General features: G+C 72.2%; 94 protein-coding genes and 1 riboswitch (1 of these 95 running past the window's edge). Of the genes, 62 read left to right on the top strand and 32 right to left on the bottom strand.

Features of this window, described 5'->3' with window-relative positions; genetic code table 11:
- Positions 1–1489 carry the 5' portion of a phosphate acetyltransferase gene (gene pta / locus AB0O53_RS19515; protein WP_365196988.1) on the bottom strand. The gene continues 602 nt to the left of window position 1, outside the view, so 1489 of the gene's 2091 nt are visible here — the first part of the coding sequence; it begins with the start codon at positions 1487–1489; the stop codon falls past the left edge of the window.
- 233 nt (positions 1490–1722) lie between these two features.
- On the opposite strand from pta, the gene AB0O53_RS19510 reads away from it, so the two are divergent.
- The gene (locus AB0O53_RS19510) at positions 1723–2748 is read left to right on the top strand and encodes an ATP-dependent 6-phosphofructokinase (RefSeq protein ID WP_350987856.1); all 1026 of its coding nucleotides are present in this window, start codon (positions 1723–1725) and stop codon (positions 2746–2748) included.
- Between the two features lie 263 nt (positions 2749–3011).
- Positions 3012–5030: a hypothetical protein gene (locus AB0O53_RS19505; protein WP_350987855.1), complete on the top strand. Its 2019-nt coding sequence runs from the start codon at positions 3012–3014 to the stop codon at positions 5028–5030.
- A gap of 50 nt (positions 5031–5080) precedes the next feature.
- Here AB0O53_RS19505 and AB0O53_RS19500 read toward each other — a convergent pair whose 3' ends face one another.
- The gene (locus tag AB0O53_RS19500; protein ID WP_434094305.1) at positions 5081–5704 is read right to left on the bottom strand and encodes a helix-turn-helix domain-containing protein; all 624 of its coding nucleotides are present in this window, start codon (positions 5702–5704) and stop codon (positions 5081–5083) included.
- Positions 5705–6100: 396 nt separating this feature from the next.
- Between AB0O53_RS19500 and AB0O53_RS19495 the strand changes: the two genes are divergently transcribed.
- Both AB0O53_RS19495 and AB0O53_RS19490 read left to right on the top strand, forming a co-directional pair.
- Positions 6101–6493 (top strand): MerR family transcriptional regulator, encoded by a 393-nt coding sequence (locus AB0O53_RS19495; RefSeq protein WP_350987853.1) that lies wholly within the window; start codon positions 6101–6103, stop codon positions 6491–6493.
- A gap of 30 nt (positions 6494–6523) precedes the next feature.
- The gene (locus AB0O53_RS19490) at positions 6524–6868 is read left to right on the top strand and encodes a thioredoxin family protein (RefSeq protein ID WP_350987852.1); all 345 of its coding nucleotides are present in this window, start codon (positions 6524–6526) and stop codon (positions 6866–6868) included.
- Here AB0O53_RS19490 and glgB read toward each other — a convergent pair.
- From glgB to AB0O53_RS19470, 4 genes are all read right to left on the bottom strand, one after another.
- A complete protein-coding gene (gene glgB / locus AB0O53_RS19485) occupies positions 6858–9146 on the bottom strand; it encodes a 1,4-alpha-glucan branching enzyme (RefSeq protein ID WP_365196982.1) in 2289 nt (762 codons plus the stop codon). The two genes, AB0O53_RS19490 and glgB, sit on opposite strands and share 11 nt — an antisense overlap.
- Positions 9143–10594, bottom strand: coding sequence for a maltokinase N-terminal cap-like domain-containing protein (locus AB0O53_RS19480; protein WP_365196979.1), 1452 nt, complete (start codon positions 10592–10594; stop codon positions 9143–9145). The genes glgB and AB0O53_RS19480 overlap by 4 nt, the downstream gene beginning before the upstream one ends.
- Positions 10595–10772: 178 nt before the next feature.
- Positions 10773–12491: a maltose alpha-D-glucosyltransferase gene (gene treS, locus AB0O53_RS19475; protein ID WP_031148380.1), complete on the bottom strand. Its 1719-nt coding sequence runs from the start codon at positions 12489–12491 to the stop codon at positions 10773–10775.
- Positions 12488–14482 (bottom strand): alpha-1,4-glucan--maltose-1-phosphate maltosyltransferase, encoded by a 1995-nt coding sequence (locus AB0O53_RS19470; RefSeq protein ID WP_350987849.1) that lies wholly within the window; start codon positions 14480–14482, stop codon positions 12488–12490. The genes treS and AB0O53_RS19470 overlap by 4 nt, the downstream gene beginning before the upstream one ends.
- Before the next feature lie 652 nt (positions 14483–15134).
- On the opposite strand from AB0O53_RS19470, the gene glgP reads away from it, so the two are divergent.
- Positions 15135–17771: an alpha-glucan family phosphorylase gene (gene glgP / locus AB0O53_RS19465; protein ID WP_350987848.1), complete on the top strand. Its 2637-nt coding sequence runs from the start codon at positions 15135–15137 to the stop codon at positions 17769–17771.
- Between the two features lie 229 nt (positions 17772–18000).
- Positions 18001–18693: a hypothetical protein gene (locus AB0O53_RS19460; protein ID WP_365196974.1), complete on the top strand. Its 693-nt coding sequence runs from the start codon at positions 18001–18003 to the stop codon at positions 18691–18693.
- 135 nt (positions 18694–18828) lie between these two features.
- Here the strand turns inward: AB0O53_RS19460 and AB0O53_RS19455 are convergent, their stop codons facing one another.
- Entirely contained in the window at positions 18829–21099 is a 2271-nt protein-coding gene (locus AB0O53_RS19455) for a M4 family metallopeptidase (RefSeq protein ID WP_350987846.1), read from the bottom strand.
- A gap of 381 nt (positions 21100–21480) precedes the next feature.
- Between AB0O53_RS19455 and AB0O53_RS19450 the strand changes: the two genes are divergently transcribed.
- On the top strand, positions 21481–22956 hold the full coding sequence (locus AB0O53_RS19450; protein ID WP_350987845.1) for a sugar transferase: 1476 nt from the start codon (positions 21481–21483) through the stop codon (positions 22954–22956).
- 22 nt (positions 22957–22978) lie between these two features.
- Here AB0O53_RS19450 and AB0O53_RS19445 read toward each other — a convergent pair whose 3' ends face one another.
- Positions 22979–23923 carry a GDP-L-fucose synthase family protein gene (locus tag AB0O53_RS19445; protein WP_350987844.1) on the bottom strand — a complete coding sequence of 315 codons (945 nt, stop codon included), beginning with the start codon at positions 23921–23923 and terminating at the stop codon, positions 22979–22981.
- A 299-nt stretch (positions 23924–24222) separates the two neighbouring features.
- Here AB0O53_RS19445 and gmd point away from each other — a divergent pair, with 299 nt between their 5' ends.
- From gmd to AB0O53_RS19425, 4 genes are all read left to right on the top strand, one after another.
- Positions 24223–25236, top strand: coding sequence for a GDP-mannose 4,6-dehydratase (gene gmd, locus AB0O53_RS19440; RefSeq protein WP_030846680.1), 1014 nt, complete (start codon positions 24223–24225; stop codon positions 25234–25236).
- Positions 25237–25481: 245 nt separating this feature from the next.
- Entirely contained in the window at positions 25482–28259 is a 2778-nt protein-coding gene (locus tag AB0O53_RS19435; protein WP_350987843.1) for a CBM96 family carbohydrate-binding protein, read from the top strand.
- A 143-nt stretch (positions 28260–28402) separates the two neighbouring features.
- Positions 28403–29080 carry a hypothetical protein gene (locus AB0O53_RS19430; RefSeq protein ID WP_350987842.1) on the top strand — a complete coding sequence of 226 codons (678 nt, stop codon included), beginning with the start codon at positions 28403–28405 and terminating at the stop codon, positions 29078–29080.
- A gap of 118 nt (positions 29081–29198) precedes the next feature.
- Complete coding sequence (locus AB0O53_RS19425; protein WP_031148400.1) at positions 29199–29414, top strand: DUF6458 family protein; 216 nt, start codon at positions 29199–29201, stop codon at positions 29412–29414.
- Positions 29415–29429: 15 nt separating this feature from the next.
- On the opposite strand, the gene AB0O53_RS19420 is transcribed toward AB0O53_RS19425, so the two are convergent.
- Positions 29430–30545 carry a glycosyltransferase gene (locus AB0O53_RS19420; protein WP_350988396.1) on the bottom strand — a complete coding sequence of 372 codons (1116 nt, stop codon included), beginning with the start codon at positions 30543–30545 and terminating at the stop codon, positions 29430–29432.
- Between the two features lie 8 nt (positions 30546–30553).
- Positions 30554–31093: a WcaF family extracellular polysaccharide biosynthesis acetyltransferase gene (locus tag AB0O53_RS19415; protein ID WP_136232656.1), complete on the bottom strand. Its 540-nt coding sequence runs from the start codon at positions 31091–31093 to the stop codon at positions 30554–30556.
- Positions 31094–31264: 171 nt separating this feature from the next.
- Here AB0O53_RS19415 and AB0O53_RS19410 point away from each other — a divergent pair, with 171 nt between their 5' ends.
- Positions 31265–32713, top strand: coding sequence for a hypothetical protein (locus AB0O53_RS19410; protein WP_365197114.1), 1449 nt, complete (start codon positions 31265–31267; stop codon positions 32711–32713).
- Positions 32714–32921: 208 nt separating this feature from the next.
- On the opposite strand, the gene AB0O53_RS19405 is transcribed toward AB0O53_RS19410, so the two are convergent.
- The 3 genes from AB0O53_RS19405 to AB0O53_RS19395 are packed head-to-tail and all read right to left on the bottom strand — an operon-like array spanning position 32922 to position 37116.
- Complete coding sequence (locus AB0O53_RS19405) at positions 32922–34157, bottom strand: MATE family efflux transporter (protein ID WP_350987840.1); 1236 nt, start codon at positions 34155–34157, stop codon at positions 32922–32924.
- Positions 34154–35908 carry a lipopolysaccharide biosynthesis protein gene (locus AB0O53_RS19400; protein ID WP_365196969.1) on the bottom strand — a complete coding sequence of 585 codons (1755 nt, stop codon included), beginning with the start codon at positions 35906–35908 and terminating at the stop codon, positions 34154–34156. The genes AB0O53_RS19405 and AB0O53_RS19400 overlap by 4 nt, the downstream gene beginning before the upstream one ends.
- Positions 35905–37116, bottom strand: a complete 1212-nt coding sequence (locus AB0O53_RS19395; RefSeq protein WP_136232685.1) for a glycosyltransferase family 4 protein — start codon at positions 37114–37116, stop codon at positions 35905–35907. Before AB0O53_RS19395 ends, AB0O53_RS19400 begins: the two co-directional genes overlap by 4 nt.
- 166 nt (positions 37117–37282) lie before the next feature.
- On the opposite strand from AB0O53_RS19395, the gene AB0O53_RS19390 reads away from it, so the two are divergent.
- On the top strand, positions 37283–37771 hold the full coding sequence (locus AB0O53_RS19390; protein ID WP_350987838.1) for an FAD synthase family protein: 489 nt from the start codon (positions 37283–37285) through the stop codon (positions 37769–37771).
- Here the strand turns inward: AB0O53_RS19390 and AB0O53_RS19385 are convergent.
- Both AB0O53_RS19385 and AB0O53_RS19380 read right to left on the bottom strand, forming a co-directional pair.
- Complete coding sequence (locus tag AB0O53_RS19385) at positions 37752–38474, bottom strand: CDP-alcohol phosphatidyltransferase family protein (RefSeq protein ID WP_365196966.1); 723 nt, start codon at positions 38472–38474, stop codon at positions 37752–37754. The genes AB0O53_RS19390 and AB0O53_RS19385 overlap by 20 nt on opposite strands.
- A gap of 34 nt (positions 38475–38508) precedes the next feature.
- Positions 38509–39711 (bottom strand): MFS transporter, encoded by a 1203-nt coding sequence (locus AB0O53_RS19380; protein ID WP_365196964.1) that lies wholly within the window; start codon positions 39709–39711, stop codon positions 38509–38511.
- Between the two features lie 83 nt (positions 39712–39794).
- Here AB0O53_RS19380 and AB0O53_RS19375 point away from each other — a divergent pair, with 83 nt between their 5' ends.
- Positions 39795–40421: a MarR family transcriptional regulator gene (locus AB0O53_RS19375; protein ID WP_365196961.1), complete on the top strand. Its 627-nt coding sequence runs from the start codon at positions 39795–39797 to the stop codon at positions 40419–40421.
- Here the strand turns inward: AB0O53_RS19375 and glgX are convergent.
- Entirely contained in the window at positions 40387–42756 is a 2370-nt protein-coding gene (gene glgX, locus AB0O53_RS19370) for a glycogen debranching protein GlgX (RefSeq protein ID WP_435886661.1), read from the bottom strand. The two genes, AB0O53_RS19375 and glgX, sit on opposite strands and share 35 nt — an antisense overlap.
- Before the next feature lie 183 nt (positions 42757–42939).
- On the opposite strand from glgX, the gene AB0O53_RS19365 reads away from it, so the two are divergent.
- The 10 genes from AB0O53_RS19365 (at position 42940) to AB0O53_RS19320 (ending at position 53843) form a co-directional block, all read left to right on the top strand.
- The gene (locus AB0O53_RS19365; protein WP_403140070.1) at positions 42940–44160 is read left to right on the top strand and encodes a L,D-transpeptidase; all 1221 of its coding nucleotides are present in this window, start codon (positions 42940–42942) and stop codon (positions 44158–44160) included.
- A gap of 146 nt (positions 44161–44306) precedes the next feature.
- Positions 44307–46511 carry a choice-of-anchor A family protein gene (locus tag AB0O53_RS19360; protein WP_365196958.1) on the top strand — a complete coding sequence of 735 codons (2205 nt, stop codon included), beginning with the start codon at positions 44307–44309 and terminating at the stop codon, positions 46509–46511.
- Between the two features lie 30 nt (positions 46512–46541).
- The gene (locus AB0O53_RS19355; RefSeq protein WP_365196955.1) at positions 46542–47387 is read left to right on the top strand and encodes an MSCRAMM family protein; all 846 of its coding nucleotides are present in this window, start codon (positions 46542–46544) and stop codon (positions 47385–47387) included.
- Between the two features lie 97 nt (positions 47388–47484).
- The gene (locus tag AB0O53_RS19350; RefSeq protein ID WP_350987831.1) at positions 47485–48189 is read left to right on the top strand and encodes a L,D-transpeptidase family protein; all 705 of its coding nucleotides are present in this window, start codon (positions 47485–47487) and stop codon (positions 48187–48189) included.
- Between the two features lie 138 nt (positions 48190–48327).
- Positions 48328–49554: a L,D-transpeptidase gene (locus AB0O53_RS19345; RefSeq protein ID WP_403140033.1), complete on the top strand. Its 1227-nt coding sequence runs from the start codon at positions 48328–48330 to the stop codon at positions 49552–49554.
- Positions 49555–49650: 96 nt separating this feature from the next.
- Positions 49651–50418, top strand: a complete 768-nt coding sequence (locus tag AB0O53_RS19340; RefSeq protein WP_365196952.1) for an enoyl-CoA hydratase/isomerase family protein — start codon at positions 49651–49653, stop codon at positions 50416–50418.
- A gap of 243 nt (positions 50419–50661) precedes the next feature.
- On the top strand, positions 50662–51174 hold the full coding sequence (locus AB0O53_RS19335) for an ATP-binding protein (protein ID WP_350987829.1): 513 nt from the start codon (positions 50662–50664) through the stop codon (positions 51172–51174).
- 363 nt (positions 51175–51537) lie between these two features.
- Positions 51538–52350, top strand: a complete 813-nt coding sequence (locus tag AB0O53_RS19330; protein ID WP_350987828.1) for a polysaccharide deacetylase family protein — start codon at positions 51538–51540, stop codon at positions 52348–52350.
- A complete protein-coding gene (locus AB0O53_RS19325; protein ID WP_350987827.1) occupies positions 52347–53534 on the top strand; it encodes a YncE family protein in 1188 nt (395 codons plus the stop codon). The genes AB0O53_RS19330 and AB0O53_RS19325 overlap by 4 nt, the downstream gene beginning before the upstream one ends.
- Positions 53535–53630: 96 nt before the next feature.
- Positions 53631–53843, top strand: coding sequence for an EF-hand domain-containing protein (locus tag AB0O53_RS19320; RefSeq protein WP_030846752.1), 213 nt, complete (start codon positions 53631–53633; stop codon positions 53841–53843).
- Positions 53844–53928: 85 nt separating this feature from the next.
- Here AB0O53_RS19320 and AB0O53_RS19315 read toward each other — a convergent pair whose 3' ends face one another.
- Positions 53929–54477 (bottom strand): PadR family transcriptional regulator, encoded by a 549-nt coding sequence (locus AB0O53_RS19315; protein ID WP_350987826.1) that lies wholly within the window; start codon positions 54475–54477, stop codon positions 53929–53931.
- 140 nt (positions 54478–54617) lie between these two features.
- On the opposite strand from AB0O53_RS19315, the gene AB0O53_RS19310 reads away from it, so the two are divergent.
- Together AB0O53_RS19310 and AB0O53_RS19305 are read left to right on the top strand one after the other, a co-directional pair.
- On the top strand, positions 54618–55349 hold the full coding sequence (locus tag AB0O53_RS19310; RefSeq protein ID WP_350987825.1) for a flavodoxin family protein: 732 nt from the start codon (positions 54618–54620) through the stop codon (positions 55347–55349).
- A gap of 16 nt (positions 55350–55365) precedes the next feature.
- A complete protein-coding gene (locus AB0O53_RS19305; RefSeq protein ID WP_365196947.1) occupies positions 55366–56013 on the top strand; it encodes a dihydrofolate reductase family protein in 648 nt (215 codons plus the stop codon).
- Positions 56014–56073: 60 nt separating this feature from the next.
- On the opposite strand, the gene AB0O53_RS19300 is transcribed toward AB0O53_RS19305, so the two are convergent.
- From AB0O53_RS19300 to gcvT, 5 genes are all read right to left on the bottom strand, one after another.
- Positions 56074–56586: an AMIN-like domain-containing (lipo)protein gene (locus AB0O53_RS19300; protein WP_365196945.1), complete on the bottom strand. Its 513-nt coding sequence runs from the start codon at positions 56584–56586 to the stop codon at positions 56074–56076.
- 170 nt (positions 56587–56756) lie between these two features.
- On the bottom strand, positions 56757–58139 hold the full coding sequence (locus AB0O53_RS19295; RefSeq protein ID WP_030826603.1) for an L-serine ammonia-lyase: 1383 nt from the start codon (positions 58137–58139) through the stop codon (positions 56757–56759).
- A 262-nt stretch (positions 58140–58401) separates the two neighbouring features.
- Positions 58402–59658 (bottom strand): serine hydroxymethyltransferase, encoded by a 1257-nt coding sequence (gene glyA, locus AB0O53_RS19290; protein ID WP_030655704.1) that lies wholly within the window; start codon positions 59656–59658, stop codon positions 58402–58404.
- A gap of 15 nt (positions 59659–59673) precedes the next feature.
- Positions 59674–60054 carry a glycine cleavage system protein GcvH gene (gene gcvH, locus AB0O53_RS19285; protein WP_350987821.1) on the bottom strand — a complete coding sequence of 127 codons (381 nt, stop codon included), beginning with the start codon at positions 60052–60054 and terminating at the stop codon, positions 59674–59676.
- A gap of 103 nt (positions 60055–60157) precedes the next feature.
- Positions 60158–61273: a glycine cleavage system aminomethyltransferase GcvT gene (gene gcvT, locus AB0O53_RS19280; RefSeq protein ID WP_350987820.1), complete on the bottom strand. Its 1116-nt coding sequence runs from the start codon at positions 61271–61273 to the stop codon at positions 60158–60160.
- 171 nt (positions 61274–61444) lie between these two features.
- A riboswitch (glycine riboswitch) is annotated at positions 61445–61548 on the bottom strand.
- Between the two features lie 205 nt (positions 61549–61753).
- Here gcvT and AB0O53_RS19275 point away from each other — a divergent pair.
- From AB0O53_RS19275 to AB0O53_RS19225, 11 genes are all read left to right on the top strand, one after another.
- Positions 61754–62413, top strand: coding sequence for an AAA family ATPase (locus AB0O53_RS19275; RefSeq protein ID WP_403140037.1), 660 nt, complete (start codon positions 61754–61756; stop codon positions 62411–62413).
- A gap of 113 nt (positions 62414–62526) precedes the next feature.
- Entirely contained in the window at positions 62527–63261 is a 735-nt protein-coding gene (locus AB0O53_RS19270; RefSeq protein WP_350987819.1) for an enhanced serine sensitivity protein SseB, read from the top strand.
- 96 nt (positions 63262–63357) lie between these two features.
- A complete protein-coding gene (locus tag AB0O53_RS19265) occupies positions 63358–64098 on the top strand; it encodes an enhanced serine sensitivity protein SseB C-terminal domain-containing protein (protein ID WP_350987818.1) in 741 nt (246 codons plus the stop codon).
- A 445-nt stretch (positions 64099–64543) separates the two neighbouring features.
- Entirely contained in the window at positions 64544–65539 is a 996-nt protein-coding gene (locus AB0O53_RS19260) for an ABC transporter permease (protein ID WP_350987817.1), read from the top strand.
- A 74-nt stretch (positions 65540–65613) separates the two neighbouring features.
- Positions 65614–67395 (top strand): ABC transporter substrate-binding protein, encoded by a 1782-nt coding sequence (locus AB0O53_RS19255; protein ID WP_365196940.1) that lies wholly within the window; start codon positions 65614–65616, stop codon positions 67393–67395.
- A 132-nt stretch (positions 67396–67527) separates the two neighbouring features.
- Entirely contained in the window at positions 67528–68526 is a 999-nt protein-coding gene (locus tag AB0O53_RS19250; protein WP_350987815.1) for an ABC transporter permease, read from the top strand.
- Positions 68523–69656: an ABC transporter ATP-binding protein gene (locus AB0O53_RS19245; protein ID WP_350987814.1), complete on the top strand. Its 1134-nt coding sequence runs from the start codon at positions 68523–68525 to the stop codon at positions 69654–69656. Before AB0O53_RS19250 ends, AB0O53_RS19245 begins: the two co-directional genes overlap by 4 nt.
- The gene (locus tag AB0O53_RS19240) at positions 69653–70759 is read left to right on the top strand and encodes an ABC transporter ATP-binding protein (protein ID WP_350987813.1); all 1107 of its coding nucleotides are present in this window, start codon (positions 69653–69655) and stop codon (positions 70757–70759) included. The genes AB0O53_RS19245 and AB0O53_RS19240 overlap by 4 nt, the downstream gene beginning before the upstream one ends.
- Before the next feature lie 182 nt (positions 70760–70941).
- On the top strand, positions 70942–71598 hold the full coding sequence (locus tag AB0O53_RS19235; protein ID WP_350987812.1) for a trimeric intracellular cation channel family protein: 657 nt from the start codon (positions 70942–70944) through the stop codon (positions 71596–71598).
- Positions 71599–71644: 46 nt separating this feature from the next.
- Positions 71645–72499 (top strand): thioesterase family protein, encoded by an 855-nt coding sequence (locus AB0O53_RS19230; RefSeq protein WP_350987811.1) that lies wholly within the window; start codon positions 71645–71647, stop codon positions 72497–72499.
- Positions 72500–72608: 109 nt separating this feature from the next.
- The gene (locus AB0O53_RS19225) at positions 72609–73772 is read left to right on the top strand and encodes a cysteine desulfurase family protein (RefSeq protein WP_365196934.1); all 1164 of its coding nucleotides are present in this window, start codon (positions 72609–72611) and stop codon (positions 73770–73772) included.
- A 13-nt stretch (positions 73773–73785) separates the two neighbouring features.
- On the opposite strand, the gene AB0O53_RS19220 is transcribed toward AB0O53_RS19225, so the two are convergent.
- On the bottom strand, positions 73786–74448 hold the full coding sequence (locus tag AB0O53_RS19220) for an N-acetylmuramoyl-L-alanine amidase (protein WP_350987809.1): 663 nt from the start codon (positions 74446–74448) through the stop codon (positions 73786–73788).
- A 69-nt stretch (positions 74449–74517) separates the two neighbouring features.
- On the opposite strand from AB0O53_RS19220, the gene mnmA reads away from it, so the two are divergent.
- Positions 74518–75651, top strand: a complete 1134-nt coding sequence (mnmA, locus tag AB0O53_RS19215) for a tRNA 2-thiouridine(34) synthase MnmA (protein ID WP_350987808.1) — start codon at positions 74518–74520, stop codon at positions 75649–75651.
- Positions 75652–75661: 10 nt separating this feature from the next.
- On the opposite strand, the gene AB0O53_RS19210 is transcribed toward mnmA, so the two are convergent.
- The gene (locus AB0O53_RS19210) at positions 75662–76585 is read right to left on the bottom strand and encodes an NADP-dependent oxidoreductase (protein WP_365196931.1); all 924 of its coding nucleotides are present in this window, start codon (positions 76583–76585) and stop codon (positions 75662–75664) included.
- A gap of 127 nt (positions 76586–76712) precedes the next feature.
- Between AB0O53_RS19210 and AB0O53_RS19205 the strand changes: the two genes are divergently transcribed.
- From AB0O53_RS19205 to AB0O53_RS19150, 12 genes are all read left to right on the top strand, one after another.
- Complete coding sequence (locus AB0O53_RS19205; RefSeq protein WP_350987806.1) at positions 76713–77741, top strand: GlxA family transcriptional regulator; 1029 nt, start codon at positions 76713–76715, stop codon at positions 77739–77741.
- A gap of 89 nt (positions 77742–77830) precedes the next feature.
- Positions 77831–78175, top strand: coding sequence for a DUF1330 domain-containing protein (locus AB0O53_RS19200; protein WP_350987805.1), 345 nt, complete (start codon positions 77831–77833; stop codon positions 78173–78175).
- The gene (locus tag AB0O53_RS19195) at positions 78175–79125 is read left to right on the top strand and encodes a hypothetical protein (RefSeq protein ID WP_365196927.1); all 951 of its coding nucleotides are present in this window, start codon (positions 78175–78177) and stop codon (positions 79123–79125) included. The genes AB0O53_RS19200 and AB0O53_RS19195 overlap by 1 nt, the downstream gene beginning before the upstream one ends.
- Before the next feature lie 111 nt (positions 79126–79236).
- A complete protein-coding gene (locus tag AB0O53_RS19190) occupies positions 79237–79926 on the top strand; it encodes an SDR family oxidoreductase (RefSeq protein WP_350987803.1) in 690 nt (229 codons plus the stop codon).
- Complete coding sequence (locus AB0O53_RS19185; protein WP_350987802.1) at positions 79923–80906, top strand: methionine synthase; 984 nt, start codon at positions 79923–79925, stop codon at positions 80904–80906. The genes AB0O53_RS19190 and AB0O53_RS19185 overlap by 4 nt, the downstream gene beginning before the upstream one ends.
- 30 nt (positions 80907–80936) lie before the next feature.
- Positions 80937–83138: an NAD-dependent DNA ligase LigA gene (gene ligA / locus AB0O53_RS19180; protein ID WP_365196924.1), complete on the top strand. Its 2202-nt coding sequence runs from the start codon at positions 80937–80939 to the stop codon at positions 83136–83138.
- Positions 83139–83524: 386 nt separating this feature from the next.
- Complete coding sequence (locus tag AB0O53_RS19175; RefSeq protein ID WP_403140047.1) at positions 83525–85705, top strand: putative bifunctional diguanylate cyclase/phosphodiesterase; 2181 nt, start codon at positions 83525–83527, stop codon at positions 85703–85705.
- A gap of 243 nt (positions 85706–85948) precedes the next feature.
- On the top strand, positions 85949–86245 hold the full coding sequence (gatC, locus tag AB0O53_RS19170; RefSeq protein ID WP_030030671.1) for an Asp-tRNA(Asn)/Glu-tRNA(Gln) amidotransferase subunit GatC: 297 nt from the start codon (positions 85949–85951) through the stop codon (positions 86243–86245).
- 5 nt (positions 86246–86250) lie between these two features.
- Complete coding sequence (gatA, locus tag AB0O53_RS19165) at positions 86251–87744, top strand: Asp-tRNA(Asn)/Glu-tRNA(Gln) amidotransferase subunit GatA (protein ID WP_359124462.1); 1494 nt, start codon at positions 86251–86253, stop codon at positions 87742–87744.
- The gene (locus tag AB0O53_RS19160) at positions 87741–87986 is read left to right on the top strand and encodes a hypothetical protein (RefSeq protein ID WP_350987799.1); all 246 of its coding nucleotides are present in this window, start codon (positions 87741–87743) and stop codon (positions 87984–87986) included. Before gatA ends, AB0O53_RS19160 begins: the two co-directional genes overlap by 4 nt.
- 16 nt (positions 87987–88002) lie before the next feature.
- Complete coding sequence (gene gatB, locus AB0O53_RS19155; protein WP_365196921.1) at positions 88003–89517, top strand: Asp-tRNA(Asn)/Glu-tRNA(Gln) amidotransferase subunit GatB; 1515 nt, start codon at positions 88003–88005, stop codon at positions 89515–89517.
- Positions 89518–89633: 116 nt separating this feature from the next.
- Positions 89634–90173, top strand: a complete 540-nt coding sequence (locus AB0O53_RS19150) for a hypothetical protein (RefSeq protein WP_350987797.1) — start codon at positions 89634–89636, stop codon at positions 90171–90173.
- Here the strand turns inward: AB0O53_RS19150 and AB0O53_RS19145 are convergent.
- Positions 90163–92079, bottom strand: a complete 1917-nt coding sequence (locus tag AB0O53_RS19145; protein WP_365196918.1) for a protein kinase domain-containing protein — start codon at positions 92077–92079, stop codon at positions 90163–90165. The genes AB0O53_RS19150 and AB0O53_RS19145 overlap by 11 nt on opposite strands.
- 168 nt (positions 92080–92247) lie before the next feature.
- On the opposite strand from AB0O53_RS19145, the gene AB0O53_RS19140 reads away from it, so the two are divergent.
- Positions 92248–93081: an alpha/beta fold hydrolase gene (locus AB0O53_RS19140; RefSeq protein WP_365196915.1), complete on the top strand. Its 834-nt coding sequence runs from the start codon at positions 92248–92250 to the stop codon at positions 93079–93081.
- On the opposite strand, the gene AB0O53_RS19135 is transcribed toward AB0O53_RS19140, so the two are convergent.
- The gene (locus tag AB0O53_RS19135; protein WP_350987794.1) at positions 93059–93658 is read right to left on the bottom strand and encodes a GNAT family N-acetyltransferase; all 600 of its coding nucleotides are present in this window, start codon (positions 93656–93658) and stop codon (positions 93059–93061) included. The two genes, AB0O53_RS19140 and AB0O53_RS19135, sit on opposite strands and share 23 nt — an antisense overlap.
- A complete protein-coding gene (locus tag AB0O53_RS19130; protein WP_350988388.1) occupies positions 93655–95772 on the bottom strand; it encodes a penicillin acylase family protein in 2118 nt (705 codons plus the stop codon). Before AB0O53_RS19130 ends, AB0O53_RS19135 begins: the two co-directional genes overlap by 4 nt.
- Positions 95773–95959: 187 nt before the next feature.
- Between AB0O53_RS19130 and AB0O53_RS19125 the strand changes: the two genes are divergently transcribed.
- Complete coding sequence (locus AB0O53_RS19125) at positions 95960–96691, top strand: siderophore-interacting protein (RefSeq protein ID WP_350987793.1); 732 nt, start codon at positions 95960–95962, stop codon at positions 96689–96691.
- 23 nt (positions 96692–96714) lie between these two features.
- Here AB0O53_RS19125 and AB0O53_RS19120 read toward each other — a convergent pair whose 3' ends face one another.
- A complete protein-coding gene (locus AB0O53_RS19120; protein ID WP_365196911.1) occupies positions 96715–97221 on the bottom strand; it encodes a DinB family protein in 507 nt (168 codons plus the stop codon).
- A gap of 78 nt (positions 97222–97299) precedes the next feature.
- Positions 97300–98109 (bottom strand): GNAT family N-acetyltransferase, encoded by an 810-nt coding sequence (locus tag AB0O53_RS19115; protein WP_350987791.1) that lies wholly within the window; start codon positions 98107–98109, stop codon positions 97300–97302.
- 61 nt (positions 98110–98170) lie between these two features.
- Between AB0O53_RS19115 and AB0O53_RS19110 the strand changes: the two genes are divergently transcribed.
- The 6 genes from AB0O53_RS19110 (at position 98171) to AB0O53_RS19085 (ending at position 105879) form a co-directional block, all read left to right on the top strand.
- Positions 98171–98608, top strand: a complete 438-nt coding sequence (locus AB0O53_RS19110; protein WP_350987790.1) for a cupin domain-containing protein — start codon at positions 98171–98173, stop codon at positions 98606–98608.
- A gap of 207 nt (positions 98609–98815) precedes the next feature.
- Positions 98816–101065, top strand: coding sequence for an MMPL family transporter (locus tag AB0O53_RS19105; protein ID WP_365196908.1), 2250 nt, complete (start codon positions 98816–98818; stop codon positions 101063–101065).
- Between the two features lie 39 nt (positions 101066–101104).
- Positions 101105–101659, top strand: a complete 555-nt coding sequence (locus tag AB0O53_RS19100; protein WP_365196905.1) for a GNAT family N-acetyltransferase — start codon at positions 101105–101107, stop codon at positions 101657–101659.
- Positions 101660–101756: 97 nt separating this feature from the next.
- Positions 101757–102368 carry a hypothetical protein gene (locus AB0O53_RS19095; protein WP_365196903.1) on the top strand — a complete coding sequence of 204 codons (612 nt, stop codon included), beginning with the start codon at positions 101757–101759 and terminating at the stop codon, positions 102366–102368.
- 134 nt (positions 102369–102502) lie between these two features.
- Entirely contained in the window at positions 102503–102715 is a 213-nt protein-coding gene (locus tag AB0O53_RS19090) for a hypothetical protein (RefSeq protein ID WP_350987786.1), read from the top strand.
- A 59-nt stretch (positions 102716–102774) separates the two neighbouring features.
- The gene (locus tag AB0O53_RS19085) at positions 102775–105879 is read left to right on the top strand and encodes a helix-turn-helix transcriptional regulator (protein ID WP_435886660.1); all 3105 of its coding nucleotides are present in this window, start codon (positions 102775–102777) and stop codon (positions 105877–105879) included.
- Here AB0O53_RS19085 and AB0O53_RS19080 read toward each other — a convergent pair.
- The 3 genes from AB0O53_RS19080 to AB0O53_RS19070 all read right to left on the bottom strand — a co-directional run bounded on the left by AB0O53_RS19080 (position 105782) and on the right by AB0O53_RS19070 (position 108413).
- Positions 105782–106012, bottom strand: a complete 231-nt coding sequence (locus AB0O53_RS19080) for a DUF6191 domain-containing protein (protein WP_403140075.1) — start codon at positions 106010–106012, stop codon at positions 105782–105784. The genes AB0O53_RS19085 and AB0O53_RS19080 overlap by 98 nt on opposite strands.
- Positions 106013–106061: 49 nt before the next feature.
- Positions 106062–107297, bottom strand: a complete 1236-nt coding sequence (locus tag AB0O53_RS19075) for a PQQ-dependent sugar dehydrogenase (protein WP_350987784.1) — start codon at positions 107295–107297, stop codon at positions 106062–106064.
- Positions 107298–107405: 108 nt separating this feature from the next.
- Positions 107406–108413: an aldo/keto reductase gene (locus AB0O53_RS19070; protein ID WP_365197105.1), complete on the bottom strand. Its 1008-nt coding sequence runs from the start codon at positions 108411–108413 to the stop codon at positions 107406–107408.
- A 72-nt stretch (positions 108414–108485) separates the two neighbouring features.
- On the opposite strand from AB0O53_RS19070, the gene AB0O53_RS19065 reads away from it, so the two are divergent.
- The 4 genes from AB0O53_RS19065 to ilvN all read left to right on the top strand — a co-directional run bounded on the left by AB0O53_RS19065 (position 108486) and on the right by ilvN (position 115257).
- Positions 108486–109433 carry a 2-hydroxyacid dehydrogenase gene (locus AB0O53_RS19065; RefSeq protein ID WP_350987783.1) on the top strand — a complete coding sequence of 316 codons (948 nt, stop codon included), beginning with the start codon at positions 108486–108488 and terminating at the stop codon, positions 109431–109433.
- A gap of 284 nt (positions 109434–109717) precedes the next feature.
- Positions 109718–112609: a putative bifunctional diguanylate cyclase/phosphodiesterase gene (locus AB0O53_RS19060; RefSeq protein ID WP_435886659.1), complete on the top strand. Its 2892-nt coding sequence runs from the start codon at positions 109718–109720 to the stop codon at positions 112607–112609.
- Between the two features lie 204 nt (positions 112610–112813).
- Complete coding sequence (locus tag AB0O53_RS19055) at positions 112814–114700, top strand: acetolactate synthase large subunit (RefSeq protein WP_350987782.1); 1887 nt, start codon at positions 112814–112816, stop codon at positions 114698–114700.
- A 32-nt stretch (positions 114701–114732) separates the two neighbouring features.
- Entirely contained in the window at positions 114733–115257 is a 525-nt protein-coding gene (gene ilvN, locus AB0O53_RS19050; RefSeq protein WP_030027475.1) for an acetolactate synthase small subunit, read from the top strand.
- Positions 115258–115343: the final 86 nt, after the last annotated feature.

The following is a 115343-nucleotide window of genomic DNA, read 5'->3' as shown; positions in this document are numbered from 1 at the left end:
TGGTCGCCGCGGTGGAGTGCACCGAGCCGGAGACCATGCCGTCGGCCAGGCCCCGCTGGACCATCAGGGTGCCGAAGTAGTTGACGTCGGTGACGACGTCATGGGCCAGCTCGACGGTCATGCCCTTGTGCGCCCGGACCTCGGCGTAGTACTCGGCGAACCCCTCCCGCAGCGGGGAGGTCGCCGGGTCGATGAGCTGCGCGCGCGAGATGTCGACGCCGAGGTCGCCGGCCTTCTTCAGGATCGCCTGCTCGTCGCCCAGCAGGGTCAGGTCGCAGACCCCCCGGCGCAGCACCACGTCCGCGGCGCGCAGCACGCGCTCCTCGGCGCCCTCGGGCAGCACGACGCGGCGCCGGTCGGAGCGGGCCCGCTCCAGCAGCTCGTGCTCGAACATCATCGGCGTGACGCGCTCGGAACGGGCCACCGAGAGCAGGCCGCGCAGCTCGCCGGTGTCCACGTGGCGTTCGAAGAGGCCGAGCGCGGTCTCCAGCTTGCGCGGGGTCGCGGAGTTCAACCGGCTCTGCAGCGAGAAGAGTTCGGCGGCGGTCGGGAAGCTGTTGCCGGCCACCGACACCACGGGCGTGCCCGGCGCCAGCTTCGAGGCCAGCGTCAGGACCTCCTTGCTCGGCCGCTCGTTCAGGGTGAGCAGTACGCCGGCGATCGGCGGGGTGCCGGAGGTGTGCGCGGCGAGCGCGCCGACCACGAGGTCGGAGCGGTCGCCGGGGGTCACGACCAGGCAGCCGGGCGTCAGGGCGTTCAGGAAGTTCGGCAGCATCGCGCCGCCGAAGACGAAGTCCAGGGCGTCGCGCGCCAGCCCCGCCTCGTCGCCGAGGAGCACCTCGCCGCCGAGCGCCCGGGTGATCTGGGCGACGGTCGGGGCGGACAGCGACTTGTCGTCCGGCAGGACGTAGCAGGGCACGGGGAGGCGGGCCGCGAGCCGCTCGGCTATGAGGTCGCGGTCCTCCGCGGCCACCCGGTTGACGACCATCGCGACGACGTGGCAGCCCAGGCTCTCGTACGCGCGGTAGGCGTTGCGGGCCTCGGCGCGCACGGCCTCGGCGGGGTGCTTGGTGCCGCCCACGACGGGGACGACGACCGCGCCCAGCTCGTTGGCGAGGCGGGCGTTGAGCGCCAGCTCGTCGGGGAGGTTGGTCTCGGCGTAGTCGGTGCCGAGGACGAGCACGACCTCGTAGTCGCGCGCCAGCCGGTGGAAGCGGTCGACGAGCTGCGAGACCAGCTCGTCGGTGCCCTTCTCGGCCAGGATCGCCGAGGCCTCGCGGTACTCCATCCCGTAGGCCGTCGAGGCGTCCTGGTCGATCCGGTAGCGGGCCTTGAGGAGCTCGAAGAGCCGGTCGGGCGCGTCGTGGAGCAACGGCCGGTAGACGCCGACCCGGCCGGTCTGCCGGGTCAGGAGTTCCATGATCCCGAGTTCGACGACCTGCCGGCCGTCCCCCCGCTCGATGCCGGTCACGTACACGCTGCGCGTCACGCGTGCTCTCCGTCTCTTCGTGTGGTCGATCGACCCGGTTGGGATGGGTTGCCCTCTTGACAATACCTCCGCCAATGGATAGGGCGCCCCCGGGAACTCTGGCCCGGTCCGGGGGGTCCAAAGGCCCTCCGGGGCGCATGGCGCGGAGCGCGTCCCACCCCGCGAGCATGGAACAATCGGACAGGCGGCATCAATACGCCCTTCATATGTACGGAAGCAGGAGACACAGCACGATGCGTATCGGAGTTCTCACCGCAGGCGGAGACTGCCCGGGCCTCAACGCTGTCATCCGGTCGGTCGTACACCGCGCCGTGGTCGGGCACGGGGACGAGGTCATCGGTTTTGAGGACGGCTTCAAGGGTCTCCTCGACGGTCACTTCCGCCCCCTCGACATCAACGCCGTCAGCGGCATCCTCGCCCGCGGTGGCACGATCCTCGGCTCGGCGCGCATGGAGCGGGCCCGCCTCCACGAGGCCGCCGAGAACGCGCATGAGCTGGCCACCCGCTACGGCATCGACGCCCTGATCCCGATCGGCGGCGAGGGCACCCTGACCGCGGCCCGGATGCTGTCCGACGCCGGGATGCCCGTCGTCGGCGTGCCGAAGACCATCGACAACGACATCTCCTCCACCGACCGCACCTTCGGCTTCGACACCGCCGTCATGGTCGCGACCGAGGCCATCGACCGCCTCAAGACCACCGCCGAGTCGCACCAGCGCGTGATGGTCGTCGAGGTCATGGGCCGTCACGCGGGCTGGATCGCTCTGGAGTCCGGCATGGCCGGCGGCGCCCACGGGATCTGCCTGCCGGAGCGCCCCTTCGAGGTGGACGCCCTGGTCAAGATGGTCGAGGAACGCTTCGCCCGCGGGAAGAAGTTCGCCGTCGTCTGCGTCGCCGAGGGAGCACACCCCGCCGAGGGCTCCATGCCGTACGAGAAGGGCGCGATCGACGCCTACGGCCACGAACGCTTCGCCGGCATCGGCAACCGCCTCGCCATCGAGCTGGAGCACCGCCTGGGCAAGGAGGCCCGCCCGGTCATCCTCGGCCACGTCCAGCGCGGCGGCACCCCCACCGCCTACGACCGCGTCCTCGCGACCCGCTTCGGCTGGCACGCCGTGGAGGCGGTCCACCGCGGCGAGTACGGCAACATGACCGCCCTGCGCGGCACCGACATCGTGATGGCCCCGCTCGCCCACGCGGTCACCGAGCTGAAGACCGTGCCCGAGGACCGCATGTACGAGGCCGAGTCGGTCTTCTGACCCTCCCGGCCGGGACCTCTTACCCGGCCGGCCCGGTCCCTTCGGCCCCTCTGCCGCGCCGAAAGGACCGGAAGGCGGCGCTCCGGCGCCGCGCCGCTCCGCGGCCGTCCGGATCGCCCCCACCGCCCCTCCCGTACGGGGCGCGCTGGTTATCATTCCCGTGGGGGGATTGGGTCGGCCGAGTCGTATGCGGGCGGATCGCGGCAGCATGTCCGCGTCTCCTCGTCCGCATGCCCACACTCGTCGGAAGGTTCCCCACTCCCGTGGCGACCAGCTCTGCCGTCCTGACACGCGAACCGGCCGCCCGCCCACCGGTACCCGGGACCACCGGCCCCGCCGCACGGCGTAGCCCGTCCGTCCTCGCCGCGGCCCTCGCCGCGTCCTGGGCGGTGCCGCTGCTGCTCCACGCGGCCGCCCTCGACGTGCTCCTCCTCCCCGTCCTGGTCCTGACGATCGCGGCCCTGATCCGGGTGGGCGGCGGACTGCTCGACCGCCTCGTGGTCGCGGCCTTCCTGCTCTGCGGCGCCGTGATGGGCCTCGGCCTGCTGTTCTCCGTCTGGCCGTGGGGCCTGGCCCCCGTGCCCGGGGCCGGCCTGCTGCTGACGATCGCCTCCGTCTCCGGCTGGCTGGCCCGCCGCCGACCGCGCATCCCGCTGCGGCTGCGCGGCTCGGACGCGCTGATCGCCGCAACGGTGGCCGTGGTCTGGCACTACGTCCACCACCCGGTGGCCGGCAGGTCGGCGGCCGACCGGCTGGCCTACTTCGTCACGTCCGAGGACCGGATGGGCCACTTCTCGTACTTCACCGGGATCCGGCAGGTCGGCGGCTACGCCTTCCTGCACCAGGACGCCGCCCGGACGTACATGATGACGCCGTCCGAGGCGGTCTACCCGCAGGGCTCCCACTTCCTGCTGGCCTGGATCGACGCCCTGGTGACGTCCTCGGCGCAGGCGGGCTCCGCCCTCGCCATGACGAATCGTTACTTCATCTACGTCCTGGCCGCCTACGCACTCTTCTGCGGGGCACTGGTCTGGGCCGCCCGCTGGATCGGCGGCCCCCGCCTGCGCGGCTGGCGCGCCGCCGCGGTCTGCGCCACCGTCGCCGCGGTGATGGTGTCCGGGTCGATGGCGCAGCTGATCGAGCGGGGCTTCGACTCCGAGACCATCGGCCTGCTGTTCCTGGCCGTCGCCCTGGCCCTGCTGGTGCGGCCCGCGGCGGGCCGGACCGAGTTCGCCCTCGTCGCGGCGGCCGGGCTGATCGCCGTCACCTTCGTCTACAACCTCTACGGCGCTCTCGTCGGCATCGCCCTGGCCGCGGTGCTGGTCGTCCACCGGCGCCGGTTCGCCGGCCACCGGGTCCCGGTCCTCGCGGCGCTGGCCGGCGCCACCCTCGTGGCGGGACTGCCCAGCGTCTTCTCCGTCCTCACGAAGCTGGACGTCGCCAAGACCTCGAACCTGGCCGGCCCGATGGTCATCCCCGACCGCCCGGTGTTCATCGGGCTCGGCCTGCTGGCCCTGGTCGCGGCCACCCTCCCGGTCAACCGCCGCACGGGCACCGGGCAGATGGTGCTCGCCCTCGTCCTCGGCGCGACCGCGATGATCGGCGCCTTCGGCGCCTGGCAGAAGTACACCATCGGCTACTACTCGTACTACTTCGAGAAGCTGACCGCCGCCGGGCTGGTGATCGCCCTGCTCTCGCTCGGCCTGATCGGGCTGATGCTGCCGCCCGCCGGCGCGACGACCGGGACCGCGCTGCGCCGCCGTGCGGACCTCCTGCTGCGTTCCGCTCTGGCGACCGCGGCGGCGCTGGCGCTCTTCGGCGGCGTCCAGTGGGGCGTGCCCTCCGGCTGGGGCCATCCCTCGGCCTGGTACGACAGCCCCATGCTCAAGTGGACCCGGGGCGAGGCCAGGAGCAGCGACATCGGCAAGCCCGCCGCCGCCCTCACCGGGCGCGACCTGCGGGGGGCCACCTCGCCTGTGATCGCCCTCTACAGCAACGACTCCTACCTCAACCTGAGGTCGACCTTCCTCGCCCAGATCCTCACCAAGCAGGGCGGCAGCATGGTCGGGCTGTACGAGGTGTTCTACGTCAAGGTCGGCGGAGCGGCCGCGGTCGAGGAGAAGGAGTACCAGGCCTCGCTGGGCCACCTGAAGACCGCGATCGCCTCGTGCCCCGCCCCGCCGACCGTCCTGGTGGGCGACCGGAAGACGGCCGACCGGATCCGGCAGGACCTGGCCGCCGCCGGCACCGCGGCCTCCGTGGTCCACGCGCCGCTGCCCTAGCCGCTCCAGCCGCACCGGTCGACCCGGGGGGCCCGCCGACCGGCGGGCCCCTACGCCGTACCGCCCGCGATCTGCCAGAAGCGGTCCACGATCCCGGTGAGGAACTCCCGGCCCGCGTCCCCGCTGGCGGCCTCGCCCTGGCCGCCGCCCCAGCTGAGCGTCGCCACCATCCGCGACTGGTACTCCGCGTGCAGCTGCTCCAGCACCCGCTCCAGGTGCTGCTTGGGGATCGGCAGCAGCTTGCCCAGCGGCTTCACGTACGCCTGCCAGCGCGTGGTGACCGCGCTGCGCAGCAGCTCCGCCAGCTCCTCGTGCTTGCCCGTCGCCGTCACGAACTGGGCCAGGGTGAGGCCGAGCACGGTGGCGAGGGCGGCGGACTGCCGCTCGTTGCCCTTCCAGCGCCCGGTGTCCTCCATCTTCTGGTAGGCGCTCGTCTCCAGACCGATCCGCCGTGCCAGTTCGTCCGCGGCCAGCCCCCGGGCCATCCGGTGCTCCCGCAGGGTGACCGGCTCCGCGAGCAGTTCACCCGGCGAACACCACAGGACGCCCGCGAGCGCCGTGAGCTCGGCGGATGACGGTGATATCTCGCCACGCTCCCAGGCCATCACCGTCTCGGGCGCGACGACGAGTCCGTACTGGGCACGCAGGCCGTAGGCGACATGTCCGGGAGCCATGCCCAGGGCCGCGCGCAGGCGCCGCGCGGCGGGGGCATTGAAGGGTGGGCTGGAGTGCACACCGCACACCGTAGAAGTGGCCGGGCTGCGCCGCCTACAGACCAAACAAACAAGCCCATACCTCGTAGGAACGTCCTATGAAAGAGAGGGCTTTTGGCGAGTTTTCCGGCGACTGTCCGGTAATCGGTGCGCTCGGGAATTCCGAAGATCCAGTGCTACGTACGGTTCCAGCCAACTCGTCGTGACGCAATAGCCCTCACACGGCCTCCACGGAATGTGAACCGGAACCCCTTTCCCCGCGTGGTTCCTATGGGGCCCTCGCCCACGGGGGTGGCGAGGGCCCCACCCCCTCGGACCCCTTGCCTTGACGTCGGCGTCAACGCATACGGTCGGCCCATGCGCATCGGCGAACTGGCGAAACGGGCCGGGACCAGCACCCGGACGCTCCGGTACTACGAGGCGCGCGGGCTGCTGCCCGCGCGGCGTGCCGCCAACGGCCACCGGACCTACGACGAGGACGACCTGCGGCTGCTGCGGGAGATCCGCACCCTGCGGGACTTCGGCTTCGAACTGGAAGAGACCCGGCCCTTCGTGGAGTGCCTGCGGGCCGGCCACCCGGCCGGGGACTCCTGCCCCGCCTCGCTCGCCGTCTACCGGCGCAAGCTCGCCGAGCTGGACGACCTGATCGGCCGACTCGCAGACGTACGGGACCAGGTCGCGCGGCAGCTCGCCGGCGCCGAGGAGGCGGCCGGCGAGGCCGCCGCCCCGCGCTGCGCGATGACGCCCTGACCCCCACGGGAGAGGAAGAGAGGAACCGACATGGTGCACGCACACGGTGTGGCCGAGGTGACCGACGCCGACTTCGACGCGGAGGTGCTCGGCGAACGCGGCAGGGCCGTCCTCGTCCAGTTCACGGCGGACTGGTGCGGCCCCTGCCGCCAGCTCGCCCCGGTGCTGTCCGCGATCGCCGCCGAGGAGGCGGCACGCCTGAAGGTGGTGCAGATCGACGCGGACCGCAACCCCGGGACCCTGACCCGGTACGGGGTGCTGTCCACGCCGACCCTGCTCGTCTTCCGCGACGGCGAACCCGTCCGCCAGATGGTCGGCGCCCGGCCCAAGCGCCGCCTCCTCCAGGAACTGCAGGACGAGCTGGCTACGGCCTGAGCCAGATCGTCGCCAGCGGCGGCAGCGTCATCCGCAGGCTCGCCGGGCGGCCCTGCGCCGGCACCGGTTCGGGCCGCAGCGGCTGCCCGTGGTGCACCCCGCTGCCGCCGTACGCCTCCAGGTCGGTGTTGAGGACCTCGTGCCACAGCGGCACCTCCTCCGGCACCCCGATCCGGTAGCCGTGCCGGACCACCGGGGAGAAGTTGGACACCGCCAGCAGCTGCGAGCCGTCCTGGGCGTAGCGCAGGAAGGCGAAGACGTTGTCCTCCGCCGCGTCCGCCTCCACCCAGGCGAAGCCCTCCGGAACGGTGTCGCGCTCCCACAGCGCCGGCGCCGCCGTGTACGTCCGGTTCAGGTCCCGCACGAGATCGCGCACGCCCCGGTGGTCGCCGGCCGCCGCGTAGGAGGAGTCCAGCAGCCACCAGTCCGGCCCGTAGCTCTCCGACCACTCCGACCCCTGGGCGAACTCCTGCCCCATGAAGAGCAGTTGCTTGCCCGGATGGGCCCACATGAAGCCCAGGTACGCCCGGTGCGCGGCCCGCTGCTGCCACCAGTCGCCCCCGGGCATCTTCGACACCAGCGAGCGCTTGCCGTGCACCACCTCGTCGTGCGAGATCGGCAGCACGTAGTTCTCGCTGAAGGCGTAGATCATCCCGAAGGTCATGTCGTGGTGGTGGTACTTGCGGTGCACCGACTCCTTCGACATGTAGCGCAGGGTGTCGTGCATCCAGCCCATGTTCCACTTCAGGCCGAAGCCCAGCCCGCCGCCGTCCGTCGGCCGCGTCACCCCGTTCCAGGCCGTGGACTCCTCCGCGATGGTCACCACCCCCGGGCAGCGCCGGTACACCGTGGCGTTCATCTCCTGGAGGAAGGCCACCGCGTCCAGGTTCTCCCGCCCGCCGTGCTCGTTGGGCGTCCACTCGCCCTCGCTCCGCGAGTAGTCCAGGTAGAGCATCGAGGCCACCGCGTCCACGCGCAGGCCGTCCACGTGGAACTCCTCGCACCAGTAGACGGCGTTGGCGACGAGGAAGTTGCGGACCTCCTTGCGCCCGTAGTCGAACTCCAGCGTCCCCCAGTCCGGGTGCGCGGCCCGCCGCGGGTCCTGGTGCTCGTACAGCGGCCGTCCGTCGAACTCCGCGAGTGCCCAGTCGTCCCGCGGGAAGTGCGCCGGAACCCAGTCGACGATCACACCGATCCCGGCCCGGTGCAGCGAGTCCACGAGGAAGCGGAAGTCGTCCGGGGTGCCCATCCGCGAGGTCGGCGCGTAGAAGCCGGTGACCTGGTACCCCCACGAGCCGCCGAAGGGGTGCTCGGCGACCGGCATCAGCTCGACGTGCGTGAAGCCCAGCTCCTTGACGTACGAGGGGAGCTGTTCGGCGAGCTGCCGGTAGGAGAGCCCCGGCCGCCAGGACGCCAGGTGCAGCTCGTACACGGAGAAGGGGGCCTGGTGCGGGGCGCGGGCGCCGCGCCCCGCCATCCACTCCGTGTCCTGCCACTCGTACTGCGAGGCCGTGACCACCGAGGCGTTCGCAGGGGGGACCTCCGCGGACCGGGCCATCGGGTCGGCGCGCAGGGTGTGGCTGCCGTCCGGGCGCGTGATGTCGTACTTGTAGAGCGTCCCGGCACCCACACCGGGCAGGAAGAGCTCCCAGACGCCGCTCGACCCGAGCGAGCGCATCGGATACGCGACGGAGTCCCAGTAGGAGAAGTCCCCGGTGACCCGGACGCCCTGCGCGTTCGGCGCCCACACCGTGAACCGGGTCCCGGCCACGCCCTGGTGCTCCATCGGCTCGGCGCCCAGCGCCGTCCACAGCCGCTCGTGGCGGCCCTCGCCGATCAGGTGCAGGTCCAGCTCGCCGAGGGAGGGCAGGAACCGGTAGGGGTCGTGGACCTCGATCTCGTCGCTGTCGTACGCCACCAGCAGCCGGTAGTCCGGCACCGCGGTCAGCGGCAGCAGCCCGGAGAACAGCCCGTCGCCGTCGTCGTGGAGCTCGGCCCGCAGCCCCTTGGCGATGACGGTGACCGCCTTGGCGTGCGGGCGCAGCACCCGGAAGGCCACCCCGCCGCGCTGGGTGCGCGCACCCAGCACCGCGTGCGGGTCGTGGTGGCGGCCCTCCAGCAGCCTGGCCCGTTCCCCCGCGGCGAGTGCCGGCGCCGGCCGGACCCCGTGCGGAGGGGCGGCGCGGCGGGCCCGTGGCGTGCGCGGCTTCTTGGGCGCCGCCGGGGCGGCTGCTGCTTCGTCGCGGACGGTCGGTGACGGCTGTCGTGCGGCGCTCACGCGAGCGGCCTCCTCGGGGGCTTCGGGTGGGGGTGCGGATGGGGGGAGAGGGCGCCCGGGGCGGGCGGGGTCGGCGGCACGCGGTGGGCGGGCCGCGCGGGTTCCGAGAGCCGCCGGATCGCGGCCATCGGGACGTGCAGCCAGTCGGGGCGGTGCCGGGACTCGTAACGGGCCTCGTACACCGCCTTGTCGGTCTCGTACGCCCGCAGCAGGACGGGATCCTCGCGCGGGTCCCGGCCGGTGGTGCGGGCGTAGCCCTCGCAGAACGCGGCCCGGCAGTCGTCCGCCCAGGCGGGGGCGAACGGCCGGTGGGAGCGGGCGGCGTAGTCGAAGGAACGCAGTATCCCGGCGATGTCGCGCACCGCCGGTTCGGGACGGCGCCGGTCGGCCAGGGGCCGGGCCGGCTCGCCCTCGAAGTCGATCAACGACCAGCCGCCGTCGAGGGTGCGCAGGGTCTGACCCAGATGGAGGTCCCCGTGGATCCGCTGGGCGGCCACCCCCGTCCCGCGGGACGCGGCCAGCGCGTCGAAGGCGCCCCGCAGCCCGGCCTCGTAGGGCCGCAGCGCCGGCACCTCACGGGCGGTGGCGGCCAGCCGGGCCGTCATCCCGGCGGCCAGCCGGGCGGTCTGCTCCGGGCCGAGCGCGACCGTGGGCAGGGCGGCGGCGAGCGCGCTGTGCACCTCGGCGGTGGCCCGGCCGAGCGCGTGCGCCTCGGCGGTGAAGTCCTCCCCGGCGCCGAGCCGGCGCAGCGCGAGCTGCCAGCCGTCGTCGGAGCCGCGCAGGTACGGCTGGAGCACGCCCAGGGTCAGCGGCTCGCCGCCGGGCGGCTCGGCCTCGTACCAGGCGACGGGCGCCGGCACCCGCGTGCAGCCGGCGGCGGCCAGCGCCCGGGGCAGCTCCAGGTCCGGATTGACCCCGGGCCCGACCCGGCGGAAGACCTTCAGGATGAACGAATCTCCGTAGATGAGCGAGGAGTTCGTCTGCTCCCCGGACAGCGGCCGGGGGGTGAGCCCGGCCGGGATCGCAGCGGCGGGATCCCGGTCGAAGCGCAGCGGTCCGAGCACGCCCGGCGAGCGCAGCCGCTCCAGCAGCATCGCGGCGAGGCGGGGGTCGCCCAGGGCCTCGTAGACCGCCCGGCCCGCGTACGGGCCGTCCTCGGCGTGGCCGATCAGGGTGGGCGCGAGGGCGGGCGGCAGGGACGGGCGGATGCCCAGCAGCAGCTGGTAGCAGTCCCCGTCCACGTCGAGCAGCACGTGCAGCAGTCCGGGGGTGGAGCCGGGGGGCAGCAGGTCGGCCGCCGAGACGGTCGTGAGTCTGCTGATGGCCCGCCCCTTGCCGGCGAACCAGCGCTGCGCGGGCAGCCAGGCCCGCAGCATCGGTTCCAGCGGGGCGATCCCGGCGGCCCGGTCGGCCGTCAGCCGGCTCCGGGCGGATGCAGCCTCCGACATGGCGTCGCGTCCTTTCCCCGGGGCGTCACAGAATGCGCAGAGTGTCCCGGATGCGCGGCAGTTGCTTCTCCGGCATGTGCGAGTGTCGGGTCAGGATGATCCGTACAGGGGCGGGCGATTGACCCATTCGAGCCGCCCGCCCCCTGGCCCGGGCGTGGTCCGCCCGTGGCCGTGCCGGCTATTCGGCGCGGCGGTCACCGCGCTGTTCGGCACGCAGCCGGAACCAGTAGAAGCCGTGTCCCGCCAGGGTCAGCAGGTAGGGCCACTCGCCGATCGGCGGGAAGCGCACGTCGCCCGTGAGCTCCACCGGTACCCGCCCGTTGAAGGACTGCAGGTCCAGCTCGGTGGGCTGCGCGAAGCGCGAGAAGTTGTGCACGCACAGCACCAGGTCGTCCCCGTACTCGCGCAGGAACGCGAGCACCGCCGGGTTGGACGACTGCAGTTCGGTGTACGAGCCGAGGCCGAAGGCCGGGTTCGCCTTGCGGATCTCGATCAGCCGGCGGGTCCAGTGCAGCAGCGAGGAGGGCGACGCCATGGCCGCCTCGACGTTGGTGACCTGGTACCCGTGGACCGGGTCCATGATGACCGGCAGGTTCAGCCTGCCCGGATCGCACGAGGAGAAACCGGCGTTGCGGTCCGGGGTCCACTGCATGGGGGTGCGGACGCCGTCGCGGTCGCCCAGCCAGATGTTGTCGCCCATGCCGATCTCGTCGCCGTAGTAGAGCACCGGCGAGCCGGGCAGCGACAGCAGCAGGGCGGTGAACAGCTCCATCTGGTTGCGGTCGTTGTCCAGCAGCGGGGCGAGCCGGCGCCGGATGCCGATGTTGGCCCGCATCCGCGGGTCCTTGGCGTACTCGGCGTACATGTAGTCGCGCTCTTCGTCCGTGACCATTTCGAGCGTGAGCTCGTCGTGGTTGCGCAGGAAGATGCCCCACTGGCAGTTCTTCGGGATGGCCGGGGTCTTGGCCAGGATCTCGGAGACCGGGTAGCGGGACTCTCTTCGCACCGCCATGAAGATGCGCGGCATCACGGGGAAGTGGAACGCCATGTGGCACTCGTCCCCGCCCTTGGCGAAGTCCCCGAAGTAGTCGACGACGTCCTCGGGCCACTGGTTGGCCTCGGCGAGCAGCACCGTGTCCGGGTAGTGGGCGTCGATCTCCGCCCGGACTCTCTTGAGGAGCTGGTGGGTGCGCGGGAGGTTCTCGCAGTTGGTGCCCTCCTCGGCGTACAGGTAGGGCACGGCGTCGAGGCGGAAGCCGTCGATGCCGAGGTCCAGCCAGAAGCGGAGGGCGGAGATGATCTCCTCCTGGACGGCCGGGTTCTCGAAGTTGAGGTCCGGCTGGTGGGAGAAGAAGCGGTGCCAGTAGTACTGCTTGCGGACCGGGTCGTACGTCCAGTTCGAGGTCTCGGTGTCGACGAAGATGATCCGGGCGTCCTGGTACTGCTTGTCGTTGTCGGCCCACATGTAGTAGTCGCCGTAGGGGCCGTCGGGGTCCTTGCGCGACTGCTGGAACCACTCGTGCTGGTCGCTGGTGTGGTTCATGACGAAGTCGATGATCACCCGCATGCCGCGGGTGTGCGCGGCGTCGACGAACTCCACGAAATCGGCGAGATCGCCGAACTCGGGCAGCACCGAGGTGTAGTCGGAGACGTCGTAGCCCCCGTCGCGCAGGGGTGAGGCGAAGAACGGCGGCAGCCAGAGGCAGTCGACGCCGAGCCACTGGAGGTAGTCCAGCTTGGCGGTGAGGCCCTTGAGGTCCCCCACGCCGTCGCCGTTGCTGTCGTGGAAGGAGCGGACGAGGACCTCGTAGAAGACGGCCCGCTTGAACCAGTCGGGATCGCGGTCCTTGGCGGGGGTGTCCTCGAAGGTGTCGTGGACGGGATCGTTGATCATCATGTGGTGGGTGACCCTCCGGTGGGCGGGGACGGTCGCAGAGCGGCCAGTACGTGCGCGGGCGTGCGGCCCGGCTCTAGGCGCACGTAGTTCGCCCTGCCCCAGTGATAGGTCTCGCCGGTGAGCTCGTCGCGCACCGCGAGGGACCCGTGCCAGTCGAGGCCGAGTACCGGCATGTCCAACGAGACCGTCGCCTCCTGGGTGTGGTGCGGATCGAGGTTGACGACCACCAGTACGGAATTGGCGCCCGCGTGCTTCGAATAGGCGATCACCTGTTCGTTGTCGGTCGAGTGGAAGTGGATGTCGCGCAGCTGCTGGAGGGCGGGGTTGCGCCGGCGCAGCCGGTTCAGGGCGGTGATCAGCGGGGCGATGGTGCGGCCCTCGCGGTCGGCGGCGGCCCAGTCGCGTGGCCGGAACTCGTACTTCTCGGAGTTCAGGTACTCCTCGCTGCCCTCGCGCACCGGGGTGTTCTCGCAGAGCTCGTAGCCGGAGTAGATCCCCCAGGCGGGGGACAGGGTGGCGGCGAGGACCGCGCGCACCTCGAAGGCGGGACGGCCGCCCTTCTGGAGGTACTCGTGCAGGATGTCGGGCGTATTGACGAAGAAGTTCGGCCGCATCACCGAGGCGGACGGGGTGGCGGCGAGCTCGGTCAGGTACTCGGTCAGCTCGGCCTTGGTGTTGCGCCAGGTGAAGTAGGTGTACGACTGCTGGAAGCCGACGGCGGCCAGCGCGCGCATCATCGCGGGCCGGGTGAACGCCTCCGCCAGGAAGATCACGTCCGGGTCGGACTTGTTGATGTCCGCGATCACCTTCTGCCAGAAGACGACAGGCTTGGTGTGCGGGTTGTCGACCCGGAAGATGCGGACCCCGTGGTCCATCCAGTGCCGCAGGATCCGGCAGGTCTCCTCGACGATGCCGGCCATGTCGGTGTCGAAGTGGACCGGGTAGATGTCCTGGTACTTCTTCGGCGGGTTCTCGGCGTACGCGATCGTCCCGTCGGCGCGGTGGCGGAACCACTCGGGGTGCTTCTCCACCCACGGGTGGTCGGGGGAGCACTGCAGGGCGAAGTCCAGCGCGATCTCCATGCCCAGCTCGCGGGCGCGCGCGACGAAGGCGTCGAAGTCCTCGATGGTGCCGAGCTCCGGGTGGACCGCCTCGTGCCCGCCCTCGGTGGAACCGATGGCCCACGGCACACCCGGATCCCAACTCCCCGCGGAGAGAGTGTTGTTGGGACCCTTGCGGTAGGTGCTGCCGATCGGGTGGACGGGCGGCAGGTAGACCACGTCGAAGCCCATCGCGGCGATCGCGGGCAGCCGCTCCGCGGCGGTCCGGAAGGTGCCGCTCACCGGGGCCTCGCCGGGCTCCAGCACCGCGCCCTCCGAGCGCGGGAACATCTCGTACCAGGAGCCGAAGAGGGCCCGCTTGCGCTCGACGAGGACCGGCAGCGGCTTGGAGGCGGTGACCAGCTCCCGGTAGGGGCGCCGGGCCAGCGCGGCGCCCACGGCGGGGGCGAGCGCGGCCTCGTACCGCTCGGCGGCCGGGAGGTCCTCGTCCCGCATGATCGCGGCGGCGGCCAGGACGGCGTCGCGGCCGTCGCGCTTGGGGATCCGGGCCGCGGCCCGCTCGTAGAGCTCCGCGCCCTCCAGCAGCACGAGCCCGGTGTCGATTCCGGCGGGGATCTTGATCGCGGCATGGGCCCGCCAGGTGGCCAGCGGGTCGCTCCATGCCTCGACGGTGTACGTCCACCTCCCCTCGACCTCGGCGGAGACCCGGGCCCCCCACCGGTCGGTGCCGGGGGCGAGCTCGCTCAGCGGCACGGGGGGCCGCAGCCGCCCCTTCGGGTCACGCAGGACGATGTGGGCGGCTACGGCGTCGTGTCCCTCGCGGAACACGGTGGCCGAGATCTCGAAGACCTCGTCCACGACCGCCTTGGCGGGTCTGGCGCCGCAGTCGACGGCGGGGCGGACGTCCAGCACGGGAATGCGACCGATCATGATGGGATCACCTGGGGGCAGTTCGCAGGGCTCGGTGACAACAGTCCAGCCGGTGTCACGGCTGGTAGTGCACGCTCTGTTCGCTCTGTTTCTAGCCGCTCAAGAGACGGCTGGGCTGCGGGCATGGCCGCTCCTGTCCGCGTTCACTCGGGTGGCGGGGAGAGGGTTTGTGGGCGGGTGCGCCGTGCGTGTACCACGTGTACCCGGGGAGCCCTTCCCACTCTCACCCCGCCCAATCCGCGCACTTGGTTAACTACTCGTACGTACTGGAACGGGCAATACCAAGGCCCGGCTCGACATCCGGCGGGGCTCCGTCAAGTCGGCCGGGACTAGGTGACGTAGGGGGCCGCCACACCGGTCACACCGGCCTCCGGAGCCTCGCGGGAACCACCCGCGCGGGGGTACGGGAGTCGGCGGGTCGGCGTCGTCGTGGGGCGGGAGTGACCCCTGGTGCACAGGATTTGAGGGATATGGCCGAAAAGCGCCCGCAGGGGCCCCCGGCCGCGCGGCACCGCCATCCCCCCGGTCACGGCACCCGTCGTAGGCGGCATGGCCGGAATGCGGGGGCGTCGCTAGCCTTCCCGGGGTGATGCGCGGGTGCACAGCGTGGTGCGGCCGCTCCGATCCGCAATCCCCTGCGAAGGTGGAACGTGTGAAGGCTATCCGTCGATTCACCGTGCGCCCCGTCCTCCCGGAGTCCCTGCTGCCGCTCACCGATCTCGCGCGCAATCTGCGCTGGTCGTGGCATACGGAGACCCGCGAACTCTTCCAATCCGTCGACCCCGAGGGCTGGCAGGCCGCGGGCGGAGACCCCGTCCGGCTGCTCGGCACCGTCTCCGCCGCAAGGCTCGAGGAACTGGCCGCAGACCGCCGGTTCCTGCGGCGTCTGGCCGTCGCCGCCGCCGACCTCGATGACTACGTGAACGGCGGGAGGTGGTACCAGAGCCGCGAGAACGGCACGGAACTGCCCGCCGCCATCGCCTACTTCTCTCCCGAGTTCGGGATCACCGCCGCCCTGCCCCAGTACTCCGGCGGCCTCGGCATCCTCGCCGGGGACCATCTGAAGGCCGCCAGCGACCTCGGAGTCCCGCTCATCGGCGTGGGACTCCTCTACCGGCACGGCTACTTCCGCCAGTCGCTCTCCCGCGACGGCTGGCAGCAGGAGCACTATCCGGTCCTCGACCCCAACGAACTCCCGCTCGGCCTGCTCCGCCAGGACGACGGCACACCCGCCCGCGTCTCGCTGACCCTGCCCGGCGGCCGCGCCCTGCACGCCCACATCTGGCAGGCCCGCGTCGGACGCGTCCCCCTGCTGCTCCTGGACTCCGACGTCGAGGACAACGACGCCGCGGCCCGCGAGGTGACCGACCGCCTCTACGGCGGCGGCAGCGACCACCGGCTGCTCCAGGAGATGCTGCTGGGCATCGGCGGGGTGCGCGCGGTCCGCGCGTACTGCGGGATCAGCGGCCACCCCGCGCCCGAGGTCTTCCACACCAACGAGGGCCACGCCGGCTTCCTGGGCCTCGAACGCATAAGGGAACTGGAGCGGGAGCAGGGCCTCGGCTTCGACGCCGCCGTCGAGGCGGTGCGCGCCGGGACCGTGTTCACCACGCACACCCCCGTCCCGGCCGGGATCGACCGCTTCGAGCGGAGCCTGGTCGCCCGGCACTTCGGCGAGGGCGGCGAGCTGGCCGGCGTACCGGTCGACCGGATCCTGGAGCTGGGCGCCGAGTCCTTCCCCGGGGGCGACCCCGGCGTCTTCAACATGGCGGTGATGGGGCTGCGGCTGGCCCAGCGGGCCAACGGGGTGTCCACCCTGCACGGCGCGGTCAGCCGGGAGATGTTCGCCGGCCTGTGGCCCGGCTTCGACCCGGCGGACGTGCCCATCACCTCCGTGACCAACGGGGTCCACGCCCCGACCTGGGTGGCCCCCGAGGTGGTCCGGCTCGGCGCCCGCCAGATCGGCGCGGGCCGCACCGAGGACGCCCTCTCGGTCGGCGGCTCCCGGCGCTGGGACGCGGTCGCCGAGATCCCCGACCAGGACGTGTGGGACCTGCGCCGGGTGCTGCGCGAGCAGCTGGTGCAGGAGGTACGGGACCGGCTGCGGGCCTCGTGGCTCCAGCGCGGGGCCGCCGCGGCCGAACTGGGCTGGGTGGACTCCGTCCTCGACCCCGACGTGCTCACCATCGGCTTCGCCCGGCGCGTGCCCTCGTACAAGCGGCTGACGCTGATGCTGCGCGACCCGGACCGGCTGCGCAGGCTGCTGCTGGACCCCGAGCGGCCGGTGCAGATCGTCGTCGCGGGCAAGGCGCACCCGGCCGACGACGGCGGGAAGCGGCTCGTGCAGGAGCTGGTGCGGTTCGCCGACGACCCGCGGGTGCGCCACCGGATCGTCTTCCTGCCCGACTACGGCATGGCCATGGCACAGAAGCTCTACCCGGGCTGCGACGTCTGGCTGAACAACCCGCTGCGCCCGCTGGAGGCCTGCGGCACGAGCGGCATGAAGGCCGCGCTGAACGGCTGTCTCAACCTGTCCGTGCTGGACGGGTGGTGGGACGAGTGGTTCGAGCCGGACTTCGGCTGGGCCATCCCGACCGCCGACGGACTCGGCGCGGACGAGGACCGCCGGGACCACCTGGAGGCGAGCGCCCTCTACGAGCTGATCGAGGGCAGGGTCGCGCCCCGGTTCTACGACCGGGCCGGGCGCACCGGGCTCCCGGTGCGCTGGATCGAGATGGTCCGGCGCACGCTCGTGTCGCTCGGACCGAAGGTCCTCGCCGGCCGGATGGTGCGCGAGTACGTGGAGCGGCTGTACGCGCCGGCCGCGCTCGCCCACCGCTCCCTGACCGCGGACACGGCGCGGGACCTCGCCTGGTGGAAGGGCCGGGTCCGGGCCGCCTGGCCGCGGGTCGGCGTCGAGCACGTGGAGGCGCTGGCCGCGGCTCCGGTGAACGGCACCGCCGAACTGGGGGCCACCCTCACGCTGCGGGTGCAGGTGTCGCTGGACACGCTCGCGCCCGAGGACGTGGAGGTGCAGGCGGTCGCGGGCCGGGTGGACCCGCAGGACGTGATCCGGGACGGGCGGACCTTCCCGCTCAAGCCGGCCGCCGGTCCCGACCTGGAGGGCCGCTGGGTGTACGAGGGCCCGCTCGCCCTCGACCGCACCGGGCCCTTCGGCTACACGGTGCGCATCCTGCCGACGCACCCGCTGCTGGCGACCCCGGCCGAACTGGGCCTGGTCGCCGCGCCGGCGGACACGGACACCGGCGGCGGGGTACTGCTGCGCTAGGAACGGGCGGGGGGTGTCCGCGAGGGGGCGGGCGGCGGGTCCATCCGCCGCCCGCCGCCCAGGGCCGAGTCCCAGGGAGCCGAGTCGGTGTACGGCGGGGGACCTCCCGGGTGAACCTGCGTACCCGCCCGGTATGCCGCATCGTTTCGCGGCCCTCGTCCGCTCCTACGCTGCCCGCGGATGCCACCGGACCCGGCATCCGCGGAACCCGAGGAACGGACTCTCCCCCATGCGTCTTGGCACCACCGCCGCCGTGTTCGTCGGCGCTCTCGCCCTCGTCCTGCCCGCCGCCGGCCCCTCGGCGGCCGACGACCAGGGCGACCGCTCCCTCGGCACGCTGCACTACAGGTACCTCGACGACGCGGGCCGCGAGCGGCAGGGGCAGATCCGGCCGGCGGACGTCGGCACCTGCTACCTGCTCACGGGGACGTCCCGCAACGAGCCCGCCCTCGACGTCCGCAACCGGACGCGGTCGCAGGCCCTGCTCTTCGACAACCCCGGATGCGGCGGCAGAGCGGTCGCGACCCTGAGGCCGAACGGGTCCGTGTCCGACGTGGAGGTGGTGGCGGCCTTCTTCAAGCCGGTGGACGAAGCCGGTGGGGAGCCGGGCCGCGGTGACTGGGGCAACGGCGGCGACCAGCAGCAGGGCCGCGGCGACCAGAAGGAAGAGGACGCGACCGACGGGTCGGACGCGTCGGACGGGGCCGACCAGGGCCAGGGCCAGGGCCAGGGCCAGGGCCGGGGCGACTGGGGCAACGGCGGCGACCAGCAGCAGGGCCGCGGCGACCAGGCGGACGCGGAAGAGGAAGACACAGAGGAAGCGGCGGACGCAGAAGAAGAAGGAGAAGAAGGAGAGGAGGCAGAAGAGGAGACGGACGCGGAGGAGGACTTCCTCTCCATGGTCCTGCGCGCCATCGGCTGACGCTGCCGGCCCCCGCAGGCGCAGGCGCCGTGCGGCGGGGCCGCCCATGGGACAGGGCCGCCCGGGGAGGTTTCCTCCCGGGCGGCCCCGTGTCTATCTACCGGTCCAGCCGTGGCTCACGCTGCCCCGAAGGGGTCAGAAGGTGAGCTTCCAGCTGTTGATGTAACCGGTGTCCAGGCTGGCAGCGTCGCGGACGCGGAGCTTCCAGGTGCCGTTGGCGACCTCCGAGGAGGCGTTCACGGTGAAGGTCTGGACGATGTTGTCCGCGCTGCCGCCGGTGCGGTTGCGCAGGTTGTAGACGCTGCCGTCGGGGGCGACCAGGTCGACCACCAGGTCACCGACGTAGGTGTGGACGATGTTCACGTCCACCTTCAGCGTGCTCGGGGCGTTGCCCGTGCGGGTCACCGCGATCGGGGACTCGACCGTGGCGTTGTCCGCGATCTGGTAGTCGTTCGTGTTCTCGAAGACGTTCTGCTGGCCGGTGCCGACGGTCCAGGTGAAGGACGCCGTGCCGGTCTTGGCCTGCGAGTCGGTCACGGTGACGGTCACGTTGGACGTGCCCGCGGTGGTGGCCGTACCGGAGATCAGACCGGTCGAGGAGTTGATCGACAGGCCGGCCGGCAGGCCGGTCGCCGCGTAGCTCAGCGCACCCGGGTTGGTGCTGGTCGCCTGGACCTGCAGGCTCACAGCGGTGTTGATCTGGGTGTTCTGGTTGGCGATCGGGGTGACCGAGACGCCGCTGACGATGCGCGGGCCGACGTTGATGGCCGCCCAGGCGTTCGCCGCGTTGTTGTAGGTCGTCGAGCCGGCGCCGTACAGGTCGGCCGCCGCCTGCAGGGTCGCCGTACGGGCGGCCGCGTAGTTGGTGTTCGACTTGAACAGACCGGTGGTCAGCGCGCGGAACCAGATCTTCGAGGCGGCGTCGCGGCCGATGGCGGTGACGGGCAGACCGTCGGAGGTCGGCGAGTCGTAGCTCACGCCGTTGACGACCTTGGCGCCGGAGCCCTCGGAGGCCAGGTAGTACCAGTGGTTGGCCGGGCCCGAGGAGTAGTGGACGTCGATCGAGCCGATGCCCGAGTACCAGGCGTCCTTGGACGAGCCGTCCTTGCTCGGCTTGTCCATGTAGCGCAGCGGGGTGCCGTCGCCGTTGATGTCGATCTTCTCGCCGACCAGGTAGTCGCCGACGTCCTGCGGGTTGTTGGCGTAGAACTCGACCGCCGCCGCCATGATGTCGGAGGTGGCCTCGTTCAGGCCGCCGGGCTCACCGCTGTAGGTCATGTTGCCGGTGACCGAGGTCAGGCCGTGGGTCATCTCGTGCGCCGCCACGTCCGTGGAGGTGAGGGGCTTGTTGTTGCCCTCGCCGTCGCCGTACGTCATGCAGAAGCAGGAGTCGCTCCAGAAGGCGTTCACGTAGGCGTTGCCGTAGTGGACCCGGCTGTACGGGGCCACGCCGTCGTTGCGCAGGCCGTTGCGGCCGTGCACGTTCTTGTAGTAGTCCCACGTGACCGCGGCGCCGTAGTGCGCGTCCGCGCCGGCCGTCTCCAGGTTGGACGCCTGGTTGTTGCCCCAGATGTCGTCCGGGCCGGAGAAGAGCGTGCCGGTGCCGGAGCCGGTGCCGCGGTTGAGGTTGTAGGTCTTGTGGCTGCCGCGCGCGGCGTCGGTCAGGTTCCAGGTGCTGCCCGACTGCGTGGTGCCGAGGGTGACCTGGCCGCTGTACATCGTGTTGCCGGTGCCGGTCTCGATGGCCTGCCACTCGGTGATCTTGGCGCCGGTCCTGGCGTCGGTCACCACGTGCAGCTCGTTCGGCGTGCCGTCGTGCTGCAGGCCGCCGACGACCGTCTCGAACGCGAGCCGCGGAGCGCCCTCGGCCGCCCAGATCACCTTGCGGGCGTTCTTGGCGGGCTTGGCCTCCTTCGAGCCCTCGGCGCCGGCGGCGGAGACCGCCTGGCTCTCGGCGGCCGCCGGGGTGACCGAGGCCTCGGTGGTCGCCACCTTGATCTCGTGGTGGGTGGCCTTCGTCACGCTCTTGGTGACGCCGTTCTTGGCGTGGACGGTCAGGTCGCCGCCGAGCACGGGCAGACCGTCGTAGGTCCGCTCGTACGTGGTGTGCGTGGTGCCGTCCGCATCCTGGACGACATCGCGGACGACGAGCTTCTCGCCACTGCCGAGGCCGAGCGCCTTGGCCGCCTGCGCGGTGGTCGAGTTGGCTTCGGCGAGGAGCGTCGCACGCTCCGATGCGCTGAGTACGCGGTTGGCCGCGCCCGCATTGGACTGGGCGGCCTTGGGTGCCTGTGACGCGGTGGCGTCGGCGGTGGCGGTACCGGTCTGTATACCTACGGCGAGCAGGGCTGCCGCGGCAACGAGCGCGCCCGCCGCGGTGGCACGCCTCTGGGGGGTGGACCTCAACGCAGACTCCTTCTGCAAGGGGGGTTCCGGATGGCTGGGTGGGCCTCCGGGCAGAGCAGGTGCGGTGCGATGAACGGTCGAAGATTGCCACTTGGCGCGTCGGATGTCAGGGCCGCGTCAAAAGGTTGGCCGGAAACGGTTCGTTGTTCGAAGATACGTATCCGGTATCCGGAGCATTCACCTTCGCGTGCGCGCAGGGCGTCCGGGATGTGGAACGCCAGCTACCGGTTGCTAACACTTGCGCAACAAGAGGCTGGGTTGACCGAAACGGCATTTACCGTACGGGTGTTTGTCGTACTGTTTGCCGGTGCGGCAGATGTTCATCGCCAGGGGAAGCCATGGACACTTGCCACTGTCATAGACCACGTGCCAGGGGGGCCCATGAGGCATGTTCATTTTCCTGCGCAAAGAGTGGCCAGGGCGGCCCATGAGTCCCTGGCGCCCGTACGGCGCCTCGGGGACAAGGCCCGCTGGTACCGTCCGGCCGCGATAGTCGCCGACTTCTTCGGCGCCGCCGTTCCCGTGGGGCTCGTCTTCGACGCCGCCCAGCAGGTCCGGCCCGTCTACTGCGCCCTGGCGGCCGCCGCGGCGTGGACCGGCATACAGGCGCTGCGCCGCCGGTACGCCACGCGGGCGCTCGGCGAGTCCCGCGGTGTGCTCCCGGTTCTCCACGACTGGCTGATTCTGATCGGCGTACTGGCCGTGGCACGTGTGGTGACCGAGGAGGACACGCCCCGGCTGTCCGCCCTCGGCGCTCTCCTGCCCGCCCTGCTGATCACCGTCGCCTGCCACAAGCTGACCTACCGCCACCTCTCGGCCGCCCGCCGCGAGGCCCAGGCCGTGAGCCGCGTGCTGGTGATAGGGGAGCCCGACGCGGCCGAGGACGTCATCGCGCACCTCGCCGCCCGCACCGACCACCCGTACGTCGTCGTCGGCGTCGTCCCGGTCGGCACCGGCCGGCTCGCCAGCGGCGTCCCCGTCGCGGCACGGCTCGACGCCGACGCTCCCGAGGCCCCCGGAGTCGACTCCGCCGCCGTGCTCGGCGCGGTCCTCAGCCACCACGCCGACCTGGTGCTGGTCGCCCCCGGCGTGCGGATCACGGGGGAGCGGCTGCGCCGCGTCGCCTGGGCCCTGCACGACGCGGGCCTCGAGCTCGCCGTCTTCCCCGGGCTGGTGGAGGTCTCCGTCAAGCGGCTGGAGACCCTCTCCGCGGGCGGACTCGCCGTGCTGCGCGTCGCACCGCCGGTCAGCCGGGGCGTGCAGACCCTGCTCAAGTCGGTCCTCGACCGGGTGGGCGCCGCTGCCGGCCTGCTGCTGCTCTCCCCGTTCCTCCTCGGGATCGTCCTCGCGATCCGCTTCGGCTCGCGCGGTCCGGCCTTCTACCGCCAGCGGCGCATCGGCCGCGACGGGGTCCCCTTCGTCATGTGGAAGTTCCGCACGATGGTGGTGGACGCCGACGCGCGCAAGGCCGAGCTGGCCGGGGCCAACGAGAACGACGGCCTGATGTTCAAGATGCGCCGCGACCCCCGGGTCACCCGGGTGGGCCGGCTCCTGCGCCGCACGTCCCTGGACGAGCTGCCGCAGCTCGTCAACGTACTCATCGGCAACATGTCGCTGGTCGGCCCGCGCCCGCCGCTGCCGGAGGAGGTGGCCCAGTACGACGAGGTCGAGCTGCGCCGGCTGACCGTGCGGCCCGGGATGACCGGGCTGTGGCAGATCAGCGGCAGGTCGGACCTGTCGTGGGACGAGACGATCCAGCTGGACCTTCAGTACGTCGACAACTGGTCCTTCACCAGTGACGTCGACGTGATGGGCCGTACGCTCCGCGCCGTCGTCGACGGTCGCGGAGCCTACTGAGGGGCCGAGGCCGCCTGTGCGATCAGCTCTGCTCGCGCCACCACTTGTACGTGGAGGCGATGCCGTCCCGCAGCGGGATGCCGGGCTTCCAGCCGAGCGAGGTCAGGCGGCCGACGTCCAGCAGCTTGCGCGGCGTCCCGTCCGGCTTGGAGGTGTCCCAGGCGAGCCGGCCCCGGAAGCCGGTCACGTCGGCGACCGTCTCGGCCAGCTCGCGGATCGTCAGGTCCTCACCGCAGCCGATGTTGACGGGCTCGTCGCCGTCGTAGCTCTCCAGCAGGACGGCGCAGGCCGCGGCCAGGTCGTCCACGTGCAGGAACTCCCGCCGCGGGGTGCCGGAGCCCCACAGGGTGACCTCCTCGCGGCCCTCGGCAGCGGCCTCGTGGAAGCGCCGGATGAGGGCCGGCAGGACGTGCGAGGACTCCAGGTCGAAGTTGTCGCCGGGCCCGTAGAGGTTCGTCGGCATGGCCGAGATGTACGAGGCCCCGTACTGCTTGCGGTAGGACTGGACCTGGACGATGCCGGCGATCTTCGCGAGGGCGTAGGCCTCGTTGGTCGGCTCCAGCGGGCCGGTCAGCAGCGCGTCCTCGTGGATCGGCTGCGGCGCCAGCTTCGGGTAGATGCAGGAGGATCCGAGGAACAGCAGCCGGCCCACGCCGGCGGCGTGGGCGCCGCCGATCACGCTGAGCTGGATCTGCAGGTTCTCCTCCAGGAACTGCACCGGGTACGTGCTGTTGGCCATGATCCCGCCGACCTTGGCGGCGGCCAGCACGACGGCGTCCGGGCGGACGTCCTTCAGGTACGCACCGGTGGCGGCGGCGTCGCGCAGGTCGAGGTCGGCACGGCCCCGGGTGAGCACCTCGTGGCCGTCGGCGGTGAGCCGGCGGGCGACCGCGGACCCCACGAGGCCGCGGTGGCCCGCGACGAAGACGCGGGCGTTCGGGGGCAGGAGCGGCAGCGAACTTGTCATACCGCCGATGATGCCAGTCCGCTCCCGCGGGGGTCGCAGTGGTCCACGGCCCGGGCCCCGGCCCCGGCCGGCTCCCGGGGCGGCGACCGGCTCCGGAACCGGGGGCGCAGTGGACGGCGTCCGCAGCACAGAGCGGCGGACGCCCCGCAGAGGGCGCCCACGGGCGGCCGTGTACGGTACGCATCCAGCCGCCCGCAGCGGCCCGACCGCCCGGCGCGCCGCCCCGCAGGGCCCGCTCCACACCCGCACCGAGGCACCGCCTCACCACGACACACAGCAACCACCAGCAAGGGGACCCCATGGGCAAGACCGCACTGATCACCGGAGTCACCGGACAGGACGGCTCGTACCTCGCCGAGCTCCTGCTCTCCAAGGGCTACACGGTGCACGGTCTCGTGCGGCGGTCCTCCAGCTTCAACACGGAGCGGGTCGACCACATCTACCAGGACCCGCAGACGGCCAACCGGTCCTTCGTCCTGCACCACGCCGACCTCTCCGACGGCGTCGCCCTGGTGAACCTGCTCCGTGACATACGCCCCGACGAGGTCTACAACCTCGGTGCGCAGTCCCACGTCCGCGTCTCCTTCGACGCCCCGCTCTACACGGGCGACGTGACCGGCCTCGGCGCGCTGCGCCTGCTGGAGGCCATCCGGGCCAGCGGAGTCGACACCCGCATCTACCAGGCCTCGTCCTCCGAGATGTTCGGGTCCACCCCGCCGCCGCAGAACGAGCAGACCCCGTTCCACCCGCGCAGCCCGTACGGCGCCGCGAAGGTCTTCGCGTACTGGACCACGGTGAACTACCGCGAGGCGTACGACATGTTCGCCGTCAACGGGATCCTCTTCAACCACGAGTCCCCGCGCCGCGGCGAGACCTTCGTGACCCGCAAGATCACCCGCGCGGTCGCCCGCATCAAGGCCGGCCTGCAGGACCACCTCTACCTCGGCAACCTCGACGCGGTGCGCGACTGGGGCTACGCCCCCGAGTACGTGGACGCGATGTGGCGGATGCTCCAGCAGGACGAGCCCACCGACTACGTCGTCGCCACCGGCGTGGCCGCGACCGTCCGCGAGTTCGTCGAGTCGTCCTTCTCGCACGCCGGTCTCGACTGGACCGAGCACGTGCGCTACGACGCCAAGTACGAGCGCCCCAGCGAGGTCGACGCCCTCATCGGCGACGCCTCCAAGGCCCATGACCTGCTCGGCTGGAAGCCGTCGGTCCTGGTGGCCGAATTGGCACAGATCATGGTCGACGCCGACATCCGCCAGGTCGAGGACCAACTGGCGGGCGTGACGGTCCGTATCGATCGCTGAGGGCTTATATTTCCCCTACGATTTGCCGTGTTCCGGTCATGCAGGCGGTTCTGCGCCAGCATGACCGGGGCAAACGTGCCGTATGTCCCTAGTGCACCCTCCATGCTGAACCTTTGATTCCAAGTTGGTATGCAATGGGTCAAGGGAGGTGACCAGGCCCTCGCGTGAGCCCTAGTCTGCGCCAGATACATATGGCTGTTCGGATAGTTCCAGCCATCAAACCGGGCGATTGCCCTGGGGGGCTCATGCGTAGATCCAGAGGGCTGACTGCCGCCCTCGTACTGTCACTGGCCGGTGCGGGCACCGGGATAGGCCTGGTGCTGATGCCCCAGGCGTCCGCCATCACGGCGCCGGTGGCATTCACCGCCGACGAGCTGCCGACCTGGCAGCCGGACGGCATCGTCTGGGCGATGGCCCAGGCCAACGGCACCGTCTTCGCCGGCGGTACCTTCTCCGCCGTCCGTCCGCCCGAGGGCGTGGCGGGTGCCGAGCGGGAGGCCGTGAACTTCGTCGCGCTCGACGCCGCGACGGGCAACCCCACCTCCTGCAAGCTGGCCTTCACCATCGGCGACGGCACCGCGACGGTGCGCACGCTGGTCGTCTCGAAGGACAAGAAGACCCTCTACGCGGGCGGCTACTTCGGCGCCGTCAACGGCACGCCGGTCTCCAGCCTCGCGGCCATCGACATCGCGAGCTGCACCCCCAAGGCAGCGTTCCACCCGGGCTTCCCCGCCACCGTGCGCGGACTCGCGGTCACGGACGACACCCTCTACGCGGCGGGCGACTTCACCACCGTCGAGGGCCAGACCCGCGAGCGGTTCGCCGCCGTGGACGCGTCCACCGGTGCGCTCAAGCCCTTCGTCGCCAACGTCGACGAGCCGGGCCGGGCGGTCGAGGTCACCCCCGACGGCAAGAACGTGCTGCTCGGCGGCGACTTCTTCACGGTCAACAACTCCAACAGCCACGCGCTGGCCGTTGTGGACGCCACCTCCGGCGCCGTGAAGAAGACCTACACCAACATCCCGTCGAACTCGGTCGTCAAGGACATCTCCACCGACGACACCGGCTTCTACACGGGCAACGAGGGCTCCGGCGGCGGTGTCTTCGACGGCCGCATCGGCCTGCGCCTGAGCGACTTCACCGAGAAGTGGCGTGACCGCTGCCTCGGCGCCACGCAGTTCGTCCTGCCGTACGAGGGCGTCCTGTACAGCTCCTCGCACGCGCACGACTGCTCCACGGAGCTGGAGTTCCCCGACGGCAAGCGGAACTTCCTGCTGGCCCAGCCGACCAACCACGAAGGCGCCGCCCCCGCGCCCGTGGACGGCTTCGTGCGCGGCCCGGCCAAGCTCGGCTGGCACCCCACGGCCAACGACGGTCTCGGCGAGGGCATCGGCCCGCGCGTGATGGCCGTGGCCGAGAAGAACGACGTGAAGTACATGTGGGTCGGCGGTGAGTTCACCCTCATCAACGGCAAGGCCCAGCAGGGTCTGACCCGCTTCGCCTCCACCGGCGACGTCGGCGCCCCGACCACCCCGGTGGTCAGCGCCTCCAGCGTCAAGCCCGGCGAGGCCCAGGTCCGCTGGCGGACCAGCTACGACGCGGACGACAGCAAGCTGACGTACCGCATCTACCGCAACGGCTCGGCCACCCCGGCCGCCACCGTCACCGCCAGCTCGCTGGAGTGGGAGCGCCCGCAGGCCTCCTGGAACGACACCACGGTCAAGGCCGGCCAGTCGTACACCTACCGGGTGACCGCGACCGACGCCGCGGGCAACACCAGTGCCCTGTCGGCCACCACCTCGGTGACCATTCCGACCTCGGTCCAGTCGTACCCGAACCAGGTCCGCACCGACGGCGCGGAGCTGTACTGGCGCTACGACGACTCGGTCAGCCCGTACGTCGCCGACACCTCGGTGTCCGGCAACCGCAGCGGCGTGCAGTTCAACGCCCCCGCCCTGAAGCAGACCCCCGGCGCCGTCCCCGGCAGCACGGCGATGGGCTTCAACGGCACGAGCCAGCTGGTGCACAGCGACCGCCGCCAGTCGGTCGGCAACACCTTCACCATCGAGACCTGGTTCAAGACCAACACCACGCGCGGCGGCAAGCTGATCGGCTTCGGCAACAACACCACGCGCAGCAGCGGCTCGAACGACCGCCACATCTACATGACGAACACCGGTCGCCTGGTGTTCGGCGTCTACAACGGCTCGACCCGGACGGTCTCCACCGGCCTGTTCGAGACGTACAACGACAACAAGTGGCACCACGTGGTCGGCACCCAGGGCCCCGGCGGCATCACGCTGTACGTCGACGGCCAGAACAAGGGCTCGCTGAACGCCACCAGCAACAGCACCTACGCGGGCTACTGGCACGCCGGCGGTGACAACCTCTCCGGTTGGCCGACCCGCCCGACGAGCAACTTCTTCGCCGGCCAGCTCGACGAGACCGCCGTGTACCCGACGACGCTCACCCAGGCCCAGGTCAAGAACCACTTCGACCTGGCCAAGGCTCCCACCGACACGGTCTCCACGGTCAAGACGACCGAGGACACCTACATCAACCAGGGCGCCCCGAGCACCGCCTACGGCACCGCCACCTCGCTCGCCGTGCGCGGCAGCGGCTCGCTGTACCAGGCGTACATGCGCTTCGACGTCCCGGCCGCCCCGGCGGGCCAGGTCCTGAAGTCCGCCGCGCTGCAGTTCAAGACCAGCACCCAGGCGAGCGCCGGCACCGCCGACACCGTCTCCGTGGTCCCGGTCACCGGCACCTGGAGCGGCGCGAGCACCTCGTTCAACACCAAGCCGGCCCTCGGCGCCACCCCGCTCGGCAGCATCGCGGGCGTGCCGGACGGCTCGGCCGTGCACAACGTCGAGCTCGACACCGCCGCGGTCACCGCGGTACTGGGCAGCAGCTACAGCCTGGGCCTGACGAGCAACGGGACCGACCCGCTGTGGCTCTGGGCCTCGGAGTCCACGGCCGCGGAGGGTACTCCGCAGCTCGTTCTCACCTTCGGTGCGAAGTAACACCGAAGCGACCGCCTGACGGAATGCGGGGCCCGGCTGCGTGGCCGGGCCCCGCATTCCTGCGTACACCCCCTCGGGGGTGCACGCAGGATCACGGCCGGCCCTGATCCACCGCACACCCCCTTGAGTACGGGAGCCACCCGATGTACCGACGCTCCGCAGCGGCCGCTGTCCTGCTCGCCGCCGCACTGACGCTGACCGCCTGCAGTTCGGGCGGGGACGACTCCGACGCCCAGGCGAAGGCGAAGCCCCCGGCCTCGTCGGCGGCCCCCGACCCGGCGGACACCCCGGACCCGGCGGCCTCGCCCGCCGCCGACGCGAAGCCGACCGGCCCGGTCCTCCCCGACGCCAAGCTCACCCCGAAGACGGGCAGCTTCACGGCGGAGGAGAAGAAGTACCTGAGCGGGCGCGTCCCGGAGAAGATGGACCCGGCGGCCGTCCTGCAGACCGGCCAGGAGGCCTGTCAGCGGGTGGCGCGCACGGCCAAGCGCGACAAGGACGCCGCGACCGGCGCCGTCATCACCGGGGAGATCCCGGGCGCCAAGGACGCGATCACGCACCTGTGCCCGGACCAGAAGCCGATCCTCGCCGCGGCGGAGAAGGGCTTCCCCGAGGGTTCGCGCAAGTCGCCCGCCGCGGGCAGCTACCGGGCGCTGACCCAGGCCACCAACTGCACCTGGGAGGCCAAGGGCAAGGACGGTGCCGTCCTCGCCTCGGGCCCCGAGACCCCGCCCAAGGCCGGTGACAAGATCACGGCCACGATCCCGTCGGGCACCGCGGAGTTCAACTCCTCCGGCTGCTACGCCTGGATCCCGGCGTAACACCACCGCAGTCGCCAAGACGCCCTCGGGGGCCGGTACTTCCGGCCCCCGAGGGCGTTTTCGTTCCCGATACCCGGGTAGCCGCGCGGTCACAGTCACCAGACCGGAAGGCGGACCCATGGGCATCGGCGGATGCATAGGCCTGATCGTGGTGGGCGCCATCCTCACCTTCGCCAGCGACTGGGAGATGGAGAGCGTCAACCTCGACCTGGTCGGACTGATCATGATGGCGGTGGGCGGGATCGGCCTCGCCGTCTACACCAGCATCTACAAGCGGCGCCGGACCGCGGGCGCGATCCCGGTGGTGGAGGAACACCGCCGGGACGTCATCTGACCGCCCGGCCCCGCCTCACCGGCGCAGCGCGGCCCCGTACACCGGCAGCAGCGTGTCGATGACGGCGTCCATCGAGAAGGAGCCGTCGGCCAGCTTGCGGGCGGCGAGGGAGGCCTCGTGGCCCGCTCGCGGGTCCAGCAGTTCCAGGACCGCGGCGGCCACGCCCTCGGGACCGGGGTCGACCGCGCGGCCCGCGCCCGCCGCCGCGATGTCCCGCGCCAGGCCGTTGGAGTGCGTCACCACCGGGGGGACGCCCACCGCGAGGGCCTCCAGGACCGACATCGGGAACGGCTCGTCCACCGAGGGCAGCACGTAGACGTGGGCCCGGTGCAGCTCCGCCAGCACCTGCTCGCTGGAGAGCGCCCCGGGGACCGTGAACCGGTCGGTCAGGCCCAGCGCCCCGATCCGGGCGCGTACGGCCGCCAGCTCGCCCTCGTCCGGGCCCGCGACCACGAAGTGCGCGTCGGGATGCCGGGCGAGGACCGCCGGGGCCGCGTCCACGAAGTCCACCGGCCGCTTGCGGGCCTGCAGGCGCGCGGAGTACAGGATGCGCGGCGCCCCCTCGGGCGCGGGCCGCTCCTCCTGCGCCGGGGTCCCGTTGATCAGCCGGACCGCGTTCGCCAGCGGCGCGCCGACCACCGCGTCCAGGCCCTCCCGCTCGTGCGGGGTCAGGTACAGCACGGCGTCCGCGCCGCGCAGCAGCCGGCGTACGGCCACCGCGTCCAGCACCTTCGCCAGGAGCTTGTCGCTCGGGTCCACCATCCCGTGGGTCTGGAGCACCAGGGGCTTGCCCGCGCGCAGCGCCGCCAGCGCCACCGGCAGGGTCACCAGGTCGCGCGCCAGGTGCACGTGCACGACGTCGGCGTCCCGGACCAGGCGGCCGGCCGAGGCCAGCAGCGCCGGCGAGGTCATCCCGCTGAAGCCGAGGGGGAGCAGCCGGCGGGCCGGGAACAGCTTGGCCGGCACCCCCTCCACGGAGGTGGGCCACGTCTCGAAGCCCTCGCCCAGCGCGAGCAGCCGCGCCTCGTGGCCACGGGCCCGCAGCCCCTTCGCCAGGTTCAGCGCGACCCGCACCGGCCCGCCGAAGGCGTGCGAGGGGGAGTGCAGGGTGACGGCGTGCAGGACTTTCATCGCGGCACTCACTTGGGCTCCTCCACCGGGCGGCGCCGCCCGTCCTGGGTCTGCAGGGTCAGTTCCGGCAGGTCCTTGTGCACGACTGCCCCGGCGCCCGCGACGGCGCACCGGCCGACGGTCACCCCGGCCAGCACGGTCGCCCGTACCGCCACCCAGGCGCCGTCCTCGACGGTGATCGGCGCGTTGCGGTAGCGGAAGTCGGCGGCCCGGTGGTCGTGCGAGCCGGTGCACAGCATCGCCTCCTGCGAGAGGCACACGTGCGAACCGATGGTCACCGGCTCCAGGTTCAGCACCCAGACGCCCTCGCCGATCCAGGCGTGGTCGCCGACGGTGAGCTTCCACGGCCACAGCACGCGGACCTTGTGCCGGATCAGCACCCCCTCGCCGATCTTCGCCCCGAAGGCCCGCAGCAGGGCGACCCGCAGCCGGGCCGGACAGAACCAGGCCATGAAGACCGTGTTCATCACGGCGAACCAGAGCGCCTGCGTCAGCAGTCCGCGCCCCTTGTCGTACCCGGCCAGCGTGAAGGAAGGAAGATCACGCAACAGAAGCCCCCATCGTGCTCTCGGCCACGGCCTCCCCGGGCGCGGCCCGCTCAGACTAGACTGCGCGCGGACCAGGCACATCGGGTGGGGGCGGCAGTGACGACGGACATACGCAAGCCCTCCGCAGCGCCCGCCAAGCCGGTCGTGCCGTCCCCGTTCGAGGACGAGAGCATGTGGGGCCGCGAGACCCTCCCGCGCACCCTGCTCTCCCGGGCGCTGTCCGTACCGCTCGCCCTCGGATTCACCGTCTTCCTGCCGCTGTTCGTCGCCGTCCAGACGGGCGCCGGCACCCGCGACGCGGCCTTCTGGCTCCAGCTGCTCCTCACCATGTACGCGGGCGCCCGGCTCTCCGCGATGGTGCTCACCAGCCGCCGCAAGCTGCTCCAGGGCTCCTTCTGGCTCTTCGTCTACATGGCCATGGGCGTGGCACCGCTCGCCCAGGCCGTCCTCGGCCAGGTCCCGACACCGGTCGTCGGCCCCCGCTCGGACCTGACCGTCGCCATCGGGCTGGTGCTGCTGGGCTGCACGGCCTTCGACGTCGGCGTGCTGCTGGCCCGCCACCGGCCGGCCGGGCGCGCGGGCGGCTCCCAGAAGGAGTCGAGGCCCGTCATGGCGCACCGGCGCCGGCTCCAGCTCCTGACCGTCCTGTCGTTCCTGTGCAGCGCCGTCTTCATCATGAAGCTGGGCGGCCCGGCGGTCTTCTTCTCCAGCCGCCAGGAGATCATCGCCGGCATCGAGGAGGCGGGCGTCTCCAACGGCGACGGCCAGGCCGGCCAGGCCCTGCTGCGCGGTTTCGGCACCGTGCCGGCCCTGCTCGCCCTGCTCCTGTACACGCGCTGGCTGATCACCTCGAAGTTCGCCCGCCGCAAGGTGTCGATCATCGTCACGTGGGCGGCGCTCGCCGGCCTCAACCTGATCGTCAACAATCCGATCTCGAACCCGCGGTACTGGTTCCTGACGGTCATGTTCGCGCTGCTGTTCACCGTCTTCCCGGTGAGCGCGGCGATGTACCGGGTCGCGCTGTCGATGGCGGTGGTCGTCGCCCTCCTGATCTTCCCGTTCGCGGACCGCTTCCGGTACGACGAGAAGAACTACCGGCCGGTGGAGACCACGTCCTTCCTGGAGCCGATGGCGCTCAAGGACTACGACCAGATCGGCATGTTCGCGAACACCATCACCTTCTCGGAGTCGGGTCCCGGGCACTTCTACGGCCGCCAGCTCGCCGGGTCGATCTTCTTCGCGGTGCCCCGCTCGATCTGGGAGGGCAAGCCGCGGGACACGGGCGTGATGGTCGGCCAGTGGATGGGCACGGTCAACACCAACCTCTCCTCCCCGATCTGGGCGGAGCTGTGGCTGGACTTCGGGCCGCTGGGCATGGGCGCGGGGCTGCTGGGCATGGGCTACGCCGCCGCCCGCGTCGACCGGCGCTATGCGAAGCGGGCCACGCGGAGGGCGCCGCCGGGCAGCCTGATCTCGGTGGTCGTCCCGCTGGTCGCGGGCTACTCCTTCATCCTGCTGCGCGGACCGCTGCTGCAGGCGTCGGGGCGCGTGGCGATCGCGGCGATGTGCCTGGCGCTGGTCGCGACCTACCGTACGGACAAGTCCACCACCCTGCGCTGACGCGGCACCGCTGCGGCGGGGCCGAAAGAACGGGGCTCCGCCCCGGACCCCGCGCCTCGAACGCCGGCGGGGCCGGACTTGCTCGCGCCGGCTTCCCCGTACAGGTCGCCAGGGCCGGCATTTTCAGCCCGTCCGGCGATTGAGGACCGGGTCCGGGCGGAGCCCGGGGAACGGGGAAGGGCGGGGCGGGGAGAAGTCCGCGCAGCGGTCAGGCTGCGGAGGCGGCCGCCGGCCGGGGTTCGTCGGGCTGCGGAGCAACCGGATCCAGGCGGGCGACCCGAAGCCAGGCGGCCACGGCCTTCAGGGCGGAGCCGGCCGCCAAGGCCCAGGCGGCACCCGCCACGCCCCACACCGCGTAGCCGCCCAGCAGGAGTCCCACGGACAGCAGCGAGAAGACCACCTGCAACGACAGCGTGGCCTTCGGGGCGAGGACCCGCAGGGTCAGCAGCGCGCAGGTGCCGAGGCCCATGACGGCGTACTGCGCACCCGTGGCCGGCAGCAGCGCGGACGCCGCCGCCCAGGTGTCGCCGAGCAGTTCGCGGCCCAGCCGGTCCGGCAGCAGGTACAGGGCGGTCGCCCAGCCCGCGCCGACCGCGGCCAGCACCAGCCCCAGCGCGGCCGTGGCCCGTACGGTGGCGCGCTTGCCGCCGAGGCGGCCGAGCACCGGCGGCCCGAAGGCGTTCGCCGAGTTGAACAGCACGTTCAGCGGCCCGAAGAGGGTGGTCGCACCCCGCAGCGCACCGACGGCGAGCGGCGTGGCGAAGACGCCGAGGCCCAGGACGGCGAGCTGGCTGGAGCCGTTGCCCACCGCGAACTCGACCACGAACCGCTGCCCCAGGTGACCCCGCCGCAGGTACGGCCGCAGGTCCGCGCGCGAGCCGCGTACGTACGGCCGCAGCAGCCACAGGCCCACCGCCAGCGCGGGCAGCGCGGACAGGCCCCACACCAGCACCAGCCGCCCCGCCGAGGCCCCTTCGGGCTGCACGGCCAGCGCGGCGACCACGCACACCAGCCGCAGCGCGTCCGCGGCCAGGGCCCGCTCGGGGGCGCGCAGCGCGGAGAAGCAGTAGCGCAGCCCGTCCTGGAGGAGTACCAGCGGCAGGACCAGGCCCAGCGCGAGGAAGGCCCGCCCGGTGGCCCCGGGCAGGGCCAGGCCCACCACCGCGAGCAGGACGCCCACGGCGGCCGACGCGGCCCCGGTGAAGCCGGCGGCCGACCGGCAGGCCGCGCCGAGCCCTTCGCCCTTGTGCAGGACGAGGCTCTGCCCGACGTAGGCCATGTTCAGCCCGAGGAGCACGCTGAAGGCCACGTAGACCATCGAGAAGTCGGCGAAGCCGGAGGCCGACGACAGCCGGGCGGCCAGCACCAGCACCAGGATGTTCGTGGCGCTGGAGGCGGCCTGGTCCAGGACCGAGGCGACGGCGGCGAGGCCGCGTCGGCTCACCTGCGGCCCATGCGCACGGTGCGCAGCGCGACGGTGTCGGTGCCGTCACCGGGGATGTGCTGCTCGGGCTCCGCCACCTCGTAGGGGATCGGCTGGGGCTGCGGCGCGCTGGTGCCCGGCTTGGCGGGCGCCGCCGGGGCGGCGGGGGCCGCGCCCTTGCCGCCCTTGCCCTTGCCGCGCTTCTCGCCGGGCAGCGGTGCGTGCAGCACCGCGCCGAGCACCGTGCCGCCGGCGCCGCTGATGAGCTCGCGGATCCGGATGAGGTCGGTGCGGTGGATGGCGCGCGGGTCGGTGACGACCAGGACGCCGTCGACGCGGTCGACGAGGGCGAGGGCGTCGGCGTAGGAGAGCACGGGCGGTGCGAGCACGACGACGGTGGAGTTGGGGGCGTCGGCCTCGGAGATCAGCCGGGTGGCGCGGGCGGAGGTCAGTGCGCGCGGGACGTTGCGCGCCCGGTCGCCGGGGATCAGGTCGAAGGAGCCGGACTCCCCGGCGTCCACGACGAGCTGGCGTCCGTCGGGCCACTCGGAGTCGGCGTGGCGCCCGGGCGCGGGCGCGCCGCCCTGGCCCTGGCTCCAGCGCGGCCGGCCGCCGGCGTCCGTCGGCAGCTGGCTGGCCAGCACCGGAGTGCGCAGGTCGGCCTCGATGAGCAGCACGTCCTTGCCGGTCTCCGCGAAGGAGGCGGCGAGGTTCACGGCCACCGCGGCCGCGGTCTCGCTGCTGCCGCGGGGCGCGACCACGAGGAGCCGGCGCCGGTCGGCGAAGCGGGAGTCGTAGGCGAGGCGGAAGGCCACAGAGCGGTACTCCTCGGCGAGCCGTGGGTCGGCCTCGCCGGCGGCGAGCAGCGGTCCGCCGCCCGTCCGGTCCCGCGGCAGGTAGCCCAGCACGGGGGCGCGCAGCGCCCGGGCCACGTCGCCCTCGGAGCGCGGCGCCGGGTCGAAGACCAGCCGGACCCAGGCGGCCAGCAGGCCGAGCGCGAGGCCGACGGCCGCGCCGAGCGCGAGGGACATGAGGATGCCGGGGCCGTCGGTCGCGGTGGGTGCGGTCGCGGCGCTGGTGACCCGGCCGGGGGTCATGTCCAGGGCCTCAAGCTTGGTGATCTTGGTGTTGTAGCCGCCGACCTCGCTCTGCAGGTCGGTCTTGGCGGAGCTGGCCGCGTCGCGCCCGGCGCCGGCGGGCATCCGGGCGATCTCCTTGGACGTCTCGTCGAGCTGCTTGGCGATCGGGTCGCGCTGCTCCTTGTAGCCCTTGACCATCTTGTCGCGGGTGGCGTCGAGGGACTCCTGCCGCTTGAGCAGGTAGGCCTCGGTCATCGCGTTGGCGCGCTTGGCGGCCTCCTTGGGGGAGTCCGCGGTGTAGGTGAAGCGCAGCACCATGGTCTGCGGCGGGTTGGTCACCTGGAGGCCGGCGCGCAGGGCGGCGAAGTCCTTGGCGGACACCCCGAGCTTCTTCGCCGCCTCGTTGGCGATGGAGGAGCTGAGCGCGACCTGGCGCTCGGAGCCGATGTTGATCGCCTTGTCGGGGGCGAGGCTCGGGTTGAACGGGTCGTCGGTGGGCGCGCGCAGCACCACGTCGGCGGTGGCGACGTAGGTGTCGGCGGTGGATATGCCGAGGTAGACGCCGCCCAGCAGGCCGACGGCGATGCCCGCGCCGATCAGCCTGCGGTAGCGCAGGAGCTGCCGGAACTGGTCCCTGAGGAGGTCGGGTTCGTCGTCGGCCGGTGCCGCTGCCGGGCGGTTCGTCTCGATCACGGCCGGGTTCCCCCAAGTGCTTCGTCTATCAGTGCGTCGATGCGGGCCAGGCCCGCTTCACGGCTCAGGTGGGCCGCCACGTGGCGGGGCCCGGCCGCTCCCAGTGCGTCCGCGCCCTCGGGGTCCTCCGCCAGGGCCCGTACGGCCTTCAGCAGGGCCTCGGGGTCCTCCGGCGGTACGAGCACCCCTGCGCCCGAGCGTTCCACCTCCTGGGCGGTCCCGCCCTCCGCCGCCACGGAGGCGACGACGGGCCGGCCGGTCTGGAAGTAGGAGGTGAGCTTCGACGGGACGCTCATGTCCAGCACGGCGGCGTGCTGTGTGACCGCGAGAACGTCCGCCGCCGCGAGGATATCCGGGAACTCGCCGTCAGCGGCAGGGGGGATGATGTCCAGATTCGGTACGTCCGCGGAGAGGTCCGCGAGGGCGGAGCGCTGGCTTCCGTCTCCCATCAGGACGAAACGGACCTTCGGGTCCAGGCGGGCGGCGCCCACGAGGACTTCGAGCCCCTGCTTGAGGCCCATGTTCCCGGAGTGCAGGACGACGGTCTCGCCGGGGCTCCAGCCCAGGTGGCGGCGGGTCTCGCCGCGCGGCTTGGTGGGCTTAGGCACGTGGGACCAGTTGGGGACGAGGCGGATCCGCCCGGGGTCCACGCCCATGCCGACGACCCGCTCCACGAAGGTCTCGTGGATGACGCCGACGAGGGTGGCCCGCTTGAGGGCGTACGCCTCGGCGCGGCCGGCGATCGCGGCCGCCTTGTCGCCGCCGCTGATCCCGCTCTGCGCCGCGGCGGCGCCCATGAGGTCCTGGACGACCGGGACGTAGGGGACCTTCCAGCGCGCCGCGAGCCGGGCGGCGAGCACTCCGCCGGCCAGGCTGGGCATCTGGGCGAGGACCGCGTCGGGCCGGGGCATCCGCGGCGGGGCCACGGCCCCGTGCAGCAGAATCGATCCTTCGAAAAGGGCCCGCTTCACGGCGGTCTGGCGGGGCGGCACGGTGTGCGCGCGCCGGTGCACGGTGACTCCCGCGCGCTGTTCCGTGCGCTGGAGCGCCCCCTTGTACTCCGGCTCGAGCGACCACGCGGGGTAGTGCGGCATGCCGGCGAGGACGTGCGTCTCGTGGCCGAGATCCGCCCAGTGCTCCGCGATCTGCGTCGCATACGGGCCGATCCCCGCGTGCTCCGGAGCGTAATTGGTGGAAACCAGCAGCATGCGCCGCTGACCGGATCTGGACACCGTGCGTCCCCTCTTCCCCTGGATGATGCGCACGTCACCCTATTCGTTCACCCGCGTGCTGCGGAACGTGCACGCTATTGTCTGCTAATCCGCTGCACCGGGGGGTGTGGCCGCTGGGGATGAAGAGATGACGGAGCGGTACATGTCCGACATTGGAGCGCCTGCGCGCCGACCGTATCGAGTCGGCTACGCGCCGGGTGCCTACGATCTATTCCATATCGGACATCTGAACATCCTTCGGCATGCCCGGAGTCAGTGCGACTACCTGGTCGCCGGGGTGGTCTCCGACGAGATGGCCGAATTCGCCAAGGGCCGCCGCCCGATGATCCCGCTCGTCGAGCGCCTGGAGATCGTGCGCAGCGTCAAGTACGTCGACGCCGCCTTCGTCGAAACGGTCCCGGACAAGGTGGAGACCTGGAAGCAGGTCCGCTTCGACGTGATCTTCAAGGGCGACGACTGGCGGGGCACTCCCAAGGGCGACAAGCTGGAGAAGGACTTCGCCGCCCACGGCGTCGACGTCGTCTACTTCCCGTACACCGTCCACACCTCCAGCACCCAGCTGCGCCGGGCACTGGACGCGCTCGCGGAGCCGGCCTCCCCGCCGGGGCAGGTCACCGGCGAACGGCGCTGAGCTCCCGGAACCACTTGGCGAGGAACGCCAGCAGGAACAGCGCGGCGACCACGCCCAGTCCGGCGTACGCCCAGGCGAACAGCTCTCCGCCGCCGAGCAGCAGGAACACCAGGCAGAACACCCCGTAGTCCACGGGCAGCAGCGCCACCGCGCGCAGGGTCGACGGCGCGGCGGCGGGGCTTCCCGGCGCCGGCCGGGGCTTCAGCTTCTCGGTCAGCAGTCCGCCGAAGAAGGTGACGACGGCGGCGAACTGGAAGCCGAGCGGCACCAGCAGCCAGCCGTCGGCCGTCGTCCCGTACTGCTCGGGGAACCGGTAGAAGGCGATCAGTACGCAGGAGTGCAGCGCCGTGAGCTTCGCGGCGTCCACGACGTGGTCCAGCCACTCGCCGGCCGCGCTGCCGCCGCCGCGCAGTCGCGCCAGCTGCCCGTCGGCCGAGTCGAAGGCGAAGCCGACCGCGAGCGCGGCCCACACGGCGACCCCCAGCGTCCAGGAGGGCCCGGCCAGCGCGACCGCGGCCACCGCGGCGAAGCTGAAGGCGGCGCTGATCAGCGTCACCTGGTTCGGGGTGAGCCCGAGCGCGTACGAACCGGCGGCCAGGTAGCGCCCGGTGGGCCGGTTGACGAACCGCGAGTAGAGCGACACCCCCTTCGCGGACTTCTGCGCCCCGCGCAGTTCCTCCAGCGCGGTACCGACTCTGCCCATGCAGGGGCTCCCCTCAGCGACGATGTCGAACACATCATCGCAGCACAGATGAGCGAGTCGGTTCCGGATGTCTGCGGACGTCCGGAAGAAGCAGTACGGACAGGTTCGCGGCGGCGCTGAGGACGGCCGCGACCAGCAGCGGAGCCGTGGCCCCGACGGCTGCGGCCAGGGGGGCGGCCACCGCCAGCCCCAGCGGGCGCGCGGCGAACGAGATGAGCGTGTCGAAGGATCCGACCCGGCCCAGGGTCTCCAGGGGGATGCGGCGCTGCATCTCGGTCTCCCACAGCGGGCTCAGCACCCCCAGGCCGAACATGGCGCAGCAGAACGCGGCCGCGGTCACCGGGAGCGGCAGGCGCAGCGCGAAGGCGGTGAGCGGCAGCGCCTGGGCGGCGGCCCCGACGGCCACGCCGAACAGCGGCCGGCGCAGTGGCAGCCGCCCGGCCGTCCACACGCCCGCGAGCATGCCGACCGTGCCGGCCTGGGCGATCACCACCCACGAGCCCTCGCCGCCCAGGCTCTCCATGGCGATCACCGGACCCAGGGTCAGCAGCAGTCCGGCCGCCAGGTGCCAGACCCCGTGGGCCAGGACGTTGGCGAGGAACCACGGGTGGCGCCGGGTCTCCGCCCAGCCGGCGCGCAGCTCGGTCCCGAAGGAGGCGCGCGGCGCGGTCCGCGGGGCTCCGGTGGTGCGCAGGCCGCCGAGGGTGAGCGCGGAGAGGGCGAAGAGGGCCGCGGTGAGCAGCGAGGCCCAGCCGCCGCCGACGGTCAGCGCCAGCGAGCCGGCCGCCGCCGGGGCCGCGACGTTCGCGAGCCCGGTCGCCACCCCGAGCCGGGCGTTGGCGCGAAGCCGCCCGTCCTCGGGGACGGCGGCCGCGACGAGCGTGCGGACGGCGGGCGTACCGAAGGCCACCGCGGCTCCCGTCACGGCGGCGAGCACGGCCAGCTCCGGGATCCGGCCGTCGAGCCCGGTCAGCAGCAGGGCGCCGGTCCCCAGTTGGGCGCCCGCCCGGACGAGGTCGGCGACGAGCACCACCCGCCGGGCCGGGAACCGGTCGGCCGCCACTCCGGCCACGGGCAGCAGGAGCAGCATGGGCAGCAGCTCGCTGGAGAGTACGAGGCCCAGGTCGCCGGAGGAGCCGCCCTGCAGGAGGGCCAGTGTGAGGGTGGTGGGGACGAGCGCGGAGGCGAAGGCGGCGCAGGTGCGGCCGACGAGCAGCCGCCGTATCGGCGTGATCATGCGCGGAGATTATTTCGCCAGCGAATCATTCGTCAACGAAATATCGGCCCGGGGCGCGGCGGTGGACGGGACATAATGCGGACATGGGCAGAGAGGCGGCCGAGGGCCGGGCGCGGAAGGCGGAAACGCGGGCCACCGGGGCACAGGCGGGGCCGGAACGGGCCGGGAACCGTGCCGCGGACGGCGCCGACAGCACGGCCGCGGGCACCACAGGGACCTCCGTCGAGGACTCCGTCGACCGGCACATCGCCCGGTGGACCGGCAAGGTGCCCTTCGACGTGCCCACCGAAGCCGTCATCACCCGCATCCAGCTCCTCGCCAAACACGTCTCGCACGGCAAGGAACGGGCGCTCGCCGAGACCGGGCTGCAGGCCTTCGAGTTCGAGACGATGCACCGGCTCGCCTCCCGCGGCGCCCCCTGGCGGGCCCCCTCCGCCGAACTCGCCGCCGAACTCCTCCTCTCCCCGGCCGGGATGACCGGCCGCCTCGACACCCTGGAGAAGTCCGGCCTGGTCCGGCGGCTGCGCGCCGCCGCCGACCGCCGCCGCGTCGACGTCGAACTCACCCCGGAGGGGCACCGCCGGTGGACGGAGGCCATGCGCTGGCGCGGCATCGCCGAGGCCGAGATGATCGAGCCCCTCGACGACGCCGAACGCGCCGCGCTCGCCGCCCTCCTCAAGCGGATGCTCCTGTCGGTCGAGACCCGCTGACCCTCAGCAGGAGCACCGAGCGGGCCGGCACGGTCAGGCTCTCCCCGGCACGGTGCACGGTGCCCGGGACGGCCGCCTGCTCCTCCAGGGAGGTGTCCAGGACCAGTTCGTACTCCCCGGCCCACGGCGCGCCCGGCAGCACCCACGCCACCGGCCGGTCGCCGGTGTGGAGCAGGACGAGGAAGCTGTCGTCCGTCACCTGCCGGCCCCGCTCGTCACGGCCCGGGATGTCCCGCCCCGACAGGTACATCCCCAGCGCGGCCGACGGCGCGTACCAGTCCCGCTCCGTCATCTCCGCGCCCGCCGGAGTGAACCAGGCCAGGTCCCGCAGCCCGTCCGCCCCCTGCGGCCGGCCCGAGAAGAACGCCCGCCGCCGCAGCACCGGATGGGCGTGGCGCAGCGAGATCAGCCGGGCGGCCAGGGCGAACAGCGACTGCCACGCCGGATCCTCCAGCAGCGACCAGTCCACCCACCCCGTCTCGTTGTCCTGGCAGTACGCGTTGTTGTTGCCGCCCTGGGTGCGCCCGAACTCGTCGCCCGCCACCAGCATCGGCACCCCGGTCGACAGCAGCAGGGTGGTCAGCAGGTTGCGCAGCTGACGGCGCCGGAGCACGTTGATGCGGGCGTCGTCCGTCTCGCCCTCGGCCCCGCAGTTCCACGACCGGTTGTCGTGCGTCCCGTCCCGCCCCGCCTCCCCGTTCGCGTCGTTGTGCTTGCGCTCGTAGGACACCAGGTCCCGCAGGGTGAAACCGTCGTGAGCGGTCACGAAGTTCACCGAGGCGTACGGGCGCCGCCCGCCCCACGCGTACAGGTCGCTCGACCCCGACAGGCGGTAGCCGAGGTCCCGTACGTCGGGCAGCGCGCCCCGCCAGAAGTCCCGCACGGCATCGCGGTAGCGGTCGTTCCACTCCGTCCACAGCGGCGGGAACGCCCCCACCTGATAGCCGCCCGAACCCACGTCCCACGGCTCCGCGATCAGCTTCACCCGCCGCAGCACCGGATCCTGGGCGATCACCGCCAGGAACGGGGACAGCATGTCCACGTCGTGCATCGAACGGGCCAGCGCCGCCGCCAGGTCGAAGCGGAAGCCGTCCACCCCCATCTCCGTGACCCAGTAGCGCAGCGAGTCAGTGATGAGCCGCAGCACGTGCGGCCGCCCGGCGTGCAGGGTGTTCCCGCAGCCCGTGTAGTCGGCGTACCGGCGCTGGTCGGACTGGAGCCGGTAGTAGCCCCGGTTGTCGAACCCGCGCAGCGACAGCGTGGGACCCAGCTCGCCGGCCTCCGCCGTGTGGTTGTAGACCACGTCGAGGATGACCTCGATCCCGGCCGCGTGCAGCGCCCGGACCATCCGCTTGAACTCCCCGACCTGCTGCCCGGCCGTACCGCTCGAGGAGTACCCCGCGTGCGGGGCGAAGTAGCCGACCGAGTTGTAGCCCCAGTAGTTGCGCAGGCCCCTGCGCAGCAGGTGGTCCTCGTGCGCGAACTGGTGCACCGGCAGCAGCTCGACCGCCGTCACGCCCAGCTTCACCAGGTGCTCGACCGCCGCCGGATGGGCGAGACCCGCGTACGTGCCGCGCAGCTCCTCGGGAACACCCGGATGGCGCATCGTGAAGCCGCGCACGTGGAGCTCGTAGATCACCGAATCGGCCCAGGGCGTCTTCGGCCGGACGTCGTCCGCCCAGTCGTCGTCATCGTGCACGACCACGCCCTTGGGAACGAACGGCGCGGAGTCCCGGTCGTCGCGCACCGTGTCCGCGATGTACTGCTGCGGCCAGTCCCGGACGTGCCCGTAGACCTCCGGCGGCAGGGTGAAGTCCCCGTCGACGGCCCGCGCGTAGGGGTCCAGGAGCAGCTTCGCCGGATTGTGCCGCACCCCCGTCCAGGGATCCCAGCGGCCGTGCACCCGGAATCCGTACCGCTGCCCCGGGCGCACGCCCGGCACGAATCCGTGCCAGATCTCGTGCGTGAGCTCCGTCAGGAGGCAGCGGGTCTCGGCCCCGCCCCCGTCGAAGAGGCACACCTCCACCGCCTCCGCGCCCTGCGCCCACACGGCGAAGTTGGTGCCCGCGGTCCCGTCCGGACCGTGGTGGAAGCGGGCCCCCAGGGGATGCGAGGACCCCGGCCACACCGCCGGGCCCGGGCGCGCCTGCACCCGTGGAACCTGCCCCCTGACCTGGCCGTTGGTCCGGCCGTCCGGCCGGCCGTTCGACTGCTGGCCCAGTGGGCCGCCCGGTCCGCCGTCGATGTGCGGTACGGGCGCGGCCTGCCCGCCCCGTACCGCTCCGACGGCGTTGCTGACGGCTTCCACCGCCTCCTGCTCGGCTGCGCTCGACACTGCCCGCCTCCACGGCTCTTCGGTACCTGCGGGGGGAGGGGGAGTGTGTGGCCCCGGCGTCCCGGCCCGGGCCCGCCCCCGTCTGGTCCTTCCCACTGTTCTGCCCGGACTGTTCTGCCCGGAACGTGGCCCGCGCTCACGTTTCCCCCGGAGGGCCCGGTCGTTGGAGGTGACGTGACACTTCTGACGAGGCGGGCAGGGGCGGGCTTGGCCGCCGTGGCGGTGTGGGCGGGCCTGCTGGGCGGGTTGGCCGGCTGCACCCAGGACGGCAAGTCGCCCGTCGAGATCCAGCTGCCCGGCAGAGTCCGCTCGCCGGCCGAGGCCATCCGCATCACCCCCGACGACAACGCCAAGGACGTGCCGGCCGACGGTCGGCTGACGGTCACCGTGCCCGAGGGGCGGCTGGAGCGCGTCAAGGTGACCAAGGTGGAGGACGCCCAGCAGGAGGAGGTACCCGGCGCCATCGCGGCCGACGGGCTCAGCTGGAGCCCCACCCCGCAGGCCGGCCGGCTCGCCCTCGCCGCCAAGTACACGGTGGACGCCGTCGCCCTCGACGGGCACAACCGCCGCCAGGCCCGGCACACCACCTTCACCACCTACGTCCCCGAGGAGCGGTTCATCGGCTACTTCAAGCCCGAGAACCGCTCCACCGTCGGCACCGGCATGATCGTCTCCTTCAAGTTCAGCCGCGCCATCGAACAGCGCGCCGAGGTGGAGCGCGCCATCAAGGTCACCTCCGACCCGGCCGTGGAGGTCGCCGGCCACTGGTTCGGCAAGGAGCGCCTGGACTTCCGGCCCAAGCAGTACTGGAAGCCCGGGACCAAGGTCACCGTGCAGATGGCCCTGCGCGACGTCGAGGGCGCCCCCGGCTCGTACGGGATCCAGTCCAAGACCGTCACCTTCACCGTCGGGCGGTCCCAGATCTCCACCGTGGACGCGGCCGCCCACACCATGGAGGTCCGCCGGGACGGTGAGCTGCTGTCGACGGTGCCGATCAGCGCGGGAGCACCCAAGACCACCACCTACAACGGCAAGATGGTGGTGATGGAGCTCTTCGACGTCACCCGGATGAACGGCCAGACCGTCGGGTTCGGCGGCGAGTACGACATCCCCGACGTCCCGCACGCGATGCGGCTGACCAACTCCGGGACCTTCCTGCACGGGAACTACTGGTCCAGCCCCGACACCTTCGGCACCACCAACGTCAGCCACGGCTGCGTGGGCCTGCGCGACGACAAGGGCGGCGGCTCCGACACCCCGGCCGGCTGGTTCTTCGACCGGACCCTGATCGGGGACGTGGTGGAGGTCGTCAACTCGCAGGACAAGACCGTCGCCGCCGACAACGGGCTGGGCGGCTGGAACATGTCCTGGGCGGACTGGGTGGCCGGATCGGCCATCGCCTGATCGGCGCACGTACCCCCGCAGGAGTGACTCGTGTGATCGGAATGCCGTAGCGGAGAGTGTCCGCGCCCCGCACCGCCGACCCCTGCCCCCAGCCTGTCAGGGCACCTCAGGGCACCTCTGGGCAGCAGGGAAACGGACGGAGCGCCATGTCAGCAAGGAAGTGGACCCTCGGGCTCGCGATCGGCGCCGTGCTGGCCGCCGCGGCCCCCACGGCGGCCGCCGCCGGACCCGGTGCGGACCGGCCGGTGGCGGCGGCCCGGGCGCCGTTGCCCGACGGGCTGGGTCCGTGCGTCCCGGGCCGCTGCCCGGACCCGTACCCGCCGATCAACAGCGACGGCATGCTGCGCGGCCGGGACAACGGCATCAACATCTTCGCCGGCGGCGACTTCCGGGTCCGGGGACGGGCCTCCGAGGCCGAGGGCCGCCTCGTCGTCCTCGGCGACTTCGACCAGGACAAGCTGGCGGGCGGCGACAGCCGCTACAACGTCGGGATCGTCGGCGCCGGATCCCTCGTCCCGCCGCCCGACGGGGCCGACTTCCTCACCACCGGAGGAGACGTCACCGTCGCCCAGGACGAACGCCTCCTCGCCGACGGCGGTGCGGTCCGCCACGCGGGCACCGTCACCGGAGTCGTCACCGGCCGCCTGGTCCCGGACCCCGCCGCCGTCACCCCGTACGCCGGACTGCGCGACCGGCTCAGCGCCGCCAGCCAGTGCTACGCCCGGGTGGACGGGCAGCCGCGCCCGGCCACCGGCACCGTCGTCAACAGCGGCTTCGAGACCGTGTTCACCGGCGACGGCACCTCCGCCCTCCAGGTCTTCAACGTCGACGCGGACCTCGTCGGCAACGGGGGCGGCCAGCAGGGCGTCCGGTTCGCCCGCATCCCGGCCACGGCCACCGTGCTGGTGAACGTGCTGGGTGCCACCCGCACGATCAACACCTACAGCGGCGGCCTCGCCGACACCGACCCGCTGAACGCCTACCGCGACCGCCTGCTGTGGAACTTCCCGGACGCGACCACCGTGCGGCTGACCGGAGGAGGCCAGTTCCAGGGCAGCTTCCTGATGGGGCAGCAGAGCTCCGAGACCACCATCACCCTCCCGGGCATCAACGGCCGCTTCTTCACCACCGGCTCCGTCACCCACGGCAGCGACACCGCCGGGGGCGGCGGCCAGGAGTTCCACGCCTACCCCTTCAACGGGGACCTGCCCGACTGCGGCGGCCCGGCCCCGGTGACCGGCTCTGTCTCCGTCCTCAAGCGGGACGCGGAGACGGGCGCGGCACTGGCGGGAGCGCGGTTCGAGCTGTGGCGGGAGACCAACGGCACGGCGGGCCTCCAGCCCACCGGTCCGGGCGCCGACACCCTCGTCGCCGAGTGCACCACGCCGGCGAGCGGCCTGTGCGAGCAGACCACGACACCCGGCACCTACTACTGGCGCGAGACCCAGGCGCCCCCCGGGTACGACCTGCCGGCCCAGCCGGTCCGCGAACTGACCCTGACGGCCGAGAACGCGCAGGCCGGCGTCCGCTACGAGGCGGACAACCGGCGCAGCCCCCAGCCGCCGGACGGCGCCCGGGTGGTGCTGCGCAAGACGGACCGGGCGACGGGCCTGCCGCTGCCCGGCGCGCGCTTCGAACTGTGGCGGGAGACCAACGGCACCACCGGGCTCCAGCCCGTCACCCCCGGCGGTGACACCCGCCTGGACGGTGCCTGCGTGACCGACGCCCAGGGCACCTGCACGGTGGAGCTGCCGGTCGGACAGACGTACTACTGGCGGGAGACCGCGGTCCCGGACGGGTACGAACCGCCGGCGGACCCGGTCACGCGCTTCGACCTGACCGAGGGGGACGTGACGGACGGCATCGTCGTCGCCGTCCCCAACAACAGGAGCGAGCGCCACGAGGGCACCATCCGGGTCCTGAAGCAGGACGCCAAGACCGGACGGCCGCTGCGCGGCGCCGTGTTCGAGGTGTGGCAGGAGACCAACGGCACGGCCGGCCTGCAGACCCGCGGCATCAACGCCGACCGCCGGGCCGCGGAGGGCTGCGCCACGGACAGCCGCGGGGCATGCGACTTCGGCCCGCTCCCCGAGGGCCGGTACTACCTCGTCGAGACGGCCGTGCCCGAGGGCTACGCGCTGCCCGCGGACCGGGTGACCGGGCCGCTGAGTCTGGACGGCACCACCCCGGACCGGCGGCTCGTGGTCACGCTCCAGAACGAGCGCGACGGCCACGGCAAGGGCAAGGGCGACCACGGCAAGGGCAAGGGAGAACACGGCAAGGGCGGCCACGGCAAGGGCGAGGGCGGGCACCACGGGCACCCGAAGGACGCCAAGGGCCCCCGGGCCTGATCCGCGGCCCCGTACGACGGACGGAGCGACATGACAGCCAGGAGGACGGGGGCCTGGCCCCTCGGTCTGGCCGCCGCGGTGGTGCTGACCGCGGCCGCCCCGGCCCAGGGCGATGACGCTCCGCCCGGAACCGCCCGGGTGGTGCTGCGCAGCACCGACGCGGACACCGGAGCGCCCCTGCCCGGGGCCCGGTTCGAGCTGTGGCGCGAGACCAACGACCGGGCGGGGCTCCAGCACACCGGCGCCGGGGCGGACGAGCGGCACGGCGCCGGCTGCGTCACCGACGCGAAGGGCATCTGCTCGGTGGAGCTGCCGACCGGCGAGACGTACTACGCGCTGCAGATCGCAGTCCCCGTCGGCCACGAGCGCCCCGACGAGCCGTTCACCGGCTTCGACCTGGGCGCCGCCGCCCCGGAGGGGGTCGTCGTCAACGTTCCCCACCACAGCCGGGACGCGGCATACCGCGGCGAGATCCGGATCCGCAAGAAGGACGGGAAGACCGGCGGACCCCTGCACGGGGCGGTGTTCGAGATCTGGAAGGAGACCAACGGCACCACCGGCCTGCAGACCGCCGGCGTCGACGCCGACCTGCGCCCGAGGTCCGGCTGCGCCACCGACGCCGACGGCGCGTGCGACTTCGGGAGGCTGGCCGACGGGGCGTACTACCTGGTCGAGAAGGACGTCCCCGAGGGCTACGTGAAGCCGCCGGACCCGGTGGCCGGCCCCTGGCGGCTGGACGGCGCATCCGGCCGCAGGATGGTCCTCACCGTCTACAACAAGCGAGCCGACCGGATCCCCTCCGTGGACGGGGCAGGGCAGGAGGAGCGCCGAGGCCGCCGGACCGGGGCCGCGCGCCGCGGTGCGCCGGTGGGGTGACCTCCTCACCCCGGCGGCGCAGCAGCGCGAGCCGTACCCCGGCGCCGCGGGTTGGCTGGGCTGCGACCGTCGTGCTCGCAGACCCGAGGAGGCCCCGATGGCCGTACGTCAGGGGACAGGCCCGTCGGCAGCGGCGGCCGCACTCGGCGCCCTGCTCGCACTGGCGGGCCCGCTCCCGGCCGCGGCCGCTGCCGCCGCGGAACCGGAGAGCGCGTGCACGGCGGGCACCGGCCCCTACCAGCGGGAGCTGGAGGACCACGTGGGCCGGCCGGTCGACGGGGTGCAGTCCGCGGCGGACTGCCTCGCGGTCCGCGCCTTCCAGCGCGCGAACGGCGTGAGTCCCGCCGACGGTTACGCGGGACTCGCCACCTACCGCACGATGCTCGTCGTGGTCGCGGGCTCCGACCCCAACGCCGCCGGTGACTGCCCCGAGCGCGAACACCGCGTCACCTGCGTGGACCTGGACCGCCAGTTGCTGTGGGTGCAGCAGGGCGGCCGCGTCGTCTTCCGGCCCGTGCCCATCCGCACCGGCCGCGACTTCCAGGAGACCCGGCCGGGCTGGCACGAGGTGTACTGGCGCAGCAAGGACCACGTCTCCACGCTGTACGACTCGCCCATGCCGTACGCCCAGTTCTTCGACGGCGGCCAGGCCCTGCACGGCTCGCCCGGCTCCCTCTACGAGGGCGGCGGTTCCGCCGGCTGCGTCAACCTCACCGAACCGGACGCGGAGCGCCTCTGGGACCTGCTCGGCGAGGGCGACGACGTCTACGTCTGGGGCACCAAGCCGGGCACCGAGGACTGACCCGCAAGCCGTTCCCGCCGTTTCGCGGCACTTGGGACGGAACGGTGACAAGACCGTGGCTCATCGTGATCCTGCCGTGTGATTTCCTGTCGACATGCGCGCGACAGTCCGCGCGCGGGGGACATGGGGAGAACACGAGTGAACCTGCAGCCGATACGCGGCCGCGCCCGGACGGGCCTGCCGGCCCTGCTGCTGGGAGCGGCCCTGCTGTTCACCACCGCCTGCGGCGGCGGTGGCGGAGGCAACAGCAACGGCAGCGGCAGCGACAACGCCGGGGGTGGCGGCAAGACCGGTACCGAGGCTTCGAAGGCTGTCGTGAGCGTCAAGCCCGACGACGGGGCCAAGGAGGTCGCCACCAGCGGCGTCCTGAAGATCACGAGCACCGGCGGCAAGCTCAGCACGGTGACCGTCGCCGACACCAAGGGCAACGCGGTCGAGGGCAAGCTCTCCGACGACGGCGCGAGCTGGGAGCCGGCCCGCCACCTGGCCTCGGCCACCGAGTACAAGGTGCACGCGGTCGCCAAGGACGAGGCCGGCCGGGAGTCCGCCAAGGACACCACCTTCACGACCCTGACCCCGACCAACACCTTCGTGGGCCACTACACGCCCGAGGACGGCTCGACCGTCGGCGTGGGCATGCCGGTCTCGATCAACTTCAGCCGCGGCATCACCAACCCCGAGGCCGTCGAGAAGGCCATCACCGTGACGGCCGAGCCGGCCGTGCAGGTCGAGGGCCACTGGTTCGGCAACGACCGCCTCGACTTCCGCCCCGAGAACTACTGGGCCGCGGGCACCAAGGTCACCGTCAAGCTCGCCCTCGACGGCGTCGAGGGCCGCCCGGGGGTCTACGGCAAGCAGACCCGCACGGTCACCTTCACCATCGGCCGTTCCCAGGTCTCCACGGTCGACGCGGCCGCGCACACGATGCAGGTCGTGCGGGACGGCCAGGTCCTCAAGGACGTCCCGATCACCGCGGGCGCCCCGTCGACCACGACCTACAACGGCCAGATGGTCATCAGCGAGAAGTACAAGGTCACGCGGATGAACGGCGCGACGGTCGGCTTCGGCGGCGAGTACGACATCTCCGACGTCCCGCACGCCATGCGCCTGTCGCAGTCGGGCACCTTCGTGCACGGCAACTACTGGGCCCCGGCCAGCACCTTCGGCTCGTCGAACGTCAGCCACGGCTGCGTCGGCCTCAAGGACGTCCGCGGCGCGGGCGACTCCAAGCAGCCCGCGGCCTGGTTCTTCGACGAGTCGCTGATCGGCGACGTGGTCGTCGTGAAGAACTCCAAGGACAAGCAGATCGCCCCGGACAACGGCCTCAACGGCTGGAACATGCCGTGGGCGGAGTGGATCAAGTAGCCGTTCCGCGCACGCCGCGCACGTGATCCGGGTGGCCCGGTGCTGTGACCCACAGCACCGGGCCACTTCACGTTAACCGACGCTAACCTGGCCCGTATGACCCTCTCTCTCGAAGTCTCCGAAGGCGTCGGCACCATCTGCCTGGACCGGCCGCCCATGAACGCCCTGGACATCGCCACCCAGGACCGGCTGCGCGAGCTCGCGGTGGAGGCGACCGACCGGGCCGACGTCCGCGCCGTCGTCCTCTACGGCGGCGAGAAGGTGTTCGCGGCGGGCGCGGACATCAAGGAGATGCAGACGATGGACCACGCGGCGATGGTCGTCCGGTCCCGTGCGCTGCAGGACGCGTTCACCGCCGTCGCCCGCATCCCCAAGCCCGTCGTCGCGGCGATCACGGGCTATGCGCTGGGCGGCGGTTGCGAGCTCGCGCTGTGCGCCGACTACCGGATCGCCGCCGACAACGCGAAGCTCGGCCAGCCCGAGATCCTCCTCGGCCTGATCCCCGGCGCGGGCGGCACCCAGCGGCTGTCCCGGCTGATCGGCCCCTCCCGGGCCAAGGACCTGATTTTCACGGGCCGCATGGTCAAGGCCGACGAGGCGTTCACCCTGGGCCTGGTCGACCGGGTGGTGCCCGCCGGCGAGGTGTACGAGCAGGCGCACGCCTGGGCGGCCAGGCTCGCACAGGGGCCGGCGATCGCGCTGCGCGCCGCGAAGGAGTGCGTGGACGCGGGCCTGGAGGCCGATATCGACACAGGACTCACCATCGAACGCAACTGGTTCGCGGGCCTGTTCGCCACCGAGGACCGCGAGCGGGGCATGCGCAGTTTCGTCGAAGAGGGCCCGGGCAAGGCGAAGTTCGTCTGAGTCCGGCCGGGCGGTCCTCCCTGTGGGTGGATTAGCCAGGCCTTAAGGCAGCCTTAAGGGCACTGGGTGATCAACTCACCGTGACGATCTCCGTGCGGTGCGTCACGCCAGGTCAGGCCCCGTTTTCGGGTCACCTTGATGCCCGCCGCACATGACGGGACACCCCCTTGGATTGGTTGAATCCGGGGGGTGTTTTCCCGTGGAACGCCCCGGAGCGACAGGTGGGCCGTCCATGATGGGTGCATGGCGGGCCTGGAGGGTGTGGAACAGCCGCGGCAGCGCGGCAGTGCTTCGGCGGTACGGTTCACGGCGGCCGTCGAGGAGGAACAGGGCCTCAAGGCGCTGGAGTTGTACGGGAACCCGGCCGAGGCGGAAGTGACACTGCCGTCCATGCCGGAGTCGGCCGGTACCGCCCGCCGGCTCACCCAGTGCGTGGTCGTCCGCCTCTGGGGTCTCTCCCCGCAGATCTCCGAGCACGCCGTCCTGCTGGTCTCGGAACTCGTCGGCAACGCGGTGCGCCACACCGGGGCCCGCTCCTTCGGCTTACGCATGCTGCGGCGGCGCGGCTGGATCCGGGTGGAGGTGCGCGATCCCTCGCGCGGGCTGCCCTGCCTGATGCCGGTCCACGAGCTGGACACCACCGGCCGCGGCCTCTTCCTCGTGGACAAGCTGTCCGACCGCTGGGGCGCCGACCTGCTGCCTCGCGGCAAGATCACCTGGTTCGAGATGCGGGTCGCCGACCGCCAGAACGCCTGAAGCCCCCGGCTGCCGTGTGTGGCGCTGTGGGGGCTTCATGGGTGCGCCGAGGATCGAAGGGGGTGTGATCCTCGGCGTGTGACTTCGCTCGGGTCAATGGGGAAGTCGCGGTTTCGACTATGACAGACGAGGGCTGGAACGCCAAAAGTCCCTACTTGGACATAAGTGTGCAAATCGTAAGACTTTCTAGCTAAATCCTAGGTGAGGTGGGCCACCAACCTCGCATTCGATGAATAACTATCGACTGCTCTGAGTAAATCGTTGATCACATGGCGGATGGGCCGCCCGATTCGCCCTCTTCGGTGAGCGTCGTGAAATGGGTCAATCATTACCTTCCGGGCTATCCGCCCCTTAAATGGGCAGGTGCTCACACATCCAGGCCGCCGCGCGGCCCTGCGTGCGGCTCTGCGTGCGGCCGGTCTCGGTGTGGCCGGCGCCGCGACGGCCGGCCTCACCACCGGCTGCGGCCCCGCCCGCCCGGCCGCCGGGCCCACCTCCCCGCCCCCCGGCCCGGCCCGCCCGGCCAGGCCCGCGCAGGCCGCCGCCCCCGCCGCGCCGCGCCGCTTCGCCGGGCAGCCCGTGGAGATCGGCCACGGCCCGCGCGACGGCGGCCGGGTCGCCCTCACCTTCCACGGCAACGGGGAGCCCGCCCTCGCCCGCGCGGCACTGGCCGCGGCCGAGAAGGGGGGCGCGCGGGTCACCGTACTGGCGATCGGCACCTGGCTCGACGCCCACCCGGACATGGCCCGCCGGATCCTTGATGGAGGCCACGAGCTCGGCAACCACACCCAGCGCCACCTCGCCATCAACGACATGACCGAGGCGGAGGCCTATGCCGAGATCACCGGCTGCGCCCAGCGCCTCAAGCGGCTCACCGGCTCCATCGGTACCTGGTTCCGGCCCTCCCAGACGCAGTACGCGACCCCGCTCGTCCAGAAGCTGGCCCAGCGGGCGGGCTACCCGCACGTCCTCTCGTACGACGTCGACTCCCTCGACTTCACCTCGCCCGGCGCCGCGGCCGTCATCCGCAACGTCACCGGGACGATCCGGCCCGGATCCGTGGTGAGCCTGCACTTCGGCTACGCGGACACGGTCGACGCGATGCCTCCCCTCCTCGAAGAACTCGCGCGCCGCAAGCTGCGCGCGGTGACCACCACGGAGCTGCTGACGCCATGAAGACCACCCGCCTTCCCCGGAATGCCGGCGTGCTGCTGGCCGGTCTGGTCCTCGCCGCCCTGGCCGGCTGCGGATCGGCCGGAAAGGGACCCGCCGAGGCGCTCGGCAGCAAGGGCCCGGCCAAGCCCGTCAAGGCCGTGCCGGCCGCCCCGCCCGGGCTGCCCGGCATGCCGCCCCTGCTGGACCCGAACGACGTCTACGCGGCGGACCGGCCGAACAAGCTCTCCCCGGTGGTCAAGGACTTCCCGTCCCGCGTCTACGTGCCGAACACCAACTCCAACACCGTGTCCGTCATCGACCCGCAGACCTACCAGGTCATCGACACCATCCCCGTCGGGGTCCAGCCCCAGCACGTCGTCCCCTCCTGGGACCTGAAGACCCTGTGGGTCAACAACAACCGGGGCCACACGCTCACCCCGATCAACCCCGCGACCGGCGAGGCCGGCAAGCCCGTCGAGGTGCACGACCCGTACAACCTCTACTTCACGCCCAACGGCAAGTACGCGATCGTCATGGCCTCCATGGACAAGGAGCTGGTCTTCCGCGACCCGCACACCATGGACCGCGTGAAGACGGTCCCGGTGACCTGCTACGGCGTCAACCACGCCGACTTCTCCGCCGACGGCCGCTACTTCATCGTCAGCTGCGAGTTCTCCGGCGAACTCCTCAAGGTCGACACCGAGCGGATGGAGGTCGTCGGCCAGCAGAAACTGCCGTTCGAGGGCGCGATGCCGCAGGACGTCAAGGTCTCCCCGGACGGCAAGACCTTCTACGTCGCGGACATGATGGCGCACGGCATGTGGGTCCTCAGCGGCGACACCTTCGAGACCCCGAAGCTGCTGCCCACCGGCAAGGGCTGCCACGGCCTCTACGTCAGCCGCGACTCCAAGGAGATGTACGTCTCCAACCGCGGCGAGGGCACGATCTCCGTCTACGACTTCCCGCAGAAGAAGCTCACCAAGAAGTGGACCCTGCCGGACGGCGGCAGCCCCGACATGGGCGGCGTCTCCGCCGACGGCAAGGTGCTCTGGCTGTCCGGCCGCTACAACTCCGAGGTGTACGCGATCGACACCGCGACCGGCAAGCAGCTCGCCCGGATCCCGGTCGGCGGCGGCCCGCACGGCCTCGCCGTCTACCCGCAGCCCGGCCGCTACTCGCTCGGCCACACCGGGATCTTCCGGTAGGCGGGTGCCCGGCCCCTGCCGGGACCCGGGGGGCCCGCCCGCCCGGGGTGCCGCTACCCTGGGCCGGTCAGCAAGCACCAAGAAGGGGTGGACCCAGTGGCGGACATCGAGAGCGCACGGGCTACGTTCGACAGGTTCGACGTGAACGGTGACGGCTTCATCACGGCCGACGAGTACAGCGCCGCGATGCGCGCGATGGGCGACGCCCACGTGACCCCGGCCGTCGCGGACTCCGTCGTCGCGTCCAAGGACGCCAACGGCGACAAGCTCCTGAGCTTCGACGAGTTCTGGGCCTCCCTGAACAAGTAGTCCTTCCGACGCCGCCCCCGCCCCGGTCCGCCCGGGCGGGGGCGGCGTCGTGCGTCGTGGGGCGCCGCCGGAACCCGCGGGGGCCTCAGGCCTCCGGGCCGGACATGTCGCCGACCTCGGCGAGGGCCTCCTCCAGCCAGGTCAGCCAGAACGTCTCCAGGGCGATCCCGCCGTGCAGGACGAGCCGGCGCAGCCGGTCCTCCACGGCGTCGCGCCCCGGCGGGAAGTCCTTCTCCTCGATGGCCTCGTACTGCGCCAGCTGGCGGCGGTGCAGGTCCAGATGGCGCCGCAGCTCCGGACCGAGTCCCTGCGTCCCCACGACGCCGGCCGCCCGGATCCGCAGCAGCAGCGGATCGCGCATCGGCTTGGGGTCCTGGCTCTCCGCGACCCACCGCGCCAGTTCGGTGCCGCCCGCGGGCAGCACCTCGTACTCCTTCTTCTGGCCCCGCACGGGCACCTCGCTGGGCAGGGCGCGGATCAGCCCGGCCTCCTCCAGGCGCCCGAGCTCGCGGTAGATCTGCTGGTGCGTCGCGGACCAGAAGTACCCGATCGACTTGTCGAACCGCCGGGTCAGCTCCAGCCCGGACGAGGGCTTCTCGAGCAGGGCGGTGAGGATGGCGTGCGGCAGGGACATGCCGCCATCCTAGGTACGCGGCGGGCCGGGCACCGCGCTCCGCTCCGCCCGGCCGGCTCCGACCGACCACCTCCGCCCGGCCGCCCCGTACGGGCCAGGCCCGGTGGCGGCCGCCCCGCGCGCTGCGCAGGCTGGGGTGCGTGGCTGCCGACGACAACACCGCGAACCCCGCGCACTACCCCGACCTCACCGCCCTCTACGTGAACTGCACGCTCAAGCGCTCGCCCGAGACCAGCAACACCGAGGGCCTGATCGACAAGAGCCGGGCCGTCATGGAGGCCGCGGGCGCCCGCACCTCGCTCATCCGCGCCGTCGACCACGACATCGCGACGGGCGTCTGGCCGGACATGACCGACCACGGCTGGGAGAGCGACCAGTGGCCGGTCCTCTACAGCCGGATCATGGACGCCGACATCCTGGTCCTGTGCGGCCCCATCTGGCTCGGCGACAACAGCTCCGTGATGAAGAAGGTGATCGAGCGGCTCTACGCCTGCTCCTCGCTGCTCAACGAACACGGCCAGTACGCCTACTACGGCCGGGTCGGCGGCGCGCTGATCACCGGCAACGAGGACGGCGTCAAGCACTGCGCCATGAACGTCCTGTACAGCCTCCAGCACCTCGGTTACGCGATCCCGCCCCAGGCCGACGCGGGCTGGATCGGCGAGGCCGGCCCGGGCCCCTCCTACCTGGACCCGGGCTCGGGAGGCCCCGAGAACGACTTCACCAACCGCAACACCACCTTCATGTCCTGGAACCTCATGCACCTGGCCGCCCTGCTCAAGCGCTCCGGCGGCATTCCGGCGCACGGCAACCAGCGCTCCCTGTGGGACGCCGGCTGCCGCTTCGACTTCCCCAACCCCGAGCACCGATGAAGGCCGGAGGAAGCGAGTGGAGCAGCTGCTGAGGGTCCAGAACTTCAACGTCTCCCGGGACGGGTTCGGCGCCGGAGAGCACCAGAGCCTGGAGCGGCCGTTCGGCGACGCGGACCCCGGGGCCCTGTTCGCGTGGGCCGGGGCCACGGCGAGCTGGCCCCACCGCACCGATCCGGGCGGGAGCCGGGGCCTGGACGACTACTTCACCCGGGACTTCGCGCACAACATCGGCGCCGAGATCATGGGCCGCAACAAGTTCGGGCCCCAGCGCGGCCCCTGGGCCGACCACGACTGGCGCGGCTGGTGGGGCGACGAGCCCCCGTTCCACACCCCGGTGTTCGTCATGACCCACCACCCGCGCCCCTCGTTCACGCTGTCCGACACCACCTTCCACTTCGTCGACGGCGCCCCGGCCACGGTCCTCGCGGCGGCCCGCGAAGCGGCAGGGGGCAAGGACGTACGGCTCGGCGGCGGGGCGACCACGATCCGCGAGTTCCTCGACGCCGGCCTGGTCGACACCCTGCACGTGGCGGTCTCGCCCGTGGAGATCGGCTCCGGGGCGCGGCTGTGGGAATCTCCCGAGGAGCTGCTCGACCGGTTCCACCGGGACGTCGTGCCCAGCCCGGGCGGCGGCGTCACGCACCACCTGTTCTGGCGCAGGTGACACGGGTCGGCCCGGGGCGTGGGACGCCCCGGGCCGGCCCCTCGGGCTCCTGCCGAAGGTTCAGTGCGCGATGTCCACGACGAACCGCTCGGGCGAGTGCAGGCTGTAGGCGCGGTAGTAGGGGAGGGTGTCGAAGGCGGCGCCGAAGGTCACGTACCCCTCGTAGTCGCCGGTCATGGCGAGGCCCTTGAGCTTGCTGAGGTAGATCTTCTGGAGCTTGGGGCCGCGGTAGACGCTCTCGCCCGCGTCGTCGTGCGCGGCGGCGGGGTTGAGACGGATCTCCAGGAAGTACTTCCCGGCGAGCGGTACGGGCTGGCCGGAACCGTCGTACCTGAGCTGTGCGACGGGTGTGACGGTCGCGCCGGGGGCGTACCCCTGCAGGTCGATGACGATCCGGTCGTACGTGGCGTGCCCGCCCCAGCGGGCGTTCACGACGAGCGGGGTCTGGACCTGGGTGCCGGCGGCGGCCGGGGCGAGGGTGGAGGCCGAGGCAGGTGCGGCGAAGGACAGGCAGGCGGCGAGCACGGCGCCGACCGCCAGGGCCACGAACTGCCGGAGACGGGCATTGATCATGACGTCCCCCCGATTCTCGAGAGACGGGGACTGGTGGCACGGCTAAGGACGCCCCGCCGGACTCCTTGGTTCCGGGACCGTCGGACGCCGTGCGGACGACGAACCCGGCGCGGGACGACGCGGGGCCCGGCGCGCGCACGCGCCGGGCCCCGGGGGTCATGGGGAGGGGGTCAGCACTCGATGACGTTGACCGCGAGGCCGCCGCGGGCGGTCTCCTTGTACTTCACCTTCATGTCGGCGCCGGTCTCCTTCATGGTCTTGATGACCTTGTCCAGGGAGACCTTGTGGGTGCCGTCGCCGCGCATGGCCATCTTCGCCGCCGTGACGGCCTTGACCGCGGCCATGCCGTTGCGCTCGATGCAGGGGATCTGGACCAGGCCGCCGACCGGGTCGCAGGTCAGGCCCAGGTTGTGCTCCATGCCGATCTCGGCGGCGTTCTCGACCTGCTCCGGGGTGCCGCCCAGGACCTCGGCGAGGGCGCCGGCCGCCATCGAGCAGGCCGAGCCGACCTCGCCCTGGCAGCCGACCTCGGCGCCGGAGATCGAGGCGTTCTCCTTGAACAGCATGCCGATCGCGCCCGCGGCCAGGAGGAAGCGGACCACGCCGTCCTCGTCCGCGCCCGGCACGAAGTTCATGTAGTAGTGCAGGACGGCCGGCAGGACGCCCGCCGCGCCGTTGGTGGGCGCGGTGACGACACGGCCGCCGGCCGCGTTCTCCTCGTTGACCGCCATCGCGTAGATCGTCGTCCACTCGCTGCGGTGCATCATTGGGTCGCCCTCGGTGCGCAGCTGGCGCGCCGTGGAGGCGGCGCGGCGCTTGACCCGCAGGCCGCCCGGGAGGATGCCCTCGCGGGACATGCCGCGCGAGACGCAGGACTGCATGACGCGCCAGATCTCCAGGAGGCCCTCGCGGATCTCCTCCTCCGTGCGCCAGGCCTTCTCGTTCTCCAGCATCAGGGAGGAGATCGACAGACCGGTCTCGTTCGCCAGGCGCAGCATCTCGTCACCGGAGCGGAAGGGGTACTTCAGCACGGTGTCGTCGAGCTTGATCCGGTCCTCGCCGACCGCGTCCTCGTCCACGACGAAACCACCGCCGACCGAGTAGTAGGTCTTCTCCAGCAGCGGCGTGCCGGCCTCGTCGTACGCGAAGAGCGTCATGCCGTTCGCGTGGTACGGCAGGGAGCGCCGGCGGTGCAGGATCAGCTGGTTCGGCTCGTCGAAGGCGATCTCGTGGCCATCGCCTATCTCGGCGCCGAGCAGGCGCAGGCGGCCGCTCTTGCGGATGCGCTCCACCTCGTCGTCCGCCGTCTCCACGTTCACGGTGCGGGGGGAGTGGCCTTCCAGGCCCAGCAGCACCGCCTTGGGCGTGCCGTGGCCGTGGCCGGTCGCGCCGAGGGAGCCGAAGAGCTCCGCACGCACGGAGGCCGTCTGGGCGAGCACCCCGTCCTTCTTCAGCCGCGTCACGAACATGCGCGCGGCGCGCATCGGACCGACCGTGTGGGAGGAGGAGGGACCGATGCCGATGGAGAAGAGGTCGAAGACGGAGATGGCCACGGTGGCGGACTCCCTTGTCTGCTCGTGGGGTGGGAGGGGGCAGGAGGGGATTGTTCGGACTATGTCCGACAGACGAGCTTAACGCGGCCCGGTGAACGACCCGGCTGCCGGAAGGAGTGGCAAGCGTTACGCCGACGTGGCGGGCCGGGGACGGAGCCGGTGGCCGCACCCCCGGGTGGCGGGGGGAGCGGGGGAGGGAGAGGGGGAACGGGGAAGGGCCCGGCCCTGTGCGGTGACCAGGCCGGGCCCTTCCACACCGGCGCTAGAGCGACGGGTACAGCGGGAACTTCGCGGCGAGCGCCGAGACGCGCGCCTTGAGGCCCTCGGCGTCGTACGTCGGCTTCAGCGCCTGCGCGATGATCTCGGCGACCTCGGTGAAGGCCTCGGCGTCGAAACCGCGGGTGGCCAGGGCCGGCGTACCGATCCGCAGACCCGAGGTGACCATCGGCGGCCGCGGGTCGTTCGGGATGGCGTTGCGGTTGACCGTGATGCCGACCTCGTGGAGGCGGTCCTCGGCCTGCTGGCCGTCGAGCTCCGAGTTGCGCAGGTCGACCAGGACCAGGTGCACGTCGGTGCCACCGGTCAGGACGTCCACGCCCACGGCCTTGACGTCGTCCTGGACCAGACGGGCGGCGAGGATCTTCGCGCCCTCCAGGGTGCGCTCCTGGCGCTCCTTGAACTCGGGCGAGGCCGCGACCTTGAAGGAGACCGCCTTGGCCGCGATCACGTGCTCCAGCGGGCCGCCCTGCTGACCGGGGAAGACCGCGGAGTTGATCTTCTTGGCCAGCTCCTGCGTCGACAGGATGACACCGCCGCGCGGACCGCCGAGGGTCTTGTGCGTGGTGGTGGTCACGACGTGGGCGTGCGGCACCGGGTTCGGGTGCAGGCCCGCGGCGACCAGGCCGGCGAAGTGCGCCATGTCGACCATCAGGTACGCGCCGACCTCGTCCGCGATGCGGCGGAAGGCGGCGAAGTCCAGCTGGCGCGGGTAGGCGGACCAGCCGGCGACGATCAGCTGCGGCTTGGACTCCTTGGCGAGGCGCTCGACCTCGGCCATGTCCACCTCGCCGGACTCGTCCACGTGGTACGGGACCACGTTGTAGAGCTTGCCGGAGAAGTTGATCTTCATGCCGTGGGTCAGGTGACCGCCGTGGGCCAGGTTCAGGCCCATGATCGTGTCGCCCGGCTTGAGCAGCGCGAACATCGCGGCGGCGTTCGCCTGCGCACCGGAGTGCGGCTGGACGTTCGCGGCCTCGGCGCCGAACAGCGCCTTGATGCGGTCGATCGCGATCTGCTCGACCACGTCGACGTGCTCGCAGCCGCCGTAGTAGCGGCGGCCCGGGTAGCCCTCGGCGTACTTGTTGGTGAGGACCGAGCCCTGGGCCTCCATGACGGCGACCGGAGCGAAGTTCTCCGACGCGATCATCTCCAGGGTGGACTGCTGGCGCACGAGCTCCGCGTCGACGGCGGCGGCGACGTCGGGGTCGAGCTCGTGGAGAGGGGTGTTCAGTACAGACATCAGGGTCCCCTGGGGTCAGTTACCGGTGGTGAGCTTGGTGTACTCCTCGAAGGAGAGCGCGTCCTTGGGCTCCTCGGAGAGGCGGACCTTGAACAGCCAGCCGCCCTCGAACGGGGCGGTGTTCACGAGCGCCGGGTCGTCGACGACGTCCTGGTTGGCCTCGACGATCTCGCCGGAGACCGGGGAGTACAGGTCGCTGACCGACTTGGTCGACTCCAGCTCGCCACAGGTCTCGCCCTCGGTCACGGTGTCGCCGACCTCGGGGAGCTGGGCGTAGACGACGTCACCGAGCGCGTTGGCCGCGAACTCCGTGATGCCGACCGTCGCGACGCCGTCCACGACGTCCGACAGCCACTCGTGCTCCTTGGTGTAACGCAGCTTCTCGGGGTTGCTCATGACCTGATTCTCCTGGATGCGGGGGAGTGGATACGAACTGCGGTCTTGGGTACTGAGACGGCGCCGTGCGGGTACCCGTACGGCGGACGTCGTGCGCGGAGGGTTACTTCTGCCGCTTGTAGAACGGCAGCGCGACGACCTCGTACGGCTCATGCGTACCGCGAATGTCGACGCCGACACCGGAGGCGCCGGGCGCGGCGTGCTCCGCGTCCACGTACGCCATCGCGATCGGCTTGCCCAGCGTCGGGGACGGGGCGCCCGAGGTGACCTCGCCGACGACCTTGCCGTCGGCGACGACCGGGAAACCGGCGCGCGGGACGCGGCGGCCCTCGGCGATCAGGCCGACCAGCTTGCGCGGCGCCTTGGTCGCGGCCTTCTCGGCGGCGGCCTCCAGGGCGGCGCGGCCGACGAAGTCCCCCTCCTTCTCGAACTTCACGACCCGGCCCAGACCCGCGTCGAACGGGGTCAGGGCGGTGGTCAGCTCGTGCCCGTACAGCGGCATGCCCGCTTCCAGGCGCAGGGTGTCGCGGCAGGACAGCCCGGCCGGGACCAGGCCCACGCCCTCGCCGGCCTTGGTGAGCGCCTGCCACAGCTCCACGGCGTGCTCGGGGGAGACGAACAGCTCGAAGCCGTCCTCGCCGGTGTAGCCCGTACGCGCGATCAGAGCGGGCACGCCCGCGACGGTGCCCGGCAGGCCCGCGTAGTACTTCAGGCCGTCCAGGTCGGCGTCGGTGAGCGACGCCAGGATGCCGGGGGACTCCGGGCCCTGCACCGCGATCAGCGCGTAGGCGTCGCGGTCGTCGCGGACCTCGGTGTCGAAGCCGGCGGCGCGCTCGGTCAGGGCGTCGAGGACGACCTGGGCGTTGGAGGCGTTGGCGACGACCATGTACTCGGTCTCGCCGAGGCGGTAGACGATCAGGTCGTCGACGATCCCGCCGTCCTCCTGGCAGATGTGCGTGTAGCGGGCACGGCCGACGCCGACGGTCGAGATGTTGCCGACCAGCGCGTAGTCCAGGGCCTTGACGGCCTCCGGGCCGGTCAGCGTGATCTCGCCCATGTGCGACAGGTCGAAGAGACCGGCCTTGGTGCGTACGGCGTTGTGCTCGTCGCGCTCGCTGGCGTACCGCAGCGGCATGTCCCAGCCCGCGAAGTCGGTCATGGTCGCACCGAGCGAGCGGTGCAGCGCATCGAGGGCGGTCAGACGGGGGGCAGTGCTCATGGGTGTGGCTCCCGGGTCCCAGGGCATCGACATGACATGACGAGGACGTTCCTCCCCATCTGTCATCGGAACCTGAGAGGTTCGCCGAGAGTTCCGCCGATCGTCCGATCGCCGGTCTCCCCGACTTGCACCTTGGGTGGAGCTGCCGCGCAGCTCGCTTTTCAGATCTGCCTCATCCACGCGGTACGGGGCCTGAGAGATTCAAGGGAGGTTCTTGCTCCTTCGGCGCCCGCGCACGGCCTTGCGGCGTGCCGGGACTCTCCCGCGCGGATTCAAGCGGCCGGTATGCAGTTGGTCCAGATGGCGCACATCATTGCACGCCATGCCCGAGATCGGGGGGAGGGGTCCGAAAGTTCGTACGCCCATCTCAATGGGCAGAACGGAACCGGACATGCCGATTACCGTCTCTTTACACTCAGTGGGCAAGGGTCCCGGTGACCCGATTCGGGGGAGGCGAGCACTGTGCGGAGATTCGGAGTGGTGACGACGACGGGAACCGTGGACGCGGTGCCGGCGCAGCGGCGCGGCGCGCGCGAGCGCAGGAGGGCGGCGGACGGCGGCCTCGGCCTCGTGCGCGACCTGCGCGGCCCCGCGCTGCGCGGACCCCGGCGGCTCGGCTTCGCCGAGGGCGACATCGTCGTGGTCTCGGGCCTCCCCGGCGGCGGCAAGACCACGCTGATCAAGCGGACGGCCCCGGAGGGCGGCGCCGTCGACTCCCAGGACACCCGCGAGCGCTGGGAGCGCCGGATGCCGGCCCGGCTGCCGTACGCGGTGTACCGCCCGCTGGTCCGCGCCGCGCACTACTGGGGGCTGTACCGGATCCTGCGCTCCGGCGCCTCCGTGGTCGTCCACGACTGCGGCACCCAGAGCTGGGTGCGCGGCCTGCTCGCCGCCGCCGCGCGCCGCCGCGGCCGGGAGCTGCACCTCGTCCTCCTGGACAGCAGCCCCGAGGAGGCCCTCTCCGGCCAGGCCTCGCGGGGCCGGGGGGTGTCCGCCTACGCCTTCGCCCGCCACCGGGGCGCCGTGGGCCGCCTGCTGCGCGACGCCGAGGCGGGCCGCCCGCCCGCCGGCTGCGCCTCGGCGACCCTCCTGGACCGCCGCTCGGCCGCCGCCGTGACGGGCATCGGCTTCCACGGCTGACCGCCGGACCGGCCGCACCCGGATCCCCGGCGGCGGCGCCCGCCCGGCGGCCGGTACCCTGCGGGGCGACACGCGCGGGACGACGCGCGGCACCGGAACAGGGGCAGGGGTAGATGCAGGGCAGCGGCTGGCCGGGGAATGAGCTGGAGCAGGTGCTCGGGGCGGCGCTCGGGCAGCCGGACGCCGGAGCCCGGATCCTGGAGGTGCTCGGGCGCAGCCAGGTGTGGGTCCCGCTGCCGGGCGGCGGCGGCCCGGGCGCGGCCGGGCTGGACCTGCCGACCATGGACATCGGCGGGGCGGCGTACGTCCCCGTCTACAGCTCCGAGGCCCAGTTCCTCGCCTGCGTCGGCCCCGGCATGGACTTCGCGGTGGCCCCGGCGGTCGAGTTCGCCCGGGGGCTGCCCCCCCAGCTCGGCATCGCCGTGAATCCGGAGGGCGCCGTCGGCGTACCGCTGCCCCCGCCCGCCGTCGCGGAGCTCTGCCGCGCCGGGCGCAGCGCCCTCGACGGACCGGCCGCCGGCGGCCGCGTACGGCTCTTCGAACCGGACTGGCAGGAGGACCCGGTCGACTTCCTGGCCGCCGCCGCCGAGGAGTTCCGCGCCACCGGCGTCGTCGCCGCGGCGCACCGCTGCCTCGCCAGCGTCGAGGGAGGGGCCCCGGAACTGTTCATCGGTGTCCGCCTGGTGGGATGGGAGCCGCAGATGCGGGAGGCCCCGATGGAGGCGCTCGGACGCGCCCTGACCCGGGTCCCGGCGCCGTGGCCGGTGCAGTTGATCCTCCTGGACGCCGCCCAGGACCCGGTCACGGACTGGATTCGTGAGCGCGTACGCCCCTTCTACCTCCCGTAGGGCCGCTTAAGCTGGTTACATCTCCCGGCCGCACGCACGAGCGCCGGCACGGGTAGGGCACGCGTGGAGCGACGGGCGGACGAAGAGGGGTACCGGGTGAGTGCGTCAGGCACGGCCGCGGCCGGGCAGGTCGAGCACATGATGCGCCAGGTGACCCCCGGGCGCTACGAGAGCTATGAGTCACTGCTGCACGCCCTGTCCGAGGGCCGGCTGTGGATGCTGCTGTGGCAGGGGCAGCCGGGGTCCCCGGACGCCCAGTACGGCGGGATGGAGGTCGACGGGCTCGGCTACGCGCCTTGTGTCACCTCCCCCCAGGAACTGGCCGCGAGCGGCTGGAACCGCGGCTACGAGGTGGTCACCGGGCGGGACATCGCCCGCGCCCTCTACCCGGACCGCTGGGGCCTGTGGCTCAACCCGCACGCCCAGGGCGGCGGCCTCGGCGTCCCGTGGGCGGACCTGCGCCGCATCGCGACCGGCCTGGACCGGATGCCGGCGGGCCCGCTGCGGCTGTCCGAGCCCAGCATCGAGCTCCCGCAGTTCTACGGGCTGCTGACCCAGCACGCGCACCGCACGCCGGCCGTGCGGTCGCTGCGCCGGGCCTGGGTGCAGCCGGCCCTCGGATCGCCGTACCTCGCCGTCGGGCTGGACCTGTACGACGCCTCCGCGCCCGCGCTGGAGTCCGTACGGGAGATGATGCGCCAGTCGGTCGGGGTGGTCCCCGAGGGCGTCCCGGTGTGCACCGTGGCGCTGGCGGACGAGCACGATCCCGTGGCGATGTGGCTGCGGGCGCAGACGCGCCCCTTCTACGACCGCGAGGGCCAGGCGCCGGCGTACTGATCCGCATAGCCGCACGGCCGCATTTCCGTATATCCGCATATTGAGACATCCATCTCGAAGGCCGCACCTGTCCCACCGGTGCGGCCTTCGGCATATCCGCTGAATAGACCCAAGATCCATGCCCGAAAGGGCAGTTGGGCCGGATGTCCGTTCCGCGTCGAAGGTGCGGTGTTTCACCGCTCAACAGCTCTGGCGGTTCGGATAACGGAAGGTGTAGGGGCAGATCACGGTTGCGCATCACATCCCCGGGGGGTCTGGCGGGCGATTGAGAGGGCGTTGAAGACTCCCCCCACCGAAGGCCGGTCCATCTCACAAACACCAGCTCTTCACGTGCACTTCCGGCACATTTCTCGCCAATCGCACCACCAGCGACGCCGATTGAACCAAGCCGCCACAGCGGCGGGCATGGGCCGGCCACCGTCGGCCGAGAGGGGTCCCCACCACGATGACGGCACCACTGCACGACACCGGCGCGGCCGAGCCCGCGGCCGTGGCCGCCCCCGACGTTCCGCAGAAGGCGATCGAGGGGCGCTCGCCGTGGCAGATCGCCTGGCTGCGCCTGAAGCGGGACAAGGTCGCACTGGCCGGCGGCGTCATCGTGCTCCTGCTGATCCTCGTCGCGATCTTCGCGCCGCTGATCGTCAAGGCCTTCGGACACCCGCCGGAGGAGCTGCACGAGGACCTGCTCGACCCGCTGCTGGGCCTCCCGCTCGGCGACTGGGGCGGCATGAGCAGCGACTTCCTGCTCGGCGTCGAACCGGTCAACGGACGCGACGTCTTCAGCCGCATCGTCTACGGCGCCCGGATCTCGCTGCTGGTGGCCTTCCTGTCCGCCTTCGTGGCGGTCTCGCTGGGCACCTTCTTCGGCATCGTCGCCGGCTACTTCGGCGGCTGGGTCGACGCCGCCATCAGCCGGGTCATGGACCTGCTGCTGGCCTTCCCGCAGCTGCTCTTCATCATCGCGCTGATCTCGGTCATCCCCAACAAGCTCTGGGGCTTCGAGGGTTCGGGCCTGCGCATCGCCGTCCTGGTGCTGGTGATCGGCTTCTTCGGCTGGCCCTACATCGGCCGCATCGTCCGGGGCCAGACCCTCTCGCTGCGCGAGCGCGAGTACGTCGAGGCGGCGCGCAGCCTCGGCGCGGGCCGCTTCTACATCCTCTTCCGCGAACTGCTCCCCAACCTGGTGGCGCCCATCACGGTCTACGCGACGCTGATGATCCCCACCAACGTGCTGACCGAGGCGGCGCTGAGCTTCCTCGGAGTCGGCGTCAAGCCGCCCACGCCGTCCTGGGGGGAAACCCTCGCCACGGCCGTGCGGACCTACGAGGACGATCCGCTCTTCATGATCTTCCCCGGCGTAGCGATCTTCATCACCGTGCTGGCCTTCAACCTCTTCGGCGACGGCGTCCGCGACGCCCTCGACCCGAAGGGCTCCCGCTAGCCACCGCAGGGCAAACCAGGAACCGGCCTCGTGCCGTACGTACACCGGAACTACAACGGAGGGTTGCGAGCATCGTGACTACCCATCGCACGTCGAAGCGCAGACTTGCCGCCGGCACGGCCGTCGTGCTCGCGGCCATGCTCACCGCGACCGCCTGTGGCGGCGGGGCCGACAAGAAGGACGACAAGGCCGCCGGCTCCGGCAGCGGCTTCAACGCGGGCATCGAGAAGGTCGCCAACGCGTCGGACAAGAAGGGCGGCGAGCTGAAGTTCGTCGGCACCCAGGACGCCGACTCGTGGGACCCGCAGCGCGGCTACTACGGCTTCATGTGGGACTTCTCCCGCTACTACACGCGCCAGCTGATCAGCTTCAAGCCCGGCCCCGGCAAGGAGAGCACCGAGCTCGTCCCGGACCTCGCCACCGCCAAGGCCGAGATCAGCGACGGCGGCAAGACCTACAAGTACACCCTCAAGGACAACGTGACCTGGGAGGACGGCTCGCCCGTCACCGCCCAGGACATCAAGTACGGCATCCAGCGCACCTGGGCGCAGGACGTCATCTCCGGCGGTCCGGTCTACCTCCAGCAGGTGCTGGACCCGAAGACCGAGTACCAGGGCCCGTACAAGGACACCGCTCCGGACAAGCTCGGCCTGAAGGCGATCGAGACCCCGGACGCGAAGACCATCATCTTCAAGCTCCCGACGCCCAACGGCGACTTCGAGCAGATGCTGGCGATGCCCGCGGCGAGCCCGGTCAAGCAGGACAAGGACACGGCCGCCAAGTACGGCCTCAAGCCCTTCTCGAACGGCCCGTACAAGATCGACTCCTACGAGCCGAACAAGAGCATGAAGCTCTCGCGCAACGAGAACTACGAGCCCGAGTCGGACACCATCCGCAAGGCGCTCCCGGACTCCATCTCGGTCACGTTCATGGCGAACGCGGACGACATGGACAAGCGCCTGATGAACGGCGAGTTCGACCTCGACATCAACGCCACCGGCATCGGCCAGGCGGCCCGCGCCACGGCGCTGAAGGACCACAAGGGTAACCTCGACAACGGCCAGACCGGCTTCATCCGGTACGCGGTCATGCCGCAGACCGTGGCGCCGTTCGACAACATCGAGTGCCGCAAGGCCGTCATCTACGCGGCCGACAAGAAGTCCCTGCAGACCGCCCGCGGCGGCCCGCAGGCCGGTGGCGACATCGCCCCGAACATGCTCCCGCTGGGCATCAAGGGCTCGGACGCCAAGTACGACCCGTACGAGGTCCTGAAGAACGACGGCAAGCCGAACCTCGACAAGGCCAAGGAGGCCCTCAAGGCCTGCGGCAAGGAGAGCGGCTTCAAGACCACCATCGCCGTCCGCAACAACAAGCCGGTCGAGGTCGCCACGGCCGTCTCGCTCCAGAACGCCCTCAAGCAGGTCGGCATCGAGGCCGACGTCGACCAGTTCGACGGCGCCCAGACCTCCGGCATCATCGGTTCGCCGAAGGTCGTCAAGGAGAAGGGCTACGGCATCATCATCATGGGCTGGGGCGCCGACTTCCCGACCGGACAGGGCTTCTCGCAGCCGCTGGTCGACGGTCGCTTCATCCTGCAGAGCGGCAACAACAACTTCTCCGAGCTGAACGACCCGGCGATCAACACCCTGTTCGACCAGGCCATCGCGGAGACCGACCCGGCCAAGGCCGGCGACATCTACAAGCAGATGAACCAGAAGGTCTCCGAGGCCGCCGTCTACCTGCCCTTCGTCTACGACAAGACGATCACGTGGCGCAGCACCCGGCTGACGAACGCCTACACCACCGACGCCTACAACGGCCGCTACGACTACGCGTCCCTCGGTGTCGTGAAGTAACGGTCCATCAGTCCAGTTCCAGTGTTCCAGTGCCACACCCGCTAGGCACGAAGGGCAGGTGATGGCCGCGGTTGCGGCTTGGGGGCGCTCTCCAGAAGAGGGCGCCCCCGGGCCGCAGCCAGGCCGAGCGCAGTGCTTGCATACCTCATCCGACGGATCTTCGCCGTCCTCGTCATGCTGCTGGTCATCACGCTGGTGACCTTCGGAATCTTCTTCCTGTTCCCGAAGCTGATCGGGACGGACCCTGCCCTGTACTTCGTGGGCAAGCAGTCCGACCCCGTCGCCATCGAAGGCATCCGGCAGAAGATGGGTCTCGACGACCCGATCCTCGTCCAGTTCGGCAAGTTCGTCGTCGGGCTGGTGGCGGGTCGCACGTACGCCAACGGCTCCGACGTCACGCAATGCGCCGCGCCCTGCTTCGGATACTCCTTCAAGACCGAGCAGGAGGTCTGGCCGCTGCTGCTGGACTGGCTGCCGGTCACCCTCTCCCTCGCCATGGGCGCCGTCGTCCTCTGGGTCGCCGGCGGTGTCGCCACCGGCGTCGTCTCCGCCCTCAAGCGCGGCAGCGTCCTGGACCGCTCGGCCATGGGCGTCGCCCTCGCCGGCGTCTCGCTCCCCATCTACTTCACGGGCATGCTCGTCATCGCCCTCTTCTCCGACCAGCTCGGCTGGTTCGGACGACCGGAGGCGACCTTCGCCGAGGATCCGGCCAAGTGGTTCAACGGCATGATCCTGCCGTGGGTCTCGCTCGCCTTCCTCTACGCGGCGATGTACGCGCGGCTCACCCGCGCGACCATGCTCGAAGTCCTCAACGAGGACTACATCCGCACCGCCCGCGCCAAGGGCCTGACGGAACCCGTCGTCATCGGCAAGCACGCCATGCGCTCGACGATGACGCCGATCCTGACCGTCCTGGGCCTCGACCTCGGCGCCCTGATGGGCGGCGCGGTCCTGACGGAGTACACGTTCTCGCTGCACGGACTGGGCTACAGCGCGGTGCGCGCCATCAGCGAGCACGACCTCCCCGTCATCCTGGGCATCACCCTGATCTCCGCGTTCTTCGTCGTCGCCGCGAACCTCATCGTTGACCTCCTGTACGCGGTGATCGACCCCCGAGTGAGGCTGTCATGACCGATCCGACGACCAAGACCGGAGAGACCGCGCAGACCGGAGCGCCGAATCAGCCCTACGACGGGTCGGCTCCCCCCACCGCCTTCCTGGAGGTCCGCGACCTCAAGGTGCACTTCCCGACCGAGGACGGCCTGGTCAAGTCGGTCGACGGCCTCTCCTTCAGCCTGGAGAAGGGCAAGACCCTCGGCATCGTGGGCGAGTCCGGATCCGGCAAGTCGGTCACCTCGCTGGGCATCATGGGCCTGCACCGCGTGGGCCAGTACGGCCGCCAGCGGGCCCGGATCTCCGGCGAGATCTGGCTCGACGGCAAGGAGCTGCTCTCCGCCGACGAGGACGAGGTGCGCAGGCTGCGCGGCCGGGAGATCGCGATGATCTTCCAGGACCCGCTGTCGGCGATGCACCCGTACTTCACCGTCGGCAAGCAGATCTCCGAGGCGTACCGCGTCCACCACAAGGTCGACAAGAAGGCCGCCCGCAAGCGGGCCGTCGAACTCCTCGACCGCGTCGGCATCCCCGAGCCGCACAAGCGCTTCGACAGCTACCCGCACGAGTTCTCCGGCGGCATGCGCCAGCGCGCGATGATCGCGATGGCGCTCGTCAACAACCCCGAACTGCTCATCGCGGACGAGCCGACGACCGCCCTCGACGTCACCGTCCAGGCCCAGATCCTCGACCTGATCCGGGACCTCCAGAAGGAGTTCGGCTCCGCGGTCATCATGATCACGCACGACCTCGGCGTGGTCGCCGAGATGGCCGACGAACTCCTCGTGATGTACGGCGGCCGCTGCGTCGAGCGGGGCACCGCCGAGAAGGTCTTCTACGAGCCCCGGCACCCCTACACCTGGGGCCTGCTGGGCTCGATGCCGCGCATCGACCGCGAGCAGACCGAGCGCCTCATCCCGGTCAAGGGCTCGCCGCCCAGCCTCATCAACATCCCGAGCGGCTGTGCCTTCAACCCGCGCTGCCCGTACGCCGACGTGCCCAAGGGCAACGTCACCCGCACCGTGCGCCCCGAGCTCACGGCGCAGGACGACACCGGGCAGGACGGCACCCGCCACTGGTCCGCCTGCCACATGTCGCAGGACGAGCGGACCCGGATCTGGACCGAAGAGATTGCGCCGAAGCTGTGACCGACACCCAGAAGACGGATCCGGCCGTCACCCTTCCGGCGCAGGCCACGGACTCTCCCGAGCCGCTGCTCAAGGTCACCGGCCTGACGAAGCACTTCCCCATCACCAAGGGGCTGCTGCGCAGGCAGTCCGGCGCGGTCAAGGCCGTCGACGGCCTCGACTTCGACGTACGGCGCGGTGAGACCCTCGGCATCGTCGGCGAGTCCGGCTGTGGCAAGTCGACCATGGGCCGGCTGATCACGCGGCTGCTCGAACCGACCGGCGGCACGATCCAGTTCGAGGGCAAGGACATCACGCACCTCGGGGTGGCGGGCATGCGCCCGCTGCGCCGCGACGTGCAGATGATCTTCCAGGACCCCTACGGCTCGCTGAACCCGCGCCACACGGTGGGCACGATCGTCAGCGCCCCCTTCAAGCTCCAGGGCGTGGAGCCGGAGGGCGGGCTCAAGGCGGAGGTCCAGCGGCTGCTGTCGCTGGTGGGCCTCAACCCCGAGCACTACAACCGCTACCCGCACGAGTTCTCGGGCGGCCAGCGCCAGCGCATCGGCATCGCGCGGGCCCTGGCGCTCAAGCCGAAGCTGGTCGTCGCGGACGAGCCCGTCTCGGCGCTGGACGTCTCGATCCAGGCGCAGGTGGTGAACCTGCTGGACGACCTCCAGGAGGAGCTCGGCCTCACGTACGTGATCATCGCGCACGACCTGTCGGTCATCCGGCACGTGTCGGACCGCATCGCGGTGATGTACCTCGGCAAGATCGTCGAGCTCGCCGACAACAAGTCGCTGTACGGGGAGCCGATGCACCCCTACACCGCGGCCCTGATGTCGGCCGTGCCGGTGCCGGACCCGAGGCGGCGGGGCGCCAAGAGCGGCCGCATCCTGCTCAAGGGCGACGTGCCGTCCCCGATCTCGCCGCCGAGCGGCTGCCGCTTCCACACCCGGTGCTGGAAGGCCACGCAGATCTGCGCGACGCAGGAGCCGCCGCTGCTCGCGCTGAAGACGGGCCACCAGGTGGCCTGCCACCACCCGGAGAACGCCCCCGACCAGGCCCCGGGCGACAAGCCCCTCCCGGGTGCGGCGGACGCGGTGTCCACGGCGACGGAGTAACCCTCGTGCCGGGTGGGCCGTCCCGGCCCACCCGGCACAGGTCCAGCCCCGCCGGCGATCGAGGCGCGGGGGCTCGGGGGCGGCGCCCCCGCAACGGCGCCGCACGGCCTTCACCCGCCGCGGCCGGAGCCGCAGATTCCGCCGGGCCCGCCGCAGGTCGCGCGGCAGGTGACAATGGCCCGGTGCTCCACGATCTCTTCCCGCCGGGGGTTCAGCATGCGCTGGACCTCGCCGGCATCTTCGTCTTCGCCACCTCCGGCGCCCTGCTCGCCGTCCGCAAGAACTTCGACGTCTTCGGCATCGCCGTGCTCGCCCTCGTCACCGCCCTCGGCGGCGGCCTCTTCCGCGACCTGGTCATCGGGGCCGTCCCGCCGGCCGCCTTCGGCGAGCTCAGCTTCTTCGTCACCCCGCTGGTCGCCGCCGCGTTCGTCTTCTTCCTGCACCCCGAGGTCCAGCGGATCAACCGGGCCATCAACGTCTTCGACGCCGCCGGCCTGGCGCTGTTCTGCGTGACCGGCACGACCAAGGCCTACGAGTACGGCCTCGGCCTGACCGCGTCCGCCGCGCTCGGCCTGGCCACGGCCGTCGGCGGCGGCGTACTGCGCGACGTCCTCGTCAACGAGGTGCCCTCGCTGCTCCGCGACCGCGAGATGTACGCCGTACCCGCCACCGTCGGCGCCGCGATGGTCGCCGTGTCCATCGCCCTGGACTCCCTCAACGCCATCACCACCGCCCTCGCGATCGTGACCACCTTCGTCCTCAGGCTCCTCGCGATGCGCTACCACTGGCGCGCGCCGCTGGCCTGGAACAGGCGCTCCTCGGTGGCCGAAGAGCCGTAACGATAGAAAGCTACCGCTTAGTAGTAAGCGGGTGTACCGTCGTTCCATGTCATTTGCAGCTGCCCAGGCATCCATCGGCGACAGCGAGTTCGACCGCGACACCGCCATCATCGAACGCGCGGGCGAGCCCGGCGTGTACGACGCGGAGCTCTCCGCCGGCTGGACGATCATCGCCGCTGTCAACGGCGGCTACCTGCTGGCCCTCGTAGGCCGGGCCCTGTCGGCGGCCCTCCCGCACCCGGACCCCTTCACGGTGTCCGCGCACTACCTGACCTCCTCCGTGCCCGGCCCCGCCGTGATCCGCACCGAGGTCGTCCGGGTCGGCCGCACACTCTCCACCGGGCAGGCCTCGCTCCTCCAGTACGACGAGCACGGCAACGAGGTCGAGCGCATCCGCGTCCTCGCCTCCTACGGCGACCTCGCCGCCCTGCCGGACGACGTGCGGACGGTCGCCGAGCCGCCGCTCATGCCCTCCTACGAGAACTGCGTCGGCCCCGAGGCCGGCCCCGCCCCGATCCCCGGCAGCTCCGCCATCGTGGACCGGCTCCGCCTCCGGCTGGACCCGGCGACCGCGGGCTGGGCCGTCGGCGCGCCCTCCGGCAAGGGCGAGATGCGGGCCTGGTTCGAGCTGGCCGACGGCCGCGACGCCGACCCGCTCTCCATGCTCCTCGCGGTGGACGCGCTGCCGCCGACCGCCTTCGACCTCGGCCTGGTGGCCTGGACCCCGACCGTGGAACTCACCACGCACATCCGCCGCCGCCCGGCCCCGGGCCCGCTGCGGATCTCCATCACCACCCGCAACCTGGCCGGCGGCTTCCTGGAGGAGGACGCCGAGGTCTGGGACTCCACCGACCACCTGGTCGCGCAGTCCCGCCAGCTGGCGCGCGCCCTGCGCATGTGACGAGCCGCCCGGCCGGGGAGCGGCGGGGCGGCCACGCGCCCCGCACCCCGGCCGGATCGGGGTCCCGCCGGGCGGACGGGCGGGGGCGGGCCCCTAGAATCGGGGGATCATGGCCTACCTCGACCACGCCGCCACCACCCCCATGCTGCCGGAGGCCGCCGCGGCGATGACCGCGCAGTTCGCCGCCACGGGGAACGCCTCCTCCCTGCACGCCGCCGGCCGCCGGGCCCGCCGTACCGTCGAGGAGGCCCGCGAGGCCTTCGCCGAGGCGATCGGCGCCCGCCCCAGCGAGGTGGTCTTCACCGCCGGCGGCACGGAGGCCGACAACCTCGCCGTCAAGGGCCTGTACTGGGCCCGGCGCGACGCCGACCCCGCCCGGACCCGGGTCATCGCCAGCCCCGTCGAGCACCACGCCGTGCTCGACGCCGTGCACTGGCTCGCCGAGCACGAGGGCGCCCGGGTCGACTACCTGCCCGTCGACCGCTACGGACGCGTGCACCCCGACGCCTTCCGCGAAGCCGTCGAGCGCAACCCCGACGACGTGGCGCTGGCCACGGTCATGTGGGCCAACAACGAGATCGGCACCGTCATGCCGGTCCGCGAACTGGCCGCCACCGCCCGCGAGGCCGGGATCCCGCTGCACTCCGACGCCGTCCAGGCCTTCGGGCAGCTCGACGTCCACTTCGCCGACAGCGGCCTCGCCGCCATGACCGTCAGCGGCCACAAGATCGGCGGGCCCTACGGCATCGGAGCGCTGCTCCTGGGCCGCGACCAGAGCCCCGTACCCGTCCTGCACGGCGGCGGGCAGGAACGGCACGTCCGGTCCGGCACCCTCGACGTGCCCGCGGTGGCCGCCTTCGCGGTGGCCGCCGTCCTCGCCGCCGAGCGGCGCGAGCGGTTCGCCGCCGAGGTCGGCGCCCTGCGCGACGAACTCATCGCCGCCGTCCTCGCGGCCGTGCCCGACGCCGTCCTCGGAGGGGACCCCGAGGAGCGGCTCCCGGCCAACGCGCACTTCAGCTTCCCCGGCTGCGAGGGCGACTCCCTGCTGCTCCTGCTCGACGCCCAGGGCATCGAGTGCTCCACCGGCTCGGCCTGCACCGCGGGCGTCGCCCAGCCGAGCCACGTCCTGCTGGCGGCCGGCACCGACCCGCAGCTGGCCCGCGGCACCCTGCGCTTCTCCCTCGGCCACACCTCCACCAAGGAGGACGTCGCCGCCCTCGCCGCCGCCATCGGCCCCGCCGTGGAGCGCGCCCGGACGGCAGGCCTCAGCTGATCGCGCGGGAGGCTCAGGCCGAAGCGGCCAGGGCCTCCCGGACCATGCGCAGGTAGCGGTCCCAGTCCCAGTGTTCGCCCGGGTCGGTGTGGTCGGCGCCCGGCACCTCGGAGTGCCCGACGATGTGCGTGCGGTCGGGCCGTATGTCGTACCGGCGGCAGATGTCGGCCGCCAGCCGCGCCGACGCCGTGTACATGGCGTCCGTGAAGTCCTTCGGCCGGTCCACGAAACCGACGTGCTCGATGCCGACGCTGCGCTCGTTCATCGAGCGGTTCCCCGCGTGGAAGGCCACGTCCAGCTCGCGCACCATCTGCTCCACATGCCCGTCGCCGCGGACTATGTAGTGCGCCGACGCCTTGTGCCAGGGGTTCTTGAAGGCGTCCACCGAAGACTGGAAGCCGCCCTGTGTGACATGCACGACGATCCGGTCCACCCGGTAGTCGTCGGGCCGGTCCGCCATCCGCCAGTTCGCCGGGGAGGCCGCGGTCCAGCCCGCCCCCGCGTGGTCGATCTCGCCCTCCTTGCGCGGCTTGGCCACGCCCGGCAGCAGCCAGTACCCGCGCCGGATCTCGTCCCGGCCGGCGACCGCCCCCGCCGCGACGATGCCCAGCCCGCCGAGCAGCACCGCCCTGCGCGTCCGCCCCGGCTTCGATCTCTTGTTCCCCTGCTCGGCCATGTGATCCACCCCCTGTAGCCGATAACGCGCTGTGACCCCGCTCGGTTCCCCCGTACCCTGGACGGTGCTATGACTGAGAACCTGCCGCGCACCGACCGCCCCCTTCGCGTCCTGGCCGCCATGTCCGGCGGAGTGGACTCCGCCGTCGCAGCCGCCCGCGCCGTCGAAGCCGGGCACGACGTGACCGGCGTCCACCTCGCGCTCTCCGCGAACCCGCAGTCCTTCCGGACCGGCGCCCGGGGCTGCTGCACCATCGAGGACTCCCGCGACGCCCGCCGCGCCGCCGACGTCATCGGCATCCCCTTCTACGTCTGGGACCTCGCCGAGCGCTTCCGCGAGGACGTCGTCGAGGACTTCATCTCCGAGTACGAGGCCGGGCGCACCCCGAACCCCTGCCTGCGGTGCAACGAGAAGATCAAGTTCGCGGCGCTGCTCGACAAGGCCCTGGCCCTCGGCTTCGACGCCGTCTGCACCGGCCACTACGCCACCGTCGTGCTCAAGGAGGACGGCTCCCGCGAGCTGCACCGCGCCTCCGACATGGCCAAGGACCAGTCGTACGTCCTCGGCGTCCTCGACGAGAAGCAGCTCGCCCACGCCCTCTTCCCGCTCGGTGACACCCTCACCACCAAGGAGGAGATCCGGGCCGAGGCGGAGGAGCGGGGGCTGGCCGTCGCGAAGAAGCCCGACAGCCACGACATCTGCTTCATCGCCGACGGCGACACCCAGGGCTTCCTCGCCGGCCGCCTCGGCAAGGCCGAGGGCGACATCGTCGACGGGGCGACCGGCGAGAAGGTCGGCACGCACGACGGCGCCTTCGGCTTCACCATCGGCCAGCGCAAGGGCCTGCGGATCGGCCACCCGGCCCCCGACGGCAAGCCGCGCTACGTCCTCGACATCTCCCCGGTGAACAACACCGTCACCGTCGGCCCCGTCGAGGCCCTCGACGTCAGCGCCCTCACCGCGATCCGTCCCCGCTGGTGCGGCGCCGAGGCGGCCGCCCCGGGCACCTACACCGCCCAGCTGCGCGCCCACGGCGGCGAGACCGAGGTCTTCGCCGAGGTCGTGGACGGCGAGCTGCGCGTCTCCTTCACCGAGCCCGTCCGCGGCGTGGCCCCCGGCCAGGCGATCGTGCTCTACGACGGCACCCGCGTGGTCGGCTCCGCCACCATCGCGACCACCACGCGGGCCGCCGCCGCCGTCTGACGGGCCCCGGTCAGACCACCGTCAGGACGATCTTGCCGGTGGTCCGGCCCTGCTCGCCGATCTCGTGGGCCCGCGCGGCGTCCGCCAGCGGCAGCACCGTCTCGACCAGCGGCTTCAGCAGGCCCTTGTCCGCGAGTTCGGCGATCGCCTCCAGACCCTTCAGGTCCGGGTCGACCAGGACCCAGGAGGCGTTCACCCCGTCGGCGCCGGCCGGGACCGAGTCCGGGCCGGGCAGCGAGACCAGGTGGCCGCCGGCCCTGAGCACCTTCAGGCTGCGCTCGGCGGTGTCGCCGCCCAGCGCGTCCAGGACGACGTCGACGTCCGAGACCGCCTCGGCGAAGTCCACCGAGCGGTAGTCGATCAGCTCGTCGGCGCCCAGCTCGCGCAGCACGTCGTGCTTGGCGGCGCTGGCCGTGCCGATCACGTACGCGCCGCGGGCCTTGGCGATCTGCACCGCCAGGTGCCCGACCCCGCCGGCCGCCGCGTGGACGAGGACCCGCTGCCCGGCCGTGACACCGGCGGTGTCCACCAGTGCCTGCCAGGCGGTGAGCGCCGCCAGCGGCAGCGCCGCCGCCTGCACGTGGTCGAGGGAGCCGGGCTTGCGGGCGAAGTGCCGCGCCGGGGCCACCACGTACTCGGCGTAGCCGCCCGCCTGGCGGGGGAAGAGCGGCATGCCGTACACCTCGTCACCGGGGGCGTAGAGGGTCACGCCGGGGCCGACCGCCTCGACCGTGCCGGAGACGTCCCAGCCCACGATCGGGGTCTCGCCCCAGGCGATCAGGCCGCCGCTGGCGCGGGTCTTCCAGTCGACCGGGTTGACGCCCGCCGCGTGGACCCGGACGAGGACCTCGCCCAGCCCCGGCTCCGGCCGCTCGATCTCCCGCTCGACCAGGTTCTCCGGGCCGCCCCACTCGTTGACGACGATCGCGCGCATCTCAGTCCGCCTCATTCCATCGTTTTCCGTCCGATACCGGGCTGTTTCCCGGCGACGTGTCCCAGATTCGGGCACCGGACGCCTCCATGGTGTTGGCCGTTTGGCCACTATGTGACAGGATCTGGCCATGGGTGAGACGCAGGAGCACATCGAGGACACGACCCGCCGCGGGAGCGGCGCGGACGGCCGGCACCTGGTCGCGGTGCTGGCCCTGCCGGGCTTCCCGCCCTTCGAGCTGGGCATCCCCTCGCGGGTCTTCGGCAGCGCCGTCGACGACGACGGCGAGGCCCTCTACGAGGTCGTCGTCTGCACCGCCGACGGCGCCCCCGTGCCCAGCGACTCCGGATTCGCCCTCCAGCCCGCCGCCGGCCCCGAGGCCCTCGCCGCCGCCGACACCGTGATCGTCCCGCCCACCCACGCCATGCCCGAGCTCGCCCGCGGCGGTCCGCTGCCGCCCGCCGTCGCCGCGGCCATCGCGGGCATCCGCCCCGGCACCCGGCTGGTGTCCATCTGCTCCGGCTCCTACGTGCTCGCCGCCGCCGGACTCCTCGACGACCGCCCCGCGACCACGCACTGGAACCTCGCCGAGGAGTTCCGCCGCGCCTACCCCCGGGTCCGCATCGACGAGGACGTCCTGTTCGTCGACGACGGCGACGTCCTGACCTCGGCGGGGGTCTCCGCCGGAGTCGACCTGTGCCTGCACCTGATCCGCCGCGACCACGGCGTCGCCGTCACCAACCGCGCCGCCCGCATGTGCGTCGTACCGCCCTGGCGCGACGGCGGGCAGGCCCAGTTCATCGACCGGCCCGTCCCCGAGCCCACCGTCGCCACCACCACCGCCACCCGCGCCTGGGCCCTGGAACGCCTCGCCGAACCGGTCAGCCTCGCCGAACTCGCCGCCCACGCCCGCATGAGCCTGCGCACCTTTACCCGCCGCTTCCGCGACGAGGTCGGCATGACCCCCGTGCAGTGGCTCACCGCCCAACGCCTGGAGACGGCCCGGCACCTGCTCGAATCCAGCGACCTCCCGGTCGACCTCGTCGCCCACCGCTCCGGCTTCGGCTCCGCCAACTCCCTGCGCCAGCACATGCGCGCGTCCCTCGGCGTCTCCCCGATCGCCTACCGCCGCACCTTCCAGCCCGCCGCCCCGGCATGACCTCGAAAGTAATCGCCACCGCGGCCGCCCGCTGACAAGATCGGATCAACGGCCCGCACCGGCGGGCCCGGTCGACAGGGGAGAAGACCATGACCGCCTACGCCATCGCCCACATACGCCCCGAGACGATGAACGAGGACATCCTCACCTACATCGAGACCATGCAGTCGACCCTGGACCCCTTCGGCGGCAGCTTCCTCGTGCACGGCAAGGAGGTCGAGGTCCTCGAAGGGCCCTTCCCCGGCACCGTCGTCGTCATCGGCTTCCCCGACATCGAGCGGGCCCGCGCTTGGTACGCCTCCGACGCCTACCGGGCCATCCTCCCGCTGCGCACGAAGCACATCCCCGGCGAGGTCATCCTCGTCGAGGGCGTCCCGGCCGGATACGACGCCGCACAGACGGCCGCCGGCCTGCGCGCCCAAGCCGGCCTCTGATGGGCAACCGGGCCACCTTCGTGCTCGCGGGCCCGGAGGGGTACAGCCGCCACCGCTCCTCCTTCGGCGCGGTGGCCCTGGACCTCGACCTGCTGGCCGGGCCCGAGGTGGTGATCCCGTACCTGCGCGCCCACGCGCCCGAGGACGGCTGGTACCCGGACGACATGGTCGAGGCGGGCGTCCTCGCCGACCCCGTCCGCAGGCTCCTGCTGGTCTTCGCATGGGAGGGGCCCGCCGCCTCCCTGCGCACCCGGGCCGCCGGCCTGGAGCTGCTGCGGCTCGCCTGGCCCGACTGGGAGGTGCGCTGGCTCTACGACGGCCAGAGCGGGCTGCGCGCCCACCTCGGCCTCGGCCCGCAGGAGCCCGACGCCGACGTGTACCCGGGCCCGGCGCTGGAGCCGGACGACGAGGAACTGGCCGACCCCGATCCGCTGGTCGCCGTGGTCACCGTGGGCACGGATCGCTGTCACGTCCTCGCCGACATCAACGACCACCCGGTCGAGGAGGGCCCCGCCCTGCTGGACCGGCTCCGGGACGCCCCCGACCACGGCCGGCACCTGCTGCGGGCGGACGCCGGGATCCACGTCGACCCGGCGCGGCGCCGGGTCGGCTGGTGGCTGAACACGGCCCGGGCCCGTGCCGGCACCGTCGGGCAGCGGTGGCCCGGCTGGACGGTGGAGTTCTGGGAGGACCGCTGGGCGGAGCACCGACGGGCCTCCGGCGGCCGCTTCGCCCCGCCCGCGCCGGACCGTGCCGCCGCGCTGGCCGACGTACGGGCGCAGGCGCTGGAGCGGTGGGCCGGCCCGCGGGGCGACGTACGGGAACGGCTCGTCGCCGCGCTCCCGCACGCCACGATCGGCCGGGGCTTCGGCCCCGCCGTCACGGCGGAGCAGGCGGCCGCCGCCCGCGCCACCGTGGAGCGGGCCCACGCGCAAGCCGTCGGCGCCTGACACCGGCCTCCGGGCCCCGCCCACCCGCGGCCCCGGCTCCGGCTGCGGGCCGGGGGCGGGAGCCCGGGGCTTCCCCCTCCCTGCCGCCCCGGACCTGCGAGCATGGGCGGTATGGCTACTCACCTGATCACCGGTGCCGGTTCCGGCATCGGCGCCGCCGTCGCGGCCCGGCTGCACGCCCGCGGCGACGACCTCGTCCTCCTGGCCCGCGACGCCGCCCGCGGCAAGCAGCTCGTCGAGCGCTACCCCGGCTCCCGGGTCCTCGTGGGCGACCTCGCCGATCCCGACCGGCTCTCCTGGGCCTTCTCCAAGCAGGCGATCCCCGAGCGCATCGACTCGCTCCTGCACGTCGCCGGCATCGTGGACCTCGGACCGGTGGGCGAGCTGCGGCCCAAGACCTGGCACCAGCAGCTCAACGTGAACCTGATCGCCCCCGCCGAGGTGACCCGGCTGCTGCTGCCCACCCTGCGCGCCTCCAAGGCCACCGTCGTCTTCGTGAACTCCGGCGCCGGCCTCAACGCCCACGCCGACTGGAGCGCGTACGCCGCCTCCAAGCACGGCCTGAAGGCCCTCGCCGACTCGCTGCGCGCCGAGGAGCGGGCCAACGGGGTCCGCGTCACCTCCGTCTACCCGGGCCGCACCGCCAGCCCCATGCAGGCCAAGGTGCACTCCCAGGAGGGCAAGGAGTACGACCCCGCCGCCTGGATCGACCCCGAGTCGGTGGCCACCACCATCGTCATGGCCGTCGACCTGCCCCGCGACGCCGAGGTCAACGACCTGTCCGTCAGGCCGGGCCGATGAGCGCAGGCGCGACCGGCGTCGGCTCGCTGCCCGGCGGCGACGCCCGCGAGGCAGCCAAGACCGCGACCGGGTCCTTCGAGGACTTCCCCTACCTGCCCGAACTGCCGTCCCGCGGCCCCGGCGCCGACATGATCGGCCGCTCGATCGGGCTGCTCGTCGACATGTACGGGCACGTGGAGCCCAGCGGCTGGCGGATCAGCGACCGGCCCGGGCGCGACACCCGCCGGGCCCGCTCCTGGCTGGGCGAGGACCTGGACGCCCTGGAGGAGTTCACCCAGGGCTACACCGGCAGGCTGAAGATCCAGGCGGTCGGGCCGTGGACGCTGGCCGCCGCCCTGGAACTGCACGGAGGCGAGGCGATGCTGCAGGACGCCGGCGCCTGCCGGGACCTGGCCGGATCGCTCGCCGAGGGCCTGCGCGAGCACGTGGCCGACGTACGCAAGCGGATCCCCGGCGCCGACGTCGTGCTCCAGCTCGACGAGCCGTCCCTGACGGCCGTGCTGCTGGGCCGGGTCCGCTCCGCGAGCGGCTACCGCACCTACCGCGCCGTGGACCGGCAGGTCGTCGAGGGCACCCTGCGCGAGGTGTTCGCCGTCCACGACGGCGAGGTGATCGTCCACTCCTGCGCGCCCGAGGTCCCCTTCGGGCTGCTGCGGCGGGCGGGCGCCACGGGCGTCTCGTTCGATTTCTCCCTGCTCACGGAGCGCGAGGACGACGCCATCGGGGAGGCCGTCGAGGGCGGCACGAAGCTGTTCGCCGGAGTGGTGCCGGGCACCGACGGCCCGTTGTCGGACCCGGGCGGTAGCGTCATGGGTGTCAGGAAGCTGTGGCGCAGGCTGGGGCTGGCCCCGGGGACCCTTTCGGAGTCCGTCGTGGTCACCCCCTCGTGCGGCCTGGCGGGCGCCTCGCCCGCCTACGCCCGCGCGGCGCAGGCGCATTGCGTCAGGGCGGCGAGGTCGCTCGCCGACAACCCTGAGTGACGGTCGGGACGGGCCACGGGAGGACACGGCATGGCAGCCGAACAGCAGGACACGGCAGTACCGGCGGCGGTGCGTGAACAGCACCAGCTGCTGGCCGAGCAGGTCGAGGAGCACCGCTTCCGGTACTACGTGAACGACCAGCCGGTCGTCAGCGACGCCGAGTTCGACCGGCTGCTGCGTTCGCTGGAGGCGCTGGAGGAGCAGTACCCCGAGCTGCGCACGCCCGACTCGCCCACCCAGAAGGTGGCCGGGGCGTACGAGACGGACTTCGCCTCCGTCGAGCACCGGGAGCGGATGCTCTCCCTCGACAACGCCTTCGACGACGAGGAGCTGGCGGCCTGGGCCGAGCGCGTCGCCCGGGACGTGAACACCTCCGACTACCACTACCTCTGCGAGCTGAAGGTGGACGGCCTCGCCGTCAACCTCACCTACGAGAACGGCCGCCTGACCCGTGCGGCCACCCGCGGCGACGGCCGCACCGGCGAGGACATCACGCCCAACGTCCGCACCATCGCCGACATCCCCGACCGTCTGTCCGGGGAGCGGATCCCGGCGCTCGTCGAGATCCGCGGCGAGGTCTACTTCCCGATGGAGAAGTTCGAGGAGCTCAACGCGAGACTCGTCGAGGCCGAGGGCAAGCCCTTCGCCAACCCGCGCAACGCCGCTGCCGGTTCGCTGCGCCAGAAGGACCCGAAGGTCACGGCGAGCCGGCCGCTGCACATGGTCGTGCACGGCATCGGCGCCCGCGAGGGCTTCGAGATCGAGTACCAGTCGCAGGCCTACGAGCTGCTGCGGGAGTGGGGCCTGCCCACCGCCCGGCACAACAAGGTGGTCTCCTCGCTCGCCGAGGTCCGGGCCTTCATCGCGGAGTTCGGCGAGAACCGGCACTCGGTGGAGCACGAGATCGACGGCGTGGTCGTCAAGCTCGACGAGATCGCCCTCCAGGGACGCCTCGGCTCCACCGCCCGCGCCCCGCGCTGGGCCATCGCCTGGAAGTACGCCCCCGAAGAGGTCAACACCAAGCTGATCGACATCAAGGTCGGCGTGGGCCGCACCGGGCGCGTGACCCCGTACGCGCAGGTGGAGCCGGTGACGGTGGCGGGCTCGGAGGTCGAGTTCGCGACCCTGCACAACCAGGAGGTCGTCAAGGCCAAGGGCGTGCTCATCGGGGACACCGTGGTCCTGCGCAAGGCGGGCGACGTCATCCCCGAGATCCTCGGCCCGGTGGTCGACCTGCGCGACGGCACCGAGCGGGAGTTCGAGATGCCGGCCGAGTGCCCCGCCTGCGGGACGGCGCTGCGGCCCATGAAGGAAGGCGACATCGACGTCCGGTGCCCCAACGGCCAGACCTGCCCGGCCCAGTTGCGCGAGCGGATCTACTACCTGGCCGGCCGGCAGTCCCTGGACATCGAGAACTTCGGCATCGTCGCGGCGGCCGCGCTGACCGGCCCGCTGGAGCCGGCGCAATCCCCGCTGCTGGACGAGGGCGACCTCTTCGACCTGACCATCGAGCAGCTGCTGCCCATCAAGGCGTACGTCCTCGACCCGGACAGCGGTCTGCCCAAGCGGGACCCCAAGACCGGCGAGGAGAAGATCGTCACGGTCTTCGCCAACCAGAAGGGCGAGCCGAAGAAGAACGCCCTGGCGATGCTGGAGAACATCGCAGCCGCCAAGGAACGCCCGCTCGCCCGCATCATCAACGGCCTGTCCATCCGCCACGTCGGACCGGTCGCGGCCGAGGCGCTCGCCCGCGAGTTCCGGTCCATCGCGGCCATCGAGGCGGCGACCGAGGAACGGCTGACCGCCACCGACGGCGTCGGCGCCATCATCGCCGCCTCCCTCAAGGAGTGGTTCGCGGTCGACTGGCACCAGGAGATCCTGCGCAAGTGGCGGGCGGCCGGGGTCCGGATGGAGGAGGAAGGTTCCGCCGAGGAGGAGGGGCCGCGACCTCTGGAGGGACTGACCGTGGTCGTCACCGGCACTTTGCAGAGCCACACGCGGGACGGCGCCAAGGAGGCCCTGCAGAGCCGCGGCGCCAAGGTGACCGGATCCGTGTCGAAGAAGACCTCCTTCGTCGTGGTCGGCGACAACCCCGGCTCCAAGTACGACAAGGCCGTCCAGTTGAAGCTGCCCGTCCTCGACGACGCCGGCTTCGCCGTGCTGCTGGAGCAGGGCCCGGACGCGGCGCGCGAAGCCGCGCTCCCGGTGGACGGCGCGCCCGAAGCGGAGTAGTACCGGCAGGGCAATCCCCGAGGGGGAGTAGCGAAGGCGAACGGATGCGTGGCGTGCGGCCGTACGGGCGGGCGCACGCCAGGCGCGGCCGACGGTGGTAAACGGCCGGTACAAGGCTGGTCGCAGGGCGGTGACCTGTCGGATCATCGGAGGGGTGACTGGGGGCCCCGGTCCAAACTCACCCGTTCGGCGGATACCGTACTGATGAGGATGGCTGGGTCGCATTCGGGCAACCACTGCCGACCGCTGCCCCTGGGAGCCTCCCGCGTCCTACTGTTGAGGGGTGCGCCTGTCGTGCACGGCTGCGGGATGCGATTCCGGCCGTGGTGGCACGGCATCGGGGCCATCGCGTGACATCGGCATCGCCGGCTGTGAGAGGTACGGGCATGAAACCCACCGAAAGCGCCGACCCGTCACCTGAATTCGGCGGGGACATCCCGTCCATGCGGGCGGGCAGGCTCGGCGTCCTGCGCGCCAGGGCGCCGGAGGCCCGACCGGTCGACACCGGTGAGGGCGGGCAGGGCCGGCGCGGCATGCTGCCCTTCCTCGTCGTGGGTCTCGCGGTCGTGGTGCTCACCACCGGTGTCGTGTCGGCCCTGAGCGGCCGTCATGCGCTGTTCCCCGGGGGGCCGGTCGGCTGGGCGCTGGCCCTCCTCACCGGCATCATCGTCGGCCACCTCGTCGCCCTCGGCCGGGACCGCTGGTGGGGCGGCACCGGATCGGGCGCCGCACTCACCCTCGGCGTGCTCATCCTCTACGGCTGGGTGCCCGCCGGGCTCGTCTCACTGGCGGTGGTCTCCCTGGTCGGGGCCGCCCGCCGGCACCGCTGGCGCCAGGGCCTGCTGCACGGCTCCGTCGACATCCTCGGGATCGGGGCCGGCGCCCTCGTGCTCGCCGCCTTCGGCGAGACGCCCACCGTCGAAACCCCCTGGCCGCCCGCCACCTGGGGGCTGGACGCCGTACCCGAGATCGTCCTCGTCGCCGTCGCCTACCTGCTCTCCACCCGGCTCCTGCTGTGGATCGCGCTGGCCCCGCGCGGCGGCGGGCTGCCCACCGTCGCCCGGACCGCCCTGCTCCGCCAGGCCTTAGTGGCGGTCGCGCTGCTCGGCATCGCACCCCTGATCTGCGTGGTGGCGGTCACCCAGCCGGTCCTGCTGCCGCTGTTCGCCGTACCGCTGATCGCGCTGGACTCCACCCTGTGGATCGCCCGGGCGCGCGCCGAGGAGCAGCTGCGGGACCCGCTGACCGGGCTGCCCAACCGGCAGTGGCTGCTGGAGCGGGCCTGGTCCGCCCTCGACGAGGCTGAACGTTTGGGCACCCGCGCCGCCCTCGTGCTGATCGACCTGGACCGCTTCCGGGCGGTCAACGACACCCTGGGCCATCTCGCGGGCGACCGGCTCCTCCTCCAGATCGCCGACCGGCTGCGCCAGGCCCTGCCCGAGGAGGCCGAGGCCGCGCGCCTGGGCGGTGACGAGTTCGCCGTCCTGCTCCCCGTCGCCGACTCCACCACCAGCGCCCAGCGCATCGCCCGCCACCTCGTCGCGGAGCTCAGCTCCCCGCTCGACCTGGACGGCCTCACGCTCGTCCTGGAGGCCAGCGCCGGCCTCGCCGTCTTCCCCGACCACGCGCTGGACGCGGAGGGGCTGCTGCGGCGCGCCGACGTGGCGATGTACCAGGCCAAGCGGGACCGCACGGGCGTGGAGGTGTACGAGTCCAAGCGCGACAGCAACACCCCCGACCGCCTCGGTCTCCTCGGCGACCTCCGCAGGGCCCTCGACGCCGGTGAAGTGGAACTCCACTACCAGCCCAAGGTCCGCTTCGACGGCCAGGTCGCCGGGTTGGAGGCACTGGTGCGGTGGGTCCACCCGGAACGCGGCCGGGTCCCCCCGGACGAGTTCATCGCGATCGCCGAGACCTCCGGGCTGATGCCCCACCTGACGGAGTACGTGCTGGAGACCGCCCTGGCCCAGGTGGCCCGCTGGCGGGCGCAGGGCCTCAAGGTCCCGGTCGCCGTCAACGTCTCACCGCGCGACGTCCACACGCCCGGATTCGCCGGTGCGGTGGCCGCGCGGCTGGCCCGCCACGGCGTCCCGGCCAGCGGCCTGCAGCTGGAGATAACGGAACACGTCCTGCTGGAGGACCCCCAGCGGGCGGCGGACACCATGGCCGGCCTCACCGGGCACGGCGTGAAGATGTCCCTGGACGACTTCGGCACGGGCTACTCCTCCCTCGTCCACCTGCGCCGCCTGCCGGTCAGCGAGCTGAAGATCGACCGCTCGTTCGTGGGCCGGCTCGCCGTCGACACGCAGGACGCCGAGATCGTCCGCTGCACCGTGGACCTCGCGCACTCCCTCGGCCTGCTCGTCGTCGCGGAGGGCGTCGAGGACGACGAGACCTGGGAGCGGCTGCGGGACCTGGGCTGCGACGCCGTACAGGGGTGGCTGGTGGCCGCCGCGATGCCGCCGCAGGAGGCCACCGCCTGGCTGCTGGCCCGCGGCGAGCGCGGCTGGCGCCGCCCGGCGGACATCACGGCCGAACTGGCCGCCGCGGAGGCCGACGCGGTCTGACCGCCGCCGGCCCGGCCGGGCGCGGCGCCGCTGCCGGGGCTCCGCCCCGGCTCCCGCGCCTCAAACGCCGGCGAGGCCCGGATTCGGCTGATCCCGCCCGTCGGGTGGCTGAGGCGCGGGTCCGGGCGGCGCCCGGGACGCTCCGCGCGGCGGCCCGGGCCAAACCGTTTCGCAGGCCGGGCACCGGGCCCCATAGGATTGAGCCCGAAACTACACATCCACCCACCCCCAGAGGATCGCTGCATGCCTGGCATTACGCGCGAGGAGGTCGTCCACCTCGCACGGCTGGCGCGCCTTGAGCTGTCCAGCAACGAGCTGGATCACTTCGCCGGACAGCTCGACGACATCATCGGCGCGGTCGCCCGCGTCTCCGAGGTCGCCGACCAAGACGTCCCGCCGACCTCCCACCCGCTGCCGCTGACCAACGTCATGCGCGCGGACGAGGTCCGTCCGTCGCTCACCCCCGAGCAGGCGCTCTCCGGTGCTCCCGCCCAGGAGCAGCAGCGTTTCAAGGTGCCGCAGATCCTGGGGGAGGACTAACAGCCATGGTCGACATCATCAAGCTCACGGCCGCCGAGACCGCCGAGAAGATCGCCTCCGGCGAGCTCACGGCCGTCGAGGTGACCGAGGCCCACCTGGCCCGCATCGACGCCACCGACGAGAAGGTCCACGCCTTCCTGCACGTGGACCGCGACGGCGCGCTCGCCCAGGCCCGCGCCGTCGACGCCAAGCGCGCGGCCGGCGAGAAGCTCGGCCCGCTGGCCGGCGTGCCCCTCGCCCTCAAGGACATCTTCACCACCGTCGGGGTCCCGACCACCGTCGGTTCGAAGATCCTCGAAGGCTGGATCCCGCCCTACGACGCCACCCTGACGCGCAAGCTGAAGGAAGCCGACGTCGTCATCCTCGGCAAGACCAACATGGACGAGTTCGCCATGGGGTCCTCCACCGAGAACAGCGCCTACGGCCCCACCGGCAACCCCTGGGACCTCACCCGGATCCCCGGCGGCTCCGGCGGCGGTTCCGCGGCGGCCCTCGCCGCCTTCCAGGCCCCGCTCGCCATCGGCACGGACACCGGCGGCTCCATCCGCCAGCCCGCCGCCGTCACCGGCACGGTCGGCGTGAAGCCCACGTACGGCGGCGTCTCGCGCTACGGCATGGTCGCCTTCTCCTCCTCCCTCGACCAGGGCGGTCCCTGCGCCCGTACGGTCCTGGACGCGGCCCTGCTGCACGAGGTGATCGCCGGGCACGACCCGCTCGACTCCACCTCCATCGACGCCCCGGTCCCGCCGGTCGTCGAGGCCGCCCGCAACGGCTCGGTCGCCGGCATGCGCGTCGGTGTCGTCAAGCAGTTCGCCGGCGAGGGCTACCAGGCCGGCGTCGTCCAGCGCTTCAACGAGTCGGTGGAGCTCCTCAAGGAGCTCGGCGCCGAGATCGTCGAGCTGGACTGCCCGTCCTTCGACCTCGCGATGGCCGCGTACTACCTGATCGCGCCGTCCGAGTGCTCCTCGAACCTGGCCCGCTTCGACGCCATGCGCTACGGCCTGCGCGTCGGCGACGACGGCACGAAGTCCGCCGAGGACGTCACGGCCCTCACCCGCGAAGCCGGCTTCGGCGACGAGGTCAAGCGCCGCATCATCCTCGGTACGTACGCGCTCAGCTCCGGCTACTACGACGCGTACTACGGCTCCGCCCAGAAGGTCCGCACCCTGATCTCGAAGGACTTCGAGAAGTCCTTCGAGAAGGTCGACGTGATCGTCTCCCCGACGACCCCGACCACCGCCTTCGCCATCGGCGAGCGCACCGACGACCCCCTCGCCATGTACCTCGCGGACCTGTGCACCATCCCGACCAACCTGGCCGGCAACTCCGCCATGTCGCTGCCCTGCGGCCTGGCGCCGGAGGACGGCCTCCCGGTCGGGCTCCAGATCATCGCCCCGGCGATGAAGGACGACCGGCTCTACAAGGTCGGTGCCGCCGTGGAGGCGGCCTTCGTCGCACGCTGGGGTCACCCGCTGCTTGAGGAGGCACCGTCCCTGTGAGCACCAGTGCACTGACCAAGGCCAAGGGCTTCAAGAAGTCCAAGACCGGCACCTACCTGTCGATCGGCACCACCGCCTTCGGCGCGATCAGCGTGTTCAAGCAGGTCAAGAAGGCCCGCAGCGAGCACGACGTGCTGAAGCTGGTCGACGCCGCCGTGTCCGCCGCCGCCATCGTCACCGGCCTCGCGATCCTGTACCGCGAACTCAAGCGCCTGGGCGACGACGACGTCCTGCTGGGCTGAGAGGGAAAGTTTCACCGTGACCACCTTCACCGAACTGCTGTCGTACGAGGACGCCCTGGCGTCGTACGACCCCGTCATGGGCCTCGAGGTCCATGTCGAGCTCGGCACCAGGACCAAGATGTTCTGCGGCTGCTCGACCGAGCTGGGCGCCGAGCCCAACTCGCAGACGTGCCCGACCTGCCTCGGCCTGCCCGGATCCCTCCCGGTCGTCAACGCGATCGGCGTCGAGTCCGCCATCAAGATCGGTCTCGCGCTGAACTGCGAGATCGCCGAGTGGTGCCGCTTCGCCCGGAAGAACTACTTCTATCCGGACATGCCGAAGAACTTCCAGACCTCCCAGTACGACGAGCCCATCGCCTTCAACGGCTACCTGGACGTCCAGCTGGAGGACGGCGAGATCTTCCGCGTGGAGATCGAGCGCGCCCACATGGAGGAGGACACCGGCAAGTCGCTGCACGTCGGCGGCGCCACCGGCCGTATCCACGGCGCGTCCCACTCCCTGCTGGACTACAACCGCGCCGGCATCCCGCTCATCGAGATCGTCACCAAGCCCATCGAGGGCGTGGGCGAGCGGGCCCCCGAGGTCGCCAAGGCGTACGTCGCCGAGCTGCGCGAGGTCATCAAGGCGCTCGGCGTCTCCGAGGCCCGCATGGACAAGGGCCAGATGCGCTGCGACGTGAACCTGTCGCTGCGCCCCACCCCCGAGTCCGAGTTCGGCACCCGGTCGGAGACCAAGAACGTCAACTCCCTGCGCTCCGTCGAGCGCGCGGCCCGCTTCGAGATCCAGCGCCACGCGGCGGTCCTCTCGTCGGGCGGCTCGATCGTGCAGGAGACCCGGCACTTCCACGAGGAGGACGGCTCCACCACGGCCGGCCGCATCAAGGACAACGCCGAGGACTACCGGTACTTCCCGGAGCCCGACCTGGTGCCCGTGGCGCCCGCCCGTGAGTGGGTCGAGGAGCTGCGCGGCGGTCTGCCCGAGATGCCGCGCGTGCGCCGCAACCGCCTCCGCGAGGAGTGGGGCGTCAGCGAGCACGACATGCAGTCGATCCTCAACGCGGGCGCGGTGGACTCCATCGTCGCCACCATCGAGGAGGGCGCCGACTCGGCCGCCGCCCGCAAGTGGTGGATGGGCGAGCTGGCCCGCAACGCCAACGAGCAGGGCGTCGTCGTCGACGAGCTGCCGATCACCCCGGCGCAGGTGGCCCGGGTCGCGGCCCTGGTCGCGGCCGGCGACCTGAACGACAAGCTGGCCCGTCAGGTCATCGAGGGCGTCCTCGCCGGCGAGGGCACCCCCGACGAGGTCGTCGAGAAGCGCGGCCTGAAGGTCGTCTCGGACGAGGGCGCGCTCGGCGCGGCCGTCGACGAGGCCATCGCGGGCAACGCGGCCATCGCCGACAAGATCCGCGGCGGCAAGATCGCCGCGGTCGGCGCCCTGGTCGGCGCGGTCATGAAGACCACCCGCGGCCAGGCCGACGCGGCGCGCGTCAAGGAGCTCATCCTGGAGCGCCTGGGCGTCTCCGAGGGCTGATCCCTTCGGCCCCGACGGCCCGAACTCCCCGAGGCCCCGCACCCGTTGGTGCGGGGCCTCGGTCGTCTCCTGCACACTGGACGGTCAAGGCAGTCGCGGAACAGGGGGAGTTGCGGGTGGAGATCGGGGCGATGGTCATCGCGGCCGTGGGTGTGGTGGGCACCCTGGGCGGGGCGCTGCTGACCCAGCGGGGCGCGGAGCGGGCGAAGCGCCGGGAGATGGAACTCCTGCGCGGCCACGAGGAGGTCCGTGACTACCTGACGCTGCGGCGGACCTGCTACGCGGACCTCAACCGCGACGCCCGGCAGTTCACCACCGCCCTCAACCGGCACCTGCACGTCATGCGGGAGCGTGAGGTCGAGGACGCGGACCGGGAGGCGCTCGACGAGGCGAAGGACGCCCAGCGCGACCGCTACTCCGAGGTGCAGATGGTCGCCCCGGACGCCGTGCTCGTGCCTGTGAGCGCCGTCAACCACGCCCTGAGCCGGGTGTACGGCCAGGTCAGACGCCTGGAGCGGGGCGCCCCCGAGGAGGGCGAGACGATGGCGGGCGTCTCGGCGGCCCAGCAGGAGATCTGGCTCCTGCTCCGCGAAATGCGGGCGGCCATGCGGGCCGACCTCGGGGTGTCGGACGGGACCGGCTCCGTCAGCGCTTGAGGACGGGGGCCGCCAGGACGGCGTTGCCGCGGCCTTTGCAGCCCTCCTCCACCTTGATGCGCAGCCGCAGGGCGCCCTTGATGTCCAGGGACTTGGTGACGGGCTTGCCCAGGTGGACCAGTTCGGAGAAGACCGCGGGCTTGTCGTCCACCGAGATGGTCAGCCGTGCCTGCTCCACCGTCGAGCCGTCGTCGATGCCCGCGGTGAACTCCAGTGTGGACCAGGCCCTGTTGACGTCGTACTCGATCGCCGCGCCGTAGTAGCAGCTGCCGAGCAGCGCCGCCCCGTACTCCGTGGTGTTCAGCTTCGCCGAGCCGACCTCGAAGTTGTCGACGCCGCCCACCCAGGACAGCACGGTCAGGTCGGCGACATTGCTGTCCTTGACCTCCCCCGGGGCGTGGGGGCCGGCGGAGCCCTCCGGGGTCGGGGAGGCCCCGGAGCCGGAAGCGTCCGCCGAAGGGTCCGCCGACGGGCTCGAAGAAGCCGAGGGGGCGGTCGCCGGCGCCTGCGGCGCGCTCGCCCCGCCGGGCTTCCCGCTCGCCGCGGTGTCCCCCTCGTCCTTGTCGCCGAGGAGCTTCACACCGAGGACCGCGCCCGCCGCGAGTACGAGCACGGCGAGCGCCGAGCCGAGGACCAGGCCGGTCCGCCGCTTCTTCTTCGGGGCGGCGGGCTGCGCGGGCGGCGCCGGGGACAGGTCGTACGCGGGCCCGTACCCTTCCGGCACCGAGGGCGCCGGCTGCGGTGCCGGTGCCGGTGCCGGTGCCTGTGCGGGTTCGGTCGCGGGTTGCCCCGGCGCGGGCTCGGTCGCGGGCGGTGCGGGCCGCACCGGATCCGGCGCGGTCGGCGGCGCCGTGGGCGGGTGCGCGGCGGCGGCCCCGGCGGGCGCGGTCGGACTGTACGCGGGCGGGGGCGGCGCCGCGGCCGCGGCCGCCGGGGGAACCGTGGGCGGCGGGGGTGCGGCCGGCCTCGGCGGGGAGTCCTGCGGGGCGGCCCGCTGCGAGGTGGTGGACGTGGTCGTGGACACCACGGCGCGGCGTACGTCCTTCATCCATCCGGCCAGGTTCACCGGCCGCCGGGCGGGCTCCTCCGCGTAGAGGGCCGTGATCCGGGCCCGCTGCTCGGCGTCCAGCACCGCGATCTGCGGCAGTTCGGCCATCGCCCGGGCCAGCTGCTGCGGAGAGGCGGGCGGCGACTCCCCGCTGAGCAGGAAGTACGCGATCGCCCCGAAGGCGTACCGGTCGGTGCCCGGTGTCCGCTTGCCCTCGAACACCTCGGGGGCCGCGTAGCCCGGGGTGAACCAGACCTCGGCCGTCTGGTGGTCGGCGGTCAGCTTGCTGAGGCCGAAGTCCACCAGCGTGGCCTGCCCGTGCGCGTCGACCATGACGTTGCCGGGGGAGAGGTCGCCGTGGACGACCTGGCGCCCCGAAGGCGTGGCCTTCCCCGAGTGCAGCCAGTCCAGTACCTCGGCCAGCTGCTCCAGGGTCCGCATGACCTCGCGCCGCTCGGCCGCGGTGGCGAGCGTCCGTTCGGCGCGCCAGTCCCGCAGGTCGAGCCCGTCGATGTGGTTCATGACGAGGACGAGCGCCCGCCCGGTGAGGGTGGAGGACTCGCCGGGGCGGTGGATCGGCGGGCCCTCGAAGTGCTCCCGCACCCCCACGACACCGGGCCGGTGGACGAATCTCAGCAGTTCCGCCTGCTCGTTCCACTTCTGGCTGATGCGGTCGAAGACCTCGGGCGTGATGGTGGTCTTGGAGTCGAGCACCTTGACGACGACGGGCTCCGACCCGCCGGCGAGCTCGATCTCCGCGAGGTACAGCACGGCCTCCCCGCCGCGCCCGATCGATCTGAGCAGGCGATAGCGGTCCGCTGCCGCGTCGGGCCCGATGTGCAGATTCTGGCTGGTCAATTTCCCCCCAGCTGCCCTGTGTTGAGTGGGGGTCAGTCTGGCGTGGCCGGAATCGGTACGGCAATCGAAACCGGAGATCTGTACCCGCCTCCTCTTTCTGTAGCGATCGCTAAGTAAATCGGGTACGGTCTCTTCTGTAGCGATCATTAGGGAAATTGGGGTACCTCCGTGTCCGTCACCACCGAAGCCGACGCCCGCACCGCCCGCAGCACCGGCGCCGCTGCCGCGTACGCCCGTACCGTCCGCCGGGAGAGCGGAGGCTCCGGCCTGCTGCTCGCCCACGGCGGAGGCGGCTCCGTCGAATCCAACTTCGGCACGGTCCTCGACGAGCTGGCCGCCCGCTTCAGCGTCGTCGGGGCCGACTACCCCGGGGCCGGGGCCACCCCGCGGGCCGAGGAGCCGCTCCGGCTCGACGACCTGGCCGACCAACTGGTGGCCGCCGCCGATGCCGAGGGGCTGCGGCGCTTCGCCGTGCTCGGCTACTCACTCGGCGGGAACGTCGCCGTCCGGATCGCCACGCGGTATCCCGAGAGGGTCACCGCACTCGTGCTCACCGCCACCTTCGCCCGCGCCGACAACCGGCTCGAACTGGCCGGCGGCCTCTGGAAGGCCCTCGCCGACCGAGACGAGCCGGAGCTGGCCGCCTCGCTGCTGGTGCCGCTCGCGCTCAATCCCGCGGTCCTCGACGCCCTCTCGCCGCAGGAGGTCCGGCAGCTGTTGCGGGACACCGCGCTTTCGCTGGCGCCGGGGCAGGCGGACCACGTCGCCCTGCTCCACGGGGCGGACCTGCGGGCCGAGATCGCGGCGCTCGACGTACCGGCCCTCGTGGTCGCGACCACGCAGGACCTCCTCGTGCCGGTCGGCCTCCAGCGGGAACTCGCGCACACCCTGCCGGGCGCCCGGTTCGCGGAACTGCCCACCGGGCACCTTCCGTTCGCCGAGCGCCCGGCCGAATGGGCGGCGCTGGTCACCGACTTCCTCAGCGGCCCTGCGGTGCGCTGAGGAACGCGAGGCGGGCCGGCTTGGCCGGGAGGTAGACCTCGGGCAGGTCGATCTCCGGGAGCACGACCTCGGGGCCGAGCACGAAACCGGTGCGCTCCAGCCGCGCGATGGCCTTGGTGTTGCGGGAGTCCGGCTCGGCGACCACGCGCCGGGTGGCCGGGTCGGAGAACACGAAGGAGAAGAAGGCGTCCATCAGGCTCGCGCTGAAGCCGGGCTGCGGGTCGCCCTCGCCCGGACTAATCAGCAGGTGGACGCCGACGTCACCGGGCAGCGCGTCGTAGCACTCGCTGACCCGGTCCTCGGCGCACTCGTACGTCTGGAACAGCGCGACCGGTACGCCGTCGCGGGCCACGATGAAGGCGTGGTGGGTGGTGCGGCGGTCGACGTCCTCGTAGATCTCCTGCACCAGCTCGCGACTGGCCTCGCCCATGCCCCAGAAGCGGGCCCGCTCCTGCGTCACCCAGCCGTGGATCAGGCCGGAGTCGGCGGCCGGGTCGACCGGGGTGATGGTGACGGTGCCGAAGCCCTCGACGAGGTGCGTGTAGACGGGCTGCCGGGCGGAGACGGCGGAGGTCATTTCGATTCCTTGGTGAGCCGGGTCCAGTCGGTGACGACGGGGACGAGTTCGCAGCGCGCCCACAGGGGGAGCTGGTCGCGGTGGTGGGGGGTTCCGGTGACGCCGTCCGCGCCCAGCGGGACCGCCCAGAGGCTGTCCTCGCGACGGGCCAGGTCCCAGACGTAACGGGCGGCCGACGCGCGGGCGGTGAGGTCGGTGAAGCCGGGTACCGAGGAGGTGGCGTTCACGCAGTCGTGGTCGCCGCCGAGGCCGGGCCACTCGGGGGCGTCCGGGTCGGGGACCGCCTGCCAGGGGGTCAGCCGGTGGACCTGCGACCACGGGGTGTCGGGGGCGCTCGCCGCGGCCGTCTCCTCCAGGGCGGCGCGGACGTGCGCCGCACGGTCCAGCTCCGGCACGAGGGACGTGGTGAGCAGGCCCTCGAGTGCGTAACCGATCTTGGGGACCAGGTACAGCCACGGGTGGAACACCGCGGGTCCGGCCGGTGCCCCGGCCAGGTCCGCGAAGACGGGGTCGGCGGCGAGGCGCCGCACGGTCGCGGTCCGGAAGGCCGAGAAGGCGGTGGCGTCGGTGCTGTCGGCCTCCATGCGCCGGTCCCAGGCCAGCAGTCGGGTGCGCAGTTCCCGCGCGGCCGGTGTCAGCTCCTCGAAGCCGGGGAGCAGGGCGAGCAGGGGCTCGGCCGAGGCCAGGTAGGTGTCCCGGTGTACGTCGGCCATCGCCTTCGGGGACCAGTCCGCGGAGCCGCTGAGCAGCTCGCGGATGCGGTCGGCGCGGTGCGGCGGCGCGAACTCCACGCCGAGCGGGGAGGCGATGCCGCGCGCGTTCGCCATGACGGCGAAGCCCTGGACGGGCTCGGCGGGGGTCGGCGCCCAGCCCTGCCAGGCGTGCTCCGGCTCCCACGCGGGCACGGGACGCAGCCGGTTGGCGCCGTGGCGCAGCGGCACGGCACCCGCGACGCGGTGCAGCAGGCCGCCCTCGGTGTCGGCGGCGTGGACGACGTTGACCGGCTCGGCCCAGCCGTCGAGGGCGCGGTCGATGTCGGCCACGGTGCGGGCGCGCAGCAGGGCGGGGAGGGCGGCGAAGCCGAGGTCGCGGCGGACGCGGGGCGGGTAGCGCAGGGAGAGGGTCTGGGTGCTGCCGTCGGCGAGGCTCCCGGAGTCGGTGCCGGTGCCGGCCCCGGTGTCGGCCCCGGTGTCGGTGTCGGCACCGCTGTGGGCGTCGAGGTCGCCGTCCGCGCGGACGATCACCGGGCCGCGGGCGGTCTCCAGGACCTCCACCTCGACGTCGTCGCCGCCCGCCACGGTGATGGTCTCCGTGTGGCGCGCGACGGGCTCCCAGACCCCGTCCGGACCGAGCGCCTCGACGGCGCCGTCGTCGCCCCGGCGCAGCCGCTCGACGTACAGGTCCTGGTAGTCGGACATCGCGTTGGTGATGGCCCAGGCGGCGGATCCGGTGTGCCCGAAGTGGGCGAGGCCGGGGACGCCGGGGACGGCCAGGCCCAGGACGTCGTAGTCCGGGCAGGCCAGCCGGATCTGCTGGTAGACGCCCGGGTCCTCGATGAAGCGGTGCGGGTCGCCCGCGATGATCGCCGCACCGGTGGTGGTGCGCTCGCCCGGCACCATCCAGCCGTTGCTGCCGGCGATGCGGGGGCCGTCGGTGGCGAAGAGGGTGAGCGTCTCGTCGCCGAGGGCGCGGGCCACGCGCTCGCGCCACAGCTTGGTCGGGAACCCGGCGAACAGGATGTGCGTGGCGACCCAGATCGCCAGCGGCACCCACGGCTCCCAGGGGGAGGGGGCGAGACCGGTGCGGGCGAAGCGCTCGTCGCGTGCGGCGCCCGCGGCCAGGCCCTCGTTGACTCCGTCCACGTACGCGCGCACCCAGGCGGCGGTCGCGGGGTCGTCGGCCTCCATGGCCTCGTAGCAGAGGCGGGCGGTGTCGGCGAGGCGGCTCTGGCGGGCGAAGCGGTCCCAGACGACGGAGTCGGCGCCCAGGAAGGAAGCGCTGGAGCCCTCGGCGCGGTGGCGTTCGACCTCCAGCTGCCAGGCGCGGTCGAAGGCGGTGACGCGGCCCTGGGCGCGGGCGAGCCCGAGTTCGTCCGATGCGCGCAGGTGGGGGATGCCCCAGGGGTCGCGGAAGACGCCGTAGGATTCCGGGGTCTGCCCGTGGGGCTCGTCGTCCCGGGCACCCGTGCAGGACTCCGGGTCGCTCTCGCTGCTCACACTGCTCACGCTGCTCACACTCTTCCCCGACGTGCATTTAGGTTAGGCTGACCTAACTATAAAGGTGTCAGGGGAGGGGTCGGACATGGCGGTCGGCAAGGGTTGGGAGGGCGTGGTCCTCAAGCTCCTGCGGGGCAAGGACTTCACGTTCACGGTGACCGGGGCGGAAGACGTCACCGAGCACTACCGCCGGGTGTACTTCACCGACGGCGGACTGCTGGCCGCGGCCGGCGCATCGCTGCACCCGACGATGTGGGTGCGGGTCTGGTTCCAGAACGCGGACAAGCCGCACCAGCGGGCGTACACCCTCGTCGACCCCGATCCCGAAGCCGGCACCTTCTGCTTCGAGTTCGCCCTCCACGACGGCGTCGCCAGCGCCTGGGCGCGGGGCGCCCGGCCGGGCGACACCATCGAGGCCACCGTCCAGGGCACCGGATTCACCGCCCCGGCGCCGGAGCCGGAACGCCTGCTGGTCATCGGTGACCCCGCGTCCCTCCCGGCGATCAACTCGCTGCTGGACTCCTTCCCCGAGCTGCCCGCGACCATCTGGTTCGAGACCCAGCACGGCTCCGACACGGAGCTGCCGGTACGCCTGGACGCGGACCGCCACGACCTCCGCCGGGTCCCGCGCGACGGTACGGCGCTGGCCGACCGGGTCCGGGCCGAGCTGCCGGAGCTGCTCGGGGACCCGGGGGCCGCCTACGTCTGGCTGGCCTGCGACACGGCCACGACCCGCACCCTGACGGCCTACCTGCGCAAGGACCTCGGCCTGCCCAAGCAGCGGGTGAACGGCCTCGGCTACTGGCGGGCCGCCTAGGGGCACGGCCCCGGGCTCGCGGCCTAGGCCCCGGTCGCGCCGTCGAGCGCCTCGCGCAGGAAGTCGGCGTGGCCGTTGTGGCGCGCGTACTCGTGGATGAGGTGCAGCATCACCAGGCGCAGCGAGGCCTCCTCCTCCCAGCGCGGCACGAACGCCGTCACCTCCAGGGACTCCGCCGCCGCCTCGATGCGGCGGCCGTGCTCCACCTCCTGCTGCCAGGCGGTGAACGCCTCGGCGCGGCTGGAGTGGGAGGCGTCGTAGGCGGCCTGGAAGTCGTGGCTGTCCGACCACAGGTGCGGGAGCTCCTCGCCGCCGACGACACGGCGGAACCAGTGCCGCTCCACCTCGGCCATGTGCCGGACGAGGCCCAGCAGGGACAGGGTGGACGGCGGCATCGAGGCGCTGCGCAGCTGCTCGTCGGTGAGGCCCTCGCACTTCAGGGCGAGGGTGGCCCGGTGGTAGTCGAGGTAGGCCCGGAGGGTTTCTCGTTCGTCCCCGGTCAGGGGCGGGCTGATGCGTTCCATGGTCACGATCCTGCCCCCCGCTCCCCGCGCCGCGGAACCCCTGCCCTCCGCCCGGCTCGCCCGGCCCGGCCGGGCCGCGAGGTCTCAGTCCGTGTCCGGGCCGGGGCGCGTCCAGATGTACGGCACCGTCACGCCCATCACCCCGAAGCCCAGCCGCTCCAGGATCGGGCGGCTGTCGTCGGAGGCGTCCACCTGCAGGTACGGGATGCCGAGCTCCGCCGCCAGGCGCGCGCGGTGCGCGACGAGCAGGCGGTAGATGCCCCGGCCGCGCCACTGCGGGACCGTTCCGCCACCCCACAGGCCCGCGAAGGCCGTACCCGGCCGCATCTCCATCCGGGCCGCGCTGACCGGGGTCTCGCCCGCCATCGCGACCACCGCGGCGATGGTCTCCGGCTCGTCGCGCAGTCGGCTCAGCAGCGCCTCCCGGATCCGGGGCCGCTCCGTGCCGAAGGCCCCCGCGTGGACCCGCATCATCAGGTCGACGCCGGCCTCGTCCGTCACCACCCGCAGGGTGATCCCCTCCGGCGGTTCCACCGGCAGCCGGGCGAGCTCGGCCGCCCGGCCCACCATCAGCGTCTCCGGCGGCTCCGGGACGAAGCCCGCGGCCCGCAGCCGGGCTCCGAGGTCCGACGGCCGGTCGTGCTCGTACAGCTTCCACTCGAAGTCCGGGCAGCCGCGCTCCGCGAAGAACGCCACCTGCGCCGCGATCTGCGCGTCCGCCGTGTCCTCGTCGAGGTCCGACCAGAGGACGCCGTTCCACCCGAGGCCGGGCACGCTCTGCCGGACGACCCCGCCCACCCGCTCCACGAGGGCGTCCCCGCCGTCCGGTTGGGCATCCTCGCGCACCTCGGCGTCGTACCGGGCGCGTACCTTCAGCAGCTCTTCAAGATCCATCGTCATCCGCCCAGCTCACCAGTGTCCGGCGGGCCCGCACAACTGCATTAGCCTCACCAGCGTGAACGACGACCTCACCATCTACACCGGCAAGGCCGCCCCCGACGCCGCCGCGGACCGCGGCTGGCTCCTCGGCCACTTCAAGGACCCGGCCGATCCCCGTCACAGCGAGGACGTGGAGATCAAATGGGGGGTCCACCCCAAGGGCGACGAACGGGAGCGCTGGGCGACGGCCGAGCGGCGCACCGCACTGCTGGTCCTGATCAGCGGACGCTTCCGGCTGGAGTTCCCGGGGCGGACCGTCGTCCTCGCCGAGCAGGGTGACTACGTGCTGTGGGGCCGCGGCGTCGACCACTCCTGGTACGCGGAGGAGGACGCGGTCGTCCTCACCGTCCGCTGGCCCTCGATCCCCGGCTACCGGGTGGACGAGCCCGAGGACCGGACCGGCGCCCGGTCCCCGCAGCCCTCGCCCGCCGACCGGACCCCCGCCGGAGCCTGAGTTCCCGCACGCCTCCCGGTCCCCCTGTGACGATGCACACGAAAGGGGCCAACGATCACGAAACGCTGAGATCGTGGAGGTAGCAGACCATCTGGGCCGATCCACGGGGCGATCCCCCGGGCCTCGGCCGGGCCTTCACGAGTTCACGCGTTCTTTGCGACGGGCTGTCTCCCGGTAAAGATCCGAACCCACCAGGGAGCACGTCCGTTGGCAGTCTTCGCGCGGTGGTGCATGCGCCACCGCCTCCTCGCCGTCCTGATCTGGCTGCTCGCCCTCGGCGGGACCGCGGCGGCCGCAGTGACCGCCGGAGCGGCGTTCTCCAACAACTACGAGGTACCCGGCACCGAGTCCGGCAAGGCGAACGACCTGCTGCGCGAAGGCTTTCACGGCCAGGGCGGCGACACCGACACCATCGTGTGGCGGGCCCCGGACCATCAGAACGCGCGCACCCCGGACATCGAGCAGCGCATGACCCGGGCGCTCGACGCCGTCGCCGCACTGCCCGGCGTCGGATCGGTCGCCGGACCCTACGGACCCGGCCCCGAGAGCGCCGCACGCATCAGCCCCGACGGACGCACCGCCTACGCCGTGGTGACCTTCGACCAGCCGGCCGACTCCGTACCCAAGGCCCAGGCCAAGGCGGTCGTCGACACCGCGAAGAACGCCACCACCGAGGCGGACGGACTCCAGGTCGAACTGGGCGGCCGCGCCATCCAGCTCACCGAGGCCCCCACCGCACACCTCGCCGAGGTCATAGGCGTGGCCGTCGCCGCCCTCGTCCTCTACCTCGCCTTCGGCTCCCTCGCAGCGAGCCTGCTCCCCATCGCGACCGCCCTCGTCAGCGTCGGCACCGCCTATTTCGGCATCACCCTGCTCGGGCACGCGATGCCGGTCGCCGACTTCGCCCCCATGCTCGGCACGCTCGTCGGCCTCGGCGTCGGCATCGACTACGCACTGTTCATCGTCACCCGGCACCGCAAGAACCTCGCGCGGGGCCTCCCGGTGGAGGAGGCGGCGGCCGCCGCCGTCGCCACCACCGGCCGGGCCGTCGTCTTCGCCGGCGCCACCGTCTGCATCGCGCTGCTCGGCATGCTGGTGCTGCGCCTGAACTTCCTCGACGGCGTCGCGATAGCCGCGTGCGTGACGGTCGTCCTGACCGTCGCCGCCTCGGTCACCCTGCTGCCCGCGCTCCTCTCCTTCATAGGCATGCGCGCCCTCTCCGGCCGCGAACGCCGAAGGCTCGCCGCCGAGGGGCCGCAGCCCGAGCGGACCTCCGGCTTCGCCGTCCGCTGGTCCGCCTTCGTGGAACGCCACCCCAAGCTGCTTGGCGCCGTCGCCACCGCCGTCATGGTGGTCCTGGCCCTGCCCACCCTCTCCCTCCACCTCGGCACCTCGGACCAGGGCAACAACCCCGCCGGCTCCACCACCCGGCAGGCCTACGACCTGCTCGCGGAGGGCTTCGGCCCCGGCGCGAACGGCCCGCTCGCCGTCGTCGCCCGCCTGGACGGCGCCGGGGACCGGCTCGCCGTGGACCAGCTGGAGCAGGCGCTCCGGACGACGCCGGGCGTCGCCTCCACCGGCCCCGCCGTCTTCAACCGCAGCGGCGACACCGCCGTCCTGACCGTCGTACCGGACTCCGCCCCGCAGTCCCGGGCCACGAGCGACCTCGTCGACACCCTCCGCCAGGACGTCATCCCGCGCGCCGGCCACGGCAACTCCATGGAGGTCCACGTCGGCGGGGTGACGGCCGCCTACGACGACTTCGCCGAGGTCATCGTCGGGAAGCTGCCGCTCTTCGTCTCCGTGGTGATCGCCCTCGGCTGCCTGCTCCTGCTGCTGGCCTTCCGGTCCATCGGCATCCCGTTGAAGGCCGCGGCCATGAACGTCGCCGCCGTCGCCTCCTCCTTCGGCGTCGTGGTCGCGATCTTCCAGTGGGGCTGGGGCAGCGAACGGCTGGGCCTGGGCAGCGCCGGCCCCATCGAACCCTTCCTGCCCGTGATCATGGTGTCCGTCCTGTTCGGACTGTCCATGGACTACCAGGTCTTCCTCGTCAGCCGGATGTACGAGGAGTGGCTGGAGACCGGCGACAACCGGCGGGCCGTACGCGTCGGCCTCGCCGAGACCAGCCGGGTCATCAACTCCGCCGCCGTCATCATGATCTCCGTCTTCCTCGCCTTCGTGCTCAGCGGCGACCGGATCATCGCGATGTTCGGCATCGCGCTCGCCGCGGCCGTCGCCCTCGACGCCTTCGTGCTGCGCACCCTGCTCGTCCCGGCCCTCATGCACATGCTCGGCGGCGCCAACTGGTGGCTGCCCGGCTGGCTCGACCGGAGGCTGCCCCGGATCAGCATCGAGCCCCCCGAACACCGGCCGCATGCGAAACTTCCCGCACAGCGGTCCGGCGGAGTCCCCACCACGAGCGAGGACGACGCCGAGCCCGCCACAGCCTCCCGGTGATCCGGCGAACCGCCGCACGAGACCCAAGGAAGAAGCCGCATGTTCTCGATAGACCTCGCCGAAGGCGCCCAGCTGTTCCCGCTGGAGGCCCGGCACGCGGAGGAGTTCTTCGCGCACATCGAACGCGGACGCGAGTACATCGGCCAGTACGTCGGCTTCCCGGACCGCTCCCCGGACGTCGACTCCGCCCGGGCCTTCCTGGCCAAGTACGCGGTGAAGGCCGGTGAGGACGGCGCCCGCTTCTTCGGCATCCGCCTCGACGGCACCCTGGTCGGCGGCGTCCTCTTCCCCAACTTCGACGCCGACGGCGGGAACTGCGAGATCGGCTGCTGGCTGGAGCCCGCCGCGGCCGGCCGCGGCCTGGTGACCAAGGCCTGCCGGGTCCTGATCGACTACGCCTTCGGCGAGCGCGGCATGCACCGCGTCGAGTGGCACGCCGCCACCGGCAACAAGAAGAGCCTCGCCGTCGCCGAACGCCTCGGCATGACCCGCGAAGGCGTCATGCGGGAGAACTACTTCCACCGGGGCGTCCGCCAGGACACCGAGGTCTGGTCGATCCTCGCCCACGAGTGGGCGGCCGCCCGCACCTCCTGAGGCCCGCCGGCCGGGCCCCGCCCGTCGCGGGGCCCGATACGGCCACGGCCACCGGATTCTCAGAGAACTCTCAGACACGGCCCCTACGGTGCCCCGCATGGACACCACGAAGACCCCCGCCCCGAACGCCGCCGAGGTGGACACCCCGGTCGACCTCGACAAGAGCGAGGCCACCCAGGACGCCGCAGCCGAGGCCAAGGCCGACGCCGACCCCGCCGCGGCGACCGACGCCGACGCCGTGCTTGCCGACGCCGACGCCGACGCCGACCTCGACGACGACTTCGCCGAGGACCGGGCCGAAGCGGAGCAGCCGAGCCACGTCGGCTCCGCGGCCTTCGCGATCGTCTCCGCCGGCCTTTCCGTCGTCGCCCTCAGCGGGAGCTGGGTCGCCGGCATCGTGTCCGAGCGCGCGAGCATCGCCGCCCGTCTGGAGCTGAGCCAGGCCGCCGACGCCAACGCGCAGATCGCAGCCCAGTTCGTCGACCCGTGGCACACCACCGCGATGGTCAACGGCGTCTTCTCGGCCCTCGCCCTGATCATCGCCACCTTCGTGCTGGCCCTCCCCGCCTTCAGCACCCCCGAGCGGACCCTCCCCACCTGGGTGCGGTCCGTCTCCTGGGCGGGCATCGGCCTGGGAGCCCTCGGCGTGCTGCTCTTCGTCCTCATGTACTTCGACCTCCTCCTGGCCATCCCGAAGGCAGCGGCCTAGGCACTGCCTCAGGTGCCCGGGACCGGTCCCGGGCACCCCGCCCGGGTCTAAGGCCCCGGGCCCTCCCCGGATGCGGCATGCGACCGATGTGCCGGTACCCCCTGGGACGCGAATCTTGGATCACACCGAACGAGGTGCCGACCACCGCGACCAGGGAGTACGAGATGTTCGAACACGAGATCGCCGCAGCCGCCCGCACCACCGACCTCCTCCGTGAGGCCGCCGCGTACCGGGTCGTCCGCGAAGCCCGCACGGCGCGCCGCCCCTCCTTGCGGGGCCCCGGAACCCGAGGGCGGGTGACGGCATCCGGGACCCGCGGCGCCCGCTCCGCGCCCCGGGCCGCGTGAACCGGCGAGCGATGCGGAGCGACCCCATATCGGGTGCCGCAGGCCAGGGCCCCTGTGCGATGCTCGGCGACGTGGAGAGCAGATCTGTCAGCCCGGTGTTCGTCGGCCGCGCCGACGAACTGGCCGCACTCACCGACGCACTGACCCGCGCGGCGGACCGCGAACCGCAGGCCGTGCTCATCGGGGGAGAGGCCGGGGTCGGCAAGACCCGCCTCACCGAGGAGTTCCTCTGCGAGGCGGACCGGCGGGGAGCCGTCGTCGCCGTCGGCGGCTGCGTGGAGATAGGGGCGGAGGGACTTCCCTTCGCCCCCTTCTCGACGGCACTGCGCACCCTGCACCGCCTCCTCCCCGGGGAACTCGCCGCCGCGGCCGCCGGCCAGGAGGACGAACTCGCCCGGATCCTCCCCGAACTCGGCGACACCCCCAGGGGCCCGCACGACGAGGAGAGCACCGCCCGGCTCTTCGAACTGACCGCCCGGATGCTGGAACGGCTCGCCGCCGACCGCACCGTCGTCCTCGTCCTGGAGGACCTGCACTGGGCGGACACCTCCACCCGGCACCTGCTGTCCTACCTCTTCCGCACCCTCGGCAGCGGCCGGCTCGTCGTCGTCGCGACCTACCGCTCGGACGACGTCCACCGCCGCCACCCACTGCGCCCGCTCCTCGCCGAACTCGACCGCCTCCGCACCGTCCGCAAGATCGAGCTGTCCCGCTTCAACCGCGCGGAGGTACGGCGCCAGCTCGCCGGCATCCTCGCCGCCCAGCCCGACGAGGACTTCGTGGACACCGTCTTCGACCGGTCCGACGGCAACGCCTTCTTCGTCGAGGAACTCGTCGCCTCCCGGGAGAGCGGATGCCGCACCGGACTGACGGAATCCCTGCGCGACCTCCTCCTCGTCCGCGTCGAGGTGCTCCCCGACGAGACCCAGCGCCTGGTCCGCATCGTCGCCGAGGGCGGCTCCACCGTGGAGTACCCGCTGCTGCGCGCCGTCGCCGGACTGACCGAGGACGAACTGATCGAGGCGCTGAGGGCCGCGGTCGGCGCCAACATCCTGCTCGCCACCCCCGACGGCGACGGCTACCGCTTCCGGCACTCGCTGGTCCGCGAGGCCGTCAGCGACGACCTGCTGCCCGGCGAACGCGCCCGCGTCAACCGCCGCTACGCCGAAGCGGTGGAGGCCGACGCCCAACTGATCCGCGCCGAGGAACGGGTCATCCGGCTGGCCAGCTACTGGTACACCGCGAACGACCCGGCCAAGGCGCTGCCCGCCGTACTGGCCGCCTCGGTCGCGGCCCGCCGCCGCCATGCCTACTCCGAGCAGCTGAACCTGCTGGAGCGGGCACTCGACCTGTGGGACAGCGCCCCGGAGGAGGTCCGTGAGGACCTGCGACCGGCCGACTACACCGACGTGTACCCGCCCTGCGGCTGCGACCCCGCCACCACCCCGCTGCAGCGCCTCGACCTGCTGGCCGAGGCCACCGTCGCGGCGCGCTACGGAGGGGAGCGCGAACGCGCCCTGAAGATCACGAAGATGGCGCTGCGCCTGCTGGAGGAGCACGCCGACCCGCTGCGCGCCGCATGGTTCTGGACCGAACGCTCCCGCCTGGTCGCCTCCCTCGGCCGCGGCGACGGCTGGGAGGAGATAGCCAGGGCCCAGGACCTCGTCCGGGGGCTGCCCCCGTCCCAGGTGCACGCCGAGGTCCTGGTCCGGGCCGCGAGCTGGGGCATGCTCCACAAGCCCGGACCGGGCAACCTCGCCGCCGCCGAACGCGCCGTCGAATACGCGCGGATGGTCGGCGCGGCCGAGACCGAGCTCAACGCCCGGATCACGGTCGGCGCGCTCCTCACCGACGCCGGCGACGGCCCGGAAGGTCTCGCCGAGATGCACGCGGTCCGGGAACGGGCCACGGAACTCGGGCTGGCACTGCTGGCAGGACGCGCTCATATCAACCTCACCTCTCAGCTGGAAAGCCTGGGACGGTCCCACGAGGCCGTGGAACTGTGCGAACAGGGGGCCGAACTGGCCCGGAGGTCCCGGCTGCTGGACACCGAGGCCTGGGTCTTCGGGAACATGGCCGAGAGCCTCTACAGCCTCGGCCGCTGGGACGAGGCCGCCGAAGCGGCCCGGCGCACCCTGCGGGTCGGCCAGAGCGCGGCCCCGCGCGGCTCCGCCTCGGCGCGGCTCGGCTACCTCGCACTGGCCCGGGGCGAGTTGACCGAGGCGGCCCACCAGCTCACCGCCGCCCACACCCACTTCGGCGCGCACGAGACCCAGCCCCAGCACCGGATCCCCCTGCACCGCCTGGCGATCGGGATCGCCGCGGGGGAGGGCCGGATCGCCGACGTCCGCACCGAGACGGCAGCCGCCGTGGACCACGGCTTCCCCCTCGGGCAGCACCGCTACGCCTGGCCGCTGCTGCTCGCGTCCGCCTCCGCCGAGGCGGACGCCCGCGGGCTGCCCGCCGCCGAAGCGGGCCGCGCCACCGCCCTGGGCGTGCTGCGCACCGCCGCCCGCACCCTCGCCACCCCGGTCCCGGTGTGGACCGCGCACGCCGAGTACCTGCGGGCCGAACTGCTCAGGGCCGAAGCCCGGGACACCGTCGCCGACTGGACCGCCGTGGAGGAGTCCGTCCGGGTGCTGGAGCGCCCGTACCTGCTGGCCCGGGCCCGCTACCGGCTCGCCGAGGCCCTGCTGGCCGTCGGTGACCGGGAACCCGCGGCCGTCCGGCTCCGCGAGGCCCACGCCACCGCCGAGCGGATCGGCTCACGCCGGCTGCGGGAGGACCTGGCCCTGCTCTCCCGGCGCGCCCGGATCCCGCTGACCGCCGACGACGCACCCGCCGGGGCCCCCGAACCGGAGCCGGACCCGGCCCAGGCCCTCGGCCTGACCAGCCGCGAACAGGACGTGCTGCGCCTGGTGGCGGTGGGGAGCACCAACCGCAGGATCGCCGAGCAGCTCTTCATCTCCCCGAAGACGGCGAGCGTGCACGTCTCCAACATCCTGGCCAAGCTCGGCGTCGCCGGCCGCGGGGAGGCGGCCGCCCTCGCCCACCGGCTACGGCTCTTCAGCCCGCCGGGCCAGGACGGTCCGGACGGCCCGGCCGGTCCGCCCGCTCCCGGGCCGGCCGGCGACCGGCCGCAGGCTCCTCGTCCACGCGTATGAGCACCTTGCCGGAGTCGAGGTCTATCGGACCCCGTCCCGGATCGTTGTCGCCGACATCGGTCCGGGACAGCTCCAGGCGCTTCTTCTCGTTGTCCGTGTGCTTGCGTCCCGGGTTGAACAGCTCCTCGATCATGTTGAACACCGTGTCCACGCACCTTTCGCCCCGCCCGGGGGCATGCCGGTCACCGCACTGTCAGGGTCAGGATCCTGTCGTCGCCGGCCTCCGGCGACCCGCGCCCGTCCGTCTCACTCGTGACCAGCAGCAGCCGGTCGCCTCCAAGAGCGATCACCGTCCGCAGCCGGCCGTACTTGTCCTGCAGGAACGCCTCGGGCTCGGCGACCGGCTCCGTCCCGGACAGCGGGATCCGCCACAGCCGGGCGCCCCTGAGCCCGGCCATCCACACCGACCCCTCCGCCCAGGCGATCCCGCTCGGCGAGGCCTCGTCGGTCCGCCACACGGCCACCGGATCCCGCAGACCCGGCTTGCCCGCCTTCCCCTCGGCCTCGGGCCAGCCGTAGTTCGCGCCGGGCTCGATCAGATTCAGTTCGTCCCAGGTGTTCTGGCCGAACTCGGCCGCCCACAGCCGTTTGTCCTTGTCCCACGCGAGGCCCTGCACATTGCGGTGCCCGTAGGAGTAGACGACCGAATCGGCCTCCGGGTTGCCGTGCACCGGGTCGCCGTCCGGAGTCATCCGCAGGATCTTGCCGCCCAGCGACTTCTTGTCCTGCGCGAGACCGGTGACACCGGTCTCTCCGGTCCCCGCGTACAGCATCTTGTCCGGGCCGAAGGCGATCCGCCCGCCGTTGTGGATCAGCCCCTTGGGGATCCCCCGGAACACGGTGTCCGGAGCGCCCAGTTGCTGCCCGGGAGGTCTCTGCTCGTCATAGCGAAGCCGTGCGATCCGGTTGTCGGAGGCGGTCGTGAAGTAGACGTACACCAGACGGTCCGAGGCGAAGTCGGGCGACAGCGCGAGACCCAGCAGTCCGCCCTCGCCGCCCGGGTCCACGCCCGGAACCTCGCCGATCTGCGTCACCGCGCCCGACCCGGCCGCGATCCGGCTGATCGTCCCCTTGTCCCGGGAGGCGACCAGCAGGTCACCTCCCGGCAGCGGGGCCACGCCCCAGGGCGACTGGAGGTCCTTGGCGGCCTCGCCGGTGACCGTCACCGCCCCCTTCGCGGGCGGCCCGGACGCCGCCGGTGAGGCGGACCCGTTCCCCGAAGGGCCCGGCGACCCGGTCCCCGCAGCGGTCGCACCTGGTGGGGAACCGCCCCGCCCGGTGTCGGGGGCGCCCTCCGGGGAGCACCCCGTCACCAGCAGCGCACCGCACCCGGCCAGCGCCACCGCCGCCAGCACGCCCCGGCGCCGCGCGCCCGTCCCCTCGCACCCCGCCTGCCCGGGAGAACTTCCGTACCGCATCGCCCTGCTCCCTTCCGGTCCTCCGATCCTGCCCTTCACCCGTCTCAACAGCCGGGGCAGTTCCCGAAGTTCCACCACTCGTACACCCGATCGAGTGGTTGTGGGCGGTCAGTCCCAGGCTCCCACGTCGACCGGAAGGTCCGCGATCTCGGCCAGGTCCGCGGCCGTGAGCCGCAGCTGCGCCGCCCGTGCGTTCTCCACGGCCCAGTGCGCCCGGTCCGCGCCGGGCACCGGCACCACCTGCGGGCCCTGGGCCAGCACCCAGGCCAGGGCCACCTGCGCGACCGTGACCCCGGGCCCGTGCCGCCGCGCCACCCGCCGCAGCCCCGCCACCAGCACCTGGTTCGAGGCCATCGCCTCCGCCGTGAACCGAGGGTGCCTGGCCCGGACGTCCTGCGACTCGAAGCCCTCGCCCGGTGTGAGCGTCCCCGTCAGGAAACCGCTGCCCAGCGGCATCGCCGCCAGGAACCCCACCCCGCGCACGGCGCACCACGGCAGCAGTTGCCGTGCCGCCTCCGGCGACCACACCGACAGCTCCGCCTGCACCGCGCTCACCGGGAAGACCTGCTGCACCCGCTCCAGGTGCCGCAGCGTCGTCCGGTAGCCGCGGTCACCGCGACGCCCCGCCCCCGGGCCGGCCCCGGCCCCCAGCGCGCAGAACCCGAGCGCCCGCACCTTCCCCGCACTCACCAGCTCCGCCATGGCCCCCCAGGTCTCCTCCACCGGAACCTCCGGGTCCACCCGGTGCAGCTGGTAGAGGTCTATGACATCCGTGCGCAGCCGCCGCAGGGAGGCGTCGCACGCCCGCCGCAGGTACCCGGGCCGGCCGTCGGCCACCACGTGCTGGTCGCCGGCCCGCAGTCCGACCTTGGCCGACACGAAGGCGTCCGGCCGCCGCTCCCGCAGTACCCGCCCCAGCAGCAGCTCATTGGTGAACGGCCCGTACACATCGGCCGTGTCCAGCAGGTTCGACCCCAGGTCCAGCGCCGCGTGCACGGCGGCCACGGACTCGTGCCCCCGCCGCCGAGAAGGCGCGTACGCCCAGCTCATCGGCATACAGCCGAGGCCGACGGCGCCCACGCTCAGCGCCCCTGCCCCGATCGACCTGCGCTCCACCGCTGCGTCCCCCTCCACTTCGGCCACCAAACTAACGGCTTGATCAAGACGGCTTGGCATAGCCTCGTGATCATGACTGCAATGCCCCGGGACGTCTGGCTCCCCTTCCCCGCCGAAGAGGTCGCCGGCCTCCCCGACTCCTTCCGGTACCGCCAGTGGGACGGAGAGGACGGCTTCCCGGCCGACCCGGCCGACTGCGTCTTCTACGCGGCCCCCTACATGAAGTCCGCCGAGGTCACCGTGCGCCCGCTCGCCGCGATGCCGGCCGTCCGGGTCGTCCAGACCCTGACGGCCGGCATCGACGACCTGCGGGGCCGCCTCGGAGACCTGCGCCCCGGCGTACGGCTGTGCAACGCCGCGGGGGTCCACACGGCCAGCACCGCCGAGCTGGCCCTCGCGCTGACCCTCGCCTCCCTGCGCGGCATCCCCGGCATGGTCCGCGGACAGGACCGCGAGGAATGGCGTTCCGGCTTCTACGACGCCCTCGCCGACACGTCAGTTCTGATCATCGGCTACGGATCCATCGGCTCGGCCGTCGAGGACCGGCTCGCACCCTTCGAGTGCGCACGGATCGCACGCGTGGCCCGCTCGGCGCGGACCACCCCCCGGGGCCCGGTGCACGCCATCGGCGACCTGCCGGGGCTCCTGCCGCAGGCCGACGTGGTGATCCTGGTGACCCCCCTGACCGACGCCACCCGGGGTCTGGCCGACGCCGGGTTCCTCGCCCGGATGAAGGACGGGGCCCTGCTCGTGAACGTCTCGCGCGGCCCCGTCGTCGACACCGGGGCCCTGCTGGCGGAGGTGGAGTCGGGCCGGCTGCGCGCGGCCCTGGACGTCACCGACCCCGAACCGCTGCCCGCCGGCCACCCGCTCTGGCACGCGCCGAACGTCCTGATCACACCCCACGTCGGCGGCAGCAGCTCGGCGTTCGAGCCACGGGCCAAGCGCCTGCTGGCCAGCCAGCTCACCCGCTTCGCCGCCGGGGACCCCGTGGAGCACACGGTGCTGATCACCGAATGACACCCCGTCCGTGTACGCTCCGCAGTCATCCGGATGCGAGCGGTTGCAGCAACTCCCCGCGCGGTAACGGAGCGTAGAGCAACTATGTCCCTGAGTGACGAAAGTGGTGTATCGTCCGGAAGAAGGGGCTGCGCCAGGAACGTCTGGCGCTGGGGAGTGATCGGACACTTTGGGGGGCGACGGGCGATGCACGGCCAATGGACGAAGGATCCGACGCGGCACAGCCGCCGGAGGCGACGCTGCCGGGACTTGACCGCGCCGGAACGAGCCGGCGAGGGGGACCGGTGAGTACCCCGGGGGCGGCGCTCCTGGACCGGCCGTCCGTCTCGGGCGGAGGCAGGGGCCTGGCGATGCAGCTGATCCTCGCGGTCGTCAGCGGCGGATACGCCGTCGGCGCCGCCCTCAACTGGGGGTCCGAGGAAGTCGCCGAGATCATGGGCGACTTCGGGCTCAGCGCGGCCGGTCTGGCCGCCGCGGTCTCCTGCTACACCTACGCCCGGACGATCGACAGCCGGGAACGGCCCGCCTGGCTGCTCTTCGCCTTCTCCTCCCTCATGGGCGCCTGCGGCAACGCCGTCTGGGGCTGGTACGAGGTGATCCTCGGCGAGGCCGTCCCGAAGCCCTCGCTCGCCGACTTCGCCTTCCTCTGCTTCGCCCCGCCCGCCATCGTGGGCCTGCTCGTCCTCGCCAAACGCCCGGTCACCCGCGCCGGCTGGGTGTGCCTGGGACTCGACTCCTGGCTCATCGGCGGCTCCCTGCTCACCCTGTCCTGGAGCCTGGCCCTCGCCCACGCGGCGCGGACCGCGCAGTCCGGCGCCCCCGGCAGCGTCCCGCGCGCCGCGCTCTCCCTCGCCTACCCCCTGCTCGACATCGCGCTCGTCTCGATGGTCCTCGTCCTGCACTTCCGGCGGAGCGAGACCAACCGCTCCGCCGTCAACACCGCCATCGCGGCGCTGGCCCTGACCGTCCTGAGCGACGCCCTGTTCACCTCGCCCCTGCTGAGCGCCGAGTACCAGTCCGGACAGCTCCTCGACGCCGGCTGGTTCGCCGGCTCGCTGCTGCTCGCGTACGCGCCCTGGGGGGCCCGGCGCATCCACCAGAACCAGATGCCGGCCGGGCACCCGCGCCGGGACCGGCCGCACAGCCGCCCGATCACCGGATCGCTGCCCGCCCTCACGCCGTACCTCGCGGCCGCCGTGTGCACCCTGGGCATCCTCTACAACGTCGTGGACGGCCGGAAGGTCGACCGGATGGTCGTCTTCACCGGCTGTACCGTCGTGCTCGCCCTCGTCATCCGGCAGGGCATCATGCTCCTCGACAACATCGCGCTGACCCAGGAACTGGCCCAGAAGGAGAACCACTTCCGCTCCCTGGTCCAGGGCTCCAGCGACGTCATCATGATCGCCGCGCCCACCGGGACCCTGCGCTACGTCAGCCCGGCCGCCGCCGGGGTCTACGGCCGCGAGGCGGAGGAGCTCGTCGGCACCGAACTGGCCACCCTGATCCACCCCGACGACCTCGGCAGGGTGGTCCACGAGGTACGCCGCTTCCTCGCCGCACCCCCCACCGAGGAGCCCACCACCCGCATCGAATGCCGCTTCAAGTCGGGCGGCGGCGAGTGGCTGAACGTCGAGTCCACCGTCAACCGGCACCAGGGCGGCCTCATCCTCAACAGCCGGGACGTCACCGAGCGCGTCCGGCTCCAGGCCCAGCTCCAGCACAGCGCCGAACACGACCCGCTGACCGACCTGCCCAACCGGGCCCTCTTCACCCGGCGCGTGCGCCAGGCCCTCACCGGCCGCCGCGCCGGCGACCACAGCACCGCCGTGCTCTTCATCGACCTCGACGGCTTCAAGGCGGTCAACGACACCATCGGCCACCAGGCCGGCGACGAACTGCTCGTCGAGGCCGCCCGCAGGCTCCAGGATTCCGTCCGGGCCGGGGACACCGCCGCCCGGCTCGGCGGCGACGAGTTCGCGGCGCTGATCCTGGGCGACGGAAACCGCGACCGCAGCGCCCGCGAGTACCAGGTCCGCGAGATCGCCGACCGGCTGCGCACCAGGCTCTCCCAGCCGTACCGGATCGGCGGCAGCGAGGTACGGGTGGCCGCCAGCATCGGCGTGGCCTTCGCCGACCCGGGGATCACCCCTTCGGACCTGATGCGCAACGCGGACCTGGCGATGTACCGGGCCAAGGCCGGCGGCAAGGACCGCGTCGAGACCTACGCCCCGCAGATGCAGGCCGAGGTGGTGCGCAAGGCCGAGCTGGCGGGCCGGCTGCGCACCGCACTGCACGAGGGCGAGTTCGCCCTGCTGCACCAGCCCGTGGTCTCGCTGTCCACCGGCGAGATCGCAGCCGTCGCCGCGCAGGCCCGATGGCGTTCCGCCCAGGGGATCCTCTTCACGCCGGCCGAGTTCCTCCGGGTGGCCGAGTACAGCGAGGGCGCGGCGGGCGGCTCCGCCGACGGCGCGGGCCCGGACACCTCGCGCACCGCCGAGCTGGGGCGCTGGCTGCTGGAGGAGGCCGTGGAGCAGGCCGCCGACCGGCACCGGGCCGGGCACGACGTGCCCGTGGCCGTGCGGATGACCGCCCAGCGGCTCCTGGACAACGCCATGCCGCTCGGCTCCGTGGAAGCCCTGCTGACCCGGCACGGCCTGCCGTCCGGCGCCCTGGTGCTGGAGCTCGCCGTGTCCGACCCCAGGGTCCCCTTCGACGACCTGGAGCGCCGCCTCGCGGCCCTGCACCGGCTCGGGGTCGGAATCTCCCTCGACGGCTTCGGCAGCGGCTATGCGGCCATCAGCGCCCTGCGCCGCCTCCCCGTGGACATGCTCAAGCTGGACCGGGGCCTGGTGGAGGGAGTGGTCGAGTCCGCCCGCCTGCACAAGATCACAGCCGGTCTCTTGCGCATCGCAAACGACCTGGGCATGCGTTCGGTCGCCGACGGGGTGGACCTGCCCGAGCAGGTGGCCGCACTGCGCGCGATGGGGTGCACGCACGGCCAGGGGATGGCCTTTTCCGGCCCCCTCGACGAGTACAGGCTGCGGCGCGCGCTGGTGCGCGGTACGTTCCCAGTACCGGGCGGAGCGGCCCAGCCCGCACTGGCGGGCGGCTCCTCCGGGGGCTCGATGGTCATCCGCAGAGGCTCACATAATGAGACGCCCGTCCCACCTACTTGACATCACCCTCCCGCCAGAGGGAGGGTCAGTGCCATGCGCACCCGAATTCTCGTACTTGGAAAGCGCGTCGGCTGAAGCTGGGACCTGCATGTCCCCGCTCAACACCCCCGACGCGCTCCCCTCGCTTGCCTCCTGGCACGAGGGGTTTTTTGTTGCACTGGCACAGAGTCGAATCCGCGTAAAACCCTCAGCTTCGAGAAGAGAATGCCGATGACCGAGCAGGCCACCGGGGCCCACCATCCGCAGCCGCGGCCCCGTTCCGGCGGACAGCAGTCCGCCGCAGTTGAGCACGTCACGGGTGCGCAGTCCCTCATCCGCTCTCTCGAAGAGGTGGGGTGCGACACCGTCTTCGGGATTCCGGGAGGCGCCATCCTCCCCGCGTACGACCCGATGATGGACTCCAAGAAGGTCCGTCACATCCTGGTCCGCCACGAGCAGGGGGCCGGCCACGCCGCCACCGGCTACGCCCAGGCCACCGGCAAGGTCGGCGTCTGTATGGCCACGTCCGGACCGGGCGCCACGAACCTCGTCACCCCGATCGCCGACGCGCACATGGACTCCGTCCCGCTCGTCGCCATCACCGGCCAGGTCTCCTCCAAGGCGATCGGCACCGACGCCTTCCAGGAGGCGGACATCGTCGGCATCACCATGCCGATCACCAAGCACAACTTCCTGGTCACCAAGGCCGAGGACATCCCCAAGACGATCGCCGAGGCGTTCCACATCGCCGCCACCGGCCGCCCGGGCCCGGTCCTCGTCGACATCGCCAAGGACGCCCTCCAGGCGAAGACCACCTTCTCGTGGCCGCCCTCCCAGGACCTCCCCGGTTACCGGCCGGTCACCAAGCCGCACGCCAAGCAGATCCGCGAGGCCGCCAAGCTCATCTGCCAGGCCAAGCGCCCGGTCCTGTACGTCGGCGGCGGCGTCATGAAGTCCGGCGCGACCGCCGAGCTGAAGGTCCTCGCCGAGCTGACCGGCGTCCCGGTCTGCACCACCCTGATGGCGCTGGGCTCCTTCCCCGACAGCCACCCGCTGCACGTCGGCATGCCCGGCATGCACGGCAGCGTCACCGGCGTCACCTCGCTGCAGAAGTCGGACCTGCTGATCGCCCTCGGCACCCGCTTCGACGACCGCGTCACCGGCAAGCTGGACAGCTTCGCCCCCTTCGCCAAGATCATCCACGCGGACATCGACCCGGCCGAGATCGGCAAGAACCGCGCCGTCGACGTCCCGATCGTCGGTGACGCCCGCGAGGTCATCGCCGACCTGATCCAGGCGGTCCAGGCCGAGCACACCGAGGGGAACGCCGGCGACTACACCGCATGGTGGAACGACCTCAACCGCTGGCGCGAGACCTACCCGCTGGGATACGACCTGCCCGAGGACGGCAGCCTCTCCCCGCAGCAGGTCATCGAGCGGATCGGCGCCCTCGCGCCGAAGGGCACGGTCTTCGCGGCCGGCGTCGGCCAGCACCAGATGTGGGCCTCGCACTTCGTCAAGTACGAGGAGCCCCGCACCTGGCTGAACTCCGGCGGCGCCGGAACCATGGGCTACGCGGTCCCGGCCGCGATGGGCGCCAAGGTCGGCATGCCCGAGCGCACGGTCTGGGCGATCGACGGCGACGGCTGCTTCCAGATGACCAATCAGGAACTGGTCACCTGCGCCCTGAACAACATCCCGATCAAGGTCGCGATCATCAACAACGGCGCGCTGGGCATGGTGCGCCAGTGGCAGACGCTGTTCTACAACCAGCGGTACTCCAACACCGTCCTGCACGCCGACGACACCGGCCACGACACGGTCGGCTCCCAGCTCGGCGAGTCCCTCGCGCCCCGCAAGGGCACGCGCGTCCCGGACTTCGTCAAGCTCTCGGAGGCCATGGGCTGCGTGGCCCTGCGCTGCGAGGACCCGGCCGACCTGGACAAGGTCATCGCCGAGGCCAATGCGATCAACGACCGCACCGTCGTGATCGACTTCATCGTCCACGAGGACGCCATGGTGTGGCCGATGGTCGCCGCCGGCACCTCCAACGACGAGGTCATGGCAGCCCGGGGCGTCCGTCCCGACTTCGGCGACAACGAAGACGACTGAGCCGAGAGAGCCTGAGAGAGAGAACGCCTCACATGTCCAAGCACACGCTCTCCGTCCTGGTCGAGAACACGCCCGGCATCCTCGCCCGGATCGCCGCCCTGTTCTCCCGCCGCGGGTTCAACATCGACTCCCTCGCGGTCGGCGTCACCGAGCACCCCGACATCTCCCGCATCACCATCGTCGTCAACGTCGAGGACCTCCCGCTGGAGCAGGTGACCAAGCAGCTCAACAAGCTGGTCAACGTGCTCAAGATCGTCGAGCTGGAGCCCCACAACGCCATCGAGCGCGAACTCGTCCTGGTGAAGGTCCGCGCCGACAACGAGACCCGGTCGCAGATCGTCGAGATCGTCCAGCTGTTCCGCGCCAAGACGGTCGACGTCTCCCCGGAGGCCGTCACCATCGAGGCCACCGGCGGCTCCGACAAGCTCGGCGCGATGCTCAAGATGCTGGAGCCCTTCGGCATCAAGGAGCTCGTGCAGTCCGGCACGATCGCCATAGGGCGCGGCGGACGGTCCATCACGGACCGCAGCCTGCGCGCGCTCGACCGCAGCGCCTGACCCGGCCAGTCGTCGCTCCAGTTCGGCGCGGCGGGACTCGCGGAAGTAGTAGCCCTGGTTGTCGCGGTAGCGGCCGCCGGTCGGCC

Source organism: Streptomyces erythrochromogenes, from assembly GCF_040684695.1.
Lineage (GTDB): Bacteria > Actinomycetota > Actinomycetes > Streptomycetales > Streptomycetaceae > Streptomyces > Streptomyces erythrochromogenes_C.
The sequence above is the reverse complement of the archived record's forward strand: the minus strand, read 5'-3'. Positions and strand labels throughout refer to the sequence as shown.

What these genes read in the sequence shown, in the direction of transcription:
- AB0O53_RS19510 (WP_350987856.1), top strand. Translation starts at nt 1,723, where the DNA reads ATGCGTATCGGAGTTCTCACCGCAGGCGGAGACTGCCCGGGCCTCAAC.
- AB0O53_RS19500 (WP_434094305.1), bottom strand. Translation starts at nt 5,704, where the DNA reads ATGGCTCCCGGACATGTCGCCTACGGCCTGCGTGCCCAGTACGGACTC.
- AB0O53_RS19495 (WP_350987853.1), top strand. Translation starts at nt 6,101, where the DNA reads ATGCGCATCGGCGAACTGGCGAAACGGGCCGGGACCAGCACCCGGACG.
- AB0O53_RS19490 (WP_350987852.1), top strand. Translation starts at nt 6,524, where the DNA reads ATGGTGCACGCACACGGTGTGGCCGAGGTGACCGACGCCGACTTCGAC.
- AB0O53_RS19480 (WP_365196979.1), bottom strand. Translation starts at nt 10,594, where the DNA reads ATGTCGGAGGCTGCATCCGCCCGGAGCCGGCTGACGGCCGACCGGGCC.
- treS (WP_031148380.1), bottom strand. Translation starts at nt 12,491, where the DNA reads ATGATGATCAACGATCCCGTCCACGACACCTTCGAGGACACCCCCGCC.
- AB0O53_RS19470 (WP_350987849.1), bottom strand. Translation starts at nt 14,482, where the DNA reads ATGATCGGTCGCATTCCCGTGCTGGACGTCCGCCCCGCCGTCGACTGC.
- AB0O53_RS19460 (WP_365196974.1), top strand. Translation starts at nt 18,001, where the DNA reads ATGCGTCTTGGCACCACCGCCGCCGTGTTCGTCGGCGCTCTCGCCCTC.
- AB0O53_RS19450 (WP_350987845.1), top strand. Translation starts at nt 21,481, where the DNA reads ATGAGGCATGTTCATTTTCCTGCGCAAAGAGTGGCCAGGGCGGCCCAT.
- AB0O53_RS19445 (WP_350987844.1), bottom strand. Translation starts at nt 23,923, where the DNA reads ATGACAAGTTCGCTGCCGCTCCTGCCCCCGAACGCCCGCGTCTTCGTC.
- gmd (WP_030846680.1), top strand. Translation starts at nt 24,223, where the DNA reads ATGGGCAAGACCGCACTGATCACCGGAGTCACCGGACAGGACGGCTCG.
- AB0O53_RS19435 (WP_350987843.1), top strand. Translation starts at nt 25,482, where the DNA reads ATGCGTAGATCCAGAGGGCTGACTGCCGCCCTCGTACTGTCACTGGCC.
- AB0O53_RS19430 (WP_350987842.1), top strand. Translation starts at nt 28,403, where the DNA reads ATGTACCGACGCTCCGCAGCGGCCGCTGTCCTGCTCGCCGCCGCACTG.
- AB0O53_RS19425 (WP_031148400.1), top strand. Translation starts at nt 29,199, where the DNA reads ATGGGCATCGGCGGATGCATAGGCCTGATCGTGGTGGGCGCCATCCTC.
- AB0O53_RS19420 (WP_350988396.1), bottom strand. Translation starts at nt 30,545, where the DNA reads ATGAAAGTCCTGCACGCCGTCACCCTGCACTCCCCCTCGCACGCCTTC.
- AB0O53_RS19410 (WP_365197114.1), top strand. Translation starts at nt 31,265, where the DNA reads ATGTGGGGCCGCGAGACCCTCCCGCGCACCCTGCTCTCCCGGGCGCTG.
- AB0O53_RS19395 (WP_136232685.1), bottom strand. Translation starts at nt 37,116, where the DNA reads ATGCTGCTGGTTTCCACCAATTACGCTCCGGAGCACGCGGGGATCGGC.
- AB0O53_RS19390 (WP_350987838.1), top strand. Translation starts at nt 37,283, where the DNA reads ATGTCCGACATTGGAGCGCCTGCGCGCCGACCGTATCGAGTCGGCTAC.
- AB0O53_RS19385 (WP_365196966.1), bottom strand. Translation starts at nt 38,474, where the DNA reads ATGGGCAGAGTCGGTACCGCGCTGGAGGAACTGCGCGGGGCGCAGAAG.
- AB0O53_RS19380 (WP_365196964.1), bottom strand. Translation starts at nt 39,711, where the DNA reads ATGATCACGCCGATACGGCGGCTGCTCGTCGGCCGCACCTGCGCCGCC.
- AB0O53_RS19375 (WP_365196961.1), top strand. Translation starts at nt 39,795, where the DNA reads ATGGGCAGAGAGGCGGCCGAGGGCCGGGCGCGGAAGGCGGAAACGCGG.
- AB0O53_RS19360 (WP_365196958.1), top strand. Translation starts at nt 44,307, where the DNA reads ATGTCAGCAAGGAAGTGGACCCTCGGGCTCGCGATCGGCGCCGTGCTG.
- AB0O53_RS19355 (WP_365196955.1), top strand. Translation starts at nt 46,542, where the DNA reads ATGACAGCCAGGAGGACGGGGGCCTGGCCCCTCGGTCTGGCCGCCGCG.
- AB0O53_RS19350 (WP_350987831.1), top strand. Translation starts at nt 47,485, where the DNA reads ATGGCCGTACGTCAGGGGACAGGCCCGTCGGCAGCGGCGGCCGCACTC.
- AB0O53_RS19340 (WP_365196952.1), top strand. Translation starts at nt 49,651, where the DNA reads ATGACCCTCTCTCTCGAAGTCTCCGAAGGCGTCGGCACCATCTGCCTG.
- AB0O53_RS19335 (WP_350987829.1), top strand. Translation starts at nt 50,662, where the DNA reads ATGGCGGGCCTGGAGGGTGTGGAACAGCCGCGGCAGCGCGGCAGTGCT.
- AB0O53_RS19325 (WP_350987827.1), top strand. Translation starts at nt 52,347, where the DNA reads ATGAAGACCACCCGCCTTCCCCGGAATGCCGGCGTGCTGCTGGCCGGT.
- AB0O53_RS19315 (WP_350987826.1), bottom strand. Translation starts at nt 54,477, where the DNA reads ATGTCCCTGCCGCACGCCATCCTCACCGCCCTGCTCGAGAAGCCCTCG.
- AB0O53_RS19300 (WP_365196945.1), bottom strand. Translation starts at nt 56,586, where the DNA reads ATGATCAATGCCCGTCTCCGGCAGTTCGTGGCCCTGGCGGTCGGCGCC.
- glyA (WP_030655704.1), bottom strand. Translation starts at nt 59,658, where the DNA reads ATGTCTGTACTGAACACCCCTCTCCACGAGCTCGACCCCGACGTCGCC.
- gcvH (WP_350987821.1), bottom strand. Translation starts at nt 60,054, where the DNA reads ATGAGCAACCCCGAGAAGCTGCGTTACACCAAGGAGCACGAGTGGCTG.
- gcvT (WP_350987820.1), bottom strand. Translation starts at nt 61,273, where the DNA reads ATGAGCACTGCCCCCCGTCTGACCGCCCTCGATGCGCTGCACCGCTCG.
- AB0O53_RS19270 (WP_350987819.1), top strand. Translation starts at nt 62,527, where the DNA reads ATGCAGGGCAGCGGCTGGCCGGGGAATGAGCTGGAGCAGGTGCTCGGG.
- AB0O53_RS19260 (WP_350987817.1), top strand. Translation starts at nt 64,544, where the DNA reads ATGACGGCACCACTGCACGACACCGGCGCGGCCGAGCCCGCGGCCGTG.
- AB0O53_RS19245 (WP_350987814.1), top strand. Translation starts at nt 68,523, where the DNA reads ATGACCGATCCGACGACCAAGACCGGAGAGACCGCGCAGACCGGAGCG.
- AB0O53_RS19230 (WP_350987811.1), top strand. Translation starts at nt 71,645, where the DNA reads ATGTCATTTGCAGCTGCCCAGGCATCCATCGGCGACAGCGAGTTCGAC.
- AB0O53_RS19225 (WP_365196934.1), top strand. Translation starts at nt 72,609, where the DNA reads ATGGCCTACCTCGACCACGCCGCCACCACCCCCATGCTGCCGGAGGCC.
- AB0O53_RS19220 (WP_350987809.1), bottom strand. Translation starts at nt 74,448, where the DNA reads ATGGCCGAGCAGGGGAACAAGAGATCGAAGCCGGGGCGGACGCGCAGG.
- mnmA (WP_350987808.1), top strand. Translation starts at nt 74,518, where the DNA reads ATGACTGAGAACCTGCCGCGCACCGACCGCCCCCTTCGCGTCCTGGCC.
- AB0O53_RS19210 (WP_365196931.1), bottom strand. Translation starts at nt 76,585, where the DNA reads ATGCGCGCGATCGTCGTCAACGAGTGGGGCGGCCCGGAGAACCTGGTC.
- AB0O53_RS19205 (WP_350987806.1), top strand. Translation starts at nt 76,713, where the DNA reads ATGGGTGAGACGCAGGAGCACATCGAGGACACGACCCGCCGCGGGAGC.
- AB0O53_RS19200 (WP_350987805.1), top strand. Translation starts at nt 77,831, where the DNA reads ATGACCGCCTACGCCATCGCCCACATACGCCCCGAGACGATGAACGAG.
- AB0O53_RS19195 (WP_365196927.1), top strand. Translation starts at nt 78,175, where the DNA reads ATGGGCAACCGGGCCACCTTCGTGCTCGCGGGCCCGGAGGGGTACAGC.
- AB0O53_RS19190 (WP_350987803.1), top strand. Translation starts at nt 79,237, where the DNA reads ATGGCTACTCACCTGATCACCGGTGCCGGTTCCGGCATCGGCGCCGCC.
- AB0O53_RS19185 (WP_350987802.1), top strand. Translation starts at nt 79,923, where the DNA reads ATGAGCGCAGGCGCGACCGGCGTCGGCTCGCTGCCCGGCGGCGACGCC.
- ligA (WP_365196924.1), top strand. Translation starts at nt 80,937, where the DNA reads ATGGCAGCCGAACAGCAGGACACGGCAGTACCGGCGGCGGTGCGTGAA.
- AB0O53_RS19175 (WP_403140047.1), top strand. Translation starts at nt 83,525, where the DNA reads ATGAAACCCACCGAAAGCGCCGACCCGTCACCTGAATTCGGCGGGGAC.
- gatC (WP_030030671.1), top strand. Translation starts at nt 85,949, where the DNA reads ATGCCTGGCATTACGCGCGAGGAGGTCGTCCACCTCGCACGGCTGGCG.
- gatA (WP_359124462.1), top strand. Translation starts at nt 86,251, where the DNA reads ATGGTCGACATCATCAAGCTCACGGCCGCCGAGACCGCCGAGAAGATC.
- AB0O53_RS19135 (WP_350987794.1), bottom strand. Translation starts at nt 93,658, where the DNA reads ATGACCTCCGCCGTCTCCGCCCGGCAGCCCGTCTACACGCACCTCGTC.
- AB0O53_RS19125 (WP_350987793.1), top strand. Translation starts at nt 95,960, where the DNA reads ATGGCGGTCGGCAAGGGTTGGGAGGGCGTGGTCCTCAAGCTCCTGCGG.
- AB0O53_RS19115 (WP_350987791.1), bottom strand. Translation starts at nt 98,109, where the DNA reads ATGGATCTTGAAGAGCTGCTGAAGGTACGCGCCCGGTACGACGCCGAG.
- AB0O53_RS19100 (WP_365196905.1), top strand. Translation starts at nt 101,105, where the DNA reads ATGTTCTCGATAGACCTCGCCGAAGGCGCCCAGCTGTTCCCGCTGGAG.
- AB0O53_RS19095 (WP_365196903.1), top strand. Translation starts at nt 101,757, where the DNA reads ATGGACACCACGAAGACCCCCGCCCCGAACGCCGCCGAGGTGGACACC.
- AB0O53_RS19085 (WP_435886660.1), top strand. Translation starts at nt 102,775, where the DNA reads ATGCTCGGCGACGTGGAGAGCAGATCTGTCAGCCCGGTGTTCGTCGGC.
- AB0O53_RS19080 (WP_403140075.1), bottom strand. Translation starts at nt 106,012, where the DNA reads ATGATCGAGGAGCTGTTCAACCCGGGACGCAAGCACACGGACAACGAG.
- AB0O53_RS19075 (WP_350987784.1), bottom strand. Translation starts at nt 107,297, where the DNA reads ATGCGGTACGGAAGTTCTCCCGGGCAGGCGGGGTGCGAGGGGACGGGC.
- AB0O53_RS19065 (WP_350987783.1), top strand. Translation starts at nt 108,486, where the DNA reads ATGACTGCAATGCCCCGGGACGTCTGGCTCCCCTTCCCCGCCGAAGAG.
- AB0O53_RS19055 (WP_350987782.1), top strand. Translation starts at nt 112,814, where the DNA reads ATGCCGATGACCGAGCAGGCCACCGGGGCCCACCATCCGCAGCCGCGG.
- ilvN (WP_030027475.1), top strand. Translation starts at nt 114,733, where the DNA reads ATGTCCAAGCACACGCTCTCCGTCCTGGTCGAGAACACGCCCGGCATC.